The 115,343-nt window shown below is 51.8% G+C and carries 100 protein-coding genes, 4 tRNA genes, 1 other RNA gene and 2 pseudogenes (1 of these 107 running past the window's edge); 70 read left to right on the top strand and 37 right to left on the bottom strand.

The genetic code is table 11. The annotated features are described in order from the left end of the window. The 3 genes in view from ACN0R1_RS10425 to ACN0R1_RS10415 are tightly spaced (at most 17 nt apart) and all read right to left on the bottom strand, a layout consistent with a single transcriptional unit that may run on beyond the window. A protein-coding gene (locus ACN0R1_RS10425; protein WP_417582536.1) for a 3-hydroxyacyl-CoA dehydrogenase NAD-binding domain-containing protein crosses the window boundary here: on the bottom strand, positions 1-697 show its 5' portion. The gene continues 233 nt to the left of window position 1, outside the view; only the first 697 of its 930 coding nucleotides appear in the window; its start codon is at positions 695-697; its stop codon lies beyond the left edge, outside the window. Next, complete coding sequence (locus ACN0R1_RS10420; protein ID WP_417582534.1) at positions 694-2,571, bottom strand: TRAP transporter permease; 1,878 nt, start codon at positions 2,569-2,571, stop codon at positions 694-696. Before ACN0R1_RS10420 ends, ACN0R1_RS10425 begins: the two co-directional genes overlap by 4 nt. A 17-nt stretch (positions 2,572-2,588) precedes the next feature. After that, a complete protein-coding gene (locus tag ACN0R1_RS10415) occupies positions 2,589-3,563 on the bottom strand; it encodes a TAXI family TRAP transporter solute-binding subunit (RefSeq protein ID WP_417582531.1) in 975 nt (324 codons plus the stop codon). Positions 3,564-3,693: 130 nt separating this feature from the next. Here ACN0R1_RS10415 and ACN0R1_RS10410 point away from each other — a divergent pair, with 130 nt between their 5' ends. Further along, the gene (locus tag ACN0R1_RS10410) at positions 3,694-4,608 is read left to right on the top strand and encodes a LysR family transcriptional regulator (protein ID WP_417582529.1); all 915 of its coding nucleotides are present in this window, start codon (positions 3,694-3,696) and stop codon (positions 4,606-4,608) included. 112 nt (positions 4,609-4,720) lie between these two features. Beyond that, on the top strand, positions 4,721-5,296 hold the full coding sequence (locus ACN0R1_RS10405) for a GGDEF domain-containing protein (protein WP_417582527.1): 576 nt from the start codon (positions 4,721-4,723) through the stop codon (positions 5,294-5,296). Here the strand turns inward: ACN0R1_RS10405 and ACN0R1_RS10400 are convergent. The 5 genes from ACN0R1_RS10400 to ACN0R1_RS10380 form a co-directional block, all read right to left on the bottom strand. Continuing rightward, complete coding sequence (locus ACN0R1_RS10400) at positions 5,264-6,289, bottom strand: ABC transporter ATP-binding protein (RefSeq protein ID WP_417582558.1); 1,026 nt, start codon at positions 6,287-6,289, stop codon at positions 5,264-5,266. The two genes, ACN0R1_RS10405 and ACN0R1_RS10400, sit on opposite strands and share 33 nt — an antisense overlap. 26 nt (positions 6,290-6,315) lie before the next feature. Further along, positions 6,316-7,290: an ABC transporter ATP-binding protein gene (locus ACN0R1_RS10395; RefSeq protein ID WP_417582525.1), complete on the bottom strand. Its 975-nt coding sequence runs from the start codon at positions 7,288-7,290 to the stop codon at positions 6,316-6,318. Between the two features lies 1 nt (position 7,291). Further along, entirely contained in the window at positions 7,292-8,245 is a 954-nt protein-coding gene (locus tag ACN0R1_RS10390) for an ABC transporter permease (RefSeq protein WP_417582523.1), read from the bottom strand. Between the two features lie 29 nt (positions 8,246-8,274). After that, positions 8,275-9,261: an ABC transporter permease gene (locus tag ACN0R1_RS10385; protein ID WP_417582521.1), complete on the bottom strand. Its 987-nt coding sequence runs from the start codon at positions 9,259-9,261 to the stop codon at positions 8,275-8,277. A 73-nt stretch (positions 9,262-9,334) separates the two neighbouring features. Next, entirely contained in the window at positions 9,335-10,918 is a 1,584-nt protein-coding gene (locus ACN0R1_RS10380; protein WP_417582519.1) for an ABC transporter substrate-binding protein, read from the bottom strand. 192 nt (positions 10,919-11,110) lie between these two features. On the opposite strand from ACN0R1_RS10380, the gene gmk reads away from it, so the two are divergent. The 3 genes from gmk (at position 11,111) to ACN0R1_RS10365 (ending at position 14,196) form a co-directional block, all read left to right on the top strand. After that, complete coding sequence (gene gmk / locus ACN0R1_RS10375; protein WP_417582517.1) at positions 11,111-11,728, top strand: guanylate kinase; 618 nt, start codon at positions 11,111-11,113, stop codon at positions 11,726-11,728. 55 nt (positions 11,729-11,783) lie between these two features. After that, on the top strand, positions 11,784-11,996 hold the full coding sequence (gene rpoZ, locus ACN0R1_RS10370) for a DNA-directed RNA polymerase subunit omega (RefSeq protein WP_417582515.1): 213 nt from the start codon (positions 11,784-11,786) through the stop codon (positions 11,994-11,996). An 85-nt stretch (positions 11,997-12,081) separates the two neighbouring features. After that, a complete protein-coding gene (locus ACN0R1_RS10365) occupies positions 12,082-14,196 on the top strand; it encodes a RelA/SpoT family protein (protein ID WP_417582513.1) in 2,115 nt (704 codons plus the stop codon). Between the two features lie 6 nt (positions 14,197-14,202). Here the strand turns inward: ACN0R1_RS10365 and ACN0R1_RS10360 are convergent, their stop codons facing one another. After that, complete coding sequence (locus ACN0R1_RS10360; protein WP_417582511.1) at positions 14,203-14,685, bottom strand: asparaginase domain-containing protein; 483 nt, start codon at positions 14,683-14,685, stop codon at positions 14,203-14,205. A 103-nt stretch (positions 14,686-14,788) separates the two neighbouring features. Between ACN0R1_RS10360 and ACN0R1_RS10355 the strand changes: the two genes are divergently transcribed. Then, on the top strand, positions 14,789-16,105 hold the full coding sequence (locus ACN0R1_RS10355) for an HDOD domain-containing protein (protein ID WP_417582509.1): 1,317 nt from the start codon (positions 14,789-14,791) through the stop codon (positions 16,103-16,105). A gap of 4 nt (positions 16,106-16,109) precedes the next feature. Here ACN0R1_RS10355 and ACN0R1_RS10350 read toward each other — a convergent pair whose 3' ends face one another. Then, the gene (locus tag ACN0R1_RS10350; RefSeq protein ID WP_417582507.1) at positions 16,110-18,032 is read right to left on the bottom strand and encodes an ATP-binding cassette domain-containing protein; all 1,923 of its coding nucleotides are present in this window, start codon (positions 18,030-18,032) and stop codon (positions 16,110-16,112) included. Between the two features lie 19 nt (positions 18,033-18,051). Between ACN0R1_RS10350 and ACN0R1_RS10345 the strand changes: the two genes are divergently transcribed. Next, the gene (locus tag ACN0R1_RS10345) at positions 18,052-18,558 is read left to right on the top strand and encodes a TIGR02444 family protein (protein ID WP_417582504.1); all 507 of its coding nucleotides are present in this window, start codon (positions 18,052-18,054) and stop codon (positions 18,556-18,558) included. 117 nt (positions 18,559-18,675) lie between these two features. After that, the gene (locus ACN0R1_RS10340; protein ID WP_417582502.1) at positions 18,676-19,380 is read left to right on the top strand and encodes an FKBP-type peptidyl-prolyl cis-trans isomerase; all 705 of its coding nucleotides are present in this window, start codon (positions 18,676-18,678) and stop codon (positions 19,378-19,380) included. Positions 19,381-19,448: 68 nt separating this feature from the next. Here ACN0R1_RS10340 and ACN0R1_RS10335 read toward each other — a convergent pair whose 3' ends face one another. Beyond that, positions 19,449-20,426 carry a WD40 repeat domain-containing protein gene (locus ACN0R1_RS10335; RefSeq protein ID WP_417582500.1) on the bottom strand — a complete coding sequence of 326 codons (978 nt, stop codon included), beginning with the start codon at positions 20,424-20,426 and terminating at the stop codon, positions 19,449-19,451. Next, positions 20,423-20,899 (bottom strand): sigma D regulator, encoded by a 477-nt coding sequence (gene rsd, locus ACN0R1_RS10330; protein WP_417582498.1) that lies wholly within the window; start codon positions 20,897-20,899, stop codon positions 20,423-20,425. The genes ACN0R1_RS10335 and rsd overlap by 4 nt, the downstream gene beginning before the upstream one ends. 184 nt (positions 20,900-21,083) lie before the next feature. On the opposite strand from rsd, the gene ACN0R1_RS10325 reads away from it, so the two are divergent. Further along, entirely contained in the window at positions 21,084-21,476 is a 393-nt protein-coding gene (locus ACN0R1_RS10325; RefSeq protein ID WP_417582496.1) for a flagellar basal body-associated FliL family protein, read from the top strand. An 18-nt stretch (positions 21,477-21,494) separates the two neighbouring features. Here the strand turns inward: ACN0R1_RS10325 and gshA are convergent, their stop codons facing one another. From gshA to pyk, 3 genes are all read right to left on the bottom strand, one after another. Continuing rightward, positions 21,495-23,060, bottom strand: coding sequence for a glutamate--cysteine ligase (gene gshA, locus ACN0R1_RS10320; protein ID WP_417582494.1), 1,566 nt, complete (start codon positions 23,058-23,060; stop codon positions 21,495-21,497). Positions 23,061-23,152: 92 nt separating this feature from the next. Further along, positions 23,153-25,294, bottom strand: a complete 2,142-nt coding sequence (locus tag ACN0R1_RS10315; RefSeq protein ID WP_417582492.1) for a Tex family protein — start codon at positions 25,292-25,294, stop codon at positions 23,153-23,155. Between the two features lie 24 nt (positions 25,295-25,318). Beyond that, positions 25,319-26,755: a pyruvate kinase gene (pyk, locus tag ACN0R1_RS10310; protein ID WP_417582490.1), complete on the bottom strand. Its 1,437-nt coding sequence runs from the start codon at positions 26,753-26,755 to the stop codon at positions 25,319-25,321. 106 nt (positions 26,756-26,861) lie between these two features. On the opposite strand from pyk, the gene ACN0R1_RS10305 reads away from it, so the two are divergent. Further along, positions 26,862-29,129: an ATP-binding protein gene (locus ACN0R1_RS10305; RefSeq protein ID WP_417582488.1), complete on the top strand. Its 2,268-nt coding sequence runs from the start codon at positions 26,862-26,864 to the stop codon at positions 29,127-29,129. 19 nt (positions 29,130-29,148) lie between these two features. Then, on the top strand, positions 29,149-30,516 hold the full coding sequence (locus tag ACN0R1_RS10300; protein WP_417582486.1) for a sigma-54-dependent transcriptional regulator: 1,368 nt from the start codon (positions 29,149-29,151) through the stop codon (positions 30,514-30,516). A 48-nt stretch (positions 30,517-30,564) separates the two neighbouring features. On the opposite strand, the gene ACN0R1_RS10295 is transcribed toward ACN0R1_RS10300, so the two are convergent. After that, the gene (locus tag ACN0R1_RS10295) at positions 30,565-32,160 is read right to left on the bottom strand and encodes a methyl-accepting chemotaxis protein (RefSeq protein WP_417582484.1); all 1,596 of its coding nucleotides are present in this window, start codon (positions 32,158-32,160) and stop codon (positions 30,565-30,567) included. Positions 32,161-32,528: 368 nt separating this feature from the next. Here ACN0R1_RS10295 and ACN0R1_RS10290 point away from each other — a divergent pair, with 368 nt between their 5' ends. The 10 genes and pseudogenes from ACN0R1_RS10290 (at position 32,529) to ACN0R1_RS10245 (ending at position 49,395) form a co-directional block, all read left to right on the top strand. Then, positions 32,529-32,981 (top strand): universal stress protein, encoded by a 453-nt coding sequence (locus tag ACN0R1_RS10290; RefSeq protein ID WP_417582482.1) that lies wholly within the window; start codon positions 32,529-32,531, stop codon positions 32,979-32,981. A 124-nt stretch (positions 32,982-33,105) separates the two neighbouring features. Then, positions 33,106-34,089: a TAXI family TRAP transporter solute-binding subunit gene (locus ACN0R1_RS10285; RefSeq protein ID WP_417582479.1), complete on the top strand. Its 984-nt coding sequence runs from the start codon at positions 33,106-33,108 to the stop codon at positions 34,087-34,089. 82 nt (positions 34,090-34,171) lie between these two features. Next, on the top strand, positions 34,172-36,337 hold the full coding sequence (locus tag ACN0R1_RS10280) for a TRAP transporter permease (protein WP_417582477.1): 2,166 nt from the start codon (positions 34,172-34,174) through the stop codon (positions 36,335-36,337). Positions 36,338-36,582: 245 nt separating this feature from the next. After that, a complete protein-coding gene (locus ACN0R1_RS10275; RefSeq protein WP_417582475.1) occupies positions 36,583-38,331 on the top strand; it encodes a ShlB/FhaC/HecB family hemolysin secretion/activation protein in 1,749 nt (582 codons plus the stop codon). 11 nt (positions 38,332-38,342) lie between these two features. Beyond that, positions 38,343-46,025, top strand: coding sequence for a hemagglutinin repeat-containing protein (locus ACN0R1_RS10270; protein WP_417582473.1), 7,683 nt, complete (start codon positions 38,343-38,345; stop codon positions 46,023-46,025). Positions 46,026-46,027: 2 nt separating this feature from the next. After that, positions 46,028-46,450, top strand: coding sequence for a hypothetical protein (locus tag ACN0R1_RS10265; RefSeq protein WP_417582471.1), 423 nt, complete (start codon positions 46,028-46,030; stop codon positions 46,448-46,450). A gap of 30 nt (positions 46,451-46,480) precedes the next feature. Further along, positions 46,481-46,945 carry a hypothetical protein gene (locus ACN0R1_RS10260; RefSeq protein WP_417582469.1) on the top strand — a complete coding sequence of 155 codons (465 nt, stop codon included), beginning with the start codon at positions 46,481-46,483 and terminating at the stop codon, positions 46,943-46,945. 154 nt (positions 46,946-47,099) lie between these two features. Then, positions 47,100-47,249, top strand: a pseudogene (locus ACN0R1_RS10255) (hemagglutinin repeat-containing protein); the annotation flags it as partial. A gap of 258 nt (positions 47,250-47,507) precedes the next feature. Next, the gene (locus ACN0R1_RS10250) at positions 47,508-49,091 is read left to right on the top strand and encodes a hypothetical protein (RefSeq protein ID WP_417582467.1); all 1,584 of its coding nucleotides are present in this window, start codon (positions 47,508-47,510) and stop codon (positions 49,089-49,091) included. A 1-nt stretch (position 49,092) separates the two neighbouring features. Then, positions 49,093-49,395 (top strand): hypothetical protein, encoded by a 303-nt coding sequence (locus ACN0R1_RS10245; protein WP_417582465.1) that lies wholly within the window; start codon positions 49,093-49,095, stop codon positions 49,393-49,395. A gap of 211 nt (positions 49,396-49,606) precedes the next feature. Here ACN0R1_RS10245 and ACN0R1_RS10240 read toward each other — a convergent pair whose 3' ends face one another. The 3 genes from ACN0R1_RS10240 to ACN0R1_RS10230 form a co-directional block, all read right to left on the bottom strand. Further along, positions 49,607-50,131, bottom strand: a complete 525-nt coding sequence (locus ACN0R1_RS10240) for an integrase core domain-containing protein (RefSeq protein ID WP_417582556.1) — start codon at positions 50,129-50,131, stop codon at positions 49,607-49,609. A gap of 440 nt (positions 50,132-50,571) precedes the next feature. Further along, positions 50,572-50,709 (bottom strand): hypothetical protein, encoded by a 138-nt coding sequence (locus tag ACN0R1_RS10235; protein ID WP_417582463.1) that lies wholly within the window; start codon positions 50,707-50,709, stop codon positions 50,572-50,574. A 33-nt stretch (positions 50,710-50,742) separates the two neighbouring features. Next, positions 50,743-51,024 (bottom strand): hypothetical protein, encoded by a 282-nt coding sequence (locus ACN0R1_RS10230; RefSeq protein ID WP_417582461.1) that lies wholly within the window; start codon positions 51,022-51,024, stop codon positions 50,743-50,745. Between ACN0R1_RS10230 and ACN0R1_RS10225 the strand changes: the two genes are divergently transcribed. From ACN0R1_RS10225 to ACN0R1_RS10155, 15 genes and pseudogenes are all read left to right on the top strand, one after another. Further along, a complete protein-coding gene (locus ACN0R1_RS10225) occupies positions 51,007-52,230 on the top strand; it encodes an EndoU domain-containing protein (RefSeq protein ID WP_417582459.1) in 1,224 nt (407 codons plus the stop codon). The two genes, ACN0R1_RS10230 and ACN0R1_RS10225, sit on opposite strands and share 18 nt — an antisense overlap. After that, complete coding sequence (locus tag ACN0R1_RS10220) at positions 52,230-52,541, top strand: hypothetical protein (protein ID WP_417582457.1); 312 nt, start codon at positions 52,230-52,232, stop codon at positions 52,539-52,541. Before ACN0R1_RS10225 ends, ACN0R1_RS10220 begins: the two co-directional genes overlap by 1 nt. A 3-nt stretch (positions 52,542-52,544) precedes the next feature. Continuing rightward, positions 52,545-53,120, top strand: coding sequence for a hypothetical protein (locus ACN0R1_RS10215; protein WP_417582455.1), 576 nt, complete (start codon positions 52,545-52,547; stop codon positions 53,118-53,120). Beyond that, on the top strand, positions 53,117-53,518 hold the full coding sequence (locus ACN0R1_RS10210; RefSeq protein WP_417582453.1) for a hypothetical protein: 402 nt from the start codon (positions 53,117-53,119) through the stop codon (positions 53,516-53,518). Before ACN0R1_RS10215 ends, ACN0R1_RS10210 begins: the two co-directional genes overlap by 4 nt. Before the next feature lie 54 nt (positions 53,519-53,572). Beyond that, the gene (locus ACN0R1_RS10205; protein WP_417582451.1) at positions 53,573-54,643 is read left to right on the top strand and encodes a class I SAM-dependent methyltransferase; all 1,071 of its coding nucleotides are present in this window, start codon (positions 53,573-53,575) and stop codon (positions 54,641-54,643) included. 82 nt (positions 54,644-54,725) lie between these two features. Continuing rightward, a pseudogene (locus tag ACN0R1_RS10200) lies at positions 54,726-54,995 on the top strand (IS5/IS1182 family transposase); the annotation flags it as partial. 14 nt (positions 54,996-55,009) lie between these two features. Then, positions 55,010-57,040, top strand: a complete 2,031-nt coding sequence (locus ACN0R1_RS10195) for a WcbI family polysaccharide biosynthesis putative acetyltransferase (protein ID WP_417582449.1) — start codon at positions 55,010-55,012, stop codon at positions 57,038-57,040. Then, positions 57,037-57,975, top strand: a complete 939-nt coding sequence (locus ACN0R1_RS10190) for a glycosyltransferase family 2 protein (RefSeq protein WP_417582447.1) — start codon at positions 57,037-57,039, stop codon at positions 57,973-57,975. Before ACN0R1_RS10195 ends, ACN0R1_RS10190 begins: the two co-directional genes overlap by 4 nt. A gap of 76 nt (positions 57,976-58,051) precedes the next feature. After that, a complete protein-coding gene (locus ACN0R1_RS10185) occupies positions 58,052-58,849 on the top strand; it encodes an ABC transporter permease (RefSeq protein ID WP_417582445.1) in 798 nt (265 codons plus the stop codon). A 3-nt stretch (positions 58,850-58,852) separates the two neighbouring features. Continuing rightward, positions 58,853-59,572: an ABC transporter ATP-binding protein gene (locus ACN0R1_RS10180; protein WP_417582443.1), complete on the top strand. Its 720-nt coding sequence runs from the start codon at positions 58,853-58,855 to the stop codon at positions 59,570-59,572. Positions 59,573-59,587: 15 nt separating this feature from the next. Next, positions 59,588-60,361 carry a cephalosporin hydroxylase family protein gene (locus tag ACN0R1_RS10175; protein ID WP_417582441.1) on the top strand — a complete coding sequence of 258 codons (774 nt, stop codon included), beginning with the start codon at positions 59,588-59,590 and terminating at the stop codon, positions 60,359-60,361. A gap of 11 nt (positions 60,362-60,372) precedes the next feature. Continuing rightward, complete coding sequence (locus ACN0R1_RS10170; protein WP_417582439.1) at positions 60,373-60,981, top strand: methyltransferase domain-containing protein; 609 nt, start codon at positions 60,373-60,375, stop codon at positions 60,979-60,981. After that, entirely contained in the window at positions 60,978-62,960 is a 1,983-nt protein-coding gene (locus ACN0R1_RS10165; protein WP_417582437.1) for a glycosyltransferase family 2 protein, read from the top strand. The genes ACN0R1_RS10170 and ACN0R1_RS10165 overlap by 4 nt, the downstream gene beginning before the upstream one ends. Beyond that, positions 62,950-63,714 (top strand): class I SAM-dependent methyltransferase, encoded by a 765-nt coding sequence (locus ACN0R1_RS10160; RefSeq protein ID WP_417582435.1) that lies wholly within the window; start codon positions 62,950-62,952, stop codon positions 63,712-63,714. The genes ACN0R1_RS10165 and ACN0R1_RS10160 overlap by 11 nt, the downstream gene beginning before the upstream one ends. Before the next feature lie 44 nt (positions 63,715-63,758). After that, positions 63,759-68,075: a class I SAM-dependent methyltransferase gene (locus ACN0R1_RS10155; protein WP_417582433.1), complete on the top strand. Its 4,317-nt coding sequence runs from the start codon at positions 63,759-63,761 to the stop codon at positions 68,073-68,075. 215 nt (positions 68,076-68,290) lie between these two features. Here the strand turns inward: ACN0R1_RS10155 and ilvA are convergent, their stop codons facing one another. Then, positions 68,291-69,808, bottom strand: coding sequence for a threonine ammonia-lyase, biosynthetic (gene ilvA / locus ACN0R1_RS10150; protein WP_417582431.1), 1,518 nt, complete (start codon positions 69,806-69,808; stop codon positions 68,291-68,293). Positions 69,809-69,945: 137 nt separating this feature from the next. Between ilvA and rpiA the strand changes: the two genes are divergently transcribed. Beyond that, positions 69,946-70,620, top strand: coding sequence for a ribose-5-phosphate isomerase RpiA (gene rpiA / locus ACN0R1_RS10145; RefSeq protein WP_417582429.1), 675 nt, complete (start codon positions 69,946-69,948; stop codon positions 70,618-70,620). A gap of 10 nt (positions 70,621-70,630) precedes the next feature. Here the strand turns inward: rpiA and ACN0R1_RS10140 are convergent, their stop codons facing one another. Together ACN0R1_RS10140 and ACN0R1_RS10135 are read right to left on the bottom strand one after the other, a co-directional pair. Continuing rightward, positions 70,631-73,099 carry an ABC transporter permease gene (locus ACN0R1_RS10140; protein ID WP_417582427.1) on the bottom strand — a complete coding sequence of 823 codons (2,469 nt, stop codon included), beginning with the start codon at positions 73,097-73,099 and terminating at the stop codon, positions 70,631-70,633. Continuing rightward, positions 73,096-73,791, bottom strand: coding sequence for an ABC transporter ATP-binding protein (locus tag ACN0R1_RS10135; RefSeq protein ID WP_417582425.1), 696 nt, complete (start codon positions 73,789-73,791; stop codon positions 73,096-73,098). The genes ACN0R1_RS10140 and ACN0R1_RS10135 overlap by 4 nt, the downstream gene beginning before the upstream one ends. Between ACN0R1_RS10135 and ACN0R1_RS10130 the strand changes: the two genes are divergently transcribed. Both ACN0R1_RS10130 and ACN0R1_RS10125 read left to right on the top strand, forming a co-directional pair. After that, positions 73,790-74,404, top strand: coding sequence for an arylesterase (locus ACN0R1_RS10130; RefSeq protein ID WP_417582423.1), 615 nt, complete (start codon positions 73,790-73,792; stop codon positions 74,402-74,404). The genes ACN0R1_RS10135 and ACN0R1_RS10130 overlap by 2 nt on opposite strands. 27 nt (positions 74,405-74,431) lie before the next feature. Continuing rightward, the gene (locus tag ACN0R1_RS10125; RefSeq protein ID WP_417582421.1) at positions 74,432-74,953 is read left to right on the top strand and encodes a hypothetical protein; all 522 of its coding nucleotides are present in this window, start codon (positions 74,432-74,434) and stop codon (positions 74,951-74,953) included. On the opposite strand, the gene ACN0R1_RS10120 is transcribed toward ACN0R1_RS10125, so the two are convergent. The 3 genes from ACN0R1_RS10120 to cysQ form a co-directional block, all read right to left on the bottom strand. After that, on the bottom strand, positions 74,940-75,596 hold the full coding sequence (locus ACN0R1_RS10120; protein ID WP_417582419.1) for a methyltransferase domain-containing protein: 657 nt from the start codon (positions 75,594-75,596) through the stop codon (positions 74,940-74,942). The two genes, ACN0R1_RS10125 and ACN0R1_RS10120, sit on opposite strands and share 14 nt — an antisense overlap. 50 nt (positions 75,597-75,646) lie before the next feature. Next, positions 75,647-76,231, bottom strand: a complete 585-nt coding sequence (locus ACN0R1_RS10115) for a Fe-Mn family superoxide dismutase (protein WP_417582417.1) — start codon at positions 76,229-76,231, stop codon at positions 75,647-75,649. 216 nt (positions 76,232-76,447) lie between these two features. Beyond that, complete coding sequence (cysQ, locus tag ACN0R1_RS10110; protein ID WP_417582415.1) at positions 76,448-77,317, bottom strand: 3'(2'),5'-bisphosphate nucleotidase CysQ; 870 nt, start codon at positions 77,315-77,317, stop codon at positions 76,448-76,450. A 43-nt stretch (positions 77,318-77,360) separates the two neighbouring features. Between cysQ and yrfG the strand changes: the two genes are divergently transcribed. Together yrfG and hslR are read left to right on the top strand one after the other, a co-directional pair. Then, a complete protein-coding gene (gene yrfG, locus ACN0R1_RS10105) occupies positions 77,361-78,017 on the top strand; it encodes a GMP/IMP nucleotidase (protein WP_417582413.1) in 657 nt (218 codons plus the stop codon). Next, positions 78,014-78,412, top strand: a complete 399-nt coding sequence (hslR, locus tag ACN0R1_RS10100; RefSeq protein ID WP_417582411.1) for a ribosome-associated heat shock protein Hsp15 — start codon at positions 78,014-78,016, stop codon at positions 78,410-78,412. The genes yrfG and hslR overlap by 4 nt, the downstream gene beginning before the upstream one ends. Before the next feature lie 7 nt (positions 78,413-78,419). Here hslR and ACN0R1_RS10095 read toward each other — a convergent pair whose 3' ends face one another. Then, positions 78,420-79,205: a phosphatase PAP2 family protein gene (locus ACN0R1_RS10095; protein WP_417582409.1), complete on the bottom strand. Its 786-nt coding sequence runs from the start codon at positions 79,203-79,205 to the stop codon at positions 78,420-78,422. 99 nt (positions 79,206-79,304) lie between these two features. On the opposite strand from ACN0R1_RS10095, the gene hslO reads away from it, so the two are divergent. Together hslO and ACN0R1_RS10085 are read left to right on the top strand one after the other, a co-directional pair. Beyond that, on the top strand, positions 79,305-80,174 hold the full coding sequence (gene hslO, locus ACN0R1_RS10090; protein WP_417582407.1) for an Hsp33 family molecular chaperone HslO: 870 nt from the start codon (positions 79,305-79,307) through the stop codon (positions 80,172-80,174). A 228-nt stretch (positions 80,175-80,402) separates the two neighbouring features. Then, positions 80,403-81,950, top strand: a complete 1,548-nt coding sequence (locus ACN0R1_RS10085) for a phosphoenolpyruvate carboxykinase (RefSeq protein ID WP_417582405.1) — start codon at positions 80,403-80,405, stop codon at positions 81,948-81,950. Between the two features lie 80 nt (positions 81,951-82,030). On the opposite strand, the gene ppx is transcribed toward ACN0R1_RS10085, so the two are convergent. After that, entirely contained in the window at positions 82,031-83,557 is a 1,527-nt protein-coding gene (gene ppx, locus ACN0R1_RS10080) for an exopolyphosphatase (RefSeq protein WP_417582403.1), read from the bottom strand. Between the two features lie 192 nt (positions 83,558-83,749). Here ppx and trxA point away from each other — a divergent pair, with 192 nt between their 5' ends. From trxA to ACN0R1_RS10060, 4 genes are all read left to right on the top strand, one after another. Next, the gene (trxA, locus tag ACN0R1_RS10075; protein WP_417582401.1) at positions 83,750-84,076 is read left to right on the top strand and encodes a thioredoxin TrxA; all 327 of its coding nucleotides are present in this window, start codon (positions 83,750-83,752) and stop codon (positions 84,074-84,076) included. 266 nt (positions 84,077-84,342) lie between these two features. Further along, a complete protein-coding gene (rho, locus tag ACN0R1_RS10070; protein WP_036524738.1) occupies positions 84,343-85,602 on the top strand; it encodes a transcription termination factor Rho in 1,260 nt (419 codons plus the stop codon). Between the two features lie 130 nt (positions 85,603-85,732). Then, positions 85,733-87,226: a 4-hydroxy-3-polyprenylbenzoate decarboxylase gene (gene ubiD / locus ACN0R1_RS10065; RefSeq protein ID WP_417582399.1), complete on the top strand. Its 1,494-nt coding sequence runs from the start codon at positions 85,733-85,735 to the stop codon at positions 87,224-87,226. Beyond that, positions 87,219-87,959, top strand: a complete 741-nt coding sequence (locus ACN0R1_RS10060; RefSeq protein WP_417582397.1) for an NAD(P)H-flavin reductase — start codon at positions 87,219-87,221, stop codon at positions 87,957-87,959. The genes ubiD and ACN0R1_RS10060 overlap by 8 nt, the downstream gene beginning before the upstream one ends. 62 nt (positions 87,960-88,021) lie before the next feature. On the opposite strand, the gene ACN0R1_RS10055 is transcribed toward ACN0R1_RS10060, so the two are convergent. From ACN0R1_RS10055 to hemC, 4 genes are read right to left on the bottom strand one after another with little or no spacing between them, the layout of a single operon-like run. Further along, on the bottom strand, positions 88,022-89,281 hold the full coding sequence (locus ACN0R1_RS10055) for a heme biosynthesis HemY N-terminal domain-containing protein (protein ID WP_417582395.1): 1,260 nt from the start codon (positions 89,279-89,281) through the stop codon (positions 88,022-88,024). After that, the gene (locus tag ACN0R1_RS10050; RefSeq protein WP_417582393.1) at positions 89,281-90,585 is read right to left on the bottom strand and encodes a uroporphyrinogen-III C-methyltransferase; all 1,305 of its coding nucleotides are present in this window, start codon (positions 90,583-90,585) and stop codon (positions 89,281-89,283) included. Before ACN0R1_RS10050 ends, ACN0R1_RS10055 begins: the two co-directional genes overlap by 1 nt. Continuing rightward, the gene (locus ACN0R1_RS10045) at positions 90,582-91,400 is read right to left on the bottom strand and encodes a uroporphyrinogen-III synthase (protein WP_417582391.1); all 819 of its coding nucleotides are present in this window, start codon (positions 91,398-91,400) and stop codon (positions 90,582-90,584) included. Before ACN0R1_RS10045 ends, ACN0R1_RS10050 begins: the two co-directional genes overlap by 4 nt. After that, complete coding sequence (gene hemC, locus ACN0R1_RS10040) at positions 91,378-92,316, bottom strand: hydroxymethylbilane synthase (RefSeq protein ID WP_417582389.1); 939 nt, start codon at positions 92,314-92,316, stop codon at positions 91,378-91,380. Before hemC ends, ACN0R1_RS10045 begins: the two co-directional genes overlap by 23 nt. A gap of 162 nt (positions 92,317-92,478) precedes the next feature. Here hemC and argH point away from each other — a divergent pair, with 162 nt between their 5' ends. Further along, a complete protein-coding gene (gene argH / locus ACN0R1_RS10035; protein ID WP_417582387.1) occupies positions 92,479-93,882 on the top strand; it encodes an argininosuccinate lyase in 1,404 nt (467 codons plus the stop codon). Between the two features lie 78 nt (positions 93,883-93,960). Here the strand turns inward: argH and ACN0R1_RS10030 are convergent, their stop codons facing one another. Then, positions 93,961-95,871: a methyl-accepting chemotaxis protein gene (locus ACN0R1_RS10030; protein WP_417582385.1), complete on the bottom strand. Its 1,911-nt coding sequence runs from the start codon at positions 95,869-95,871 to the stop codon at positions 93,961-93,963. Between the two features lie 155 nt (positions 95,872-96,026). Here ACN0R1_RS10030 and ACN0R1_RS10025 point away from each other — a divergent pair, with 155 nt between their 5' ends. After that, positions 96,027-96,935 (top strand): AEC family transporter, encoded by a 909-nt coding sequence (locus tag ACN0R1_RS10025; RefSeq protein ID WP_417582382.1) that lies wholly within the window; start codon positions 96,027-96,029, stop codon positions 96,933-96,935. Positions 96,936-97,276: 341 nt separating this feature from the next. On the opposite strand, the gene ACN0R1_RS10020 is transcribed toward ACN0R1_RS10025, so the two are convergent. The 4 genes from ACN0R1_RS10020 to ACN0R1_RS10005 form a co-directional block, all read right to left on the bottom strand. Next, positions 97,277-97,873, bottom strand: a complete 597-nt coding sequence (locus tag ACN0R1_RS10020) for a 5-formyltetrahydrofolate cyclo-ligase (protein WP_417582380.1) — start codon at positions 97,871-97,873, stop codon at positions 97,277-97,279. 8 nt (positions 97,874-97,881) lie between these two features. Next, a non-coding RNA gene (ssrS, locus tag ACN0R1_RS10015) (6S RNA) lies at positions 97,882-98,062 on the bottom strand. A 29-nt stretch (positions 98,063-98,091) separates the two neighbouring features. After that, positions 98,092-98,391: a cell division protein ZapA gene (locus ACN0R1_RS10010; RefSeq protein WP_417582378.1), complete on the bottom strand. Its 300-nt coding sequence runs from the start codon at positions 98,389-98,391 to the stop codon at positions 98,092-98,094. After that, complete coding sequence (locus ACN0R1_RS10005) at positions 98,388-98,597, bottom strand: TIGR02449 family protein (protein ID WP_151053257.1); 210 nt, start codon at positions 98,595-98,597, stop codon at positions 98,388-98,390. The genes ACN0R1_RS10010 and ACN0R1_RS10005 overlap by 4 nt, the downstream gene beginning before the upstream one ends. A gap of 187 nt (positions 98,598-98,784) precedes the next feature. On the opposite strand from ACN0R1_RS10005, the gene ACN0R1_RS10000 reads away from it, so the two are divergent. The 7 genes from ACN0R1_RS10000 to ACN0R1_RS09970 all read left to right on the top strand — a co-directional run bounded on the left by ACN0R1_RS10000 (position 98,785) and on the right by ACN0R1_RS09970 (position 106,165). After that, positions 98,785-99,375, top strand: coding sequence for a UPF0149 family protein (locus ACN0R1_RS10000; RefSeq protein WP_417582376.1), 591 nt, complete (start codon positions 98,785-98,787; stop codon positions 99,373-99,375). 24 nt (positions 99,376-99,399) lie between these two features. Next, positions 99,400-100,728, top strand: coding sequence for a Xaa-Pro aminopeptidase (gene pepP, locus ACN0R1_RS09995; RefSeq protein ID WP_417582374.1), 1,329 nt, complete (start codon positions 99,400-99,402; stop codon positions 100,726-100,728). Continuing rightward, positions 100,725-101,975 (top strand): 2-octaprenyl-6-methoxyphenyl hydroxylase, encoded by a 1,251-nt coding sequence (ubiH, locus tag ACN0R1_RS09990; RefSeq protein WP_417582372.1) that lies wholly within the window; start codon positions 100,725-100,727, stop codon positions 101,973-101,975. Before pepP ends, ubiH begins: the two co-directional genes overlap by 4 nt. 11 nt (positions 101,976-101,986) lie before the next feature. After that, positions 101,987-103,261, top strand: coding sequence for a UbiH/UbiF/VisC/COQ6 family ubiquinone biosynthesis hydroxylase (locus ACN0R1_RS09985; protein WP_417582370.1), 1,275 nt, complete (start codon positions 101,987-101,989; stop codon positions 103,259-103,261). Positions 103,262-103,379: 118 nt separating this feature from the next. Next, positions 103,380-104,486, top strand: a complete 1,107-nt coding sequence (gcvT, locus tag ACN0R1_RS09980) for a glycine cleavage system aminomethyltransferase GcvT (RefSeq protein WP_417582368.1) — start codon at positions 103,380-103,382, stop codon at positions 104,484-104,486. 15 nt (positions 104,487-104,501) lie between these two features. Further along, the gene (gene gcvH, locus ACN0R1_RS09975) at positions 104,502-104,894 is read left to right on the top strand and encodes a glycine cleavage system protein GcvH (RefSeq protein WP_417582366.1); all 393 of its coding nucleotides are present in this window, start codon (positions 104,502-104,504) and stop codon (positions 104,892-104,894) included. A 74-nt stretch (positions 104,895-104,968) separates the two neighbouring features. After that, the gene (locus ACN0R1_RS09970; RefSeq protein ID WP_417582364.1) at positions 104,969-106,165 is read left to right on the top strand and encodes a class I SAM-dependent rRNA methyltransferase; all 1,197 of its coding nucleotides are present in this window, start codon (positions 104,969-104,971) and stop codon (positions 106,163-106,165) included. Here the strand turns inward: ACN0R1_RS09970 and ACN0R1_RS09965 are convergent, their stop codons facing one another. Beyond that, entirely contained in the window at positions 106,166-106,819 is a 654-nt protein-coding gene (locus ACN0R1_RS09965; RefSeq protein ID WP_417582362.1) for an HAD family hydrolase, read from the bottom strand. Between the two features lie 147 nt (positions 106,820-106,966). Here ACN0R1_RS09965 and ACN0R1_RS09960 point away from each other — a divergent pair, with 147 nt between their 5' ends. The 14 genes from ACN0R1_RS09960 to ACN0R1_RS09895 form a co-directional block, all read left to right on the top strand. Then, positions 106,967-107,449 carry an RNA pyrophosphohydrolase gene (locus ACN0R1_RS09960; protein ID WP_417582360.1) on the top strand — a complete coding sequence of 161 codons (483 nt, stop codon included), beginning with the start codon at positions 106,967-106,969 and terminating at the stop codon, positions 107,447-107,449. Positions 107,450-107,489: 40 nt separating this feature from the next. Beyond that, positions 107,490-109,793, top strand: coding sequence for a phosphoenolpyruvate--protein phosphotransferase (gene ptsP / locus ACN0R1_RS09955; RefSeq protein ID WP_417582554.1), 2,304 nt, complete (start codon positions 107,490-107,492; stop codon positions 109,791-109,793). Between the two features lie 9 nt (positions 109,794-109,802). Next, positions 109,803-110,600, top strand: a complete 798-nt coding sequence (locus ACN0R1_RS09950; protein WP_417582358.1) for a sulfite exporter TauE/SafE family protein — start codon at positions 109,803-109,805, stop codon at positions 110,598-110,600. 10 nt (positions 110,601-110,610) lie between these two features. Then, the gene (gene lgt / locus ACN0R1_RS09945; protein WP_417582356.1) at positions 110,611-111,396 is read left to right on the top strand and encodes a prolipoprotein diacylglyceryl transferase; all 786 of its coding nucleotides are present in this window, start codon (positions 110,611-110,613) and stop codon (positions 111,394-111,396) included. 46 nt (positions 111,397-111,442) lie between these two features. Further along, positions 111,443-112,285 carry a thymidylate synthase gene (locus ACN0R1_RS09940; protein ID WP_417582354.1) on the top strand — a complete coding sequence of 281 codons (843 nt, stop codon included), beginning with the start codon at positions 111,443-111,445 and terminating at the stop codon, positions 112,283-112,285. Positions 112,286-112,293: 8 nt separating this feature from the next. Next, the gene (locus ACN0R1_RS09935) at positions 112,294-112,818 is read left to right on the top strand and encodes a dihydrofolate reductase (protein WP_417582352.1); all 525 of its coding nucleotides are present in this window, start codon (positions 112,294-112,296) and stop codon (positions 112,816-112,818) included. Beyond that, the gene (gene birA / locus ACN0R1_RS09930; protein ID WP_417582350.1) at positions 112,815-113,783 is read left to right on the top strand and encodes a bifunctional biotin--[acetyl-CoA-carboxylase] ligase/biotin operon repressor BirA; all 969 of its coding nucleotides are present in this window, start codon (positions 112,815-112,817) and stop codon (positions 113,781-113,783) included. Before ACN0R1_RS09935 ends, birA begins: the two co-directional genes overlap by 4 nt. Then, positions 113,780-114,508: a type III pantothenate kinase gene (locus ACN0R1_RS09925; RefSeq protein ID WP_417582348.1), complete on the top strand. Its 729-nt coding sequence runs from the start codon at positions 113,780-113,782 to the stop codon at positions 114,506-114,508. The genes birA and ACN0R1_RS09925 overlap by 4 nt, the downstream gene beginning before the upstream one ends. After that, the gene (locus ACN0R1_RS09920; RefSeq protein ID WP_417582346.1) at positions 114,508-114,681 is read left to right on the top strand and encodes a hypothetical protein; all 174 of its coding nucleotides are present in this window, start codon (positions 114,508-114,510) and stop codon (positions 114,679-114,681) included. The genes ACN0R1_RS09925 and ACN0R1_RS09920 overlap by 1 nt, the downstream gene beginning before the upstream one ends. A gap of 87 nt (positions 114,682-114,768) precedes the next feature. Continuing rightward, a tRNA-Thr gene (locus ACN0R1_RS09915) sits at positions 114,769-114,844 on the top strand. A 20-nt stretch (positions 114,845-114,864) separates the two neighbouring features. Beyond that, positions 114,865-114,948, top strand: a tRNA-Tyr gene (locus ACN0R1_RS09910). Between the two features lie 20 nt (positions 114,949-114,968). Further along, positions 114,969-115,043, top strand: a tRNA-Gly gene (locus ACN0R1_RS09905). 6 nt (positions 115,044-115,049) lie between these two features. After that, positions 115,050-115,124 (top strand) — tRNA-Thr (locus tag ACN0R1_RS09900). Positions 115,125-115,212: 88 nt separating this feature from the next. Then, on the top strand, positions 115,213-115,343 hold a 131-nt coding region (locus tag ACN0R1_RS09895; RefSeq protein ID WP_417582552.1), incomplete at its 3' end, for a GTP-binding protein.

Below are 115,343 nucleotides of genomic sequence, written 5' to 3'. Positions count from 1 at the left end.
CGCCTCCCAGGTGATAGGTTAAGAAGGGGCCTTGAATCGCCCAGCGCAACCCGGGTCCAGCGGTTACAGCAAGATCGATGTCTTCTACACTCGCGACACCCTCTTGTAGCAAATAAAGTGCTTCCTGCCAGAGTGCTGAAGATAGCCGGTTGGCAATATGCCCAATCATCTCTTTACGCATAATGACCGGCTTTTTGCCAATACCGCGGTAAAAGTCGGCTAGTTTATTGACCAGTTGCATATCAGGCCCATAGAGTTCGACCAGTGGCACTAGGTGTGGCGGGTTGAAAGGGTGGGCGATGATGATGCGTTCTGGTGCAGGCGATGCGTTGACGATATCAGAGTGCATTAAAGAAGAGGTGCTGCTGACAATCAGTGCGTGAGGCATGGCCGCACGTTGAATATCAGCCAGTAATTGCTGTTTCAGTGCGACGGATTCAGGCGCGTTCTCGACAATCAGATCGGCTTGTCGTACGGCATCTTCAAGGTTGTCTTTAATGTCCGGTGAGCGGACATCCGCTCCCAGGGCGCGCATATCATCGGCTACGTAGTCTGAAAAGCGAGCACGCGCTGCGTCATCAGGGTCGAAGGCAGTTACCTGTAAGCCATGCGCAAGAAAATAAGCGGCCCAACTGATACCGATGGTGCCGCATCCAATCATGGTAATACGCTTCATGCTGGCCTCTTGTGTACTCATGGTTTGACTCCTTGTAATGCAATAGATTTAGCGGGCTTCCACGCCCAGATATAGAGCCCTATCAGGCTACTGATCCCGATTAAACTAAGTGGCATGTTGGGTACCAACGTCAGTAGTCCCACGGCGGCAAACAAGGCGCTGTCAACCCAGCGGTTACCCAGCAGGCGAGCGCCTCCGATTACCCCGGCAAATGCAAGCACAAAGGCCATGGCACGTGCGGCGGCCAGAGTAATATCCCAAGCATCGCCCAAACCGATGAGTGCTGGGTAAGCAAGAATTAGGAAAGGGATAATATAGGTCGTTGCACCCAGGCGAATGGCATGTCCGGCAACCTTGATCCAACTGGCTTGCGCTATGCCTGCCGCCACGAAAACGGCAATACAGACCGGCGGGGTGATTACCGATATGGTGGCGAAATAGAACACAAATAGATGGGCAACAAGAGGTTCGACGCCTATCCGCGTAAGTGCGGGAGCTAAAACGGCAGCGACCAGAACATAGGCGGCGGTGGTAGGGATACCCATCCCCATAATGAGGCAGATTACAGCAACGATGAGGGCGACCAACAGCACCTGCTCACCGGCTATGCTCACCACCAGCGTTGACAAGGTTACCCCGATTCCAGTCAGGTTCAACATGGCCACCAGTATCTGCGCGCCTGCTAGCAATACGCCTATAATGACCATCCCTTTACCTGCATCCTCCAGGCCGCTAATCAACGAACGCAGGACTTGGCGGGCGGGCATGCGATCTAAGAATGCAAACAAAAGGAAGCTAACCAGTAGTAACGCTATGCCAAGGAATGCGGCGAACTGGATTGAGTAACCGTTCAGAACGCCGCCGAACAGGCCGCCTAATGCCGCAACAATTGGCGTGATGCGTTTAAGCTGCAGCACCTCATGCCAGGCTGGAAGCTCATTTTCGGGTACCAGGGGTAATGCATTACGTACTGCGACCAAATGCAGAGTAACAAAGACGGCGACATAGAAGAGTAAAGCCGGTAGCGCAGCGGCCATTGCGATGGTAACGTAGCTGACTCCCAAAATTTCCGCCATGATAAAGGCCGCCGATCCGAGTATCGGTGGTGCAATCTGACCTCCTGTAGATGCCACGGCCTCTACACCACCAGCAAAGGCGGGCGGGTATTTAAGGCGCTTCATCATTGGGATGGTGAAATTGCCGGTAGTGGCCACGTTGGCAACAGCGCTGCCACTCACCATGGCGAACAAACTAGACGCTACGGTGGCGATCTTGGCGGCACCGCCCTGGCTACGTCCACCGATGCGCATGGAAATATCTATAAAGGTTTGCCCTCCTCCTGTGTGAAGCAGCAGGCTGCCAAAAAGCACGAAGGCCGCAATGGTCGTGGCGGCGACGCCAAGCAGCATGCCCCAGATGCCTAAATCGCCTAGAAACAGCGTTTCGGTAACGAAGCTGACATCAAAGCCGCGATGGCTGAGCGGGCCGGATAGATGATTGCCGAATAGGGCATAGATGATCCCTAGAGTGACAAGCAGTGGAAACACCCAGCCGATGGCGCGTCGGGCTACTTCCAATATGGCGATGACTAGAATAGCTGTCATTGCCATATCGGAGGGTGTTGCCCAGGGGAGTGTGGTTAAAATTTTATCCGCATTGAAGGTGACGAACAGGCAGGCAGTTACCGCGCCTAATGCTACTAGGCAGTCGATAACCACACCGACTGGACGCCATGACTTGTTAACGCCGAGCGGATAAGTAAGTAACCCCAGCACGATGACCAGCGCAAGAAATATGCTGCGATGGACCAAACTTTCGAATGGTCCGTTTGCTGAGGTATAGAAGATGAAGCCGCCCAGTATTAGGGCGACTGTTATGAGCAGTCTATTGCGCATGGCACCGAGCTCCTTACTTATTCAGTCGGCACTAAGTGTTCAGGAATGGTGTATCCCTGTTCTTCGAAATAGCGTGCTGCTCCTGGATGGAAAGGGACGGTGCCGCTCTTTAGGGTGAGCTCGGCGATGTTAACATCGGCGAGATTTGCGAGGGCGCTAACTTGCGGTTCTGGATGTTCCATCACAGCTTTAACGATCTGGTAAGCCGTTTCGTCATCCATATCAGGACTGGCGTGCACGGCTAAGCCGAAGCTCCAGGTAGAGTAGGCGGGTATCCCTTCTGCTGAGCCTTCAGGAATATCAACAACGGAAATATCCGGCATCTGTTCACGCAGTATGGCGGCTTGTGCATCGCTTAACGAGAGCACCTGTATGGGGGTGAAGGTAGCAATGTCCATGGATGAGCCATCCAGCTTGTCGCCTACGCCAGATTTAACATAGCCCGCCATGCGGTTGTCCTTTACGCCGGCTACCACATCCGTGGTTGAGCCGCGCACATATTCAGGGGATAGGCCCAGTGCCTGCATCACGGCCAGGGTGGTTGCCTCGGTGGCGGAACCAGTAATACCTGGATTTAGTCTTACGCCATCTAGCTCTTCCATGCTGGACACCCCTGCATCCTGGCGGATAACCAGGTTTTGTGGTGCCAGAGAGTAGACCCATAGCAAGCGATTATCGACAGGGCGGCCGTCAAATTCACCTAGGCCAGCGTAAGCATGGTAACCAACATTCGTTGTTACCAGTCCCATATCGACCTGATTTCTTAGAATACGGCGCAGGTTATCAACAGTAGCGCCGGTTTCAACCACAGACGCTCGCACGCCTTCGACGTGCTGGTTGATAATTTGTCCGACCGCAACGAAATAGCCGTACTGGCTGGAAGACGTAGAAGTGGAGCCAATGAGAAGTTGTTCGTCAGCCTGTGCAACTGTTCCTGCGATCAGGCTTGCAGTCATCATGGTTGCTAGAAGCGTTTTTTTGAGTAAGGGCATGGGGGTGTTTCTCCTAGGTATTATTAGTTTTTGGTTCCAGAAGAGGCGTGTCATTTGACGCTATTAATAATGAGAGAAACTGCTATTATTTGTCTAATTTAATTATATTAACGAGACTTTTGCTTTATTTATGCAGCCTTCCATACGACAGCTCAAAGCCTTCGTCGCCATCACCGAGTTCGGTAGCTTTATTGAGGCGTCTGAACGTTTGCACATGTCGCAGCCTGCACTGAGTATTGCTATTCGAAAGTTGGAAGATTCGGTAGGCGGTATGCTTTTTAATCGGTCTCCAAGAGGGGTTCAACTCACCCCGGAGGGTAAGTTTTTTTTACCGACGGCTAGACGGTTGATCGGAGATTGGGATGAGGCCTTGGGTGACCTTGGTGAGCTTTTCAATAAGCAGCGAGGCAAAGTAACACTCGCGGCGCTTCCTACACTGGCCGCTGGGTTTCTACCAGCCGTACTGTCGGATTATCGCCAACGCTACCCCAATATTTCAATTAGTGTTCATGATGTGCTGGCTTCACAAGTGGATGATTTAGTCAGCGACCATCGAGCGGATATCGGTCTTTCGGTACAGCCGCCTCGTGCTGAGGCAACTCATTTTGAACCTTTGGTTGAAGACCATTTCGTCGCTGTTTGTCCTCTTGGGCATCCGTTACTTGAGCAGCAAGAAGTTCGTTGGGATGAGCTGTTGCGCTATCCTATTATTGCGGTTAGTCGACTTTCAAGTACACGGAACGCCATCGAAGGTGTATTGCGAGCACTGCACATGGAGATGGATCTAATGTGTGAGGTTAGTCAAATTGGTACAGCAGGACGAATGGTTGCGGCAGGGTTAGGTGTTGCCGCGCTTCCATCCCTTAGCTTTCGTCAAATCTCTTCGGAAGGTGTGGGTTGGCGGTCACTAACAGCCCCCTATGTGCCACGGTCATTGGGTATTATCACCCCCGCCCGTGGCTTGCATTCAGCGGCAGCGACCGCGATGTTGGACCTGATACGGGAGCAATCCTATTCACTTGATGAGTTATCCAAGCTTGAGTAGTACGTCCAAGTAGTAATCAAGCATCAAATCCCTAGAATATGCCATAGTTTATAGAAGAATTAGCTACTGGAAGCCTGCTCATGAGCCTAAATGCGGACCAGCTGTAATCTGGGTGGCACGAAACATTACTCTCCGCAAACAACTGGAAAAAGAGTTGTTGGAGGCCAGTCAGACCGATCCCTTAACCCGCGTGGCAAACCGGCGTCCGCTATTTGATCTGTTGCAGAGTCGTTTCAGCGAGTTTCAGCGTTATAACCACCCCACATCACTGATTTTGTTTGATCTTGACCACTTCAAGCAGATCAATGATCGCTTCGGGCATTTAATGGGAGATCAGGTGCTGGCCACCTTGTGTGATATTTGCCATCAAACCCTGCGGGAGAATGATCTGTTGGCTCGCTTTGGCGGGGAAGAGTTTATCGTAGTGTTGCCAAATACGGCGATGGAGAAAGCACTGCATCTGGCGGAGCGCATGCGGGAGGTGGTGTTCAGAGAGCTCTGTACTTGCTTTCCGCAATATGATCGAGCCATTACCATCAGTTTAGGTGTCAGTGAATTCCTCATCTCGGACCCGCAGTTCGAGAACCTGTTGCAACGTGCCGATACCGCCTTGTATCAAGCTAAACATGCGGGTCGTAACCGTGTGGAAGCGTGCTTATCGTTTCGAACAAACCGGCCCGTTTTGTAGTATCCGTCCTTGCTCAACAGCCCAGCAGGAAACCAAGCTGGCTTCATGCGCAATAATACCGGGTCGTTTTTGCTTACACATGGCATCGGCAAACTCACAGCGTGGATGAAAGGTACAGCCTGACGGTGGATTGATTGGACTGGGGATTTCACCTGTGACCTGTTTGCGTTGGCGTCCACTCATCTCATGATCAGGGATGGCATCTAGCAACATCCGTGTATAGGGGTGCGCTGGTTGAGTGAAAAGCTGGTCGCTAGGTGAATTCTCAACCATTGAGCCCAGATAAAGTACGCCGATACGGTCAGCCATGTGCTTAACCACCGACAGGTCGTGACTGATAAACAGGTAAGTGAGTCCAAACTCATCTTGTAAGTCTCGCATCAAATTCAAAATCTGTGCTTGTACCGACACATCCAGTGCCGAAGTGGGTTCATCACAGACTAAAAAGTCAGGCTGGGCTGAAAGCGCTCGGGCAATGGCAATTCGCTGGCGTTGCCCGCCTGAAAACTCATGTGGATATTTGAATCGGTCGCGCCCTGCCAGCCCCACTTTCTCGAGCAGTTCTTCTACAGTGTGAGTGACTTGAGAGGGTTTCTTTGCAAGTCCGAAGGCATGGATGGGTTCTGCGATAATATCACCCACACGCCAGCGCGGATTTAAACTGGCGAAGGGGTCCTGAAATATCATCTGAATCCGGCGTCTGAGGGTTTTAAAGTCTTCACCGTGGGTTTCGTGCAGAGTTTTGCCATCGAAGCGTATTTCGCCAGAGGAGGGATGAATGAGATCCACGATCAACTTGGCAATGGTAGATTTGCCCGAGCCAGACTCTCCGACCAAGGCAAAGGTTTCACCCGAATTGATGCTAAAGGAGACCTGATCCACGGCGGTTAGAAAGCGTTGTGGTTCACCTTCCAAAACACGGTTTAGCCAGGGTTTTGATACGTCAAAGTGGCATGACAGATCGTTGACCTGTAACAAAGGTTGTTTCGTCAAAATTTGTTCCTGTAACGCAGAAGCACTCATAGCGTCGCTCCTTGATATAGCCAGCAGGCGACTTGTCCCTGGTCGGTTGCAATCAGGCTTGGGCGTTCTTCTGTGCACTGTGCAATACGCTGCGTACAGCGTGGATTGAAGGCGCAGCCGGGCGGTATGGCATCCAGTCGCGGCATGCTGCCGGGTATTTGTACTAGTCGGTCGACACGTTGTGCGATGGATGGAATAGAACCCATTAGCCCCTGTGTATAGGGATGTTGAGGGTGTTTGACGATCTGGCGCACATCTCCGATTTCTGCGATGCGACCCGCATACATGACCGCGACACGATCACAGGCTTCGGCTATGACACCCATATCATGGGTGACCAGCATGACCGCTGTATCATGCTCATGGCACAAGCGCTTGAGGACATCGATAATTTGCGCTTGAACAGATACATCCAATGCCGTGGTGGGTTCATCGGCAATAATAAGCTCTGGCTCACCTGCCAAAGCCAGTGCGATGACCACCCGCTGGCGCATGCCACCGGAAAATTGATGTGGATAGTCATCAATGCGCTGTGCTGCTGCAGGAATACCCACTTCATCCAGCAGTTTAATTGCGCGTGCCTTTGCTTCTTTATCATTCAAGGGAAGATGTGTTTGAATGGTTTCAATTAATTGGTCTGCAATGGTCAGAATTGGATTGAGCGACGTTAGCGGATCCTGAAAAATCATCGCAATCCGTTTACCGCGTAGGCGACGAAGTTGTTCATAGGGTAGTTGATCAATGCGTTGATCGTGCAACCAGATTTCGCCAGAGGCAATATGGCCGGGTGGTTCCAGCAGGCCAATAATGGCAGCGCCGGTGAGAGACTTTCCGGCACCGGATTCACCCACCATACCGAGTATCTCGCCGGGTTGTATTTCAAATGAAACATGATCCAGTGCGGTGAGGTGTGTTTTGCGTTTTGGGAACTCGACAACAAGATCCCGGACTGAGAGCAGCGCTTGCGTCATATCAGCGTAACCTTGGGTTCAGGGCATCACGTAACCAATCACCTAGCAGGTTGACTGATAACGCCAGGATCAACAAGGTGATGCCAGGGAAAAGGGTAATCCACCACTCGCCGGAGAATAAAAATTCATTACCAACACGAATTAAGGTACCAAGACTTGGCTGTGTTGCGGGTACACCCACACCGAGGAAAGAGAGTGTTGATTCCAGAATAATGGCTAATGCCAAGCCGATCGTGCCGATAACCATCACCGGCCCCATCACATTCGGTAAAATATGGCGTGCAAGGATGCGTATTGATGAGACGCCAAACAGACGTGCGGCTTGCACGTACTCTTTATTCTTTTCGGCTAGTGTAGAGCTTCGCACAGTACGGGCATATTGCACCCAATCACTCAAGCCAATTGACAGAATCAATACATAGATAGCAGCTTGCTCCTGCATCTCTCTCGGTATCAGACTTTTGGTAATACCAAAAATCAGCAGTGCGACGAGAATGGCTGGAAAACTCAACTGCACATCAGCAATGCGCATGATCAGGGTATCTACCCACCCACCTTTGTAGCCAGCAATCAGCCCTAAGGTAATTCCCAGGATGGCTGCAAAGGCCACGGCTGCAAAGCCAACCAGTAGAGAGATGCGTGCACCATAAAGAATGGCTGAAAAAATATCCCGCCCTTGGCTGTCTGTTCCCATCCAGTAAACGTTTCCAGTAAAGGCATTCGGCTCCATGGGTGGAGTAAAACCATCCATTAGATTTAGACTGGAGGGGTCAAAAGGGGTGTGTGGAGCGATCCAGGGCGCTAAGGCTGATGCAAGAATAATCACCAGTGTCACCAGGGCCGAAAGGATGATAATGGGACGGCGGCTGAAGTCATAAAACAGGTCACTATCCAGGATACGTCGAAACACGCCGTCATTGGCTGGCGGTGTCGCAGGTGTGGTTTGATCAGTCATAGCCACTTACTCACATAAAACATTATAAATCAGCGTCCGGCACTACGCTTAACTGTGCGAAGACGAGGATCAACAGCAAAATACAGCAGGTCCACGATCAGGTTGATTGCGACAAAAACCAAGGCAATCAATAGCAAATAGGCCGACATAAACGGAATATCGACAAAACGTATGGCGTTGATAAACAGCAATCCAACGCCAGGCCACTGAAACACGGTTTCAGTGATGATCGCAAAGGCGATGATCGAGCCGAGCTGCAAACCGGCAATGGTAATGACCGGCAACAGGGTGTTTTTCAGGGCATGGCGAAAGTGTATAGAACGTTGTTTGATACCTCGTGCGCGGGCAAACTTGATGTAGTCGGTACGCAATACTTCCAGCATTTCTGCGCGTACGAGTCGCATCAGTAGAGTGAGCTGAAATAAGCCCAGGGTAATTGATGGTAAAATCAGTGATTTCCAACCAGAGACTGTGAGCAAGCCAGTGCTCCAGTTATCGGTGATTTGTACCGTTTCACCCCGACCAAACGAAGGTAGCCACTGTAGCTCCACGGAAAACAGGTAGATAAGCAAAATACCAATCAAAAAAGTGGGCAGTGACACGCCAATCAATGATGACGACATAATGAAGTGGCTTAACCAGCCGTCACGCCTTAATGCCGTGTAGACGCCCAGACCAATACCAAGGCTAATCGCGAGTACGCCTGATATCAGAGCCAGCTCAAGTGTGGCAGGCAAGCGCTCAGCGATGACCTCTGATACGGGGCGCGCCATACGATATGAGATACCAAACTCGCCCTGAACAGCATTGCCAACAAAACGGAAAAACTGAATCGGGATGGGGTCATTCAGCCCCAGTCGTTCACGCAATTCGGCACGATCCTGCTGACTGGATTCTTGGCCCACCATATTATTAATTGGATCACCGACAAACTGGAATAAACTGAAGGAGATGAAGGCCACCACCAACATTACCAGAACCGCCTGAATTAGGCGGCGAATCAACATTGCAATCATAGTGCTATGCTCATCTGAACCAGAAGAAACCCGCCACCCTTGCTAGCGTTGCCCAGGGTGGCGGGTTTTAGAGTTACTTGAATTTCAGGTACTTGAGCATGGGTTGGTTCTGGGACTGCACAGCAAAGTCTATGTCTTGACGAACCGCCCAATTTAACACTTGATGATGGACTGGCAGGTAGACAATCTCTTCCTGAGCAATTTCCCAGGCACGTGCGATTTTTGCGTTACGCTCATCTAGGTCGGTTTCAGTTGGCAGTGCACGAGATAGGCTGTCAAATTCCTCATTAGACCAGCCGGTAAAGTTCCATGCGCCGGTATCTGCTGTTTTTGTTTCCAACAGGAAATCAAACACATAGTGAGAATCCAGCGGTGGAACAGCCCAGCCAAGGATGTAGAACTCCAATTCGCCCTGTTGCAGTTCGGCGAAGTGGATGCTGTTAGCGCGTGCGTCTAAGCGTACATTAATGCCTGCCTGACCCAGCATGCCTGTAACAGCCTGACAGATCGCTTCATCATTGACATAGCGGTCATTGGTACAGGTCAGGGTGACGTTAAATCCATCCGGGTAACCGGCTTCTGCCAAGAGTGTTTTGGCACGGTTGACGTCAGTTTCGGGCACAGTATCGAGTTCAGCTGTGTAGCCGTTCACAAACGAGGGCGCAATCATGCCTGCAGGGACTGATTGACCGCGCATGACTACCTGCTGAATCGCCTGACGGTTAATAGCAATATTCATCGCTTCACGTACACGGCGATCTGCAAAGGGGTTTTTTCCTTTAACATCAGAGGACTGTAGCTCTTCGCTACCCTGATCTAAGCCGAAAAAAATTGTCCGGTTTTCTGGGGCCGATAGCATGACAATATTGTCGGAGCTGTCCAGGCGGTTGATATCTTGTACTGGTACATCCTGAAGGAAGTCAATCTCACCTGACAGCATGGCAGCCGCGCGCGTTGCAGCAGACTGAATCGGAGTCAGCACTACACGGCTGATTTCCATTGGAAACTCTTCTATGCCCCAGTATTCATCATTGCGCACCATTTCAGTTCGTACATCTGGGTCGCGACTGACCAAACGGAAGGGGCCGGTTCCATTGGCATTTCGTACAGCGAAGTTTTCTTCGCCAGCTGAATAATCTTGCGGGGTGGTCACATTATTAGCTTCTGCCCATGCCTTGCTCATGATAAACAGGTTAGTCAGATTATTCGGTAGTAGTGGAGTTGGACCATTCGTTTCGATATGCACTGTTAGGGGATCAACAGCGCGTACATCAACGACTGAGCTGATCAGAGTGCGCATATCGGAGTTGGGGTGCTGGGCACGCTGAAACGAGAACACCACATCATCGGCGGTTAAAGGCGTGCCGTCATGGAAGGTGACTCCCTCTCTCAGCTTAAACTCCCAAACATTAGGGTTGTCGGTCACTTCCCAAGATACAGCCAAGCCTGGCTGCATTTCAGAATTCAGATCCAAGTAGATAAGCGGGTTATAAATCTGATGTGCGATAGCATGAGTCTGTCCATGGTTCTGTGAGTGCGGATCAAAGGTAAGTGAGTCACCTGCACTGGCCCAGCGAAGCGTTTGGGCATTAGCGCCACAGACCATCAGCAGCGAAATAGTTGTACCCAGTGTGAAAGCGCGAAATGTTTTCTTCATGTTGTCGGTTCCTCGTGAAATAATCCTATCCTACAAGCCCAGATGGGCGCCGAAGCCGCATTTGTGTTCAGTAACATTAAAGCCTAGTCTGTGATTTAATCATTATCTAGTAAGTAAGATGTTTTACTATTAATCAACAAAATACACTGAACAGTAATTTTATTTAATGACAATTTTATTCAGGATCACGGCATGAATACGCCAGGAACACTTTTTATCATTTCAGCCCCCTCAGGTGCGGGTAAAACCAGTCTGGTTAAAGCGCTTCTGCAAAAGGATACCGGTGTGCGTGTATCCGTTTCACACACAACTCGCTCTCCACGTGCAGGAGAGGTAGAGGGACGCGATTATAATTTTGTCAGTCACGCAACCTTTGATGAGATGATCGGGTTGGGGCAGTTTCTGGAATATGCTGATGTGTTTGGCAATAAATACGGTACTTCTCAGGCCTGGGTTAAGGATCAGTTGGCAAATGGAGTTGATGTGATTTTGGAAATTGACTGGCAGGGCGCCCAGCAAGTACGCCGTTTGATGCGTGGAGCCGTGTCAGTGTTTATCCTGCCACCAGGGCGTCAGGCATTGGAGCAGCGCCTCAAGGGGCGGGGGCAGGATGACGAGTCAGTGATTGCGCTGAGAATGTCTAAGGCTGTTGATGAGATGAGCCATTATCCTGAGTTTGATTATGTTATAATCAATGATGATTTTGACCAAGCCCTTGAAGAACTTCACAGTGTGTTCATCGCCAGGCGGTTAAGACAGGATGCTCAGCAGATAAAACACGCTGGCTTGTTGTCTGAGCTCTTGTCGTGAAACTGGTCATTTCGTAAACTATTGCATCTTTTATGCCCCGAATCCTGAGGTTGGTATGGCCCGAGTAACTGTTGAAGATTGTCTTGATAATTTAGAAAACCGTTTTGAGCTGGTAATGGTAGCGTCAAAGCGTGCGCGTCAGTTAGCTATAGGCGGCAAAGATCCCAAAGTAGACTGGGAAAATGATAAGCCCACCGTTGTGGCGTTACGGGAAATCAGCGCAGGCTTGATTGACCGCTCAGTGCTTGAAGAAGCTGACGAGTTCTGATTCTTCCAATTACTTCACTTATGCGGCATCATCTTGGCAGGGCAGTTATTTTTTCTGAATAGCTGGTCTGAATACGGGAGGGGTGATGCCGACAATTGACGATCTTTCTCAGCGTCTGACTGAATATCTTGATCCGAACCAGATTAATTTGGTGCGGCGTGCCTACTATTACGCTGAGCAAGCCCATGATGGACAACGTCGTAAAAGCGGCGAGCCCTATGTCACCCATCCTCTGGCAGTAGCCTCCATTCTTGCCAGTATGCACATGGATCATCCGAGCCTGATGTCAGCCATGCTGCATGATGTTATTGAAGATACCGATATTTGCTATCAGGGGATTTCCGAGCAGTTTGGCCAATCCGTCGCTGATATAGTGGATGGTGTCTCCAAGCTGACCCACCTTGAATTTGAAACCCGAGCTGAAGCCCAAGCGGAAAACTTTCAAAAAATGGTACTGGCGATGGCGGAGGATATCCGTGTCATTATCGTCAAACTGTCTGACCGTCTTCATAACATGCGTACTCTGGGTGCGATGCCACCTGAAAAGCAGCGCCGTATTGCTCGTGAAACGCTGGATATCTATTCTCCAGTGGCTGCGCGACTGGGTATGCGTGACCTGCAGGTTGAGTTGGAAGATCTGGCCTTTCAGGCTTACTATCCGATGCGGGCTAAGTATATTCGCCGTGCGGTAGTAAAGGCACGAGGCCAGCGCAAGGATGTCATCTCCAGTATTGAAAAGGCCATCGATAATCGTTTGAAAATGGAAGGGCTGTCCGGCTCGGTCGCAGGGCGAGAAAAGCACCTCTATAGCATCTATAAAAAGATGAAAACCCAGCGTAAAGCCTTCGTTGATATTATGGATGTGTTTGCCTTCCGTATCGTCACCGAAAGCGTCGATGATTGTTACCGCATACTGGGTGCTGTGCATAATCTGTATAAACCCGTACCCGGCCGCTTTAAAGACTATATCGCCATTCCGAAAGCTAACGGTTACCAGTCATTACATACCGATCTGTTCGGTGCTAAAGACATTACTATCGAAGTGCAGATACGTACCCGTGAAATGGATGCGGTCGCCAGCCAGGGTATAGCGGAACACAGTCACTATAAAGTATACGGTGATTCAGACAGTGCGGTGGGATCCTACAACCGTGCGCGCAAATGGGTCAAAGGTCTGCTGGAAATGCAGGAACGTGCCGGTGATTCGATGGAGTTTATCGAGCATGTGAAAAAAGACCTCTTCCCGGATGAAGTCTATGTGTTTACTCCGAAAGGGCGCATTCTGGAACTACCCAAGGGGGCAACGCCAGTGGATTTTGCCTATGCCGTGCACACAGATATAGGCAATTCCTGTGTGTCCTGCCGGATTGATCGGCGTCTGGCGCCTTTGTCGCAGCCACTTGAAAGCGGTCAGACGGTTGAGGTGGTTACAACCCCACGTGCTCAGCCGAATATGGCCTGGTTAAATTTTGTGGTAACCGGTAAAGCCCGATCCAGCATCCGACATTTTCTCAAGAACCAACAGCGCCATGAGTCCGTCGAGCTGGGGCGCCGCCTGTTGAATCAGTTCCTGAGTAATTACGGTACCAGTTTAGAGCATGTCGATTCCGAAAAGCTGACTGCGCTGTTGCAAGAGGCTGAGCTCCTCTCGCTCCAGGATTTGCTCGAAGACATAGGTATGGGTAACCGCATGGCTTATGTGGTGGCACGCCGGCTCAAGCCGGATGGCGGTGATGAGGAATCACCTCAGAGCGTTAACGGCAAACCGATTGCCATCAAGGGCGTTGAAGGAGTGGTGTTGCAATATGCGCGCTGCTGTCATCCACTCCCTGGGGATACCATTGTTGGTTATCTAAGTGCTGGCAAGGGGATGGTGGTGCATCGGACCGATTGCAGTAATCTGGGGGATTTACGTGATGACCCGGAGCGCTGCATTTATCTCGAATGGTCAGGTAGTGATGCGGATGAGTATCCAGCCGTATTGCTGCTGGAGGTGGAGTCTCAGCGCGGTATTATTGCTAATCTAGCCTCGGCAGTTTCCCAGGCAGGTGCAAACTTGCTGAAGATCGATAGTGGTGAGCATGAGGGGCAGATCTACAAGGTGCAGATGGATCTGGCGGTGAGTAACCGTGTTCACCTGGCGGCGGTGATCAGGAAATTGCGTCGTTTAAGGGCAGTATTAAAAATAACCCGCCCTTGATGTGTATCAGGCGTCCTGAAACTGTTTGGCTGCGCGGTTTTTAGTAACTTTATCTGGGTCATACACACGACCGTTCATAAATATATATACTCCATGTGGTAGGGTCTGAGCCAAAGCTATGGCACCTCCTAGATTAAACTCGGCATCGGTTTGTTTACACAATGCGGGGAGCATGGCGCCGGTGATAACGACAGTTTTACCCGAGATGTCTTTCAGCTGTTGTGCGGTTTGAGTCATGGTGTCTGTACCGTGGGTGATGACCAGGTGTTCAGCCGGAGAGTTGACAACTGTCTGATAAATCAGCTCGCGATCAGCATCGGTGAGTTCCAGGCTGTCTTTGCGCAGTAAGCTAGTGACCTCCCAGCTCAGGTTTGGATTGATGTTATGTAGAATGGCTTCAGCCGCCGGATCACCGATGCTGAACTCACTCAGTGCATCAAAATAAACTTTGTCGAAGGTGCCGCCTGTGGTGATGATCTGAAGATGCATGGGGATTCCGTATAACTTGTAGTGAATTGGTTTGGTTTTTTCCAGCTTCTGTTACACTAACTGAAATAATAAACAGATTATTACAATCATAAGGGGTAGTAAATTGTCTGTCGGCGCAAGACCCTTAGGTCATATTGAACAAAATGTGGTCAGAATCGCTCTGGTGCATGATAAACAGGGAAAAGCCTTGGTATTGGTTCCCGCCCATGCTTTATTGAATTTGGCTTCCCTCTGGCGATTGACCGGGCGCCAATTACAGCCGGTCAGTTGTGGTGATGCTCAGCGCTTTTTTACTCAGGATGGTCTCAAGACTCCCTGGGGGCAACAGCAGTTGATGGAAATGCCGTTGATCATTGACAGCGCCATCGATCAAAAGCAGAAAGTTGAACTCTGGGAGCCTTATACCGGGCTCAGGTTCAAAGTGCGTGACGGTTGGCTGAAAAACTCTGAACATGCGGGCCCCTTGGGTTTAAGCTCCGAGCTTATTCGTGAACATACACCTGAGCAAAGCGATGCTGAAGCGATCACCCGGGCATTGGAGCATTTTTCTGCATTGCGTGTACGTCAGCGCTTGGAAGACACTCTGAGCCTGCCTGGTTTCAGTCAAACCACGCAAAAGTTGATTATGTTGCGCGGTGAGCCTGACGCGAATCTCGATGATTTGCTCAAAGTGATCAAGCTCGATGCACCGGTTTGTGCGCAGGTTATGAGTTGGGCCGCTTCACCATATTATGCCGCACCCGGTAAGGTCGAGTCGTTAGAAGATGCCGTTATTCGTGTGCTGGGATTTGATCTGGTGATCAATCTGGCTCTGGGTGTGGCGATGGGTCGCATCATGAGTCTGCCGGAAAATATGCTCAGAGGTGGGACGCCCTTTTGGTTTCAGTCAGTATCGCTGGCGGTTTTTGCTGATCACCTGGCTCGGCTGGTACAGACTGATGATAAACCCAAACCTGGGTTGGTATATCTTTCCGGGTTACTGCATAATTTTGGTTATTTGCTGTTATCACACCTTTTTCCAGCTCAATTCTCAACCCTGTCACGTTACATCGAGGCGAACCCACACCTGTCTTATACGCTGGTGGAGCAGCAGGTGCTGCGCCTTACGCGAGAGCAAGTCGGAGCGTGGCTGTTGGAAAACTGGTCTTTACCCGAGCCTGTCTGCGTAGCTGTCAGACGTCAGGATGAACCTAATTATACTGGCAAGTTTGCTGAGTATCCTCAACTGATCAGTGTTGCCATTCGAATTTTGCGAGAACTGGGGTACTGTGACGGACCGGTCGAGCCTGTATCTACCAGTGATCTGATTCGTGTCGGGCTTACGCCAGAGTTGAAAGAAGTGGCTGTGGAGGCATTCTTGAGTAGTCAGGAGCAACTGCAAGAGCTCACCCGACTATTTGCGCATGCGGAGACTAAGTAAACTATTACTCAGTCTCCAGTTCGGCTTCTTTTTCTTCCAGTTTTTCCAGCAGCTCCAGCCATTGTAGCTCACTGATTTCCAGTGTTTGTTTGAGATCAGTCTGACGCTGCAACAGGCTTTTTAACTCATCCTTGCGTTCAGCTGTATAGATATCGGCATCCGCCAGCAGTGCTTCTGTACTGCTCAATTCCTTGCTAAGGCGTGCGACCTCTTGCTCCAGTGACTCTGTTTGTTTACGTAACGGACGAAGTGCCGCACGTTGTTCAGCCTGCAGGCGCTTGATTTCCTTGCGTTCGTTCGCACTGAGAGAGCGGGAATCTGTGGACCTGGCTGGGGTGTTGTCATTATTCTGTTGGCGACGATACTGCCCGAGCCACTCCTGATAGTCGTCCAAGTCGCCATCAAATACCTGAACCTTACCCTCCGCAACCAGCAGGAAGGAGTCCACCGTGTTGCGTAGCAGGTGGCGGTCATGAGACACCAGAATCAGGCTGCCCTCAAAGGTTTGCAGTGCCAGTGTTAATGCATGGCAGACTTCAAGGTCAAGGTGGTTAGTTGGCTCATCCAGTAGCAACAGGTTAGGTCGTTGCCAGCCGATCAGTGCCAAGGCTACGCGGGCTTTTTCTCCCCCGGAGAAACGTGAAACCGGTTCCAGTGCTTTGTCACCAACAAAGTCAAAGCTGCCGAGAAAATCTCGAATTGACTGATCGGTTGCCTTGGGAGATAAGCGCTGAATATGCAAAAAGGGTGATGCGTTAGGATCCAAAGCTTCCAGTTGGTGTTGGGCAAAATAGCCAATCTTGAGATGCTCACCGCCAACCAAGTGTCCGGAGATGGGCTGCAGATTGCCGGTCAGAGTTTTGATCAGGGTTGATTTGCCAGCCCCATTGGGCCCCAGCAAGCCGATACGCTCCCCGGGTGTTAGTGAAAGAGACAGTTTCTGTAGTACGGGTTGGCCAGCATACCCCATGACTACATCCTGAAGAGATAACAGCGGCGTTGAGGTTTTTTCGCTGTTTTTGAACACAAAGGTGAACGGGCTATCAATATGTGCTGGTGAAAGCTGCTCCATGCGTTCCAGTTCTTTCAAGCGGCTTTGCGCTTGTTTAGCTTTGGTTGCTTTGGCACGGAAGCGGCGCACAAAATTTTCAATCTGGCTGATGCGCTCCTGCTGCTTCTCGAAGGCGGCTTGTTGTTGTGATAACCGCTCTGACTTGGCACGCTCAAAGGCGGTGTAATTACCTTTGTATAGGGTTAGTTGTTGTGCTGACATGTGCACAGTATGAGCGATCACATTGTCGAGAAAGTCTCGGTCATGTGAAATCAGCAGCAGTGTGCCCTGATAGTTGGTTAGCCATTGCTCCAGCCAGAGTGTGGCATCCAGATCCAAGTGGTTAGTTGGCTCATCCAGCAGCAGGATATCTGAACGGCACATCAGTGCACGGGCCAGATTCAGACGGATCCGCCAACCCCCGGAAAAAGAAGAGACCGACTTGTCAGCGTCCTCAGGTTTGAATCCCAGGCCGTTAAGCAGTTGGTGAGCCCTCGCTTCGGCGCGATAGCCATCAATACTGTCAAGCTCAGCATGGAGTTCGCCGGCACGGCTCGGGTTGTGGCCCGCTTCAGCTTGTTGCAACTGTTGCTGAATGCGGCGTAGTTCCTGGTCACCGTCCAGCAGAAAGTCCAGAGCTCGACGATCACTCGCAGCGACCTCCTGAGCCATGTGTGACACAGTCGCGGAAGGCGGGATTTTCAGGTCGCCGGTATCGGCTTGCAACTGGCCAAGCAGCAGTTGGAACAGGCTGGATTTACCCACGCCGTTGCTGCCGATAATACCGACCTTCCAGCCATGATGCAGGGTCAGGTTGGCGTGATCGAGGAGCCGCGTTGTGCCGCGTTGTATGCTAAGGTTAGTCATCTGAATCATGGCGGGATTTTAGCATAAAATGCAGCTGGACAATCCACTCTGGCGCTATGCGCTTAAGGTTTATTCACACCCCTCAGTTGAGCGGTCCTGTCTGGCTGCGCAGGACCTGGGTTTACACGTCAATACGCTGCTGTTGTGTTGCTGGCTGGCAACGAGGGACGAGTATTATCAGTCTGAGCATTACGCCTCTGTTCTTACCCTATGGCGTGATCCTGTGCTAAGTCCATTGCGCCGGGTGCGCTATCAGGTTAGGGCGATGTGTCAGGAATACCCTGAGCTGGAGTCCTGTTATCAGCACTTGAAGCAAAGTGAGTTGGCGGCTGAGCAGGTGGATATTGCTTTGTTGTGGCAGTTATATCTGCTGCAACCCTCCCCAGTAGCCGTCGACTCTTCAGCAGAAAATGCGGCTAAAGCACTGGCACAGAAAAATATAGCCAACTACCTGAAAGCGGTTGAGATGGATTCAACCGCAACGGCAGTAGCTTGCAGTAATCAATTAGTGGATGCCGTAATAGAGCACAATTAGTAGTTGGTTGAGTGGTTTGGTCTGACACTGGTAAATTACTGAACTTTGACGTTAAATGTTCGACTAACAGTTACACTGTTAATGCCTAACAGCTTATACAAACGATAGGATGGGATTATGAAGAAAATTGCACTGGCAGTAATGATGGCCGGTAGCGTCAGTCTGGCGCAGGGGCTGCATGCGCAGACGCTGACAACAGATGAGCAGAAGTTAAGTTATAGTTTGGGTGTCATGATCGGTGAGAACATTCTGATTCAGGATTTTGAAACTCTGGATACTGAAGCTTTTCGTCAGGGTATTGATACAGTTTACGGTAATCAGGAATCCCTGATGACGCCTGAAGAAATCATGGCAACCATGCAGGCATTTCAGCAACAACAAATGCAAGCACAGCAGGCCGCTTTTGCTGAAATATCAGCAGAAAACCTAGAAAAAGGACAGGCTTTCCAGGCTGAAAATGCTAAGAAGTCTGGTGTTACCACGACTGAATCCGGGCTGCAGTATGAGCAGTTAGAAGCCGGTAGTGGTGCATCTCCGGCTGCAAGTGATGTGGTGAAAGTACACTATCGCGGTAACCTGATCGATGGTACTGAGTTTGATAGTTCCTATGCCCGTGGAGAGCCTGTGTCTTTCCCACTGAATGGTGTGATCGGTGGTTGGACCGAAGGCTTGCAGCTGATGAAAACCGGTGAAAAAGCACGACTGGTCATTCCTGCGGATCTGGCCTATGGTGCCAATGGTATGGGTAATGCTATAGGCCCGAATGAAACGCTGGTGTTTGAGGTTGAGCTAATTGAAGTTAACCCGGATATGAGTAACTAATTGGTTGTTCATCTTTGAGAAGACGCGCTCGGTCAGACTAACTCTCTGTCGGGCGCTTATTTGAATGGCTATCTCAGCTCATTCAGCAATCCATTTGATCCAACCGCAACTAGCCCTTCCCTATGGCTTGAAAAACCTACAGCATAGACACCTGTTTGTACCGGTCCCATGCTACCGCGTTGCACTACGCGCCAGCTGCGCAGATGATCACCGCTACTGACATCCCAAAGCATTACGCGTCCAGAGGCCGTGCCCGTTACGAGTTGACTGCCATCAGCTGAAAAGCGTGCAGAAAGGTGGCTTAGACGGCGGGTGAAGAAGGACTCATCACCACTGAGCGAGTGTACTTGCTCACCATTAGTGGTTCGCCACAGTCGTGCGCTGCTTAACGTCGCGGCACTGAAGGCAAGCTGGGCATCCGGGCTCAGCGCAACACGGTTAACAATATTGTCAAACGCGTGCTCAGTCAGCAGGGTTTCATTTTCCAGATCCCAGAAGCGCGCTATATAATCATCGGCACCGGTTAGGGCAAAGCGACCATCCTGGCTCAGAGCAACGCTGCGTACTCTGGCCGGGTGGCGAAGTGTACGACGGACACCGCCATTTTTAATATCAAAATAGACTGCCGTATGATTGGCCAGGCCTAACAGGGCAAAGTCACCATTAACTGACAGCGCTATGTCCAGAATCTCGCCAGGGCTGCTCCAGAACCACACAGGTTTACCATCACTGGTTTGCCATAACACCAGGTCTGTGGTGGTCGCGGTAGCAACAAAACCACCATCGGGTGAAAAAGCACTGGCGACCAGGTCAGAAAAGCCGCCTTCTACATGATTCCAGTCATACAGGCGCTCACGGTTAACCAGATCCCAAAGATGGCCACCGAGCTCAAAAGAACCGATCATGGCATAACGGCTATCTTCTGATAGTGAGGCGCTGTAAGCGCCACCTGCCGTAAGTGAAAAGCTGTTATCAGGTTGCTGAGCTGAGTCGCAGCCACTTAGTAGCAGGAGTAGCATCAGGGCAGCAACGCGAGGGGTTCTCATGCTGTTGCGTTTATCTGTTCTTTGTGGGCGTTGTGGAGAATTTCGATCAGTTGATCTTCGAGCTCAAAACGCTCTTCCAGCTTTTCACCCAGGCGCGACAGTTGTGTTGAAAAGTCCCGCAGATCACGCAGTGTCGGGCTATTGAAGCCGTGGATGGCATCATTGAAATCCAGAGCAACATCGGTGGAAGACTGAATCAAAGGCAGGAGTTTTTGAGCTTCAGCTACGCTGCCATCTTTAAAATCTTTGCCTTCATTTAGTAACTGCTCGTAAACTTCAAAGTGTCCGGATGAAATATAGTCGATCAGGTTAGAGCAAAACTCATCCAGCCGAGTGTTAAGCATCTCTCCTACCTCAGCATCGGGTAGATTGATGAAGCCACTGATGACTTGCTGACGTTGTTCCAGCCATTGGTCGATGATTTGACTGACACCACCCCAGCGCTCCTTGGCGTTGCGACATTTTTCCAACATGGCTAAAGTTCTCCTAATGACTCAATAAATGACTCGGCTTGTTAGTTGTCGGTCAACCGTAATAAACAACTCAGCGCTACGGCACCATAGTAATGCCAGAGATGGCACGCGGCAACCTGACAGTGACAAAACTATCAGATAAAATCAAAGCAACAGATGGCTGATTTTTCAACGGGAGACAAAGGTGGTAATTAAACGTGTGCTGTTAATGCTGGCGCTGGTGATTTTACCAGCAAGCCTGGTGCAGAGTGAGGAGTACCTCAACTACATTGAGCTGGAGTCCTTTGTGACCAATTTCGGGGAGGTGCCGTCTGGACCCTTGCGCTTTATGAAAGCGGATGTAACCTTGCATCTGGCTGATGGTGGAAGTCGCATTGATGTGGAAAAACACAAAGCGCAGATCCGCAATGATCTGATTTTCTTGTTTAAGCAGCAAAAAGAGCCAGACTTAGCTACCGTAGAAGCCCAGACGCTTCTGGCACAAAGGGCTTTGCGTACGGTACAGCAGGTGCTGGTTGATGAAACAGGTCACCCTCAAGTGGATGACCTGTTCTTTACCAGTCTGGTAATACAATAGTCAGCAAACAACTTCTGACTACTCGTTGTTGTAGCTTGCCAGGAACTCGTCAAAGCTGATGTTATCGGCCGCTTCGATACTGGCTTGCTCCAGCAATGATGTTTGAGCTTCGGATTTCAGGCGTGTCTTCAGCTCTGGTGCCAGCGGCTTTTGCATCAGGGTATCACGGTGCTGTTTGCTTAGATCCCGCACCCAATGATGATAGCTTCCGCCTGCCGCTTTCAGAGCATCTAAAACCTGGGCCGAAGGAGTCAGTTCGGGAGCATGGAGTTTTTCCCGTTGCAGCTCAACGGCAGCGGAATAGCGCTGGGTAGCATTGGCCTGATCTAATACCACTGCCGTACGGGCAACCTGATCAAGAATAGTCTCGCCCAGTTGTGTTCGGCTGATATCGCCTGTCGCCGTGAGCAGTGTGAGTCCAGGTTCGCGTCCTCGGTTGACGATACGTTGCTGGTTTTCGGAAATCATACTGCATTCGGCATCGCTCAGCTCGGTATCATTACACAGCAGGCAGGTCACCAGGAAGGCATCCATAAAGCTGGCTTGCTCGCCACTGATTCCGATGGGTAGCAACGGATTAATATCGGTATTTCGAACCTCGATATACTGCACACCCCGGCTCAGCAGGGCATGGATGGGTTTCTCGCCGGATTCAGTGACGCGTTTTGGACGGATGTCGCTGTAGTACTCATTCTCTATCTGCAAAATATTACTGTTTAGCTGGCGGTAAGTGCCATCCACTTTCACCCCGAGGCGCTCATAAGCCGGGTGTGAGGTGTGAATTGCCCGCTGCAGTGAGTCGGTGTAACTATCCAGACGGTTATAGCAGATGTTCAGGGATGACTGTATGCGGTTAGAGTAGCCCAAATCACTCATGCGTAACGAGGTTGCCCAGGGTTGATAAAGGGTATCCTCGGCCAGGCTTTCGAGATTGTGGGGTTGCTGCCCCATAAAGCTGCGGGTTAAGGCGGGTGATGCGCCAAAGAGGTAAAGCAATAACCAGCCGAAGCGGCGGAAGTTACGAATCATCCGAAAGTAGCTGGCTGAACGGAAATCGCTCATGTCGCCACTGTCGTTACAGATCGCCTGGTAGGCGGGCCAAAGTTGTTCGGGCAGGGAAAAGTTATAGTGAATGCCCGCGATAGTTTGCATCATTTTGCCATAGCGGTGCTGCAGACCCACGCGGTAGATATGTTTCAGGCGACCGATATTGGAGTCACCGTAAAAAGCGATGGGAATTTCATCTTCCCCCGAAATGTCGCAGGGCATACTTGCACACCAGATGAGTTCATCTTGCATGACTTCATAACTGAAGCGGTGCAGATCGCTCAAGTGGCTGAGCATTACATCGGTATCATGAAAGACCGGTGTAATGAATTCTACGAGCGCTTCCGAGTAGTCGGTGGTGATCTCACTGTGGGTCAGCGCCGATCCCAGACCTTTTGGATGAGCACTTTGTGCAATATGTCCCGTGGGAGTGACCCGCAAGCCCTCTTTTTCCAGACCGTGTTGAAGTTGTGTCAGTAGGCGGCTATTGCCATCACGTAACAGCTGGTTTAAATGATGATCGAGGGTAGCAGACAAAATTCGATTCCCTGTTTATTGTGATCTTTATGGCGGTAATTATAAACCAACCTATCCTGAATGGGGTTGCCAGAGACTCTGAACAAGGTGTGTCAGGAATTTTTTTTCATACTCAATGCAATACGTTTACGTTTGCTGTCGACTTCAAGCACACGGACCGACACGATTTGACCATTACTGACCAGACTGTGGGGGTCCTTAACATAGGTGTCTGACAGCTGTGAAATGTGCACCAGTCCGTCCTGATGTACACCCAGATCGACAAACGCGCCGAAGTTGGTGATGTTAGTGATAACGCCCTCCAATTGCATGCCAGGGAGCAGATCATCAATCGTCTGGACCCGGGTATCATATTCCACCGAGCGAAAGGCTGGGCGCGGATCACGTCCTGGTTTTTCCAGCTCACTCAACACATCTTTCAAGGTGTAGCTGCCATGTTGGCTAAGTGCTTCCGGTCGAGTTGCCTTGAGTTTGTCGGGCGCTTTCAGTAGCTGAGGTACAGAAAGGCCCCAGAGATCAGCTATGTCTCTGACTAGCGGGTAGGACTCAGGATGTACCGCCGAATTGTCCAGCGGCTCATTGCCATCGCGAATACGCAGAAACCCGGCGCATTGTTCAAAGGCCTTAGGACCGAGGCGAGGCACTTTCAGCAGTTGTTTGCGGTTGTTGAAACGTCCAAGCTGTTCGCGCTGATTGATCAGGTTGGCCGCCAATGTGCTGTTCAGTCCGGCGACTCTTTCCAGTAGCGGTTGTGATGCCGTATTCAGGTCGACACCAACATGGTTAACACAGTCCTCGACCACCGCATCCAGCTTGTTTGCCAGTGCTTTTTGATCAACATCATGCTGATACTGTCCTACCCCAATAGCCTGGGGGTCAATTTTAACCAGTTCAGCTAAGGGGTCCTGTAAGCGTCGTGCAATTGAGACTGCGCCTCGCAGCGTAACATCCAATTGTGGAAATTCCTGCGCGGCCAAGGCTGAGGCTGAGTAAACCGAGGCGCCAGCTTCACTGACCAGCATTGCCGATACGCTGGAGAATTCAGGTTGCTGTAGCAGCGGGAGTACCCAGGACAGGGTTTCGCGTGAGGCAGTGCCGTTGCCGATAGCAATCAGAGTAACCTGGTGTTTTTTTATCAGCTGGGCAAGTCGTTTGAGGGCAGCCTCATCCTGGCGTTGGGGTGGATGTGGATAGAGGGTGTCACATTCCAGCAACTGTCCAGTGGCATTGACTATGGCCGCTTTCACACCGGTGCGCAGCCCAGGGTCTAGTCCCAGGGTTACATGCGCACCCGCGGGTGCGGCCAGCAGCAGGTCGCGCAGATTGCGTGCAAAGACCTCGATTGCTGCAGTTTCTGCCTGGCTGCGCAGTTGCTTGATGAGTTCATTTTCCAGTAAGGGAGCAAGCTTTTGCTTCCAGCTTTGCTGCAGGGTTTGTAGCATCCAGGGCGAACAGTGCGGTGTTGAGAGGCGGTTGGCGCTGGCAATCTCCTGCACTGGACGCTCTTGTAATTCATCCGGTAGCTGCAGTTTGAAATTGAGTGCGCCTTCCTGCTTACCTCGCAGTATGGCCAGTGTTCTGTGTGAGGGCACTCTGGATAAGCGTTCAGCATAGTTGAAGTAGTCACGGTACTTGCTGTCCGGGTCTGTCTTGCCTTTGGCAACAGAGGCTTCCAGCAGACCCTGTTGCCAGAGTAACTGTCGTAAGCGTCCAATCAGATCGGGTTGTTCAGTCAGGGATTCCAGTAGTATATGGCGACAACCCTCAAGTGCTTCCTCAAGGGTCTTGATGCCTTTGGCTGGATTCACAAACTTAACGGCCAACGCTTCGGGCTGTTGTTCTGGACGTTGCAGCAACGAGAGGGCTAGTGGTTCCAGTCCAGCTTCAAGTGCTTCTTGTGCCTTATTACGCCGCTTGGGCTTAAAAGGCAGGTAAAGATCTTCCAGTCGAGCCTTACTGTCGGCCTGTTGTAGCGCGCGCTCCAGCTCCGGTGTTAAGCGCTGCTGACTACGAATTTGCTCCAAGATGATAGTGCGCCGTTGTTCCAGCGCGGTACAGTATTCCAGTTGCTCGGCCAGATTTCTGAGCTGGGTGTCATCCAGCCCTCCCGTCGCTTCCTTGCGGTAACGGGCGATGAAGGGGATGGTTGCCCCTTCATCGATGAGTTTCAGCGTCGCGCTGATCTGGGGTGCCGGGATATTCAGACGTGTGGCAAGTTGTTCAGTCAGGTTCATTGCGTAGGGCTGCTTCCGGAGTGGTTACTGTACTTGCAGAATCTGCAGTTGATTGGTCTGGCCATGAGAACCGATTTCACTACCGCGCGTCAGCAGTATGAGGTCACCGCGTTGAATGCGACCATCGGCCAGCAGTCCAGCGATAATGGCTTCGTTAATACGGCTCTCATCTATGGCGGTGGCATCAAAGAAAATGGGCATTACACCACGGTACAAGGCCATGCGTCTCAGCGTACGACTGTTGCGTGTTAACGCATAGATAGGAAGTCCTGAACGGATACGGGACATCCACAGAGGTGTTGACCCCGACTCTGTTAAACAAATAATCGCTGCAACACCCTTGAGCCCATTAGCTGTGTACATGGCTGAGCGGGCAATAGCTTGGTCGATACGTTCACAAGGTGAATTGCTTGCGGTAGGCGGCGGGCCTGATAAAAGGTGTTTTTCGGCACCTTGGCAAATGCGCGTCATGGCTTCAACCACTTCAACCGGGTATTGTCCCGCTGCAGTTTCTGCAGACAGCATTACTGCATCGGTACCATCCAGTATGGCATTGGCTACATCGAATACTTCGGCACGGGTTGGCATAGGGCTGGAAATCATGGTTTCCATCATCTGTGTGGCGGTAATCACCACGCGGTCCAGTTCGCGTGCTCGGCGGATCAAGTGTTTCTGTACACCAATAAGTTCAGCATCACCTATCTCTACGCCCAGATCTCCGCGGGCTACCATCACACCATCCGATGCTAGGATAATCTCATCCAGTGCTTCTGGGGTGGCAACGGCTTCTGCACGCTCAACCTTGGCAATGATTTCAGCATTACTACCACTGGCATCCAGTAGGCGGCGGGCTTCGTGTAGGTCATTGGCATTGCGTGGAAAGGACACAGCGACATAATCAAAGTCCAGTTCAGCGGCAATGCGAATATCAAAACGATCCTTGTCCGTCAGTGCGGCTGCAGACAGGCCGCCACCCAGGCGGTTTATACCTTTGTTGTTCGAGAGGGTGCCGCCGATGGTGACTTCGGTATGAATGCGGCTGGCATCAATGTGTAATACACGCAGCTGTAGTCGACCATCATCGAGCAGAAGAATATCTCCCTCACGGCAGTCATCCGGAAGGGCTTTGTAATCTATACCGACCGCTTGTTGATTGCCCGCAGTAGGATCCATCGCCGCATCGAGTATAAAAGCGTCGCCCAGTGTCAGCGTGATTTGTTTGTTTTCAAAGCGAGCAATACGAATTTTCGGTCCTTGGAGGTCACCAAGAAGGGCAACCGGAATGCCTGTTTTGCGAGAGGCTTCCCGCACCTGCTCCACGCGCTGACGGTGTTCAGCTGTGCTACCATGTGAAAAATTCAACCTGAACATGTTTACGCCAGCTTTGAGTAATTTCTCGGGCATGCCATCTGGATCGGTAGAGGGGCCGAGTGTTGCGACAATTTTTGTGCGTTTCAACATGGATCACTCCGGTTCGGTTTAGGTTTTCTAGTATACTTTATGCTTACAGTATATCGTCTGCACGCGGCTGAACCTATGCTGCAAGGACAGTAAATCCGGAAGATTCATGAATTCAATGTCACAACCAGCAAAAACCGGCAAGGCCGTGCGTCTGCTTATCCTTCTGAGTGTGCTGGCACTGTTTGTGGTGCTGATGCTGCAAACAGCGGCTATCAGCCGTAATCAGGCTGTTAATGAGCTGCAGCAGAAGACCGAGGCAGACCTTAATCGCTATATCATCACTGTGCAGCAAAAGTTGGACCGCTTTAATGATCTGCCCAAGTTGCTATCCACTAATCCGGATCTACTGAGTGTCTTGCCTCAGGCTGCCAGTGATGAAGATAATCAGCGCCTCAACCGCTTTCTGGAAGAGGTCAATAGCATTATCGGCGCATCAGATACCTATATGATGAACCGCCAGGGCATTACTGTTGCGGCCAGTAACTGGAACCTTGAGCGCTCCTTTATAGGTGGGAACTTCAGCTTCAGGCCTTATTTCAATCAAGCCATGGCCGGCGGCTCTGGCAGTTATTTTGCGCTAGGCACAACCTCGCATCAGCGCGGCTATTTCTTCAGTTATCCGGTGTATCGCGGTGATGAAGTGGCGGGTGTCATCGTTGTTAAGATCGATTTGAATGACGTTGAGGACCAGTGGAACGATCCGTTGCAGGATATTCTGGTTACAGATAGTGATGATGTGGTGTTTATTTCTACACGCCCTGAATGGAAGTTTCGTACCCTGACACCACTGGCACCACATGATCAGCGTCGGGTGAAGGAGAGTTTACGTTATGGCAATAATTCTCTGATTCCACTCGACATAAGTCGTCGACAGCCTTTAACCGATAATGCTGAAATGATTACCCTGCAGTCTCAGCAGTCGGATACCTCTGCAGATAGTGATTCCCGACAGGTGCAAGACTATCTGTTACTGACTCAGTCTCTGGCTGATGCAGGCTTGAATGTGTCGATGTTGGCCAGTATGAAAGTGGTGGATCAGAAGGTCATCACCGCCATGGTGCAGGTAGCTTTTGTCTATATTGCGCTGATATTGCTGTTTTTGGTGTTAAGAGTGCGTTATCGCCTGACATCACAGCAACAGGAGTTTCGTCAACGCGAGCATACGGCGCTTGAGGAAAGTGAGGCTAGAATACGCGCTATTATTGATCATACTCATGCAGGACTGATTACGCTGGATGAGGCAGGGGCTGTCCGTTATATAAACCCAACAGCTGAAAAGCTGTTTGGGTGGTCTGCTGATGAGATACGAGGTCAGTACCTGAATCCACTGTTTTCTGATACGGCGCGAATTATTTGCTGGCGCTACATCATGGATGAAACTACCGATACAGCGGAGTTAACTACAGAAGTTGGGGCATTGGGGCAGGATCAGCAGGTATTTCCGGTTGAGTTAACCATCGGGCGTATGTCCGTTGCTGGTGAAAAGTTGTTTATGTTGACGATTCACGACATTACCGAGCGTAAGCTTTATGAACAGAAACTCAGGGATGCGACCGAAGCGCTGGAATACAGAGTTGAAGAGCGTACTAAGGATTTGGTACAGACGAATGCACGGCTGGTTGAGGAAATGACCCAGCATCGTAACACTCAGAATGAGTTGATACAGACAGCCAAACTGGCGGTGCTGGGTCAGTTATCGGCAGGTATTAATCATGAGTTGAATCAGCCGCTCACCGCGATTCGTAACTATGCCGATAATGCCAAGGCCTTTTTGAAAGCCGGCCGTTTGGAACCTGTTGCCAACAACCTGCAGGAAATCGGTGGATTGACTGAGCGTATGGCGAAAATTATTCATCCGCTCAAAGAGTTTTCCCGCAAGAGTACCAACTGTGTTGAACCGGTTTCACTGCAACAGATACGCGATGGTGTTATGTCAGTCATGTATGGTCGTTTCGAGAAGGAAAATGTGACCGTTATGTGGCCTGATGCAGTCGGTGAAACTTGGATCATGGCTGACCGCTTGCGTCTCGAACAGGTATTCGTCAATCTGTTGACCAATGCGCTACAGGCTATTTCCGGACAATCGGTCAAAGAAATCCGGATTAGCGTTGAAAGAGTGAAGGATCGAACTGAAATTCGGGTGTTGGATAACGGGCCAGGTGTACGAGATCCTGAACGCGTATTCGAGCCCTTTTATACCACTAAAAGTTCTGGGCAAGGTATTGGGCTGGGTTTGCCCATTTCACAGCGTATTATTGAATCATTTTACGGTGAATTGCGTGTTCGAAACCATCAAACTGCCGGTGCTGAGTTTCTGATTCGCTTGCCGACGGCAATAGAGAAAGCCGCTGTTGACGGGCTGGCGTTGGATTAATATTTAATTGAGAGAGTCTATGACCGAAGATCAAAGCGCTAGCCCGGTATTGTTGATAGATGACGAAAAGCATATCCGTCTGGCCGCCGGGCAAACCCTGGAGCTTGCTGGTTATGCTGTGACATTGATGGAGAGCGCCGAGGGCGTGATGCCGGTTATGGATGAAAACTGGCCGGGTGTTGTGATTACTGACATCAATATGCCCGGTATGGATGGTCTTGAGCTGATGCAAGCCATTCATGCCAAGGACCCGGATCTACCCGTTATATTGATCACCGGACATGGCGATATCTCCATGGCTGTTAATGCTATACGCCAGGGAGCTTATGATTTTATTGAAAAGCCTTTTGCATCGGAGTTCCTTCTGGATGTAGTCCGGCGTGCCCTGGATAAACGCCGTTTGACTTTGGAAAACAGGCAGTTGCGTATTGAGCTTGAAGCACAAAGCGCACCCGGACCCAAAATCATTGGTAAGTCACAGCAGATCCAGCAGTTGCGGCGCTTATTGGCTGCGATTGCTGATACTGCAGCCGATATTCTGGTGATGGCAGAAACCGGGTGTGGTAAGGACTTGTTGGCGCGGTTTATTCATGAGCACAGTCAGCGCCGGGATAAAAACTTTGTTGCCATTAACTGTGGTGCGGTGCCGGAAGCGCTGATTGAAAGTGAGCTGTTCGGGCATGAAGCCGGTGCTTTTACTGATGCCAGAAATAAGCGTATCGGCAAGTTTGAATACGCTAACGGTGGCACCTTGTTTCTGGACGAAATCGAAAGTATGCCTGTCGCACTGCAGATTCGGTTGTTGCGTGTGTTGGAAGAGCGCAGTATTGAACGCCTGGGCTCTAATCAGACCATCGATTTGAATCTTCGTGTAATCGCTGCCACTAAGGTGGACCTGCTGGATTTGTGTGAACGCGGTGGCTTTCGTGAAGATCTGTATTACCGTCTGAATGTCTTGCGTGTGGATATCCCCCCATTACGCGAGCGACGTGAAGACATTCCGTTGCTGTTCCAGCATTTTGCCCTGGTAGCGTCTAATCAGTACGGACGTGAAGTTATGCCTCTGCCAGCTGAGCGTATGCATAGTCTGATGTTGCACGACTGGCCTGGAAATGTTCGTGAGCTGCGTAATCTGGCTGAGCGCTACATACTCTTGGGGGAGAGCTGTACCTTTGACTTTGATAACCGACCGATCACACTGGATTTGCCGGGGCTCGAAATGACACTGCCTGAGCAAGTAGAGCGATTTGAAAAAATGCTGATCCATACGGAGTTGGGGCGACATGGTGGTTCCATCAAGGATACTCTGGAGTCTCTAGGGCTGCCGCGCAAAACCCTGTATGACAAAATGCGTAAGTATGGATTAGATAAAAGCCACTATAAATAAAACAGGCCGGTTAAACCGGCCTGCTGTGTATTTCAGTTTCAGGAAGGCTCAGAGTTTGAAGCGGGAAAGCATGCTTTCCAGTTCTTGGGCCAGGCTGGTCAGTTCAGTTGATACCTGGCTCAGGTGGCGTGCATGTTCTGAACTGTCTTCCGAACTGTCGTTTATGGCCAGAATGTTACGTTCAATACTACTGGCCATCTCACTCTGCTCACGCACAGCGCCAGCGACTTCGTGGTTCATGTCGTTGATGCGGCGGATTTCTCCAGCGATGGTGTTGAGTGCGTTCGATGTGTTCTGTACCTGTTCAACACCCAGTCCAGCGCTGGTGAGCGATGTTTGCATCACCTGCACAGCATTTTTGGCATCCAACTGCAGACCATCAATGATTTTGTTGATCTCTTCGGTTGAGGCCTGCGTGCGACTTGCCAGCGTTCTGACTTCATCGGCAACCACGGCAAACCCTCGTCCTTGTTCTCCAGCTCGTGCCGCTTCTATGGCAGCGTTTAGTGCCAAAAGGTTGGTTTGTTCGGCAATATTCTTAATAACTTCCAGTACTGTGCCAACATTTTGAGCCTGGTCATCAAGTTTTTGAATAACATTGGTTGCTTCATCAATGTTATGTCGCAGTGTTTCGATGGCCTTGATCGCCTGGGCTGTGATACGGGTGCCCTCATCGCTTTCGCGCAATGCCAGGTCTGACGCTTCTACCGTTTGGGTGGAGCTGCTGGAGACGCTGCGAGTAGAGGCTTCCATCTGTTCAATGGCTGAAGCTACTGAACGAGTCTGGTCCTGTTGGTGTAGAACGGCTTGGGTAGTTTGGTTGGCAATATCAATAATGCGGCCACTAGAGCCAGACAGTTTCAGTACAGTGCTGCTAACCTGTTTCAAACTCTTGTGCATATTGTCCAGCAATGAATTCATTGCGCCAGACATTTTGCCGATTTCGTCATCAGAGTTGACACTGACACGCAGGCTGAAATTATGCTCTTTCTCTATTTCATGAAGCGTACCAGCAAACTGGTTGATCGGACGGATTACAACACGGTTCAGTATGTAGCCTATCACCAGAATACCGACAATGAACAAAGCCAGTTCCACTAGGGCCACATTGATCATATTGGCGCGAATGGTTTGGTTCATGTTATCCAGAGAGTAGGTTACACGGACGGCACCAATCACTGTTCCTTCCGGGTGCTGGTGACACAGCATGCAGTTGGTGCCTTTGTAATCGGGAACAGCTTTCATTGGCACGATAACGGTCAAGCGGTGGCCAGTACTGTCACGCACTTCTTCCATAACGCGTTCACCGCGCATCGCACGTCTGTCCAGATCATCAACTATCACTGAATCATCAGAGCCGGGGCCATAAACCGAATTCAGTTCGGGGCTGCGTACAATACGAGCTTCCGTGATGGATTCATTGCTTAGAATGCGTTGTTGCAGCTCTTTGCGAATGCCCATGGCTCCACTCAGCATCAGAATGTTGATGCTGTCGAAGTAAGAGTCAGCCGTATCAAGGGTAGTGGTTCTGGCGACATCGGCGACAAGTGATGTTTCGCTGCGGTAGATAACCGTCAGCGAACTGAAGAGTACCACCATGAAAACAATCAATAGTGAGACGTTAACTTTGGTTTTGATTGACATGTAAATACGGCCCGTATTAAACGTTTATCATTGTAATTCTAACGTATTTTAGTTACGTCTACCAAGAATACCCGAAAGATGCACTGCTGTAACCTTTGTTTAATTAAACAGAGGTTTAGCGCTTCAATCTGAAAGTGGCGGATTTTCACCCTTCGATTTTTTATCATGGGTGAATGTCCACACAAAGATTTCAGATATTAGACTGGTTTCATTAAAATAACTATGTTTATCAATGTTGTAATGAATGTGGCATGAATTATGCTTTTTAGTTATGCTGAAAGCCGACTGGCAACTGGCGTAAATGTGACTAGAGTTAAAGTTTGAATGTCAGTGTCGTGGGTTTAATTGAAATGGAACGGGTGGAATGAATGGCGAATTATAAAACGCTTCTGTTTGCGACAGATTTTTCTGAAGGTGCTGAAAAAGCGGTAGATCATGCACGTACGCTTGCCCTGCTTACGGGCGCTAGATTGCATCTACTGCATATCATTACCGAGCTTTCAGATAAGCGTCGTAAGCGTGTCCCCGCGGATGTGATCGATACTTTTATCCGAGAAGTTACCAGGCATGCCCATGAGGATATGCAATCTTTCTGTGACCAGCATTTTGCAGATGCGCAAGCTCAGGGTTTTGAGTTAACCCATAATGTGATCACTGGTACTGGCTATGAAGATATCATCGATGAAGCGATCAGCATCAAGGCTGATCTCATTATTATGGGTACGCATGGCAGAACGGGTATAGAAAAAGTGCTGGTAGGTTCTACAGCAGAGCGGGTAGTGCGCAATTCCACCATCCCGGTATTAACAGTCAGAACCTGATCCGCGAATCCTTTCGCAGGGTGCGTTCATCAGGTAGACCAGAAATATGGGCAACTGACAGGGTTGCTCAAGATAAGTGCAAACTAAAATGACAACAAGCAATACAATCAGGAGAAATACAATAATGACTATTTTATCCAAAAAATCCCTCATTGCCGGTTGCCTTGGCGCTGTTATGGCGACAGGTGTGGCTTTTGCAGAAGATCGTAGTGACTGGCCGAACAGCATAACTGTCGGTACCGCCAGTCAGGGCGGCACTTACTATATCTATGGTGCTGGTTGGGCCAACATGGTCGGTGAAGCTTTAGGCATTTCTGCCGGTGCAGAAGTTACCGGTGGTCCAGTTCAGAACGCGACATTGGTACAAATGGGTGAGCATGCTTTTGGTATGGTGACTACAGGGCCACTGGTTGAAGCGCTTGCTGGTAACAGTGCATTGGCGCCGGGTATGTCACACGAAGATGTTCGTGCCGTGTTCCCAATGTATCAGACCACCTTACAGATCATTTCACTGAAGAGCTCTGGTATTGAATCCGTTGCAGATCTGGATGGTAAAACAGTGGGTGTAGGCCCTGCCGGTGGTACGGCTGATTTGTATCATCCGCAGCTGTTTGAACGACTGGGTCTGAATGTTACAACCCGTAATGGCGGTGCCTCTGATCAGGCGGGTCAGTTGCAGGATGGCTTGATCGATGCTTTTGCTTTTGCGGCCGGTATGCCTATTTCAGCATTCAACCAGTTGGAAGCTCAGGTGGATGTGAACATCTTCTCCTACTCTCCAGAAAATATCGAACTGATTGCTGCTGATTACCCTGAACTGAGCGCAGGTGTTATTCCGGCGTCAGTCTATTCGTCAATGGATGAAGACAAGTCTGCTTTGTCACTGTGGAACTTTGCCATCACCCACAAAGATATGCCTGAATCTCTGGTTTATGGTGTAACCAAAACTGTGATGGAAAATAATGAGCGGATGATGCAGATTCACGGCGCCGCGAGTGAAACAATTCCTGAAAACTACAAGTACAACACCATCGTGCCATGGCATGCTGGTGCGGTTCGTTGGTTTGAAGAGAATGGCTACGACATTCCGGCAGATATGAAAGACTGATAGTCAGTTTCCGGAATGGTTTGCTCAGGGCCGGTTGTCAGCCGAGCCCTGTTTTCTATGCCTTAATGTAGGTCTTCATAACATGACAGATAAAACTCCGGCATCTGCAGATGCTGCAGCTGAAAAAATCGGCGCTGAAGGCGTAGCCGATGTCCCTCTGGGTCATAATGAGCGGGATTTAAGTGGTGTAGTGGGTAAGCTAATCTTTTTTACCTGTGTCTTTTATACACTGCTGCACCTTTACGCACTTAATATTTCTCCGATCGAGACCTGGGCATTCCGTATTATTCACGTAGCAGGTGGCTTGGTGGTAGGCTTTGCACTAATTGCAGCCTACACGCTTGATCGACATAAAAAACCGGTTCCTTTATCACTTTTGCAGCGTACCGTCATGGTGCCTGTTTCGCTGGCGGTACTGCTGTCTGCTGCTGGAATAGCCTATGCCTGGTTAAGCCGTGAATTTTTGGGTCAGGCGGCGCCGCCCAGTTGGCTATTGCCCCAAATCGCCTGGTTATTGGCCATAGGAACGACCGCGGCTGTGGTTTCTGGCTGGGTATGGAAATCTGCCGATAATGAGCGCATTCACTGGGCCGATTGGGCGTTGATGCTGGCCTCCATTGTGGTCGCGGCCTATTTACTGTTTGTGATAAACCGCTGGCGCATGGCAGCCGGTACGCCGATGGTGGGGCAAACCGAATTCTTGGTAGCTCTAGCCGGTGTCTTCCTGATTATGGAGCTGACGCGTCGTGTGGCGGGTCTGGCGCTCATCATCATTACGGCTGTGTTTTTGGCATATGCCTTTGCTGGGCCTTTCTTGCCAGGAATCCTTGAACATCGCGGCTATTCAGTACAGCGTTTCTTTACCTATATTTACACCGATAATGGTATTCTGGGACCAACGACAGCAGTTTCCTCTACCTATATCATTCTGTTTATCACCTTTGCCGCTTTCCTGCAGGCCTCGCGTGTAGGTGACTACTTCGTAAACTTTGCCTTTGCGGCCGCCGGTCGTGCCCGTGGTGGTCCTGCCAAAGTGGCAGTGTTTGCATCCGGTTTGATGGGGATGATCAACGGCACTTCAGCAGGTAACGTGGTAGCTACAGGTAGTTTAACTATCCCATTGATGAAAAAAGTGGGTTACCACCCACGTAGTGCTGCAGGTATTGAAGCGGCTGCTTCTACCGGTGGACAAATCGTACCGCCGATCATGGGGGCTGGTGCCTTCATCATGGCCGAAGTGACCGGTATCCCTTATACCGAAATCGCCATAGCCGCCTTGATTCCGGCCGCACTCTACTTCCTGTCTATCTATTTCATGGTTGATCTGGAAGCACGTCGTGAAGGCATGTCTGGGCTGACTAAAGAACAGTTGCCGGTATTCAAGGAAATGATCAAACAGGTCTACCTGTTTCTGCCGATCATTATTCTGGTATCGACCCTGTTTATGGGCTACTCCGTTATTCGTGCCGGTACTTTGGCAATGGCGAGTGCAGCGGTGGTGTCCTGGTTTACGCCCTATCGCATGGGGCCTAAAGCCTTACTAGAGGCCCTGTCATTGGGTGCTCGAATGGCTATCCCGTTGATCGCGGTGTGTGCCTGCGCCGGTATTATCGTTGGTGTAATCAGTTTAACCGGTGTGGGTGCTCGTTTTGCATCCATGTTGCTGAACATCGCTGATGCCAGCCATCTGTTAGCACTATTCTTTGCCATGTGTATCAGCATTCTGCTGGGTATGGGTATGCCAACAACGGCGGCCTATGCGGTGGCAGCTTCTGTAGTGGCACCCGGTCTGCAGCAGATCGGTATACCACCCTTGGTAGCGCACTTCTTCGTGTTCTACTACGCCGTTCTGTCAGCAATTACGCCGCCAGTGGCACTGGCAGGTTATGCTGCTGCAGCCATTTCCGGTACTGATCCGTTGAAAACGGCGATGACATCCTTCAAGTTTGGTTTGGCCGCCTTTATTGTGCCATTCATGTTCTTCTACAGCCCTGCGCTGTTGATGGATGGAACTTGGGGTGAAATACTCGGAGTCTTTATCACCGCCAGTATCGGCATCTACCTGTTAGCCGCATCTATTCAGGGTTGGTTCCTGAATGGGCGTGTTAATCTGGTACAGCGTTGCATATTGCTGGTGGCAGCACTGGCCATGATAGCGGGTGGTTTGATGACAGATGTGGTCGGACTGGGTCTGAGTGCATTGGTGTTGGTATGGCAGTTAGCCGTCCGCAACAAGGCTGCTGCCTGATAGTATCTGGTAGATTTTAAACAAGGGCGCCTATATTAGGCGCCTTTTTTTTGGCATGTGGTTATCAGTCGTGATCGTATGGCCCCGCAAGGAGGTCTAGGCTTCAGTCATATCTAGTTGAATCTGCATAATAAATATCTATTGATACAGGTCAATTATTTGGTTGGTTTTTAATGATTTAAGTGTTCTTCAGGGTTGCAACTCCGTAATATTTAAACTTCATTAGATATGAAGCATTAGGGACGATGGCTTACATTCATTTTTTTCGCCGTATTTTCGCTACCAACATTGTTTGTTTTGGGATTTGTTTTGCAGTTTCTGCGACAGCACAAACTTCTTTCGATCCTGAAAGCGAATCGCTACGCCAGTTTCGGCAAGAGCAAGATCGCCAAGACCTTCAGCGCAGGCAACTTCAGCCGCAACCGGATGTACGGCTGCCATTGCTGAGCGACACCCAGGTCTCTGTTGTACTTCCAGAAGCTGAGTCGCCCTGTTTTGAAATTCACAACATCAGCTTTACAGTCACTGACGCAGGCCAACAAAACTGGGATTGGCTCGCTCAGCATATTCAACTGTCTGAAGATACTCATCCCGTATTGGGTCGCTGTTTGGGCGCGCAGGGTATAGGCGCCATCATGGCCCGTTTGCAGCAAGCGGTGGTGCAGCAGGGTTGGACGACCACGCGTATCATTGCTCCGCCTCAAGATCTATCTCAAGGAGTTTTGCAGTTTGAAATTCTAGAAGGTGTCGTGCGTGAAATTCGCTTTGCTGACGGGCATGGTAAGCGTGCTACCCGCTTCAATACCTTGCCCTTGCGAGAAGGTGATCTCCTGAACCTGCGTGATCTGGAGCAAGGTTTAGAAAACTTTAAGCGTGTGCCAACAGTGGCTGCGGACATTTCCATTGAACCAGGTGCGCAGCCAGGCGAAAGTGATCTGCTGATTCGCCATACCCAAATGTTCCCTTTCAGAGTGCATGCCTCGGTAGATGACTCGGGAAGTTCTACAACCGGTAAGTACCAAGGTTCGCTCACACTCAGCTATGACAACTGGTGGACGCTGAGTGATTTGTTCTACATCACCTGGCAGTCTGAACTTGGTGGCAAAGATGCCGGAGAAAGAGGCAATACGGGGCATAGCCTGCATTATTCAGTGCCATGGGGATACAACTTGTTGTCGCTGAATAGCTCTAGCAGCAAATACAACCAAACGGTGGCTGGAGCCTTTCAGGAGTATGTGTATTCGGGACGAAATGAGCTGCATGATGTGCAGCTATCGCGCATAGTTCAGCGCGACCAAGCGGGTAAAACCACCGCCGCTGTTCGCGCGTTTCACCGCCGTTCACATAACTACATTGATGACACTGAAATTGAAGTTCAACGGCGAGCAGTCTCTGGGATTGATATAAGCCTGGGCCATCGCCGCAGCTTGGGACAAGGGCGATGGGAGGCGACGCTCACGCATCGACAAGGAATCAATGCCTGGGGATCCTTGTCAGCCCCGGAAGAGGCCTTTGGTGAAGGCACTGCACGCATGCGTCTGTGGTTACTTGATGCCAGTTTTAGCACTCCATTTCATCTGGGCAGTCAGCCCTGGAACTACCATGGCCGTTTGCGAGCGCAAAGGCACCAAACTCGGCTCACACCTCAAGACCGGTTTTCAATTGGTGGGCGCTACACCGTGCGAGGGTTTGATGGTGACAGCGTGCTCAGTGCCGAAAGCGGTATATTCCTGCGCAACGAGGTTTCCACCCAACTGGGATTCAGCCCCTATAGCGTTTATTTGGGCCTGGACCTGGGGCGTGTGAGCGGGCCTTCAGTAGAACATCTGGTAGGGCGTCAATTGACCGGAGCTGTGGTGGGATTACGCTCCTACTGGAAAACTGGCCGCGTGCAAAGCAACTTGGACCTATTTGTAGGCCAGCCGATCACCAAGCCCGATGGGTTCAGAACGGCCAGCTCGGTCTTTGGATTTAGTTTGAATACACAATTTTAAAGGATTAAGCCATGAACCAAATCCGTTACCGACTTGTGCTTAACGTTACACGCGGGTGCATCACTGCACTGGGTTTGGGTGCGTTGGCGGGTTCCTTGGCTCAAGCTCAAATCATTGCCGATCCTGCAGCTCCTGGCAACCAGCGCCCCAATATACTGGAAACTGCCAATGGTGTGCCGTTGGTCAATATTCAAACCCCTAGTGCCGCCGGGGTAAGCCGTAACACCTACAAGCAATTCGACATCAACGCTGAGGGCGTTGTGCTTAACAACAGCCGCACCAATGCACAAACCCAACTGGGTGGTTGGGTACAGGGCAACCCCTGGCTGGCCACAGGTGAAGCGCGTGTCATCCTCAACGAAGTCAACAGTAACAATCCTAGCCAACTGAAAGGGTTTATTGAAGTAGGTGGTCAGCGGGCTGAAATCATCATCGCCAACCCTGCCGGTATTCAGGTCGACGGAGCTGGGTTCATCAATGCCAACCGTGCCACCCTGACCACCGGTACTGCCATCATGAATAGCGGTAACTTGGATGGCTTCAGGGTACAGCGCGGCACTATTCGTATTGATGGGGCTGGGCTGAACGCCTCCCTGACCGATTACACCGGCATACTGGCACGAGCCATTGAAGTGAATGCCAGCATCCATGCGCAACAGTTGGATTTGGTTACCGGCGACAACACCCTTCACCGAGGCACCGGCAACATCCAGGTTGATCCCAGTGAAAAAAGTGACAGCAGCGCAGTCCCTGTCTTTGCATTGGACGTAAGTGAGCTGGGAGGCATGTATGCAGGGCATATTCGCTTGGTTGGCACTGAAGCAGGGGTAGGAGTGCGCCACCACGGCACACTGGCGGCGAGTGTGGGTGATATTCATGTTGACGCTAATGGTTGGCTTAGCTCGGCTGGCAGCATGACTGCCCAGCAGGGTAGTGTGAACATCCACACAGCAGAAGCCCAGCACCACAGTGGTAGCCTGGTGGCTGCAGGTAATCTCACACTTAGTGCGGGTGCGCCTGAACAGGCCGCAAGCCTGAGCAATAGCGGCACCTTGCGGGCCGGCTTAGAGGCCAATCTTCAAGCCAGTGATCTTAGCAACACGGGACAGATTGATGCCCAGCGTCTAGATGTTACCGTGACCAACCTGAACAATGAGGGTGATATCTGGCAAAGTGGAACCCAATCCTTAGAGGTACAAACTGCCGCACTCATTAACGAAGCTGGTGGTGCTATTGGTGCGGTGGAATTCACTAGTCCTGAACCCGCTCCAAGTCCAGATCCAAATCCAGCGCCAGAACCTGCTCCGGCACCTGAACCTGAACCTGAACCTTCGCCGGGTTCGACACCGGCTCCAACCCCGGCCCCTGTTCCTTTGGCCAGCGGTCTCATTAGCGTGAGCGGTACGCTTAGCAACAGTGCCGTGGCCACCTTAGCCGCAGCTGGCGACTTGAACCTGAATACCACGCAAACACTGAACAATGCAGGTTACATCCGTACCCAAACTCTGCAAGCTAGTGGGCAGGGTTTCGAGAACACCCACGGCACCTTGTACGCCCCGCAACTGCATGTGCAGGTTGACAGCTTGACCATCAGTGGCGGCACGGTGATGGCAAGCATCGCTAATCTTAGCAGTATTGAGCATACCTTAGCGCAGGGTGCACAGCTTTACACCCAGGCGCTCAGCCTCAATGCCCAGAACCTGAACAATGCTGGTGAAATCCAGTCAGCCGCTACCGCGCAGATAGACGTGTCTAACCTCTTCAAGAATACTGGCCGTGTAGCCGTTGTAGATGATATCGCCCTCCACGTTGGTACATTAAACAATACCGACGGTCAGGTGTTAGCTGGAAAGGATCTATCCATTACGGCTCAATGGGCAATTAACAACAGCCATGGCACCCTAAATGCGCAAGGTGCGCTCACCCTGCAAGACAGCGTTATCCTTCCCAGTCAACGTAACCTGGTCATTATCAATACCAGCGGCCACCTTGTAGCCAACAGCAGCACCCAGGCGGCCAACAGTGCTGTGAATATCACCGCCAAAACCTTGAGTCTGGATGGCACCCTGCAAAGCGGCGGCGATATGGCGCTGGATCTGGTCGGCGACTTAAACACTGTTGATGGTCAACATGCGCGCGCTGGGCGTGATTTGACGGTACAGCTTCATGAAGGGCTGTTCAACAACGCGGGGCAGTGGCAAGCTGGGCAAGATCTCAGCCTGCATGCTAGCCACATTAACAACCAAGCTGGTGGTGAGCTGCTGAGTCTGGGCAGGACAACACTCGATACCACCCAAAATAGCACCGGTACGGTGACTAACCGGGCGCTGGTAGATGGTGCCGATACTCGCATCAACAGCTACAGCGTTAATAACCTGGGCACAGGGCGTATCTATGGTGATCGCATCGCCATCGCTGCCCACACGCTGAGCAACAGCGAAGAAGTCCTTGCTGGCGAAACGACAGCTGCCACTATTGCCGCTCGTGAGCGTCTTGATATTGGCGCCCAACACATCATCAACCGTGAAGGTTCGCTGCTCTTTAGCGCTGGGGAGCTGGCCATAGGCGGTGCACTGGATGCTAACCACCGTGCCATCGTGGACGGCAGTGTCAACGCAATCACACTTAACAATAACAGTGCCACGATTGAAAGTCTGGGTAATATGGCGTTGGCCGCCGACACGCTGCGCAATACCAATGAGCACTTTGAGATCACGCTGGACGTCATTGATGGTCCGCGCAATATCACCCTGATTCAGCCCCGTGGCAGCAGTGCAAGAATTCCCACCAACAACCTGCGTATTTATCGTTGGAGTCGTGCCTGGGGCTACCGCTACCTGACCGACCCTGATCCAGAACCCATCGCTGCACCTGTATTAGGCCAGACTCCTATTCCTGGTGTGGGTGATGTGAGCTGTACCGACATCGATGACGATAACACCTGTACACGCGTGCCAGGAGCGGACTATCCCCATACCGATCCAGCCTGGGCCTATTTTGGCCTTACACCCCCAACACCTGAACCAGTAGCGCCCACCTTGCCCGCTCCGACGGCTCCACCAGCACCCGATGTTTCTGGTGCTGACAGTTGCGAGGCGGGAGCAGGTTTTGACCCAACCGCTTGCGATGCCCATCAACAAGCACTGGCCGCCTATGACCTAGCCTGGGAGGCGTACCAAACAGAGCAGGCCGCTTACACCGATGCCTGGGCAGAGTACGATGCCAATAATGAGGCTTGGGAAGATGCTAACGAAGCGCTGTACGACACGCTGGATGATAAAATTATCGCCTACAACCAGCAGTTTGCAGGGCGGGATATTACGCACTGGACACAATACAACATCACCCGCACTGAACACGAAAGTCAGGTCAGCTCGAGCCTGCCTGGGCAAATCAATGCAGGAGGACACCTCAGCCTACGTGGACAAGACCTGCTGAATGACAAAAGTACTATCCTAGTGGGTCAGACCCTGCAGGGCGATGTTGATAATCTGGAGAATCGCCAGGCTCTGGGCCAGAATGTGGTTAACGTGACGGGTACCACCCAGTCAAGCTGGACCTATCGTAAGCGCGGAGGAAAGTTAAAAACCGGTAGTAAACATACCTACCGTGAATTTTCGGGTCATAGCCCCTACAACCCAGCCGATGTGGTCACCACTATTACCCTTAACGTGAGTGAGGTGCAGCAAAACACCACCTCTGCAGGTAGTGGCACTACTCTTGCCGACAAGGCAGCAACAGGCGGCCTTAGCAGTACTGGTACCGGAAACTCACATGCCACGGCTTCGATCCTGGCTGCCCAGGTTGGTAGCGCCGCAGGTGCCCCAGCTCTGGTATTGCCCAACAGCAGCCTCTTCAAGGTAGTCCCAGGTAGCAACGCCAGGTATCTGGTTGAAACAGATCCCCACTTTGCCAACTACCGCCAGTGGCTTAGCAGTGATTACTTGCTACAAGCCCTGTCCCTGGATCCCGAACATACCCAGAAACACCTGGGGGATGGCTTTTATGAGCAAAAACTTATCCGTGAACAAGTAGCGGCGCTTACCGGTTACCGCTTTTTGGGCGATTACAGCAGTGATGAGCAGCAATACCAAGCGCTCATGACCGCCGGTGCCACTTTCGCCCAAAGCCACCAGCTACGCCTTGGCATTGCTCTATCAGCGGCGCAAATGGCTCAACTCACCAGCGACATCGTCTGGCTGGTGACGCAAACTGTACAGTTGCCCGATGGCTCCACTACTACCGCACTGGTGCCCAAAGTCTATCTATCCCCCCGTCAAGGCGACCTGGCGGCCAGTGGTCAGCTGTTTAGTAACAACGTTAACACGGGTAGCCTGATCAGTGCCCGCGAGATTGAGTTGGCTCTATCGGGTGACTTGAACAACAGCGGCATGATAGCCGGGCGCAAACTGGTCGACATCAGTGCGCAAAACATCGCCAACAGTGGCCTTATTCAAGGTGACATCACGCTCCTTAGCGCTGAGCAAGATATTACCCTTGAGGGCGGTAGCCTGGTTGCCCAGCGTGGCATGCTAATCGATGCCGGGCGCGACCTCCGGGTTGAAACCACTACCCACAGTGCCAGCAACCAGGCTGGGGGCAACACCTTCAGCCACAGTGGTATCGATCGCATTGCCGGTTTGTATGTCAGCGGCCCCGACGGTGTGTTGCAGGCCAGTGCCGGGGGTGATGTGACCCTATTGGCTGCCCAGATCCACAATGCCGGTACCGGCAGCACCCAGATCCAGGCTGACGGAGACATTAACCTGGGTACAGTACAAACAGGTGAAAGCCATAACATCACCTGGAACCAACACAACTACCACCACCAAAGCCATAGTCAGGAAGAGGGCAGTCGCATCAGCGGGGGCGGTGACGTCAGTATTCTGGCTGGGCAACATGTGTCCCTGCGCGCCGCACAGGTGGACGCCCAAGACCGCCTCCTGGTTAATGCCAGCCTGGGTGATATCAGCATTGAGGCTGGACAGCGCCGCGAAAGCCTGGCCGAAAGCCAGCGTAGCGTCAGCCGAAGCACCTTCAGCAAAAAGACGACCATTACGCGTAGCAGTAGCCAAAGCACTCAGTCGCAAGCCAGCGAACTGGGTGGGCAGATGGTGGACATCCGCAGTGGACAAGACCTGCGCATTAGCGGTTCTAATGTACTCAGCGATACCGACCTGAGTCTGAACGCCAACAACAACCTGACCATCGAAGCCGCGCACAACAGTGACAGCCACAGCCAGTTCACCCAGACCAAAAAGTCCGGCCTGTTCAGTAGCAGCGGCGGGATCGGCATCACCCTGGGCAGTCAGCTGCAAAGCCATGATGCCCAACAGACGATCACCACCGCGGCGGCCAGCACGGTGGGCAGCGTAGGCGGTAACGTCAGCCTTACCGCCGGTAACGCCTATACTCAGACAGGGTCGGATCTGCTGGCCCCTGCCGGGGATATCGACATCCGTGCCCAAACCATCACCCTCCAGGAAGCCCGTGAAACCGGCCAGCAACGCAGCGAACACAGGTTCAAGCAATCGGGCCTCACACTCGCCATTACCAGCCCAGTGATCGAGGCGGTAGAGACGATCCAGACCCAAGCCAAGGCCGCGAGCAATACTGATTCCAGTCGTATGCAGGCTCTGGCCGCCGCCAATATCGCTATGAACGCCAACCAGGCGGTTAACGCCGTGCAAGCCGGCCAGAACACAACCGATGGCAACCTGGCTAATCAGGCCGGCGGCATCGGTATTAGCCTGAGCCTGGGCAGCTCCAGCAGCAAAAACCTGGAGCAAAGTCACGCCAACAATGCCCGCGGCAGCAGCCTCAGTGCGGCTGGGAATGTTAACCTCCAGGCCAGCGGTGCTGGTGAGGGCAGTGATATCACCGTCCAAGGCAGTCGCATTCACGCTGGGCAAACCGCATCCTTGCAAGCCGATGGCCAGATCAACCTGCTGGCGGCGCAAAACATCACCGAGCAGCAAAGCCACAACAGCAGTAACAGCGCCAGTGTCGGCATAGGGTTTTCACTCGGAGGGCAAAACAACGGATTCACGTTAAATCTGGGCGCCAGTCAGGGACGTGGTAACGCTGATGGTCTGGATATCCAACACAGCAACACCCACCTGAGTGCTGATACCCTCTTCCTCAGCGCTGGCAGCGATATTACCCTGCGTGGTGCCGTGGCCGAGGCCGAGCGCATCCAGCTAAGCGCTGGCGGCGACCTCATCATCGAAAGCCTGCAGGACAGCAGCTATTTCGATAGCAAGCAAAAAGACAGTAGCATCGGTGTGAGCTTCTGCATCCCGCCCTTCTGCTATGGAACATCCAGTGGATCACTCAGCGCATCAAACAGTCAGGCCCATGGCAGCTTTGCTTCCGTCATTGAGCAAAGCGGCATTCGTGCCGGAGACAGAGGTTATCAGATCAATGTTGACGGAATCACGCACCTCATTGGCGGTGCCATCACCAGTAATCAGGATGCTGTGGATGCAAATTTGAACACCCTAGAGACCGCGGTTTTGGTTGCCGAGGATCTGACAAACTCGGCAGATGCCAGCGCTAGCTCCAGTGGGGTGAATATTGGTAGCAGTATGTTCACTCAGGGACGGTACGGGATGGTTAAAGGCATTGTTGGCAATAGCTTGAATTCGGCAAGTGCTGGTGGTACATCAAATGGGCAGACCCGCAGTGTTATTAGCGAAGGCGTCATTCAGATTACGGATGAAGCGCAACAGTTAGCCCTGACAGGGCAGTCATCACAGACGGTGCTTGAAGGTGTACATCGAGATGCATCCACGGCCCACCTTGCTGCTGTGATGCAGGATGTGAAATCGCTCCGAGATCAGGTAAATGCAGAGCGGTTCATCAAAGAGGAGAGTTTCAAGATCGCTTCTGCTCTAACAGATGAAGCGTATAGAACCATTTTTATAGCGGCAGCAGAAGTTTATCGCATAGTACTTGGTGAGGATGGCGAAGTGACTAGACAACGTCTTACTCCGGAAGAAAAGCGAAACCTGCAACCCGGTAGTAATGGCAATATAGCCGTCTTTTCAAATGGTATATTCAACGATGAGAATGCTGCCAGTGAGTATGCTGTTCAGATGAGTCAGATTGCACCGGGTGATGCGGTATATCTTGTCCACTTTCCACAGGCAAATAATGCTATCTCAGAACTGTTGGTGGCTGGTTATCAGAAGTTTATGGAGAGTGAGTTGTTTGGCCTGTCAAATGCTACCAAAGAGCTCCAGAGCCTTGCGGAAAATTATGGGAATACGGGCCTGGATCTGTTTGGACACAGCCGAGGCTCTATGACCGTGGGAAATGTACTTGAAGTCTTGAGTCAACGTGAGGGCAGTGAGGGGATGTTGTCCAATACGAATGTCAGTTTCTTCGGGCCGGCATACAATGCAGATAAGGCCGCGTCGTTGTTGTATTTTCTTTCAGCAGGCGAATCCAGCTCGGTGACACTGCAGAATCATGCTGATGATTTTGTGGGTGTGTTGTTGGGTGGTAATGCCGCCACCTATGATACACGCGAGACAGGTCGCACCCGGCTGGGTGAATGGTTGAATATGTTCAATGAATCACCAACGGTACATTCTTGTTATGGTGGGGAGATTGAGCGCTGTCAATATGGAGGATATGGGGTTGCAACCCCTCTCTTAATATTCCCGAACAGTAAGGATCAAGGGGAGTGAGCATGAAGCACATGATTTTAATTACTATGTTTATTATTCTGATTCTGTCTGGTTGTACAAAACCGCGTTTGTATCCAGCATTTATGGATTATTCAAAGCCTGGTGTAGATCTGCTTGGGGTAAAAAAAGCGATGCTGGAATGTGGGGCTGTATCTGTAAGGCCGACTCAGCATTCATATGAGGCAGTTGGTCTGTATGAGATTGATGAGAGATCAAATCATCATTTTTTGGTGGTATTATGTATGGAAAGAGAAGGTTTTGAATATCGTCACGGTACTGTAGAACAAGCATGCTTAAGAGGCAGTCGCATGCATTTTTCAGCCTGCCAACCCAATCCCCCAATTCCAGAGCGCAGTATTGAAACTCGGCTGAATAGTCATCATTGCAAGGTCTTATCAGTCACGCCTGCCCACTGCCTGCCCTGATTAAAACATTATGCCAACAAGGAAAGTACCGTGAAACTACCTATCTACTCATCTCTTCTGATTATATCCCTGCTGCTCTCTGGTTGTGTGGCTACAACACCTCAGCCAACAGCCGCATCACCTATGAATGCTGAAACCAGTCGTCAGGTGGTTACGATCGATCAATTCGCACGTGATCCAGAGAGGCTATATCTACATGTGCCAAGTGCCAGTAATGCTATTTCCAATCGAATGGTATTGGTGTCACTGCGTTCAGGCACACGTTCGCAGGCGGTGAATACACTGGTCAATTACCTGAATAGACAGCCTGCCAGCTCAATCGGCGTGGTAGGGGACCATGAGGAGATCAATCTGGCAACGATTGATGTGGCCTTACAGCAGTTGAACCCGGATACGGAGCGTGGGAAGTTATATGTGGTCAGCAAGGCTATCCATGGTGATCTGGTTGATCAGGCGAGTGCGGTGGGTGTTGAGTTGATATTGATACAGCCATAGTGGTAATGATGCAGAGCAAGAAGGATCAAGGGTGCAAATTATGCGCGTTGCACTAGTGGACGCCCACGGGGATCAAGGGGGGATCAAGGGGTCAGTTCTTTTTAACTAGATCCTAGGCTGCTCCAGTAGCAACAGCTAGGCGCAAAGCCCTGCGATCCCTTCTACAGGCAAAGGTGCCGGTAACCGCACCCACTTCACCAACACCGATATCAGCGCCAATCAAGTTCACCTCGACTCTGGCGGTGACACCACCCTCCAGGGCGCAGTGGTCAGCGCCGACCAGGTCACGGCTAAAGTGGGTGGTAACCTCTCTATTGAAAGCCTGCAAGACCAAAGCCGCCACAAAGAAAACAACCAAAGCGCCGGTGGCTCTATCACAGTGGGCCTCACCAACACCGGCTTTGTTGGCGGTAGCCTCAGCCTGGGTCAAAGCAAAATCAACGCCGACTACACCAGTGTTGGACAACAAAGCGCGATCCGTGCCGGAGACGGCGGCTTTGATATCACCGTAGAAGGCGGCACCCGCCTGATCGGTGGCCAAATCACCAGCAGTCAAGCCGCCGTGGACAACAACCTGAACCACTACCAGGCCACTGCCGGTACTGAAACACAAGACCTGCTCAACAGCGCCAGTTACGATGCCAGCAGTGCCAGTATTAGCATCGGCTCTTCCGGCGGTGGCGCGGGAGTTGGCAACGACAGTGGCTCAGCCAGTTCCACCAGCACAGCGGGTATCAGCGGTATCGCTGGCAATGAAACCGCTCGCACCGGTGATGTAGAAACCGGCCTGAATCCGATTTTTGATCAGGACAGGGTGCGTCAGGAGATCGACGCGCAGGTGGCGATTACCGCCGAGTTCGGCCAGCAGGCGAGTAAGCTGGTGGGTGATATCGCACATGCCAAACTTGAAGAGGCACTGGATAAACGGCTACAAGCCAGACAGGCCGACGCGGCTGGTGATACAGAACGCGCCGCCCAACTCAACGCCCAGGCCGATCAGCTACAAAATGACTGGGGTGATAACGGCCTCAAACGCCTGGCCGCCCATACTGTTATAGGCGCCTTAACCGGTGGTAGCAGTGGTGCTACGGGCGCCGCCCTCGGCACCCTCAGCGCTCCCTTAGTAGCCGATGCTCTCAAAGAAGCCGGTGTAGATGAAACCCTGGCCAAAGGCCTCACTGCACTGGCCAGCAGTGCTGCCGGAGCGGCGGCAGGTAGCACAGCAGGCGCGGCGGCAGGCTTTAATGAGGTGGTGAATAACTACCTGAGTCATCAGGAACTGCTGAGTGCCAAACGAGAGCTGGAAGGCTGTGCGGGTAACACGGAGTGCATGGGTGATGTGGTACAGCGCTACTTGGCGCTGAGCGATGAAAACTTGGCAACCGCACAAGCCGATTGTGTCACCTCACTAGAAGCCTGCCAGCCGCATAACCTGCTGCATCGAGATGCGATGAACGCCCTGCATGATGACAGAGGCGGTGAGCTGTTTGATATATCGAACGAAGCGCGTCCCTTCCTGCAGGTTCTGATGTATGAAAACATCGGTGCTGAAGGTGCGATGGCGCAAGCGACATTGACGCGTTTTTGGGAAGAACAGGGCGTGTCATCCGAATGGGCGGCAGCCATGGCTGCCTTGCCCATCGGACTGAACAAGCAAGTGCTGAAAAATCGGGGGAGTGGTGGGGTTGTTCCAAGCAAGGTTCAAACTGAGCTTGTACGAATTGCCTCTGATGGTCATGCGCTCGCTCGACATGGCGGGGTCGTCACCGATCAACAGCTTTTGGTTCGAGCAGTGACTGGCGTGGCTCCTGACGGATCGTCGGTAGTCCGAAACGGCCAAATCGTAGTGCCACCCTCATCGACAGCGTTTAATTCGGACGCTATCCTAGCTCAGTCCGATATGCTGGTTCGGCAAAATTATCTGGATCGTGCGATAGCATTGAGCAAGCCGGGTACAACACGCGTAACGGTGGAAGGTATCGATACTGAGACAGTGATTGGCCGAGGTTATGACCGCGTTTCTCATGTCCCAGGCGTTCAGGGTCCTCTCCAATTTCACGGCGACCTTTCCAAAGTGACTGCTGTTTACCAGTACGATGCTACTGCTAATGTTTGGCGAACAATAACTATCTACCCGGTGAAGTAAGATGCCCGACTATTCTTTAATTGAGTCTGTCTTATCTGGAATCTATAGCGTATCTGTTGGCTATGACGAGGAAGATGCTATCGGTGAGCTTAGAAGAGATTTGGATGAAAATGTGTGGTTCAGAGATGGATTTAGAAAAGAGCTGAATGAAGCGTTTTCTGATAAAAGTATTTCATGGAGAAATCTTCTAGCTCAGCATGAGGTCTTGTTCGTCGATGATGAGGGGGTTGCTCGGGATTACGCGAAGAAAATTTTGTGGGACGTCGCTAATCCGTTGTCCCGTCCGCTGTCCGCAAGACGGTAGAGCATGTGAAAACCGACTCGGTTGATCAATTATTATTCAGTTTTCCGTTAGTAAAGAGCGATGAGCTAACAAACAGCTACTTTAAAACTGTCATGTTGAGCAACCAGAAGTCACTTTCTGTGGCATAGAGCTGCTTTTGAGTAGGGTAAGCCCCTGCCCTTCGCGGACAGTGCATTTTGGGAGCTGCTTTTTAAAGAGCGGAGACTGCTGCCTATGTCGGCGGCACGTAAAACCCACGCAAGGCCCCATGCCACAGTGACACATAGCGCCAGTTTTTTGTTTTGGGTGGCACTACACCCAGCCAGACTTCGGCGGGTGTTCGTCCTCCCAAATTCTGGTGCGGACGAATATGGTTATACCACCAGCCAAAGGTGACCAGTTGTTCATCCAGTTGCACGCCATCATCAATCAGGATCAGCCGGATATGCGTCTTGAAGGTACCAAAGAAGCGCTCGATCCGACCATTCTGCCAGGGGCAATGTTTCTCGGTGGTCTGGTGACGGATGCCCAGCAGCCACAGGCCGAGCCGGAACAGTCGACTGGTGAAGACCGTTTCATTATCGGTGCGGATAATCTGTGGCTTGCCAAATTGCTCGATCACCTCCCGCAGGCAGCGGAGCAACGTGATGGACGCCTTGTTGGGCAGACGCTTCAGGGTAACTGCCAGGCGGGAATGATGTTCGCAAATACCGAGGATAGTGTGTTGATGCTGGTGACTATCAGCCACCTGCGTCATGTCGATGCCCCAGTATTTTCCTTTCGGTGCCTCATAGGCGGAGCGGCTTTTGATCTTGCGTTGCAGTACGCGGATCTCGTACTGGTGTTTCTGGATAGTCTGCGCCACAAAACTCTTGCCAACGTATTCGCCCTGGTCGGCAAAGAGGCGATTGAAGGTCAGCGCCAGAGTCCGGCAACCGGCTTTGGGTAGATGAGCTTTCAGGTAGATCACAGTTCATCAGTGACCCGGGCAGGTTTGCGATGTGTCCGGATGGGGCGTTGCTTTCGGCCAGAGGCTGCTTTAATGGAGTGTTTTGTTTTAGCCTCTTCGGGCTGTTTGCACCACAGCAAGGCCTGCCATAGCAGGGTAAAAAAAGATAACGATAACGGCATCATGCCAATACAGTGATATCAATGTCACAGGCTCTTTAACAATTTTATGATAGATGGCGGGCTACCTTAGCCCGCTGTGTCGGCCAACAAAGCGCGATCCGTGCCGGAGACGGAGGCTTTGATATCACCGTAGAGGGTGGTACCCGCCTGATCGGTGGCCAGATCACCAGCAGTCAAGCGGCGCTGGACAACAACCTGAACCACTACTAGGCCAACGCAGGCACCGAGACCCAGGATCTACACAACAGCGCCCGCTACGATGCCAGCAGTGCCAGTATTAGCATCGGCTCTTCCGGCGGTGGTGCGGGAGTTGGCAACGACAGTGGCTCCGCCAGTTCCACCAGCACGGCCGGTATCAGTGGTATCGCGGGTAATGAAACCGTCCGCACCGGAGATGCGGAAACCGGCCTGAATCCGATTTTTGATCAGGACAGGGTGCGTCAGGAAATCGACGCGCAGGTAGCGATTACCGCCGAGTTCGGCCAGCAGGCGAGTAAGCTGGTGGGTGATATCGCACATGCCAAACTTGAAGAGGCGCTGGATAAACGGCTACAAGCCAGACAGGCCGAAGCGGCTGGTGATACAGAACGCGCCGCACAACTCAACGCTCAAGCGGATCAGCTACAAAATGACTGGGGTGATAACGGCCTCAAACGCCTGGCCGCCCACACTGTTATAGGCGCCTTAACTGGTGGTACCAGTGGTGCTACGGGCGCCGCCCTCGGCACTCTCTCCGCTCCCTTAGTAGCCGATGCTCTCAAAGAAGCCGGTGTAGATGAAACCCTGGCCAAAGGCCTCACTGCACTGGCCAGCAGTGCGGCTGGAGCCGCCGTAGGCGGAGTACAAGGCGGTGCCACAGCGTATAACGAGGTGCTGAACAACTACCTGACCACACAAGCCATTAATGCTGCACTAGAACGCTTAGCCGAAGAGGATTCAGAGCAGAACCACCAACTGCAAGCGCTTCTGTTAGACGTTCAGCAGATCAATGCCCCGGTTGATCACTGCCGCGTAGTACGCAGTGATTGTGGTCACATATTAGATCAGATCACAGCGGGTCTTGAGTTACTGCAAGACCCACATACCCGTGAGAAATTTGGCGGGTATTTAACGGATCAGTCTATAGCGCGTCAGTTAAACGACTTGCATGCCACTGTACAAATGATCGATTGGTCAGAAGACCCTGCCAATATCGCTCGAGCAGAAACCTTTGTGAATACGATAATCAGTTTCCTACCTTACCTGGGAACGGCGAACGATTTTCATCAAGCGGAGACTGCGCTAGACTACGTGATGGCGAGCCTTGGCCCGGTGGGTGATGCGGCTGGCCCGATGATCAAAGCAGCAAAAGGAAGGATTGCGAGCCAGCGGGCTATTGTGAGTGGTGGTGTGCCAAATGGGCCACTGACACCTATTGGTAACTCCGTTGATCTAACAAATGGTCGTAGCGGACATATATTGGCCAATCATAAACCAGGTGCTGGAAAACTTGGAAAAACGGAGTTTCCGTCTAATTGGAGCGATGATAGGATTATTCATCAAGTATCTGATATCGCAAGTGACCCTTCACTCACTAGATTGGTTGATTCTAGAGGGACACCATATGTTTCAGGAACTCGCGATGGAGTAGATATCAGAGTTACATTCTTTCCGGACAATCATCCTCGTGCAGGTCAAATTTCCTCTGCGTATCCAACTAACGTTCCAGCAAATCCGAGGCCATAATGACTTGGGGTAATAAAGATCACGATTGGAAAAAGCTGATATCAGATATTCAGTCTGAAATTGATGCGAACAAAGATGTGATACCAAAAGAACGATTGAGTAATATTCAATATTACTTAGATCATGACGAGTATAGCATGGCGTTTGAATATTTGTATTTGGAGATAATGGAGAGAGAAGGGGCATGTTTTACTCTTGGTAAACAGAGTGTCAAAGAGATAGCACTCTTTTTTGATTTGAATGATGAAAATGAATGTATGGTCGATGCCCGTTTTTGGCCAAAATTGCAGGCTTTTCTTGAGAGAAACTAATAAATGTTGTTGTCCCGTTCGCTGTTGACGGTGGCCATGACCAGCTGTGCTGATACCCGTATCCTCGGTTCCAACCTGCTGGCCGATCAAAACCTTAGCCTCAACACAGGGAACAACCTGACCATCGAAGCCGCACACAACAGTGACAGCCACAGCCACTTCACCCAGACCAAAAAATCCGGCCAGCAAAGTAGCGAACACAAGTTCAAGCAATCGGGCCTCACACTCGCCATTACCAGCCCGGTGATCGAGGCGGTAGAGACGATCCAGACCCAAGTCAAGGCGGCAAGCAACACTGACTCCAGTCGTATGCAGGCTCTGGCCGCCGCCAATATCGCTATGAACGCCAATCAGGCGGTTAACGCCGTGCAAGCCGGCCAGAACAGAACCGATGGTAACCTGGCGGATCAGGCTGACACCCTCTTCCTCAGCGCTGGCAGCGATATGACTCTGCGAGGTGCCGTGGCCGTGGCCGAGGCTGAGCGCGTACAGCTAAACACGGTGGCGACCTCCTCATCGAAAGTCTGCAGGACAGCAGCTCCTTTGATAGCAAGCAAAAAGGCAGCAGCGTCGGTGTGAGCCTCTGCATCCCGTCCTTCTGCCATGATACTGATACGGCCCACAGCGCGGCGCAGAAACAAGACGCTGACCGTCTGCTGCGGCAGGTGGAGGCCGAGCGGGCAATTAAAGAGCAGACCTTTAAGATGGTAGCCACTTTCACCAACGAGGCTTATCGGTCGAGATTTCAACAGGAACCTCAGCCTCTCAAAGGTTTGTGCCCGGCGGGCGCCAACTGTATTGCCGATCCTAGCAGGATTATCTACAGTCATGCAGCCGAGGATGACATCAAGAATGTAGAACCCGGCAGTATTCAGGCTGTCAACGGCATTCTGCACGACCAACGCCATCGAGTCTCTGAACAGAATTATTTACATCCTCAACAGGACTGCTTCAGACCTTTCTTAAGGGCAACTTGAAACTCAATTTATAACTCTCTAATATATCTGACTATTTCCGACACGAGTATTTTTGTGGATATTTACCAAGCCGAAATGCAACTCAGTGCTGCCAAGCATCTACGCTGGATGCCCGACACCATTGATATCAGCGCTAAAGGGATCTATATCGACGGCTGGGTTCTCTCTGTCTGGGAAGACTCGGAACAAACCCGCTTCCTGCTGAATGGTAAAGACTTTGCAGAGGTCATTTGGCCGGTTGAGTCACCCGATATAAAAGCTCACTTCAATGTGCTTCCTAATACAAATGCTTCCCGGTTCCGCTGCTGGCAGCCTCTGGAACCAGGTGAAATGCCCTACGAAAACGGTTTTCTCCGTTTCAACGTCACGGGTCAATTTGGTGAGCATCGCAAGTCCTATCGCACAGCCTGGTTCATCAGCGATCCTGATCTGGAAGTTGCTGCCCCATCTGCGGCAAGGATAGAGCGTGTTATCGGTACTAACCACTTGGGCTCTTTCAAGCTCGGTGGGGCCACAACACTCAATCGTCTCGAACAACTGCTGTTTGACCGTTTTGACCGGCCATTAAGCACCTTCAAATCGGTACTTGACTGGGGTTGCGGTGCAGGCCGCCTGACCCGCTACTTGACGCGGCGAGCTGCAACGGTGACAGGGGTCGATATCGATGCTGACAATATCCGTGGCTGCGCCGAAACAATCACCTCAGCCCATTTTCAGCTGATTGATCTCTATCCGCCCATGCCATTCGCCAGCTCCAGCTTCGACTTGGTAATAGGCATCTCAGTGATGACCCACCTCAAAGAGTCAGTGCAGCATGCCTGGCTGGCAGAGCTCAATAGAATTGTTGAGTCCGGAGGTCTGGTATTGTTGTCAATTCAGGGCATGGCCCAGTCAGCGCTCTACCGGACCTCAAGTGAGCAACTGCAGGCCGTACAACGTCAAGGCATTTTATATACCGGCAATAACTCACAGCTTGACCAAGTCGTCGATGCAACCAACTATTATGTTGACGTGATGCATTCCCATGAGTATGTAATGGCCAGTTGGAGCGAACACTTCGAAGTGCTTGAGATTATTGAGGCTATTGCCAGCAATCAGGATCTTGTACTCATGCGCAAACGCTGAGCTGGATAAGCCCTAAGGACGCGCTGGAAAAGACTTCCTGATTTTGGCAAAATACCCGGACACTACTCCGCCGAGTTTTCCGATGAAGCAGATGACCTTCGCCAACGCCGAGTACGCCGGCAAGCGCAAGCAAACCCGCAAAGAGCTGTTCCTGATCGAGAGGGATCGGATGGTGCCGTGGAAGGTTTTGATTGCCTTGATTGCACCTTGCTATCCCAAGGGTGATGATGGCCGTCCGTCCTGCTCGCTGATGGCAATGCTACGTGTCTATCTGATGCAAAACTGGTTTGGCTACAGCGACATTATTGGCTACCTAGGCGACCGTGGCCTATCACTGCGTCAGGGTACTATCGGTAGCAGAGGCTTGTGATTACTTTCGGCAGCACGCAGCTTGATAGCAAATTAATCATTATCTACGGCAACTGCCAGACGGTACCGCTGGCGATGCAACTAGCCGCTGCCGATACAGTAGCGCCTGAAAATCGAGCCTACGTTTGCGTACTCAACCATGCGCTCCCTGGCAAGCTGATAGCGCTGCCTTCTGCAGAGCAACTATCCCGCTGCATTCTCTACCTTGAGCAATATGACAGTGCAGTGTCTGCTCTTCCCGTTAGGGATATGCTGAGACAAAAAATCCCTCGGAACTGCCCTCGCCTCGTCTTTCCGACCTTCATGATGTTTTGCTTCTGGCCCTTTGAATGCACAGATCCTCGCAACGCGCCTGAACCTAACTTCCCATGGGGGCGCTATCCGCACGGTGATTCACTTGCGCTTGAGCTGGTGTCCCGCGGACTTAAAGGTGAAGAAGCGATTAATACCTACATGGATATATCACTGCAGCGCATGCCGGACCTGCAACTTAGCCTGCAGCGAGACATTGCGAGAATAGCCCGGCACGACCAAGCGTCGGACGTCCACATTGGCGATTATGTGATAGCCAATTTCCGGCGCAAGCATCTCTTCCTGACAACGGGACACGTATGTAATGACGCATTGCATGAGCTGGGCAGGCGGCTTTATCAAAAAGTCTCACCGATTCTAGGCAGCATACTGGAGGAAGGACTGGACAGGATCGAGAAAGCGATAGCGACCTACACCGGCATGAGCAGTTTCCAGATGCCTATCCACCCTTATATTGCGCGAGAGCTGGGGCTTGAGTTTTATGACGAACAGCTGCAATTCAACTGGTTCGGTAATGCGTGGAGCTTTCAACAATTCATTGGCCGCTATATCGCTTATGACCGTGACTGGTATATCCAAATCCCCCAATCCAAACCAGTACCTGCACAGCCCGTGGATATTTATCAGGCGTCTGCACAGCTGAGCGCAGCCAGAAGCCTGCGCTGGATGCCCGGGCGTATCACTATCGATAATCGAGAAATCACGATCGATGGCTGGGCGCTAACTACTTGGGACCAGTCATCGGATACAGGTTTTCTGCTCAATGGAGAGCAGTTCGATCATGTTGAGTGGCCTATAGCTTCACCAGATATGCTGGCCCCCTTCGGCGCCATCCCACATGCGGATCAGGCACGCTTTCGTTGCAGGAAAGTGTTAGAGGTCGGCACTAGCCCATACCTGGAGGGGTTCGCTCGCTTTAATATTGTAGGGCAATACGGCGAACATCAAAGTACCTATCGCACTGCTTGGTTCGTCTGCGACCCTAGGCTCGAGCAAGTACCCGCAGGCACTGTGACTGAAATCCCCCCTGCCCACCTTGGTGGTGCCACCATCACCAAACGCATCCAGTATTTGTTGGAAGACCGCTTCGAGCGCTCATTGAACTCATTCGAATCTGTACTCGATCTACATTGCGGTTACCTTACTCACTATCTAGCAATGCTCTGCCCAAAGGTGACTGGGGTGAGCAGCATGGCGGAGCATATCCTCCAGTGCGAGCGGGCGACCCCAACTGCACATTTCCATCTGATAGACCGCATGCCGCCAACGCCCTTCGCGACGGCTAGCTTCGATCTCGTGATAGGTATCGCGCTACTGTCGCAGTTCGATATAGAACAGCAACACAGCTGGCTGACAGAGCTTCAGCGCATCGTGAGCCCTCAAGGCCTGGTACTATTATCGCTCCCTGGCATGGCACAGGCGGTACTGCATGGAGCGCCCCACGAAACCTTGTGGAAAATGCACCAGCAAGGCATTTATTGTACCGAGACACAGGCGCCCGAATTCCTGCGTTCCCACGATTATGTATGGGCCACATGGGGTAAGTATTTCGAGGTGCTGGAAATCATCGAGTCGATGGCGGGGCATCAGGACCTTGTAGTGATGCGTAACAATCTTTCGCTCACGCATGGCCAGTCGATGGATGTCCTCCAACAGGCGCAACCTGACAACCAAACCGTACAAGCCGACGACTCCCAACTGCTGAAGACAACATGACGCTCCCAAATACCGACCTTCAAGTAGCCATTCTGCTGTGCACATTCAACGGCCAGAGCTATTTACAAGAACAGTTGAACTCTTTCACCAGGCAAAGTTATGGTCATTGGCAGCTCTGGGTATCCGACGATGGATCCAAAGACAAAACCCCGAACATTCTGCGTCGCTACCAACGAAGCGCAGGGTGCGCCAAGGTGAAAATTCAAGCCGGCCCGCAGCAGGGTTACGTAGCCAATTTCATGTCAATGACCTGCCAGGATGATATCGAGGCGGACATCTATGCCTATGCTGATCAAGACGATGTATGGGAGCCCGATAAACTACAGCGTGCCATTAATTGGCTGGATCAGGTAGAGCGCGACATCCCGGCCCTCTATTGCAGCCGCACCCGAGTGGTCGATTCTTCAGGAGCTCATCTTGGCTTTTCCCCTCTGTTCCGCAAGCCGCCGAGCTTCGCCAATGCGCTCGTGCAGAATATCGGCGGAGGCAACACGATGGTTTTCAATCGTGCTGCCCGCGACCTGTTGCGCCAGGTAAGCCGCGACAGCAATATCGTCTCGCAAGACTGGTGGGCTTATATGGTCGTCAGCGGTTGTGGCGGCCAGGTCTTTTACGACCCGTACCCATCTGTACGCTATCGCCAGCATGGCGCAAACCTGGTTGGCGCAAACTCCAGCTGGGTCGCACGCGCAGTGCGTATGCGCATGCTCTGGCAAGGTCGCTACAAGGGCTGGACCGACCTAAACCTCGCAGCTCTGGAGCGCTGTAGAAATAGCTTATCCGAAGATAGCCGGGATACGCTGGATCGATTTATCGGGGCCCGCAAGGCAACAGGCTGGCAGCGTCTGAGAAAATTTTTTGATTCGGGTGTTTATCGACAGACAGCACTGGGAAGCATCAGCCTGCTACTCGCGGCGATGTGCGGGAAAGTTTGAACATTAACTTGCCTAACTGTTTTCTTGAATGGCTATTCCTGCCATACTCGGCCATCTTACGTTTTAGATATCAGCCATGTTGACTACAACCTTTTGGGCTTTTTTGCGCCACGAAATGCGCGAGTCCCGACGCTACTCAAACGCCATTGTTTACATGACCTTTAGCGATTTGCGTGCCCGCTATCGGCGCAGTGTGCTAGGCCCATTTTGGCTGACTATAGGCACAACCATAGGCGCCCTGGCTCTTAGCTTCATTTGGAGCGAGCTGATGCATAAAAAACTGGCCGAATTCATCCCGACCCTGACGGCGGGACTGATCCTGTGGCAGTTCATTTCTGGAGTGCTCGGCGAAGCGCCCAGCTTATTCATTCGTCAAGCTCCGCTCATCCGTAATCTCAACCTGCCTCTGACAATTTACCCACTCCAATTGCTGTTACGTCATTTGTTAAATCTGCTCCACTATGCGCCGGTGTACATCTTGATAGCCTTGTGGGTCTCACAGCCAGTCAATCTCAATACCCTGCTGATAATCCCGGGACTGCTGCTGGTAACGCTGAATCTGTTATGGCTGGCATTACTGATCGGTCTGCTTGGCGCACGGTTTCGTGACCTTGAATACCTTTTTGCAACAGCTATGCCGCTACTGATGTTGCTTAGCCCCGTGTTCTACAAGCCAGATTTCCTGCCCTTCAGCGAAATGTATATCTGGCTAAATCCCATCTCACACCTGATCGAAGTCATACGCAGTCCGTTGCTGGGTCACCCAATTCCAATCTTTGTGGTTATTACAAATTTGGGTTTACTTTTGTTCGGTAGCGTCACAACACTCTTGGTGTTCCGGCGTATGCGCCACCGTATAGCTTTCTGGGTATAGCTCATGGCCGCTATCCATTTTGACAAAGTCACTGTGCGTTATCCCGTCTATGACAGCCGCGGGATGTCGCTACGCAACCACCTGTTACGTATCAGCACGGGCGGCATCATTGAGCGCCAGACAGGCCAGGTACAGATGGTGACTGCGTTGCGTGATGTTAGCTTTCAGCTCAAGCGCGGCGATGCCGTCGGTCTGATTGGTCACAATGGTGCGGGCAAGAGCACACTGCTGCGGACCATGGCAGGTATTTACTCGCCAACTTCGGGCAACGTGATTCGACAAGGGCGCGTCGCGACCATGCTCGAATTGGGCGCGGGCATGGACATGGAGTTAAGCGGCTACGACAACATCACGCGCATGTGTCTGCTTATGGGTGAGTCGCATACTGCGATCCGCCAGCATCTCTCGGAGATAGAAAATTTTACTCAACTCGGTAATTTTCTACAGATGCCAGTACGTACCTACTCATCGGGGATGCTCGCGCGCCTTGTATTTGCGATTGCCACATCGACCCGCCCTGACATCCTGCTGGTCGATGAAGTATTCGGTCTCGGCGATGCAGAGTTCCAGATCCATGCTCAGCAACGTATGGATGCACTGGTCAGTACAGTCGGTATCTTCGTATTCGCCTCGCATTTCGGTGATATCTTAAAGCGCTATTGCAATCGTTTCTTTCGCCTCGAACATGGCCAGCTCACTGAATGCGGGCGGAATGACTTCTGAAGGATCGACACACGAATGAAGATTAGCATCGACACTAAACGCCGAACATTGGACTACCAGACATCCGACAGTACAGAAGTAAATCTTCCGCTCTACTCGCAAGATGCCTTTCGCTTACTCTCTGAGGTATGGCTCAAGCAGGAGTGGAATCAGTTGCACTGGCAGAGTTTTTCCTGGCTGGGCTTCCATATATGGCAACTGCCGGAAGATGTGTTGCGCCTACAGGAAGTGATCGCGCGCCTGAAACCTGACCTGATCATCGAGACCGGTATCAACAATGGCGGCAGTTGCATCTTCTTTGCCTCGCTCTGCCAAATGCTGGGGCGTGGTCGAGTAATATCCATCGACATTCAAATTTCCCCCGAGGTACGCACGGCCATCCAGGATAGTCCGTTCGCCGCCCTGATCACGCTGATTGAAGGTGACTCAACCTCGACTGAGGTGATTGCAGAGGTACGCGCACATGTTAAGCCTGACGAGTGCGTCTTCGTATTTCTGGACAGCGATCATCACAAAGCCCACGTTCGGCGAGAGTTGGATGCATATGGACCATTGGTGACTTCAGGCTCCTATATCGTGGCAACCGATGGTATAATGGAGCGGCTGACAGATACGCCCAATGGTGACCTGCGCTGGAGCTACGACAACCCTGCTGAGGCTGCACGCGAATTCAGCAAAGATCACCCGGAGTTTGTCATCCAGCGCCCCAGCGCGTTGTTTAACGACGACAAGACCCTCGACAACCTAACCTACTGGCCCGATGCCTGGTTGTATCGCCATCCCGACTGAGTCCTCACGCCATGCATGCAAGCTCCTACGACAAAATGCAGGTCTTCGTTGAACAGTATCTGGTCGAGAACCAGCAGCAACCTTTGCGTATTTTCGACCTGGGCAGCCAAGACGTAAATGGCAGCTACCGTTCATTGTTTGACCGCCCCGACTGGCATTACACCGGCCTTGATATGGCCCCGGGTGCCAACGTCGATAAAGTGCTGACAACCCCTTACGTGTGGAGGGAAGTGGCCTCCGCCAGTGCCGATGTCGTTATTTCAGGCCAAGCGTTCGAGCATATCCGCTACGTATGGATCAGCATGCTTGAGGTAGCACGCATCCTCAAGCCTGGCGGCTTGTGCTGCATAATAGCGCCATCCAGTGGACCGGAACACCGCTACCCGTACGACTGCTGGCGCTTCTACCCCGATGGCATGCAGGCCTTGGCACAGTTCGCCCAATTGGACATCCTGCAGGCCAGCACTCAGTGGCAAGCACAAGGTTACTCTGACTGCAGCGACTCTTGGCACGACAGCCTGTTGATCTGCCGCAAGCCTGACCATGGTTTTGTGTGGAACACCAAAAGCAACCTGAAACGCTGGCTGCAGCATCGAGCCATGACACTGGGACTGCGATGAGCAATCGCCTCATCCGCCTCCGCCAATTGCTGATGGGCATACTTGCCCACGGCGGAGGCTGGCGCATGACCTTGAACAAGGTAATGACCGTGTTGCGCCATGAGGGGCTCACCGGACTGCGCTACCGCCTTACGAATCTCGGTGCGGTCGCAAGTGGCGTCGCGATCATAGACGCCAATGGCACACAGGTACTGCGCAACGACTATCAGGAATGGTTGAAGCGTTATGACAACCTCGACGACGCGCGGCGACAACACATTCGTCAACGTATCGAAACCTTGCGGAAGCCGATACTGATCAGCGTGCTGATGCCAGTTTTCAATCCACGTATTGACTGGCTGATCGCAGCGATTGAGTCGGTACGCAACCAGCTCTACCCACATTGGCAATTGTGCATCGCCGACGATGCTTCGACAAACATCCAGGTCAGAAAACTACTGGCTGACTACGCGGCCGCCGATGCACGCATACGCTTCGTACAGCGCAACACGAATGGCCATATATGCGCCGCCAGCAACAGCGCGCTGACTCTCGCCGAAGGGGATTGGATTGCCCTGCTCGACCAGGATGATCTGCTCACCGAACATGCATTATATTTCGCTGCCGACAGCATGCTGGAGCATCCTCAGGCACAGGTAATCTACTCCGACGAAGACAAGGTCGACGAAAACGGCAATCGACACTCGCCCTACTTCAAGAGCGCATGGAACCCGGACTTATTCCATTCGCATAATCTGATCACCCACCTTGGCCTCTATAAGCGTGCATTGGTAGAGCGCATCGGAGGCTTTCGCACAGGGCTTGAAGGTGCCCAGGACTACGACCTGGCACTGCGCTGCATCGAACAACTGCAGCCAGACATGGTGGTACATATCCCCCATATCCTCTACCACTGGCGCAACCACCCTGCTAGCACCGCTGCCAGCAGTAACGCCAAGCCCTATGCCATGCAAGCTGGTGAGCAAGCACTGAACGAACATTTCGCACGCCTGAACATTGCCTGCCAAGTCAGCCGTCATGGTCACGGCTTTCGCGTGCGATACCCGCTGCCCTTGCCGGCGCCGCGGGTCAGCATCGTGATCACCAGTCGCAACAGCCTGCTCTTACTGCAACGCTGCATTGAGAGTGTGCTTCGGGTGACCCGTTATCCAGACTACGAGATTGTGCTGGTGGACAACGACTCTGATGATCCCGCCACTCTTACCTACTTACAAACGCTGGCTAACGAGCCGCGCGTACGCCTGCTGCCTGGTCCAGGCCCGTTCAACTATTCGGCTCTGAACAATCACGGAGTCCGCCACGCGAGTGGCGCCATTATTTGCCTGCTGAACAATGATACTGAGGTGCTGGATGCGCACTGGCTGGATGAACTGGTGAGTCACGCTTGTCGCCCTGAGATCGGTGCAGTAGGTGCCAAACTGCTCTACCCCAATGGCCGCTTGCAGCATGCCGGGGTGATACTCGGCATCGGTGGCTGGGCTGGCCATGCACACAAGGGCCAACCGGGACGAGCGCAGGGGCGCTGGGGGCGAGCAGCACTTATCAGTGGTTTCTCCGCCATAACCGGTGCCTGCCTGGTCATACGTAAGGCACTGTACGACGAACTGGGAGGACTCAACGAAGAAGAACTGGCGGTGGCCTGTAATGATGTCGACTTATGCTTGCGTGCCAAAGTAGGGGGCTACCGCACCCTTTGGACACCTTATGTACGCCTGTACCATCACGAGTCGGCCTCTCGTGGCTACGATACAACACAGGAAAAGAGCGCCCGCCTAGCGCGAGAGATCGCCTATATGCATAGGCACTGGGGAGAGTGGCTGAGCAACGATCCCTGTTACAACCCCAACCTGACGCTTGAACGCGAAGACTTCAGCTTGGCATGGCCGCCTCGTGTCGACGTCTCAGCAAATATCAGAGCATCTTCACGCACCTGGCTTCCTATTAGCCGTAACAGAGACACCACTTTATATGCGCCCTAGTTATTCAGCCGAGTTTATCGAGGTGGAGTGCCGCGCACCCGATCTCGATCAGTGTTTATTCTATCACTGTGTAGACCTCCCCTCCGAGAGAGAGCAGCTCGGTATCTGGGACCTGCGTTCAGGTGTGGATGACTACCTCGGACATGTTGATTTTACCGATCAGTCTGTTCTCGAAATAGGCCCTGCCAGTGGCTTTCTCTCCTTCCATATGGAGCAACGCGGCGCAAGGGTCACAGCAGTGGAGCCATCCATGCAGCACCTATGGGATACGGTAACGCTGGCGGGGTTTGATATAGAAGGCTGGCGCAACGAGTTCAGCAAAAAAATCACCGGTGTGCGTAATTCATTCTGGTATTTGCATCATCTGCACCGTTCGTCGGTGCGGCTGATTGAAACCGACCCTCAAGCTATTCCCGCAGGCCTAGGAGACTACGATATCGGTTTGCTGGCGGCCGTGCTGCTACATTGCCGAGCCCCATTCAATCTCCTGGAAAGTCTGTCGCAGCGTGTGCGCAAGACGATGATCATCACAGAACTCTATGATGAAAGTCTGGGGGATGAGCCAGTTTGTAGACTGATCCCCAAGCCATCGATCCGCCAAGTCGATACTTGGTGGTCATTTAGCCCCTCATTTATCGTCAATGCGCTAGCCGTGCTGGGGTTTGAGCACGCGCAAGTCAGCATCCACCATCAGGTACACCTTGAGCTCGAAGAGCCTGTGCCCATGTTCACCGTGGTCGCGCACCGAACCTGAAAATCCAGTGCCATCTGAATCACCTTTTGCCCGGATACCGAGATATGAATTTGCCAGCCTCCGCTACTCTTGATGACCTGCTATCTACTCAGTCGAACTGGTTGTTCCAGAAGCCGCTGCGACTTGGAAAGCCAAGTGGCTGGTGGGGGCACATACCTTTCGCTTTTTGGGTGGTCGCCGCCGCCCGACCTCGCACACTGGTCGAATTAGGCACTCACCACGGTGTTTCTTATGCCGCTTTTTGCGAGGCAGTAAGCTTGGCAAAGCTGGATTGCCGGTGCTTCGCGGTGGACAACTGGCAAGGTGATGCCCATGCAGGTTACATCGACGAGGCTGTCTACCAGGATCTGCTGACGTTCAACCGTGCACGCTATGCCACCTTTTCCGAGCTGATTCGTTCTGACTTTGATGAAGCTGTCGGGCATTTTACAGAGGCCTCCATTGACCTGCTACATATCGATGGCTTCCATACATACGAAGCCGTTTCGCATGACTTTCAGCACTGGCAAAGCAGGCTGTCCGAACGCGCCATCGTGTTGTTTCATGACACCAACGTGCGTCGTAACGATTTCGGTGTGCACAAGTTGTTCGCCGAACTCGCTCAGGACTACCCTCACTTTGAATTCCTGCATGGAAATGGTTTGGGCCTGATTGCTTATGGCAAACAAACTCCAGAAGCCATCCGTCATCTTTGTGCGGCCGGCGACAAAAGCGTCTCCATGCTGCGTGATCGTTTCGCCCATATCGGCGCACGCTGGGAAGGCCATGCCAGGGAGCAGGAAATGGCAAACTCCTTTGAGCAGCAGGTCGCGACACTCGAAGCCATACGGGTCAAAGCAGACGATCAACGTGCGCAGGCTGAAGCCCACGTCAGCGAACTTGAGCAGGAGCATACGCTGTTACGTGAAGAACATAAGCGACAGACAGCCGTGCTGGATGATGCTCATACACAGCTAGATGATGCTCATACACAGTTAGGTGATGCTCATACACAGCTAGAGCAGGCTCGTCGTACACTGACCACCAGCCTAGCAAGTGCCCAAGTCCAGGCACACCGCCTGGCACAGAGTCTCCTGGCGAATCAACCCGTGCAGCCTCGAGCGAGCCTACTGCGCCGTCTACAGCTATTGCTGCGCCGCGGCCAAGCCAGACGCAATCCAGTTGCAGACGTAATACGTCGCTCGCCATTGTTCGATGCCCAGTGGTATCTGCATACCTATGTCGATGTGGCGCAGGCGGGCATAGATCCAGCTTTTCACTATGCCGCCCACGGTGGCGCAGAAGGTCGCGACCCCGGCCCCTGGTTCTCTAGCCGTAATTATCTTCAGCAAAATCCCGATGTCGCCCGCGCCAGTATCAACGCCTTGTTTCACTTTGAACTTCACGGTCGGCGAGAAAAACGCGGCTTACCGCTGCCGTCGCTGTTCAATACGCCGGCTTCGGAACAGCGCGAGAATCTGGATCTCAAGGCCATTTTTAGACAGCAAAGCCAAAAGCGGTTAGAAGAATTTCTCGCCGACGGCAGCCTTCTGCAGTTGCCGACTTGCAATAAGCCGATTTTGTCCATCGTACTGGTACTGCATAACCAGGCAGCGCTGACATTCCGCTGCCTCGAATCACTAGTGTCTGCAATTGACCAGCCCACAGAGATACTGATCGTCGACAACGCATCCAGCGACCAGACCCGCAACTTGTTGGCGCGTGTGCATGGCTGCAGCGTCTTCCAACAAACCGAAAATTTGCACTTCCTGCTTGCCGCAAATCTGGGAGCCGCCCAAGCATCTGGCCGTTACCTCCTGTTCCTCAACAATGACACCTTGGTTAAGCCAGGCGCACTCCATGCAGCCACCAAGGTATTTCAGGAACGTAATAACATCGGCGCAGTGGGCGGAAAAATTGTTCTCCTAGATGGCACGCTGCAGGAAGCTGGCAGTATTGTCTGGAAAGATGGCAGCTGCCTGGGATATGGACGTGGCCGCGACCCGTACGAAACCGAATTTCAGTTTCGCCGCGAGGTTGACTACTGCTCAGGGGCATTTCTCATGCTACCGCGCGCATTGTTTGCCAAGCTGGGCGGATTTGATACAACTTTTGCCCCGGCTTACTATGAAGAAACCGACCTGTGCATGCGCTTGCGCCAGGCCGGCTATAGCGTTATCTACGAGCCAGAAGCAGAAATCACCCATATCGAGTTTGGGAGTGCCACACGCAGTGAGGCCGCCACACAGCTCATGCAAGCTAATCAGAGGGTTTTTCACGAACGTCATGCCCACATCCTCGACCAACAACATCAGACCGCTGGCAGTTGCGTACTGACAGCCCGCATGCGCCCACCTGCCCGTGGCCGCATTTTGCTGATCGACGATCAGGTTCCTCTTCCTTCCTGGGGGTCAGGATTTCCTCGTGCCCACGAACTGCTAACAACGCTTCATCGCCAGGGCACTTTCGTAACGCACTACCCAATGGCCGCTGTACACGCCGACCTAACCGAGGCCTATAGTGTTCTGCCGCGAGAGCTAGAAATAGCTGAACCTCTGGGCTGTGCGGGCTTGGTCAGCTTTCTGCACAGCCGTCGTGACTATTACGACGCCATCATTATAAGTCGCCCACACAACATGCAGTTGCTGTACGCGGCGCTCAAGCACGAACCCGACCTACTCGGTCAAACCCGCCTAGTTTACGATGCCGAAGCAATTTTCGCCCAGCGCGACAAACTCAAGGCCGAGGTGCTGGGCCATACAGGGCATTTCGCTGACTTAACAAGTGAACTGCACCTCGCCAAGCCCGCGCAGACCGTCCTGGCGGTCAACAAGGTCGAAGCAGAGCACTTCTCTCGTGCCGGTTGCGCTGATGTTCGTGTACTCGGCCACTGTATCGAACTGCAACCTACGCCCGCCGGGCATGCTGAGCGTCAGGATCTGTTGTTCGTTGGCCGCCTAGTGGAGGATGACTCACCCAATGCTGACTCGATCCGATGGTTCGTCGCTGAAGTCATGCCTAAGCTAGACCGACTGCTTGGTAGCAGTTATCGGCTGAATATTGTCGGCGCCTGTTCAGTAAAACTGCGTCGTAGCCTGGAGAACCAACGGGTACGCTTCCATGGCCGAGTAGAAGACATCCACCAGTTCTATGCCCAGGCGCGCGTATTTATCGCCCCGACTCGCTTCGCTGCCGGAATTCCGTTAAAAATTTATGAAGCCGCCGCCCATGGTCTTCCTGTTGTGGCCAGTGAACTATTGGTCGAACAGTTAGCGTGGGTATCCGAGATCGAAGCGCTTGCAGCTAATTCGGCTGACAACTTCGCACAGGCCTGTGCGCGACTGTATAGCGAAAAGTCTCTGTGGGAAAAGCTGCGCAAGCACGCTTTGCAGCGAGTCCAGCTCGACTGTTCGGTGCGGGGGTTTACAGATCAAGTTCGCCAACTGCTTGAGGACAGCCTGGTCCACAGCAGCAAAATTGACAGACAGGCCTATGCAGCCAAAATCGATCAGGCTTGGGGCCAACGCGCAACTGGCCAGGGAATGAACTGGATGGAGCATCCACATGTGCGAGCACGTTTGAATAGCAAAATTTCAGGGAATCCGGAGCAAGAAAGCTACCTTTATTTACGTAGTTTTCTGCAACAGCAAGGCTGGCAATTCCCGGTTAAGCGCGCAGCCAGTCTAGGCTGTGGTTTCGGCCCACTGGAACGAGCACTGGTGAAGGAAAATTTTGCCGAACGCATCGATGGCTTCGACTTGGCCGCAAGTGCCATCACTGAAGCCAGGCGGCTAGCAGCAGAAGCCAATATGCCTGAGCTGCACTACCATGTTGCTGATATGGAGCATCTACAACTTCCGAACGCACAGTTCGACTTAGTATTCGCCTATAGCAGCGTTCATCATGTGGATGACCTCGATAACCTGTTTCATCAGGTCTGGCAAGCCCTACGCCCTGGTGGTGTATTTTTCCTCCATGAGTATGTAGGCCCTGACCGTTTTCAGTGGACGGAAGTACAACTTGAATATATCAACACGTTCATTGAGAACCTGCCGCCAGGCTACAACTGCCTGCCTGATGGCCGAGATCGTGGGGCGGTGAGACGCCCCAGTATTGAGGACGTGATCGCTCACGATCCTTCCGAAGCGATACGCTCATCAGAGATTGCAAAGACCTTAGAGCAGTACTTTGACACAGTGTGGCGTCATGAGCTCGGGGGCGCACTCCTGCATACCGGGCTCAGTGATATTGCCCAAAATTTCTCGATGGACAATCCCTCAGATATAGCGCTTATGGACAATTTTTTTAACTTGGAGGATCAACTGATGGCCGAGGGCAAGATTTCTTCAGACTTCACGGTATTTATGGCGATAAAAACCTGACAGCCTTGCGGTGTTATTCACAAACGATGACGTGGTCTGGCTGCTGGCCAGGCCTGCGCAGGCCTAGGGAAACTCTGAAAAAGACTTCCTGATTTGGCAAAATACCCGAACTTCACCTGAACCTCCCCTAGTTTACGGACACATTTAATCAGCCGTCTAATTAACCTGTCCGTTTTATTAGGGGAAGCTCAGTTCTTTTGTCCTCGGTTTATCTTTTAACCCAAAAATAACCGATAAGCCTCGTTGTCAGTTTCTTCCCAATAGCTGTAGCCAATGTCATCAAGGAAAACAGGCACCTGATCGCGTTCATTTTCGGGTACTTGCATACCTAAAAGAACGCGGCCGTAGGCGGCGCCATGGTTACGGTAATGGAACATGGAAATGTTCCAGCGACCGCCCAGTTTGCTTAGGAACAGCATTAGCGCGCCGGGGCGTTCTGGAAATTCAAAGCGATAAATCACTTCATTATTCACGTTAGCGGGGGCATGGCCACCGACCATGTAGCGAATATGAATTTTGGCCATTTCATTATCGGTCAGATCCACTACATCCACTTCGTGTTTGGTCAGTGTTTCCAGCAGATCTTTACGGCCATCGTTGCCAGGCTTGATTTGAATACCGGCAAACACGATCGCTTCCTTGTCATCACCATAACGGTAGTTGAATTCGGTAATGTTGCGCTTGCCTAGTGCGGTGCAGAACTTTTTGAAGCTGCCTGGGTGTTCGGGGATCCGTGCGGCAATGATGGCTTCACGTTTTTCACCCAGCTCAGAACGCTCGGCAATATGACGCAAGCGATCGAAGTTAACATTGGCACCAGAATCTATGGCGACCAGGGTCTGCTTCTTGGCGTTGGTCTGTTCTACATATTTCTTCAGGCCCGCGACTCCGAGAGCCCCTGCTGGCTCACAGACGGAGCGGGTATCATCAAAAATATCTTTTACGGCGGCACAGATTTCATCGGTTGTAACGGTAATGACTTCGTCGACGAACTGCTTGGCCAGTTCAAAGGTGTGTTCACCGATACGCGCCACAGCAACGCCATCAGCAAATAAACCTACTTGGGGCAAGGTAACGCGTTCACCGGCTTCTAATGCGGCTTTAAGGCAGGCCGCATCTTCAGGCTCAACGCCAATGATGCGAATCTCTGGGCGCAGATATTTTACATACACGGCAATACCGGCAATCAGACCACCACCGCCCACGGGCACAAAAATAGCATCAATCGGCGCACTGTGTTGTCGTAGTATCTCCATGGCAATGGTGCCTTGCCCGGCAATGATATCTGGGTCATCAAACGGGGGGATGTAGGTCATCCCTTTTTCTACCATTAGCTTGCGTGCGTGTGCCTGTGCTTCATCAAAGGTATCACCGTGCAGGACAACCTGACCGCCGCGTGCTTTAACACTGCTGACCTTAATGTCTGGTGTGGTTTTTGGCATCACAATAATGGCTTTGACGCCCATCGCCTTGGCCGACATGGCCAGACCCTGGGCGTGATTGCCCGCTGAGGCGGTAATCACGCCCGCGGCTTTTTCAGCTTCGCTGAGCTGTGCCATGCAGTTATAGGCACCTCTGAGCTTGAAGGAAAAAACCGGCTGCAGGTCTTCGCGTTTAAGTAAAACGCGATTGCTGAGACGGGCCGACAGTGAGGGTGCTTCATCCAGCGGGGTTTCGATGGCAACATCGTAAACGCGCGCTTCAAGAATTTTTTTGATATACCTGTGTGCCATAGCGGGTGAGTAAGCCAAGATAGTCTGAATAATTAATGGATACTGATGGTATCGGCTATGTGTGCTAACGTCTATAAGCTAAAGGCTGTCAGGCGTATAATTGCCACAATCTATCCAAGTGAATGCAGGTGAATATAATGAACCAGGACGAAATGAAGCGTGCAGTAGCCATCGCCGCTGTTGATATGATCCGGCCTCGGCTGGAAAAAACCTCAGTCATCGGTGTCGGTACTGGCTCCACGGCTAACTGTTTCATTGATGCACTTGCAAAGTGTCGTGATGACTTTGCCGGTGCCGTAGCCAGCTCAGAAGCTACGGCAGAGCGGTTGCGCCAACATGATATTGAAGTGTTTGACCTGAATAGTGTGTCGCAGCTGGAGTTTTACATTGATGGTGCTGATGAGTTTGATCCACACTTCAATCTGATTAAAGGCGGTGGTGGTGCACTGACGCGTGAAAAAATCGTTGCGGCAGTGGCGAAAACCTTTATCTGTATTGTCGATGAAAGCAAGAAAGTGGATGTACTGGGCAGTTTTCCCCTGCCGGTAGAAGTGATTCCCATGGCGCGTTCTTATGTGGGTCGGCAACTTGCCGGTCTGGAAGGGCAGCCAGCCTATCGTGAAGGCTTTGTGACCGATAACGGCAATATTATTTTGGATCTGCATGATGTTGAGATCCTCGATCCAAAAGCCTTTGAGCGTCACCTGAACAATATAGTCGGTGTGGTCACCAATGGCTTATTTGCCAACCGTAGCGCCGATGTCATCCTGATGGGTACACCGCAGGGTGTAGTTACCCTGCGGCAGGATTGATTCGCTGGGATTAACCGGTACGTAGCAGTCGATAACACTGGGGTAGTGTCAACTGGCGTCGCATCAATGCGCCACTTAGGGTGAAAAACAGCGTTGAGGCGGCGGGGAGTAACAACCACATGCGTGGATGCAGACCCGGTTCCAGGTTCAACAGGTACAAATACAGCAGTGCCAGTGTGCCTTCGGCGGTTAATACGGCGAGCACGCCACACACCAGCCCCAATAACATTAGCTCCAGCAGGTCCAGTTGTTGGGTTTGGCGTGCGCTGGCGCCTAGCGTCTGTAGTAGCGCACTTTCATAGCGACGCTGATCTAGCGCTTGCCTGAGTGTCAGTAGCATCAGTAGCGCCCCGCAGAAGAGCGTCAGGGACAGAATCAAAGCTGAGCTGTCGCCGAGTCGTTGTATCCAGGTTTCGATTTGCTGCAGTAACTGGCCTATATCTATCAATGTCAGTGATGGAAACTCACGCACCAGTTGTGTTGCCAGCGCATCTTGCTCTGGTGTGAGCCTGAAGCTGGTAATAAAGGTGGCAGGCATTTCTTGCAGGGCTGCCTGGTTGAAAATAACGTAAAAATTAGGCTGGAAAGAGGCCCACTCTACCTCTCGCAAGCTGGTGATGCGTGCCTCTACGGTTAAACCGCCAAGATCAAAGCCTAAGCGATCCCCCGGAATGAGTCCCAGCTCTTCAGCCATTTCGCGTTCCACTGAAATTTCAGCTTCAGACGTATCAGTGGTCCACCAACTACCGGCTACCAGACGGTTATGGGATGGTGGCTGATTGCTCCAGCTAAGATTGAGCTCACGATTGAGGGTGTTGTGCTCCAGCTGTTCGGGATTCATGCGTTCATGAATCGGCTCACCATTCAGTGTTGACAGACGGCCTCTGATCATCGGATAGAGTTGACTGTTGATCCCTTCCTGTTGCAAAAAGGTTTCTAAGGGCTCGGTTTGCCAGGGTTGAATGTTCACTACAAAGTAGTTGGGCGTATCGTCTGGAATTTGTGCCTGCCAGTCAGTCAATAGATCCGTACGGCTGATCCATACCAGGCTGAGCAGGGTCATTAGCAGAATTACAACGCCTGCCTGTAAGCGATGCCAGCGCTTTTGCTGTTCCAGGCGCATCAATAGTAAGCGTCCTAGTAGCAGTTTGTGTGCCAGTGGCCGGGCCAATAGGCGCAGACTGCGCTGTGCTAGCCAACCGAACACGGCACCGCCGACCAGAATTAACAGCAGCAGGGTTAAGGCGGCTAGGGGTGCTTCCAGGAAAGTGAGCAGGGCGGCGGCTAACAGTGCGAAGCAGACGAGTTGGATAGATACGGCGCGTTTGTCTGAGCCACTAATTTCATCCCGAAACAATGACGATACCGCCACCCGTGACAGTTGTAGTACGGGCGGTAAACCCAGCAGAATTAGTAACGAGAAGCCCATGGCGCTGCCGCTGAGATAACGCCAGGCTGTGGGTTGTGGGAGTTGCTCGGGTAGCAGTTCATTCAGCCAGCTGAGAATCAGTTGCTCCAGCAGTATGCCGGTTAGTGTGCCCAGTAGTGAAAGGGCTAGCCAGGCAATCAACAGTTGACAGAGATAAAGCTTGATCAGGTCATTAGCTCTCATGCCCAGGCTGAGAAGCAAGGCGCAGCGTTTGTGTTGGCCGAGACTGAAACGACGCAGGCTGAGGAAAATAGTCAGTGCGGCCAGCAGCAAGGCAATGAGTGCCGTGAGCTTTAGGTAGCTGAGTGCGCTGCCGAGTGCGGCACCCGTCATTGGCTGATCTGATCGGAGACTGAAAAGCCGCTCATCGGATGATAATGAATCCTGCAGCTGGATTTCGAATGCTTCCAGCAACTCAGCAGGCCCTGCTATGAGTAAGCGAAACTGTGCACGACTGCCAGGTGCGAGAATGCCGGTGGCTTCTAGATCATCACTGTGCATGACCAGTTGCGGGCTGAAGCTGCGAAAGCCTGTGCCTCTATCGGGTGAGCTGAGTATTTCAGCGCCAATGCGCAGCTCACTGTAACCCAGGGTGATGATGTCGCCTGTTGTCAGACCCAGTTGGGATAAAATTCGGGCTTCAACCCAGACCTCGCCGGGTGGTGGCATTTGTGTTGGTTGTTCTGGCTGGGTACGTATCTGTCCTCTTAAGGGATAGGGAGGTGTTGCCGCACGTACCGAGACCAGCATCATCTGGTCATCTACATGGATCATGCTGGGGAACTGAGCGACTTCAGTGGTTTCCAGGCCAGCCGTGCGTGCCTGTTCTAGGCGTTCCAGATTAATCGGGCGCTGGCTGCTGAGTACCAGATCAGCGCCGAGCATGGCGGCACTTTCACGTAATAGCCCGCGCTCAAGGCGATCGCCCAGCAGTGCCAGCAGTGTGGCCAGGGCGATGGCGATCCAGGTTGCGAACAGCAGCGCACGCCATTCAGTGGTGCGAAGCTGAGTGCCTATCTGGCGCAGTAACAGGAGTCGGAACCCTTTCATGCGGTTGTCTCGTGCAGTTGTCCGGCATGTAAGGTAACGCAACGTTGGCAGCGAGCCGCCAATTCCTGGTCGTGGGTGATCAGGATCAGCGTGGTGTTTTCCTTGGCATTCAGGGCGAAAAGCTGCTCAATAATCTGATGCCCAGTCTCTTCATCAAGGTTGCCGGTCGGTTCGTCGGCAAACAGCAGCGCCGGGCGAGTGGCAAAGGCGCGAGCAATGGCGACACGTTGTTGTTCGCCACCAGAGAGTTGCGCCGGGTAGTGCTGCATGCGGTCTGCCAAGCCAACTTCAGTGAGCCAATGGCGCGCTTTTTGGTCAGCCTCTTTATCTGATCGAATTTCCAATGCTAAGCGTACATTGTCCAGGGCTGTTAATTCAGGAAGTAAATGAAATGATTGGAAAATAAAGCTGATATAACGGGCGCGTTGGTCAGCACGGGTTTTGTCATCCATATCGCTGAGAGAGCGTCCGGCGAGTTTGATCTGGCCCTCACTGGGTTGATCGAGTCCGGCGAGCAGGCTCAACAGGGTGGATTTGCCTGCCCCTGAACGGCCAACAATGGCTAACGTCTGGCCTGCGTGAATGGTGAGGTTCAAATCGCTGAATAGCTTTAGGCGTTGAGCTTGTGCCGGGAACCATTTTGCGACATTCTTGGCCTCAAGAATAATTTCATCAGAATTCAGGAGCGTCATGCGTTATCTCATTTCCTTGGCTTTGTTTATGTCAGCTTCTCTTAGCGCAAATACCCTGCTAGTCCTAGGTGACAGTTTGTCAGCCGCTTACGGCATTTCACCCGAGCAAGGCTGGGTGGCATTGCTGGATGAGCGCTTGCAGGCAACTGATACAGATTATCAGGTAATCAATGCCAGTGTCAGTGGTGAGACAACCAGCGGAGGCTTGACGCGTCTGCCTGCGCTACTGTCGCAACATCAGCCAGATATCGTGCTGATTGAACTGGGCGCTAACGATGCCTTGCGAGGGCTGTCGGCAGCGGTAATCGGCGAAAACCTTAAGTCACTGGTAGCGCAAAGTCTGGACGCAGGTAGTCAGGTATTACTCATCGGTATACGCATACCGCCTAATTATGGACCTCAGTATACCGAGGCATTTTTTGCACTCTACGCTGAAGTAGCAGACCAGTATGAGGTGCCTAGAGTTCCCTTTTTGCTTGAAAATGTTGCACTGGATTGGAATCTGATGCAGTCTGACGGGCATCATCCCAATGCAGCAGCACAGCCACTGATTCTGGACAATGTCTGGCCTTATCTGGAACCGCTGCTGACAGCTCAAGCGGATGGCTCCTAATTTTATTAGCACTATGGATTTCTTAGTATGAAAACATCGGCCCCATTTATTCGGACAGGCAGCCTGCTGACTGTAATATTGCTGGTTTCAGCCTGCAGCAGTGTACAGATCCCAGGTTTTGGCAACCGTGACACGTCTGAATCTGCTCCAGTAGAAACAGCGAAGGTAACCGAGCCGCCATTAATTACGTCGTTGGACTGGACCCCTAACTACACTCAGCCGATTCGTTATCTGGAAGCACAGTTGCGTGAACAGACTGACAATCGGGCCATGGGGCAAACCATCACCAACATTGCCTACCTATATGATGCGCAACTCTATGTGCTGTTTCATGAGTTTTTGGATTACTTGCCTGATACAGCCAGGATAAGAGAAATTGATGAGCAGAATGGTTGGCTGGATACACGTCAGGAAGCCGTCAGCGAAGCCTTTAACCGTAATGGTGGCGGTGATGCAGGCTCCTATCATGCCGCCGATATGTTTATTGCCCAGACGCGTCAGCGCATGAGTCTGATTGAACAGCGCCTGGCGGGCGTTAAGATTCAGTAATCAGTTTCCATAGCAGTTGCTGACTGGCCCGGTATTTACGCTCAAATGCGGATATGGCTGGGCTGTCAGTAGCAATTGGCGTGATCAGGCTGCTGATGCCATAGGTCATCAGTCCAGCCTGAAGTTCCTCAAGGTATATTTTCCAATTACTGCGTGCTTCAAACTGCTGGCTGAGCTTAACCATAGACGGAAACACTGGGTGTGCATGGAAGCGTCGGCTTAATTGAGAGGCTTTCGGATAAGGGTTAGGGTAGAACAGACAATGCCGTGCCGGCTGCCAGTTTTCGGCAGCAGCGAGGCGCCAGAAATCCACTAGGTCAGTTCGTATCAGTAGGGCATTGTCGGGTAAGTCGGGGCGTTCACGTTGCAATCGCTGTTCGGATCGATCGAGACCTAGCACGAAGTGATCTGGGTACTGCTCAGCGAGAAAACGGGTGGAGTCACCGACACCGCAGCCCGAGTCCAAAATCAGTGGGCCACCATGCGCGGTCAGTCGTGCTTCTGCCTGCTGGAATGCCTGCAAGTTAAAGTCGGCTATCGGCTTTTGAAATACATGCTTACGGTGGCGAGCTAGCTGATCCATCAGATCTGGATGGCAACCTTGCTGAGCCGATGTTACTTGTCTGGAATTACCTGTCTTCATATACAATAAGACCGCGCTGGGCGCGGTCTTTAGTCAACCTTCTGTGGTGATTATCCGGCAAAATTCTGGTTAGCAAACTCCCAGTTAACCAGAGCCCAGAAACCTTTCAGGTAGTCAGGACGCAGGTTGCGGTAATCGATATAGTAGGCATGTTCCCACAGGTCAACGGTAAGTACCGCTGTCTGACCATTGGTCATCGGCGTGCCCGCGTTGCTGGTGTTGACGATTTCCAGTGAGCCGTCGGCATTTTTGACCAACCAGGTCCAGCTGGAACCAAAATTGTTCACTGCGCGGTCATTGAATTCTTCCTGGAACTTCTCGAAAGAACCCCATTTGGCATTGATAGCATCTGCCAACGCGCCTGTTGCTGCGCCGCCGCCATTAGGAGACAGGCAGTGCCAGTAGAAGGTGTGGTTCCAAACCTGCGCGGCATTGTTGAACACCGGGCCAGCAGGGGCAGCTTTAATCACTTCTTCCAGTGATTTGCCTTCGAACTCTGTACCAGGAACCAGTCCATTCAGCTTAACCACATAGGTGTTGTGGTGTTTGCCATAATGGAATTCCAGGGTTTCAGCAGAGATATGGGGTTCCAGTGCATCTTTGGCATAGGGAAGTGCGGGTAGTTCGAAACTCATAATATACGTACCTTATTATCTGACAGGTTTAAATCAATGTGGCTTAATGTCGCTTAATAATAGCACCGAAATATGTATCTATCATGATACAAAAAGTGTGTATTTTGGGTCGCAAAGGCGTGAGCCACACTAGCTAAATAGGCCTTTAATTGCCTACCTTCACTTGTTTATCTTGGGGTGAGTCTGTGAAAATCAAGGGCTGACTCTAAAGTGCCCTCAGTCGGGTAGGGATATAGATCGCCAGTTAGATCGCTTTTGGCCACTGGCAATAAAGCCGGGATTCTCCAGGGAGTCTTTGCTGTTGTATGGCAACGGAGTGAGTTCAGGCAGTTGCAATAACTCCCCTCCTGCGGCTTCCAGTATGGCCTGACCTGCGGCCGTGTCCCATTCGCTGGTGGGTGACAGGCGCAAATACAGATCGGCTTTCCCCTCGGCAAGACGACACAGCTTCAGTGAGCTGCCGAGGCATTGGGTGGTTAGGTTGTGGGTGGCGTCGGCCGGCAAAAGTTGCGCAATGGCGGCTGACTCATGCTGGCTGTGGCGACGGCTGGTTAACAGCGTCAGATTCGCTGCAGCGCTGCGCGTATGAATCGCTGTGCCGGGGGCTAAACGCTGACTTTTCCATGCTCCAGTTGCCGCGCTACCCCAGTAAAGTGTTTCGTTATCAGGAGCATAGACGAGCCCGAGTTGGACTTGGCCCGCTTCAATAAGGGCGATGTTGACGGTAAATTCGCCATTGCGTGACAAAAACTCCCGGGTGCCATCAAGCGGGTCGAGCAACCAATAGCGAGACCAGTGTTGCCGTTGTTGCCAGTCAGGAATGTCGGCTTCCTCGCTCAGTATCGGGATGTCTGGTGTGAGCTGTTGCAGGCCTTGCACTAGTAGTTTGTGTGCGGCCAGGTCGGCGGCTGTGACGGGGGTGTCATTACTTTTCTGTTGCGTATTCCAATGGGCTGGATCTTGGTAGATGTGCATAATGGCATCACCGGCTTCGCAGGCTAGCTGTTTTAGTGAGGGTAAGAGTTGGAGGTACATGCGGCTCTCGTTGGTGATGGTTGAGTCATAGACTTTAAAAGCGCTGGTCAAGCGTTCATACTCCTATAAGTATAAAAGAGAAACAGGCGGGATGATGCTGGATTGGAAAGAAATCGATACCTTGCTGCTGGATATGGACGGCACGCTACTGGATCTGCACTTTGATAGTTATTTTTGGTTAGAGTTTTTACCGCTGCGCTATGCTGAGATGCATCAGCTTGAACCGGGCGAAGCGCGCGCCTGGTTGCATGAGCGCATCTGCCAAGAGCAGGGGACGCTGAATTGGTATTGCCTGGATTACTGGACAGAGCAATTGGGCATGCCGATTGCGGCCCTAAAACGTGAGATAGCTGAACGTATTAGTTTCAGGCCGCATGTTGAAGATTTTTTGCTGGCTGTGCGCCATGCCGGTATTCGTTCGGTGATCGTAACTAATGCCCATCGCGGCAGTTTATCCTTGAAAATCGAAAAAACCGCTATCGATGCACTGGTTGATAATGTCATCAGTTCGCATGACTTCCGTTACCCGAAAGAGGCACAGGCGTTCTGGCATCAGTTGCAGCAGGTGGAGCCCTTCGATCCTCAGCGAACCCTGCTGGTAGATGATAGTCTGGCTGTGTTGCGTTCAGCACAGACCTATGGCATCCGTTATTTGTTGTCCATTGTGCAGCCAGACAGTCAATCTGAGCCTCGCACTATTACAGAGTTTCCCTTTATCGATCATTTTACCGAGGTTATGCCAAACAAATGACCCAGCATTATTATCACTCAGATCAAAAAATACGTCTGGATAAATGGTTGTGGGCGGCGCGTTTTTATAAAACTCGAGCACTGGCTAAACAGATGATTGATGGCGGCAAGGTGCAGTACGATGGTGTTCGTGCCAAGAGCAGCAAGATGGTAGAAGTGGGAGCGGAAATTACGCTGCGCCAGGGGAATGAAGAAAAAACAGTCGCCGTGCTGGCGTTATCGGATCAACGTCGAGGTGCCACCGAAGCCCAGGCCCTTTACCGTGAAACAGAACAAAGTGTGGCACAACGAGAGGCGCATGCGGCGCAACGAAAAATGCTTGGCAGTGCACCAGAGCACCGACCCGACAAACGGAGTCGGCGCGAATTACTACGTGTTAAGGGCAGCTGGGATTAGCATTGGCTCAGGGGTTGAAAAATGGCAGCTGCTTAAACAATGGCAGTCGGCCGATAAGTCGAAATAGTGGTAAGAAGGCTTTTTCTATCCAGCGAGTGAACTCCAGTAACACCGGTGAGTAAAATGCCCAGGCGAGTATTGGCAAAGCTACAGTGAAGCCGCCTACCGCAACATCACTGAACCAGTGAGCCCCGCCGACCATTCGCGGCAGTATCATCAGGGTAGCCAGCAGCACAGCGAGATAGCTGCCAAAGCAGCGGGCATTCATGATTAGATAAGCGGCCCAAATAATCAGCACGGTGGCATGGTCGCCCGGAAAGCTGCGGCTGGAGCCGTCCTTAGCCGGTATGTCTGAAAAGAGTTCAGTTAGCAGGTAAACTGGAGATAGTGTCATAGAGGGGCTGGGCCCGCTGAGATCCAGTTGTTTGGCAAATTCGTAGAAAAAATAACGTAAAGGTACCAGTACAATCATGAGCACTAGAAAGCCTATCAGTGCCTGTTGCAGTTGGGGTCGCTTAAAGCCAAACCCAGGAAAGGTAATGAACATCAGCATGATCAGAGCCAGTAACATATCTTTATAGCGAGTGTTGGCCCATGCCCAGACCCATGCCCAGGTGTCTCCTTCTGACAGGGTGCCGTTAAGTGCAAAAAATACACTGCTGTCAACTTGTCGCCATAGTTGAAAGCCGCTGGGGGATATGAAACTCAGCATTAGCAGCAAGGCCGCCAGGTGCATCATGATCAAGGGTGCGGGGCGCCATTGTGTACCGAATACAGGAGAGATTGAAGTCATGCGTTTATCTTTATGGGTTGTGATAAAATCGTTTCCTATAGTAACAGTCATGGATACCAGCTCAAAGTCTGGCATCACAGCCATATTGGAAAACAGTTTATGAGTTCAGCGGATAAAATCCAGCGTATCCTTTTTGAAGAGGCCGATGTTCGTGGGGTTGTGGCTGGTTTGCATACCAGTTACGGTGCCGTAATGGAGCGTAATACTTACCCTTTAATGATTCAGAAATTATTGGGAGAGATGCTTGCGGCCGTTACGCTGTTGAGTTCGACATTGAAATTTGAGGGTCGTCTGATACTCCAGGCTCAGGGTGAGGGTGCTTTGCGTCTTTTAATGGCAGAATGCAGTCATCACTTACAGGTGCGCGGCATCGCCCGAATTGAAGGTGAGTTGCCGGATGCAGATAGCTTTTCGCAACTCTTCGCTCAGGGGCGTTTGGCTTTGACTATAGAGCCTGCCAATGGGCAGCGCTATCAAGGTGTTGTGCCGATGGAACAGGGGTCGCTGGCCGAGTGCCTTGAAGACTATTTCAGCCGCTCGGAACAGTTGCCGACCCGTATCCAGCTAGCCTGTGATGGTGAGCGCGCGGCAGGTATGTTGTTACAAGTCCTGCCAGCTGCAGGGGGTGGCAGTGAAGATTGGAACCGGATTGGCGTGCTGGCCGATACGCTAACACAGGAAGAGCTGCTGACGCTGGATAATGAGTCAATGCTGTATCGATTGTTCCATGAAGAGGAGTGTCGTCTTTATGAGGCGCAGACCCTGGCGTTTCACTGTGATTGTTCTCGCGAGCGTTGTGGCCGTGCGTTGCAGCTGGTTGGTCGGGATGAATTACTGGCAGCAGCTGGTGAGCAGGGCGGTCATATCAGCGTCGATTGCCAGTTTTGTAACACCGTCTATCAATTTGATCGTGAAGATATTTTGGAGTTAACAGAGGACCAGCGTCCGTCTGGGGAAACACTGCATTGAATTAAGCCGCTATGCAACTTTAGTGAAACTGTTAATGAGAACAGTTTCCGGTTGTCCACAAGGCGGTTTTTTTATGCAATAATAGCCGCTCTTAAAAGCAATAATAATTTAAGCTATGCAAGCCGGTATACTTACACTGCGAAGTACCTCAGATACCTGTGGCGTATCCGGTCAGGGCTCGCATTTGTTATTCAGTAATTTGTTGGCATCAAGCCAAGGGAAAGCGTAATGACTACAGACACTGTCAAAATTGCACATCAGAATCTGAGCCCTGCTGAACTGGTGGAGCGTGCTTTGCAGCGCCAGGAAGGCGTGCTTGCTGATACCGGTGCACTGGTTGTAACTACCGGCAAGCGCACCGGTCGTTCACCAATGGATCGTTTTATCGTTAAAGAGCCGTCTACCTCGGCTTCTATCGATTGGGGGCAGGTTAATCGCCCGTTCGATGCTGATAAATTTGATGCCCTCTGGCAGCGTGTAGAAAGCTGGCTGGAAGGCGAAGAACGTTTTGTCTCACAAGTTCATGTTGGATCTGACCACAACTATTACCTGCCAGTCAAAATGACCACTCAGACCGCCTGGCAGAATTTGTTTGGCCTGAATCTGTTTATCCGTCCGCATCAGTACAACCCCAAGAACAATCCTGAGTGGCAGATCATTAACGCGGCTGGCTTTGTGTGTGATCCAGAGCGTGATGGTACTAATAGCGATGGTTGCGTCATACTCAATTTTGCTGAGCGTAAGGTGCTGATCGCTGGTATGCGTTACGCCGGTGAAATGAAAAAAGCGATGTTTTCAGTGCAGAATTTCCTTCTGCCTGCGCACGATGTGCTGCCGATGCACTGCTCCGCTAACATTGGAGAAGATGGTTCTACCACCTTATTCTTTGGTTTGTCCGGTACCGGTAAAACTACCCTGTCTGCTGATCCAGAACGTTACTTGATTGGTGATGATGAACACGGCTGGGGCAAGGGTGTTGTATTCAATATTGAAGGTGGCTGTTATGCCAAGACCATCAATCTGAGCAAAAAGAACGAACCCATCATCTGGGATGCGATTCGCTTTGGTTCCATAGTTGAAAACGTTACTCTGAATGCTTGTCGCAAAGCGGATTATAACGATACATCGTTGACTGAAAATGGACGTTGTGCCTATCCGCTGGAGCACGTGGATAAACGTTCTGCGACCAATATGGGTGAAGAGCCGGATTCAATTGTGTTTCTGACTTGTGATCTGACTGGCGTTCTGCCGCCTGTCTCTGTTTTGACCAAAGAAGCCGCCGCTTACCACTTCCTGTCAGGCTACACCGCACTGGTCGGTTCCACGGAAATGGGTTCAGGCAGTGGGATTAAATCCACCTTCTCTACCTGCTTTGGTGCACCTTTCTTCCCGCGTCCAGCCCATGTTTATGCTGATCTGCTGATGAAGCGAATCAGTGATTATGGTTCGCGTGTTTACCTGGTAAACACCGGTTGGAGCGGTGGTTCTTATGGTACCGGTGAGCGGTTTAGTATTCCGACAACACGTGCCATTATCAGCGCAATTCAAAGTGGTGCGCTGAAGGATTGCGAAACTCAGCAATTGCCGGGTATTAACCTGGCTGTGCCTTTGGCAGTGCCAGGTGTCAACAGTGGGCTGCTGAATCCACGTGAAACCTGGGCTGATCCAGCTGCTTATGATGCGGCAGCAAAAGACCTGATTGGCCAGTTTGTCAGTAACTTCACCAAGTTTAATGGCATTTCCGAACAGATCGTTAAGGCGGGTCCTGAGCTGTAACGCTATTCTCATTTTAACAAAAAGGGGTGATCAATCGATCACCCCTTTTTTGTTGGAGCTAAGCGGCCCCTGCTAAGGGTTTAGCTGAACTTCAGCTTGTAGTCGATGCTTTTCAGGTAGTCCGCTTCGCTTTCCAGGTCGGTTTGGGTGAGGGGGTGGTGTTGCAGCCACTCATCCGGAAAAGACAGGGTGATTTTTTGATTGTCTGCCTGCAATTTAAGAGCGGGCAAGCGGGCTTTGCTGCGGCTGCGGTGCAGGATAACCGCAAGGCGAAGCAGCAGACTTAAACGCAAGTAGGGTAGTTGCTTGTCTTCAGGTAGAAGTTTTAGCTCATCTTTGGGGAGTTTGCGGCGGTGGGCTCTGGCCAGAAAAGCGAGTAATTGCTGTTCTGTGTTACTGAATCCAGGTAGGTCGCAGTTTTGCAGTAAATAAGCACTGTGACGATGAAAGCGGTTGTGCGAAATAGTCAGTCCGATTTCGTGTGTGCGTGCCGACCAGCAGAGCATGTCGTGAAATTCGTGCTCCTGAAGCTGCCAGCTGTCGCTGACCTGTGCCAGCATAATGAGTGCCGTTGCTTCTACGTTAGCCGCATGACGGGTATCAATGTGATGGCGTTTCATCAGGGCATTAATAGTGCGCTCACGCACATCTTCATGGCGGAGCCGACCGGCCATATCATACAGAACACCTTCGCGAAGCGCGCCGTCCGAATATTCCATGCTATGAATATCCAGTGATTCAAAGATTGCACACATAATGGCTGTGCCAGCCGGGAGCACAGCTTTTCTTTCCGGTTTGATGCTGTTCAGTAAGATGTCGTCCGCCTGGTTGAACTTCAACAGGTAGGCTTTAAGTTGGTTCAGCGCTTCAGCTGTGATGGGGCCAGAAGAGAAGCCCAGTTCTATACAGGCCTGGTTGATAGCCTTGGCGGTGCCGGAAGAGCCGACACAGCTTTGCCAACCCATACGGCGATAGTTGTGTCGGATCGACAGTAGTTCCTGCATGGCGGCCATTTTTGCCTGTTGGAAGCCCTTGTCTGTTAACTGTCCACTGGGGAAGAATTCTTCACTAAAACTGACGCAACCTAGCTGCAGACTTTCCAGTAGGCGTGATTCGAAGCGCTCGCCAATGATGCATTCGGTGCTGCCACCACCTATATCTATAACCAGACGACGGCCGGTGTCATCGGCTAGTGTGTGTGCTACGCCCAGATAAATCAGGCGTGCTTCTTCATAGCCAGAAATGACCTGCAAGGGTAATCCGATGACGGCAGTGGCTTGACTGGCAAACTCGCGACGGTTAGAGGCTTCGCGCAGGGCGTTGGTCGCTACGGCGCGTATGGCCGTCCTGGGTAGTTCTTTAATGCGTTCGGCAAAGCGTCGCAGGCAATCAATCCCGCGTTGCTGGGCATCTTCCGAGAGGATTCCTGCTTCATCCAGACCCGCCGCCAGTTGCACTTTTTCTGACATGATGTCTACTGGTTTGAGCTCGCCGTCCACCAGGCGAGCAACAACCATATGAAAGCTGTTGGAACCAATATCGATTGCCGCCAGCAGAGCTCCCTCTTCGGGTTGATCTAGCCGGCTTGGCTGTTCGTATACTTCCATTGAGCTCTCCAGGTCACGTTTTATAGCGAATGGCCGCTATTTTGCCAGACGCTGTGGCTCATAAGAAGCCGTAAAAACATTTTCTTGATGTATCTATGCCATGCGGATAAGTTCACAAGCATACACGGCTGGTGTTATGATCCTTATATAACAGCTATTACAAAGCACCCGGTGCAATGGAGAAACAGAGACATGAGTGAAAACATTATTAATGTCACCGACGCTACTTTTGAAGAAGAAGTAGTAAAAGCAGATAGCCCCGTGTTGGTGGATTACTGGGCAGAATGGTGTGGTCCTTGCAAAATGATTGCGCCCGTTCTGGAAGAAATTGCCAAAGAGTATGAGGGGCAGTTGAAAGTATGTAAGCTCAATATCGACGAGAACAATGAAACGCCACCAAAGTTCGGGATTCGTGGTATTCCAACCTTGATGCTGTTCAAAGGTGGTAGTGTAGAAGCCACTAAAGTGGGTGCATTGTCTAAATCTCAGCTTTCTGCTTTTATCGACGCCAATCTCTGAGTGATCATTAGGATGAAAGGGTTGGAGATGTCCGCCCTTTCCAGTTGGATTGCTCTGGATCAAACACTTGACGATAATGTCCACAGATACTGGACAGGCGTCGTTAAACACTTTATATTCATGCTGTGCTTGGCTGATGATTCTGTCAGATCCCGGCTGGGTGTTACAGTCCGATCTGCGGATCCACTGAAGCAATCTCATTCCAACTCAATCCTCCGGCTTACCATTCAATTTTCAGCCTTCACCTGGCTGCATCCTAAAAAACTATGAATCTATCTGAATTAAAACTCAAAAGTGTTCCAGACCTACTGGAAATCGCAAACAGCATGGGCATCCAGAACATGGCCCGTTCCCGCAAACAGGATGTGATTTTTGCCATCCTGAAAAAGCATGCTGTCAGCGGTGAAGATATATACGGCGATGGCGTCCTCGAAATACTTCAGGACGGCTTTGGTTTTTTACGTTCGGCAGATTCGTCGTACTTAGCCGGACCCGATGACATTTACGTATCACCCAGTCAGATTCGTCGCTTCAATCTGCGCACGGGTGACACTATCGCCGGAAAAATCAGGCCGCCGAAAGATGGTGAACGTTATTTCGCCCTGCTGAAAGTCAGCGAAATCAACTTTGACCGTCCTGAAAATGCCAAAAACAAAATACTGTTCGAGAACCTGACGCCACTATTCGCCCAGTCGCGCATACGTATGGAAGTCGGTAACGGCAGTACTGAAGATATTACTGCTCGTGTGATCGACCTGGTGTCACCCATGGGTAAAGGTCAGCGCGCGCTGATTGTGTCGCCGCCTAAAGCCGGTAAGACACTGATGTTGCAGAATATTGCCAACAGCATTACCCGCAACAGTCCGGATTGTTACCTGATCGTACTGCTGATAGATGAGCGTCCGGAAGAAGTAACCGATATGCAGCGTACCGTGCGCGGCGAAGTGGTAGCGTCTACGTTTGATGAGCCGCCTTCACGTCACGTGCAGGTGGCTGAAATGGTGCTGGAAAAAGCCAAGCGTCTGACTGAGCATAAAAAAGATGTGGTCATATTGCTGGATTCCATCACCCGTTTGGCGCGTGCTTATAACACCGTGATTCCGTCTTCCGGTAAAGTGCTGACAGGTGGTGTTGATGCCCACGCACTGGAACGGCCGAAGCGTTTCTTTGGGGCGGCACGTAATATCGAAGAGGGCGGCAGCCTGACAATCATCGCCACAGCGCTGGTAGATACTGGTTCGAAAATGGACGAAGTTATCTACGAAGAGTTTAAGGGTACCGGTAATGCCGAAGTGCATCTGGACCGACGCATTGCTGAAAAGCGTGTGTTCCCGGCGATTAACATCCGCCGCTCAGGTACTCGTCGTGAAGACCTGTTGACCACAGAAGATGAACTGCAGCGTATCTGGATTTTGCGCAAACTGTTGGATCCGATGGATGATTCCGCGGCTACCGAGTTTGTCATCGACAAGCTGAAAGACTTTAAGACCAATGATGAGTTTTTCCAGTCGATGAAGCGCAAGTAAGCGATCTGTAAGAAATGATCTGCAAAAACGATCTACAATAAAGAGTTCTGACGTAAACAAGCAGAACTCTTTCACCCAGACACTCAGGTAGCATCACTATCTGAGTGTCAGTGTCCGGTAAGACTTAGCTATGTCCACGCCAAAATACCAAGACCTTCGCGATTTTATCCAGATGCTTGAAGCCAGAGGTGAACTCAAGCGTATTAGCCAACCTGTCAGCCCCGTGTTGGAGATGACAGAAATCGCTGATCGAACGCTGCGTGCGGGCGGACCTGCGCTGTTGTTTGAGAATCCGATCGGTTTTGATATCCCGGTGTTGGCTAATTTGTTTGGTACCCCTGAACGAGTAGCATTGGGCATGGGCCAGGAGTCGGTGTCGGCCCTGCGGGATGTCGGACACTTGCTGGCGCAGCTTAAAGAGCCTGAGCCACCCAAGGGCTTCAAAGATGCCTGGGATAAATTGCCGGTATTCAAACAGGTTCTCAATATGGGGCCGAAACTGGTTAAGTCTGCGCCCTGCCAGGCGGTTGTCATTGAAGGTGATGCCGTTGATTTGTATCGTTTACCAATACAAACCTGTTGGCCTGGTGATGCCGGTCCCTTGGTGACCTGGCCGTTGGTGATTACCCGTGGCCCGAATAAAAGTCGCCAGAACCTGGGTATCTACAGACAGCAGCTGATTGGTCGTAATAAGTTGATCATGCGCTGGTTGGCACACCGAGGCGGCGCATTGGATTTTCGTGAATGGAAACAGCAGCATCCAGGGAAACCTTTCCCTGTCGCCGTCGCCCTGGGGGCTGATCCAGCTACCATTCTTGGCGCTGTAACGCCGGTTCCAGACACGCTATCCGAATATGCCTTTGCCGGTTTGTTGCGCGGTGGTAAGACTGAGCTGGTAAAATGTATCGGTAATGATCTACAGGTACCGGCAAGTGCGGAGTTTATTCTGGAAGGCTATATCGATCCGGAGGAAACCGCTGAGGAAGGCCCATTTGGTGATCATACCGGTTACTATAATGAAGTGGATTATTTCCCGGTTTTCACCGTGGAGCGTATTACCCATCGCAAGGACCCCATCTACCACAGTACTTACACTGGTAGACCGCCAGATGAACCGGCGGTGTTGGGCGTTGCGCTCAATGAGGTGTTTGTACCGATTCTGCAGAAACAATTCCCTGAGATCGTCGATTTCTATCTGCCACCGGAAGGTTGCTCCTATCGGCTTGCCGTGGTGACGATGAAGAAACAGTATCCTGGTCACGCCAAGCGGGTGATGCTCGGGGTCTGGTCATTCTTGCGTCAATTCATGTATACCAAGTTTGTGATAGTTTGTGATGATGATGTCAATGCGCGTGACTGGCAGGATGTCATCTGGGCCATGACTACGCGTATGGACCCGGCCAGAGACACCGTCATGATAGAAAACACGCCAATTGATTACCTGGACTTTGCGTCACCGGTTTCCGGTCTGGGATCAAAAATGGGTATGGATGCTACCAATAAATGGCCAGGTGAAACCCAGCGTGAATGGGGTGAGCCGATTCAGATGTCGGCCGAGGTTAAGGCGCATGTGGATGAAATATGGGACAGTTTAGGCATTATTCCTGGAGAGAGTTTTGAATAGATATACGGCAAAAATCATCAGTAATGAGCGTTTGAATCGTGATGTGTATCGGGTTCGGATTGCGCTGAAAGCATCGGGGTCTGAGTCAGCAACTTTCAGTGCTGGCCAGTATCTTGAGCTGTTTTTGCCGGATGGTCGCAGTGCGTTTTTTTCTATCGCGTCAGCACCGGAACAGGTGGGTGAGCTGGAGTTACATATCCGCCATATGCCGGACAGTGAGATGAATTGTGCGCTGGTTGCACATCTGGAGCAGGCCTCTGAAGTAGAGCTGTGTATGGCTATGGGGCAATGCCATCTTGCGGCGTCAGCTTTGGCGCCTGAGCGAAGATTAGTTTTTGTTGCCGGTAGTACGGGATTTGCGCAAATAAAAAGCATGGTTGAGCATCTGTTAGCCAATCAGGTAACTCAACCTATTCATGTCTACTGGGGTGGACGGGTCGCTGAGGATCTTTATCTGGATAATCTGGCCCGTCAGTGGGCAAATGACTACCCCAATCTACACTATACGGCCGTAGTGTCTGAGCCCAGTGATGATTGGCAGGGTGCGCGTGGACTGCTGCCTGGTATTGTGGCATCTGATATTTTGGCACCGGCTACAACGGATATTTATGCCTGTGGTTCACCGGGCATGGTGTATGCGTTGGTTGATGCGTTAGAAGCTCAGGGTGTCAGTGAGCGCCAGATACATGCGGATGTATTTGCCTATGCGCCTCGGCCAAAAGCAACCAGTTGACGTCTTGAATAAGGGTTGTGTCTACTAGCCATATAGCCCGTCAGACACAACCCAAGCACAGCCTAGTCGGCTTTAAGTGCCGGTTGCGGCAGGGGTAGATCGGGTAACTTGTCTGTCACATGGCTGATGCCCTGATTCATCACCTGCATGGCTCTTTCCGGTTGCTCGAGCTGCTGCAGTAATCGCGCAAACTCGGCGCAGCTATCCAGGTTAGGATCAATACTCAGGCTTTGCTCGTAATAGCCTACAGCCTCACTCCACAATTGGCATTTTGCCGCTAATCTAGCCAAGGCTATATACAATCCTGGACTTTGCTCATGAACCTCTAACCATTTTTGTGCTTGTTGATAAAGCTTGCGTGGTTTGGGGCTGTCAATCAGGCCATAGAGAGGGATTAGTATTTCACTCCAGCGGGCTTCTAGACGTAGGCGCAGCAAAGCTTCGGCTGCCTTATGACCCCCAGCAGCGATCAACTGATCGGCATACTCAGTCACCACCTCATCATAGTTCGATGCTGTTTCAGGCATACTCACCCAAATGCTTTGTAACTGCCGGACCCGCTGCTCCGGTTCGGGCATGAAGCCACCGGCTGTCGGTGTTCTCTGTTTTTGCAACAGGTGTAACAGTGTTTCACGTTCCAGACGATTAAGATTTTCCAGCGGCAGAGCTTTGCTGCGACGCAGGTCGGGCAGGATATCCGCAACACCTTGCCAGTCATTCAAGCGTGCCGAGACGTCGGCCAGCAAGGCCAAAATTTGCTTGTTGTGTGGCTGCTTGCGGCGCAATTTGAGTAGGTTGGCTAGTGCCGCTTCCAGTTGTCCTCGAGCTACCTGAATCTGGGACTGGGTAATGCTGACTGCCAGGCTGGCTTCCGGAGTCGACTTTAAGGCTTTTTTCAGTAGCTCATCGGCCCCAGTCTGGTCACCATTTTCATGTGCCGCACGAGCGGCCGCAATATAGTTGATTACAGGTAAATCAAAATCTTCTGCGCTACGGGTCAGGGTGACCTGAGCTTTGTGCCATTCACCTTCGGACAGGGCCAGCAAGCCCTTCAATGTTTTCTTCCGTGCAGATTGATGTTTTTTGATGGCGCGCCATTGGCGGAACTGTCCTGTTGGCAACCGGGCATTAAAGATCAAGTTGAAAATTAAATGTAATAGTATAAATGCGATAAATACCCCCACTAAAAACACCCAGAGCGTGGTTTCAACGGTGGTGTTGTTATAGGCCAGCAACACATAACCCGAGTCAGTGACCATCATCTGGCCAGCCCAGGCACCCACTACAAGTGCCAATAGCAGTAATACGAAAAGGCGCTTCATCAGTTGCCTCCTTCACGCTTTAGGCGGCGCAGTTCACTGATGTGCGTCTGTAATGCATCCAGTGAGGCATTGATTGACGGTACTTCTGGGGCCACCTCGACAGCTTTTAGCTCATCAATACCGCGTAGCAATGACTGTGTTGTGGCATCGCTGGGCTCAAAATAGTCGGCTATCCAACTGCTGGCTTTTTCCAGACTGTGGGAGTAGGCACCTTGGCGGCGTTGCAGCAGAGCGTGTTGAGCTTGTTCCAGCATCAAGTGCAGGTTTTGCTGCAGATAGTAGGTTTGTTCTGGTGAGAGCAAGGGTTCAACCGGGTTATCACGGTGTTGGATTACAACCAGTTGATCCAGCTTAGACATGGCGCTGGACAGTGCGTTTTTGGCGCCAGCCCCCCAAGTGTCACGGACTGCTTCAGGTGTTATCTCTTCCAGCATATCCGGTAGCTGACGACGATCTGTAACTGGTGTCATGCGTAGATCAGACACGCGTGCATTCAAAGCACTGAGGCGTAGGAAAACGCCTTCGGTATCCAGGCGAGGAACGGCATCGAGTGCAGCGATGTCTTCTGCTAACGCTTCACGGACGGGGTAGAGCGCTGCATCATCCGCTTGTCGCAGTATCTCATCAGCAGACCTGAGTAAGGCCAGGGCCCCGGTCGCACTTTGTTCCATCAATACGCGCTGGTTGGCAAGACGCAGCAGGTATTCGGCTTCAGCCAGTAACCAGTCTTTTTCGGAGATGACCTGCTGCGCTTGAACCTGACGAATGCTTTGGGTCAGACGTTGTTGCAGACTGTCGACGTTACGCTGGCTAGCCGCGGTCTGCTCTTTCAATTGGCCTAGTTGCTGATTGATGCCGGCCGCCTGTTCGCTAACAGACGAAACCGTGCGAGCTACTTCAGTGGCGTTGCTGGCTAGCCGGGTTTCGACTTCCGCTGCCAAGTTGACAGTTTTATTCTGTAGCTGTTGATTCTGGTAAAACAAATAGCCAGATAAGCCCAGTGCAGCGAGTGCGACGACTAAGGCGGCCCTTGCGGGCCAGGGAGATGGGTATTTAGTTGCCGCTTCTGTGCCTGAGCTGTGTGCGGTTAAGCCGGGTTTGGTTTGGCTGACCTCAGGCTCAGTTATAGTGCTCTCAACTGTACTGCTCTCCGTTGCCGGGCTCTCTGTAGTAGGATTCTCTGTAGCACTGGAGGTGCTATCATCTCCTGACGCCTCTGTTGTGGGTGTGTCAGGCAGTTCTGACTCAGTTACAGGCGCTTCAGGATTACTATTCTGGTTTGGTTTATCAGATTTATTTGTCATGCCAGCTGTTCCAAGTCATTACCGGGGAGAGTGGCCCGGACCATTGAGTCATCATCCGGTCCCTGAGCAACTCTGACCCGCCTGTATCCCAGCTCCCGTGCAATGACGGCAATGCGTTCACTGGGCACTATTAAACGCGTGTTGAGCAGCGGTTGATACCGGTCTGCTGAATGGGTCGTCATCAGGGTCTGCAGGTTTAACAGACCTTCGCCACTGGTAATGAGCAGCGCTGACAAGGGTTCATCCAGCAGTTTCTGCTTTAATGTCTGTTCAGAATAACTGGGGAGGCGTCGATAGTAAACTGTACCATAGTCAACCCTGGCTCCCCGTGCTGTTAGTGTGCTTCTCATCAGGTCGCGTCCACCGTTTCCCCGCAGTATCAAAATGCGTTGTCCATCGACCTGCTGAAACCTGTCGCTGCTGAGCAGCGCTTCAGAGTCATAGCCCTGCTCGCTGGACCAGGCACAGATACCCTGTTGTTCAAGCTGCTTGACAGTCTGACGGCCTATACCGACCCAGTCGATGCCCAAAGGTAGCTGTGGCCAAAAGTCTTCAATCAGCTCGACACCCAGTTTGGCGGCATTGGGGCTGACAAAAATAACTTTCTGATAGAGATCCAGGTCCAGTAGGCAATACTTGAGATCGGCGTAGGCTGAATCTGAATCACTGACCGGTTCGATCTCGATCAGAGGCAGGCACACGGCCTCACCGCCCAGCGCCTGGATCAGCGCCTGCTGTGCCTGGCTCTGATGTTCAGCTCGCGTGACCAGGATGCGCAGCCCTTGCAGGCTATTAACCGCGTTCTGTGTAGACATGCTTTAAAATTTCGTCAGCACCGGCGGCAAGCAGTTGCTCTGCCAGTTGGACACCTAAGGCTTCGGCGGCTTCAACCGGGCCGGTGATTTCATCGCGCAATACGCGACTGCCATCCGGCAGGCCGACCAATCCCCGTAGCCAAAGCTGGGTGTCATTGTTCTGCAGCACCGCATAACAGCCGATAGGCACCTGACAGCCTCCTTCAAGGCGACGATTCATGGCACGTTCCGCCAATACGCGGCTGGCTGTTTGAGTATCATGTAGTGGCTGCAGCAGATTGATCAGCTCCTGATCATCGCTACGGCACTCAATGCCGACGGCACCCTGACCACCGGCTGGCAGACACTCTTCGGCTGACATCTCTTTACGAATACGGTTTTCCAGCTTGAGCCTTACCAGGCCAGCGGTTGCCAGGATAATGGCATCAAACTCACCGGCATCCAGCTTGCCCAGGCGGGTTTGCACATTGCCGCGCAAGCTGCTGACTTTCAGATCAGGTCGGCGTTCGCGTACCTGCACTTCACGTCGCAGTGATGACGTACCGACATGAGCGCCCTGGGGCAGATCATCAAGTGAGTCAAAGTGGTTGCTGATAAACGCATCAGTCGGTTTTTCGCGTGGGCAAATCACCGCCAGCCCTAGCCCTTCTGGAAATTCCATCGGTACATCTTTCATTGAGTGCACGGCAATATCAGCCCGGTTCTCCAGCATGGCATTTTCCAGCTCTTTAACGAACAGGCCTTTACCACCGATTTTTGCTAAAGGCGTATCCAGGATTTTGTCTCCCTGCGTCACCATGGTGACCAGTTCAATCTGGATGCCTGGGTGGTGTGCCTCAAGCTCAGCTTTGACATACTCGGCTTGCCAGAGAGCCAGCAGGCTTCGGCGTGTTGCGATACGGATGGTTCTGCTCATAATGGAGTCCTGTTGCCGTGAGTGCAAAAAAATCAGACACAGATTGTAGCAGATTAACTACAACGGGCGATAAACCTCACGGCAATCCGCTGCCAAGCTTGTTATAATGGCGGGATTTTCAGCCATCCGCCAGTTCACGGCCTGTTCATGGAGAGTGTCAGTATGAGCAACAAAACCAATCAGCAGTGGGGCGGTCGTTTTTCCGAGCCGACCGATGCTTTTGTAGCGCGTTTTACCGCATCAGTTGATTTCGATAAACGCCTCTACAAGCAAGATATACAGGGCTCCGTTGCCCATGCGCGGATGCTGACCCGGGTTGGTGTGCTCAGTCAGGATGAGTGTGATGCCATTTTACGCGGGCTGGGCGAAATTCGGGTTGAAATAGAGCGCGGTGAATTCGAGTGGTCTGTAGCGTTAGAAGATGTGCACATGAACATCGAAGCGGCGCTGACACATAAAATCGGAGTGGTCGGTAAAAAGCTGCATACCGGTCGGTCACGTAACGATCAGGTGGCTACGGATATACGCCTCTATCTTCGTGATGAAACTGATTTGATTCTGGATGAGCTATCTCGATTACAGCAGGGGTTGCTGGAATTGGCTGAGCGAGAAGCGGATACCATCATGCCGGGCTTTACCCATCTGCAAACAGCGCAGCCAGTCACCTTCGGCCACCATCTGATGGCCTGGTTCGAAATGCTCAGCCGCGATTATGAGCGCTTTGTGGATTGCCGCAAACGCATCAATATTTTGCCCTTAGGCGCCGCTGCGCTGGCGGGTACCACCTATCCGATTGATCGCCACTATACCGCCGAGCTGTTGAAATTCACCGCCCCAGCGGGTAATTCATTGGATGCAGTATCGGATCGCGACTTCGCCATAGAGTTCTGTGCCGCATCGAGTCTGTTGTTGATGCATATGACCCGCATGTCGGAAGAGTTGGTGCTCTGGGCGTCGGCGCAGTTTAATTTTGTAGATCTGCCAGATCGTTTCTGTACCGGTTCATCGATTATGCCGCAAAAGAAAAACCCGGATGTGCCGGAGCTGGTGCGAGGTAAAAGTGGTCGGGTCTTTGGTCATCTGTTCTCTTTGCTGACACTGATGAAGTCTCAGCCTTTGGCATACAACAAAGACAATCAGGAAGATAAGGAGCCGCTGTTTGACACGGTCGATACGGTAAAGGGCTGCTTGCGTGCCTTTGCTGATATGGTACCCGCATTACAGGCGCGTAAAGAGGTGATGCGTGAGGCGGCCTTGCGTGGCTTCTCAACCGCTACCGATCTGGCTGATTATCTGGTGCGTAAGGGCGTCGCTTTCCGTGATGCGCATGAGATTGTCGGCTTGTCGGTGGCTTATGGTATACGCACTGGCAAGGACCTGGGGCAGATGGAGCTGTCTGAGCTGCAACAGTTTTCTGACATAATTGAAGCTGACGTATTCAGTGTGTTGACGCTGGAGGGCTCAGTTTCCGCTCGTGACCATATTGGTGGTACTGCACCGAATCAAGTGCGCAAAGCCATAGTCGTGGGTCAGCAGTTATTGTCAGGCCGCGAACAGCACGACTGATAGGTTGTGCCCTTGCACATAATTAAACCGCATGAGTTAAACCGGAGCCGCCAGCTAACTGGCGGCTCCGGTGTCTTTTCAAACCTTGAAGCGCCCAATCCTACTCTGCAGGTCACTGGCCAGTCTGGCCAATTCATCAGCCGCTGTATTCACTTGTTCAGTGCTGCTTGAAGTCATTTCAGCGGCATCAGTAATAAAACTGATGTTGTGATTGATTTCATCGGCTACCTGGGATTGTTGGCGAGCGGCCTCGGCAATCTGTATGTTCATCGTATTGATTGTTTCGATTGCTCCGGCAATGCTGGTCAGGGCTTCATCTGTATCGTTGCAACTGGCAACGCTGGCTGTAGCTTTATTGCGACTTTGCTGCATCGAGTTGACCGCTTTTTCAGCACCGGACTGCAGGCGTTCAATCATGTGTTGAATATCTACTGTTGAATTCTGAGTGCGGCTGGCAAGACTGCGCACTTCGTCGGCAACTACAGCAAAACCACGCCCTTGTTCGCCGGCACGTGCTGCTTCAATAGCGGCATTTAATGCTAGCAGATTAGTTTGGTCAGATATGTCGCGAATGACATCAAGGATTTTATTGATCTCTCGGCTATCAGTAGACAAATTATTGATGATTTGAGCGGCGGACTCGATATCGTTAGCCAATCCTTGAATTGACTGCTGGGTATTGGCCAGTTTCTGTTTTCCTGACAGTGCTAATTCATTGGCTGCACCAGCGGCATGCGAGGTTTGAGCCGCATTATCAGCAACTTCAGTTACTGTGGCGGTCATCTCGTTCATCGCCGTGGCAACCTGCAGGGTTTCAGACTGCTCTTTTTTGGCTTGTTGCGAGGTGTCGGTGCTGGAGGCTGACAGCTCTTCGGCGGCAGCAGACAGCTGAACAGTCGCGGCGCCAACCTGTTTGATCAGGCTGTGGATGTGCGTTACAAAATGGTTGAACGAACTGGCCAGGTCAGCCAATTCGTCGCGGCCGCTATCATCCAGACGAGCGGTCAGATCGCCATCGCCAGCGGCAATATTGCGCAAGCTGTCAGCTGTGGTTTTCAGTGGTTTGATAATGCTGCGAGCGAGTAGGGCTGCCATTAATAAACCCAGTAGTACTGAAACTATGCCAATCACGATGATGCGGATCAGCGCCTGCTGGTAGCCTTGTACATACTCGGTACGATCAATCATCAGCTCAACCACTCCCAGAGGTTTGCCAGAAAAGTCCATGATCGGACGTGCCATGACGGCCCAGCTTTGTTCTCCTCTGTCGACTTCGCTAGTGTAGACTTGGCCTTGCATAACCTGATTTAGCTGAGCCTGAGTCAGCGAGGTGTCATTCTCAATTGTGGTGGCAAACGCCTTGAAACCACTGTTGGCGGGAATATGCAGTGCGGCCTGAGCACCGAAGCGTTCAGTGAAGGTATCAAAAAAATCCTGACCAAACGACAGGCCCACCTCAGCGGAACCTATATGACGTTGCTGGTGATAGACAGGAATGACGCCGCGCAGTCCGATGCCAGCAACACCGCTTTCCAGGCCGCTTTGAGCGCGTTGCTGATTATTGGCCTGGAGCACTGTAAGGCGAAAATCGCTCAAGTCATCATCATGTTTATCCAACTGGTGCAGACGCAGATAAGAAGTCGCAGGTGGCAGATGAAACTGAAATTGACGAATATTATAGTTTTGCTGCAGGGCTTCAAAAACAGGTAGTGTCAATTGTTGTAATAGTGCTCGATCACGATTGGCAAAGGCCTCGGAAATACCGACACCGCTGATAGACGCCGTGGTGATACGTAATGCCTGTTCGGCTGTTTCATCAATAGAGGCTTGCAGAGCGTTATGCAGATCTTCGAGTTGACGGCTTTCTGCGCGCTGTGTGATATTACTCAACAGGCTCAATACGGTGGGGATAATGATGGCAATAACCAGCGCCAACATGATTGCCGTACCCAAAGATAGACGGATGGATATACGAATATTTCTCAGCATTGACGGGGATTCCTTCGGCTAGGATTTGGGCGTCTAGCCTGTTCTATTTACGCCATTTATAATGCAATTAAACCGCACTTTTCAAGATTATAGCACTTGGTTTTGTGCACCTATCGATCAAAAGTGTCTGGGTTTGACTTATATCAGGAAAGTTTATGTTATCAGTGATATCAGTACTCTGGCCGGTGTTCGCTCTTTTGATTACCGGCGCTGGGATGCGTCGCTTCAACTTTCCTGGTGATGGGTTTTGGGTTCCCGCTGAGCGGTTGACCTATTACTTTCTGTTTCCGGCCCTGCTGATTCACAGTCTGAGCCAGGCTTCACTATCGGGACAGGAATCTTTGGTGTTGATGTTGGCCGTGCTGGTGCTGCTGGGTCTGGGTACGCTGATTTGTTATGGCTTGCGGCATTTTCTGCAGTTAGAGAATGCGGCGTTTACCTCCTTCTATCAGGGCAGCATGCGCTTCAATACATTTGTGGCATTGGCCGTTACCTCAGCACAGTTTGGTTCTGCTGGGATAGCCCTGGCTGCAGTAGTCGCTGCAGTAATGATTCCAGCGCTTAATCTGCTCTGTGTGCTGGTGTTTGCTCATAATTCTGAGCGTCAGCCTACGCTGGGTGGCGTATTGAAGACCTTACTGACTAACCCGCTGATACTGGCATCTCTGCTGGGTGTAAGTATTAATCTGGCGGGGGGCTTGCCTGAGCTAATGCAGCCCTTTTTTGTGCTTTTGTCGCAAATGGCTTTGCCACTTGGGTTGCTATCTGTCGGAGCCGCCCTGAACCTGTCCGCTTTGCGACGTTCAGGGCGGGGCATGCTGTTTTCTATAGTGATCAAGTTACTGCTGTTTCCTCTGCTGGCGGCATTGATTGCCCTGCTCTTAGGGTTGTCGACCTTGGCTGCAGGGACTTTGATCATCTTTGCTACTATACCCACAGCTACTTCCGCCTATATCCTTGCACGCCAGTTAGGTGGCGATGCCTCGCTGATGGCCGCAATCATTACCGCTCAAACTTTATTGTCCATGCTGACCATCCCTTTATGGCTGACGTTATTGCTATAAAACATATTTAATTCATCATGTTAAGCCAGGTGTTCAATCTCAATATTTAAGTCAGCCATGTAACATGCAGTAAAAAAACAAAAAAATTCTGTAATAGACTTGAAATATTTTTATTTTGTGAAACACTATGCATGGGTAGTAAACGTCTGTTTGGGTTAGTGAGGGTCATCTTAAGTGGTGGGTCACTAACAATACTGCAACGCAACAAATAAAAGAGATAGGCGAGATGAGACGGAGTCCTGATCTAGTGCTGGTGCTTGTGCTGGTTTTTGTAATCGGCACGATAATGACGGGTGTATCTCAGAGTGGTATTGAGTTTGCGGCTGTAGTCCAACAGGTTTTCAACAGCTGAACCGATAAATACCTGCTTCTGTAGCAATACCTGCCAGCGGAACATCCCAGCTTTCCGTTGCCAGGCAGTCCACTTTCTGTAATTCATGCGCTAGTCCTATTAATTTCGGCCCTCTGATTCCCTTGCTTTGTAGCTTGAAGCTAAACGTGCGGTCGTAATAGCCTCCACCCATACCCAGGCGCCTGCCTCGGGTGTCAAAAGCCACTAAAGGAAGAAAAATCAGGTCCAGTGCCCAGGCAGGGGTTTTGGGTGTGCGTAGCAGTTTTGGCTCTGAAATGCCGTAACTGTTCAAGCGCATTGGGCTGCCAGGTTTGTAGGGTAAAAACCACAAGCGGTTGTGATGAATTGGATGGAGTACGGGCAGATAAACGGCTTTGCCCAATTGCCAGCATAAGCGGATCAATGGCTCAGGGCTGATTTCGCCATCATTAGGTAAATAGAGTGCAATGTTACGGGCGCAACGAAACCAAAGTTGGTGTTTCAGGCGGCGACAGAGCTGATTGGCATGCCGCTTTTGCTCAGTGGCTGACAACGCACGTCGCTGGCGTCTGATTTGCTGGCGCAAGACTTTGCGGGAATCGGCCATGATTATGAGGGTCTCCCAGGGTGCCGTTTACTGATTCTGGCCCTGAACCGTGAGGTTCAAGGAGGGAGCAGTGTCTGACGTATCAGGCTTTCCGACAAGCGGACATGCACACAACATCAAAGTGACACTCCCATTTAGAAGGATATAGGCTCGAGGGACTTAACCAGCTCTCGAACACCCCAGGAGACGATTCCATTATACCAGATTAGGTAGATTTGTCAGCCACCTGGATTGGAAGTGTTTAAAGCGTTATCAACTTTACTGCCAATGCGGCGTAAATGTGCTTCAACATTCTGGCGTTGAATTTCCTTATTTTTTAGCAAATCGTGGGACATATTCAATGCGGCCATAACAGCAATACGCTCAAGTCCGACGATTTTTCCAGTATTTTTGATTTCACGCATTTTATCATTCAGATAATCAGCTGAAGCCAGCAGCTCGGCTTCCGCACCATCTGGGCAACTGATAGTGTACTCTTTATCAAGCAGTCTGACGGTCACACTTCGGGCTGTTGTCATGATCCGTGCTCCAAAGATTTCAATCGCGAAATCATGGCCTCAATCTTACTTTGGGTTTGTGTATTTAGCTGCATTAATTGGGTGCGCTCTTCTTTTAAGCGCTGCTCCGACTCACGCAAGCGCTTGTTTTCCTTTTCCAGTTCGTTGAGCCTGGCTATCAGCTGGTCAACCTTGTGTTCCAGTGCATTAAAAAGATGTTCACTCATGTCCGGGCGCTTCCTGACAACCATCATGTTTTATATTAACAGCCTGTAGTAAACCTTGACATCTTCTGCGAGTAAACTAAAGAGCTTGGCACGCATTCTGGTCAATCAGGCAGGCTATTCATACCCTTTACAGTAAATGCTAGCATAGCCTGCTCCTGATTTATTTATTTCTCTGATGGATATTGAAATGACTTCTGAAAAAACGCTGCCTGACCTCCCTGAATTTGACACAATTGCCGACCTGATGATCAGTGAAGGGGTGCTGACGTTATCGCCTGCCGAGTTACATGGACTCATGGCCGGACAGTTGTCTGCGGGTGCGCGTTTTGATACCGATACGTTATTAAAAGTGTTGTGTGAGTTGATGAATGTCAACCAGCTGACCGACGAAAAGGCTACACTGGTGTTCGGTTCACTCTATCAAATAACACTGGCGCAGTTGTTGGACGAGGATCTTGGCTTTCGGTTACTACTGCCGGATGATGATCAAGAAATCAGTCAACGGGTGGATGCCTTGAGCAGTTGGTGTAGCGGTTTTCTGGCAGGTTTTGGCATGTATCTGGGCGAGCAGTCGATGTCAGATGCCCTTAGGGAAGGGTTGCAGGATTTTGCTGAAATTGCCCAGGTATCGACAGATCCAGATGAGCTGGATGATGAAGATGAATCTGGTCTGTTGGAATTACAGGAATATGTGCGTATGGCGGCTTTGTATATATTTGCAGAATGTAATCCGGATGTTGACCCTGACCCAGCGGATAAACGTAAGCAGTTACATTGAGCCTCAAACGAGCGTAAGTAGGTAATGATGAAGATTTCGATGGATCAGTTCAGTCAACGACGTAAGCAGTTATTACAGCAGTTGCCGGAGAATAGTATTGCGTTGGTTCCTGCGGCCAGCTTGAAAATTCGTAATCGAGATGCTGAGTATGCTTTTCGGCAGGATAGTGACTTTTATTACCTGACTGGATTTAATGAGCCGGATGCCTTGTTGGTATTGATACCCGGTGCCGCTGATGGTGAGTCGATTTTGTTTTGCCCTCCGCGCGATGCGACTATGGAGGTTTGGACCGGCTATCGTGCGGGCCCTGAAGGCTGCGTAAATGATTTCGGCATGGATCGGGCCTTTAATCTCGATCAACTGGATGCGCAGATGCCAACACTGATTAATGGTAAGGCCATGCTGTGTTATGCCCAGGGAAGTCACGCCGGACTGGATGCGAAAGTCACCAGTTGGTTGAATACCTTGCGGGCGAAAGTCAGGCTGGGGTTCAGCTTGCCGGAGCAAACCCTGCTGTTGGATAAATACCTGCATGAGTTACGCTTGTTTAAGTCGGAAGCGGAGCTGCAGGTTATGCAGTTGGCAGCAGAATTGTCGGCTCAGGCGCATTGCCGGGCCATGCAGCTGTGTCAGCCTGGGATGATGGAATATCAGCTGGAAGCGATCATTCAGCAGCATTGTGCTATGGCGGGTGCACGTTTTCAGGCCTATTCCCCAATCGTGGGTGGTGGTGTCAATGCCTGTATTCTGCATTATATTGATAATAATGCGCGGCTAAAAGATGGCGATTTGGTATTAATCGATGCCGGTTGTGAGCTGGATAATTATGCCAGTGATATCACCAGGACCTTTCCGATCAATGGCCGCTTCACTGAAGCACAGAAAGCCCTCTATCAGTTGGTGTTGGATACGCAAGAAGCCTGTATCGAAGCTATCCGGCCAGGTCTGCCCTGGGGTGATATTCACGATCTATCAGTGAGGATGCTGACTCAAGGTCTGTTGCAACTGGGCTTGCTGCAAGGGGATCTTGACACCTTGATTAAAGCAGAAGCTTATAAGCCCTTTTATATGCATCGTATTGGCCATTGGCTGGGCATGGATGTACACGATGTCGGGCGTTATAAAGACGCTGGTGCCTGGCGGCCATTACAGCCAGGTATGGTCATGACAGTTGAGCCGGGGTTGTATATTGCCCCTGATAATGAGCAGGTAGATCCCTGCTGGCGCGGCATAGGTATACGTATTGAAGATGACGTGGTGGTGACTGAAACCGGGCATCAGGTGTTGACGGCTGGAGTGCCTAAGACAGTAGCTGATATCGAGGCGCTGATGCGCCGCGGAGACAGTGAATGAAAAAACATTATGATCTGGTGATTGCGGGCGGCGGCATGGTGGGAGCGAGTTTGGCTTGCGCCTTGCTGCCGGTTGCACAAGCGTTACAACTGAAAATTGCCCTGGTAGAGCTGCAACCCTTGCCTGCGCCGGAAGAAAACAGCTTTCAGCCCAGTTATGATGCACGTTCCACCGCTTTGGCTTATGGTGCGCGTTCGTTTTATCAAGCCACCGGGGTGTGGTCACGTTTGCTAGAACACCTGACTCCCATTGAACATATTCATGTATCTGATCGTGGCCGCTTCGGTGCTACCCGACTGCATGCCGCTGATGAACAGGTGCCGGCCTTGGGTTATGTAGTTGAAAATCACTGGCTGGGTCAGGTGTTACTGGATAATATTCGCCAGGATCGTTCTGGCTGCCTGGATTTTATTTGTCCGGCTGAGATTGAATCCTTCACACCGGGTGAGGGTTGTAGCCTTTTGAGTGTGAAGACTCCGGACGCCCAGTTACAGTTGCAGGCTGAGCTTGCAGTAATTGCTGATGGCGGTCGTTCAGGCTTGCGCGAGGCGTTGGGAATCTCCTGTGAGGAACGCCGCTATGGTCAGCATGCCCTGGTTGCCAATGTCAGCCTCGACCGCCCCCACCAGCAGGTGGCTTATGAGCGTTTTACCGACTCGGGTCCTATGGCGTTGTTGCCGGGTGAAACTCTGGATGGCGAATTTCGCTGTGGCCTGGTATGGACGCTGCCAGATGAGGCGGTAGCCGAGGTGTTAGCACTGGATGATGCGGCTTTTTTACAGCAGTTGCAGCAGGTGTTTGGCTACCGTGCCGGTCGTTTTATGCGAGTTGGTGAGCGCTACAGCTACCCGCTTAAGCTGACCCTGGCACAGGAGCAGGTGCGTGCGGGTCTGGTGGTATTGGGTAATGCCGCGCATGCCATGCATCCCATTGCGGGTCAGGGGTATAACCTGGCTTTGCGAGGCGTTACGGATCTGGCAGAAAATCTGATTGCCTCTCGGCAGATGGGCAGGTCTCTGGGTGATCTGGCACGTTTGCAAGCCTATGAGCAGCAACGCAAGGCGGATCAATTGCGCACCATAGGTTTCAGCGATAAAACTATGCGATTGTTCTCTAACGCGAATCCAGTTTTAAGTCTGGGGCGCTCATTAGGATTGCAAATGCTTGATGTTTGTCCGTTGGGTAAAACCCTGTTTGCCCGCGCCGCGATGGGGCTGAACTCGCCGGCTTTGCAGTTACCCCGATAGAGGAATTTTGAATGCAACAGCCTGAAAGTAATTGTTTCGATCTGGTGGTCAATGGGGCAGGTATGGTCGGGGCCGCCTTGGCCTGCCTGCTGGCAAAGTCGGGTATGCGGGTGCTGGTGCTCGAACCGCGTAAAGAAACCCCGCAGCAGTTGCTTGAAGCACTGCCTGAGCTACAGGCGCAGGGCTATGACGCCCGCGTCAGTGCGCTGACACTGGCTTCCCAGGCGTTATTGACCCACATCGGCGCCTGGCCGACCCTGACAGCGACCAGGGCAGCGGCTTACCAGGGGATGGAAGTCTGGGATGGTCTGGGAAGCGGGCATATTCATTTCAGTGCTGCTGAGCTGCATGAGCCCTACCTGGGACATATTGTAGAGAATCGGGTCACGCTGGCGGCGCTTTATCAGTGCTTATTACGGCAGCCTGGTATCGAAGTACGTAATGCTGTGCAGATGACTGCACTATCGGCGCCAGATGCACAGGGTGGACGCTGGCTGGCCCTGACCGAAGGCGAGCCGATTTATGCTCCTGTGTTGATCGGCGCTGACGGTGCTGAATCACCTACACGGCAGTTGGCCGGCATTCCGGCAACGGCTTGGGATTATGGTCATCATGCTCTGGTGACTACGGTGACTACCGAGCATACACACCAGTGGCAGTGTTGGCAGCGTTTTACTGAGGATGGTCCGCTGGCTTTTCTACCCTTGGCGTCAGCAACGGCTGACCGTGCTTCTATTGTCTGGTCGACATCACCTGCACATGCCCGTGCATTGCTGGCAATGGACGATCAGGCCTTTTGTGAAGCGCTTAGTCGGGCGTCTGATACGCGCCTGGGACGCGTGCTGACGGCCGATCCTCGGCAGGCGATTAATCTGCGTCAGCGGCATGCACATAGCTATGTTGTACCGGGTGTAGTGTTGGCTGGTGATGCCGCACATACCATTCACCCCTTGGCTGGACAGGGCGTCAATCTGGGTTTTCTGGATGTGGCGGCGCTGGTTGAAGTGTTAACGGATGCCCATGTACAAGGAGAACTACTGGGGAGTCTGAGCGTATTACGTCGCTATCAACGCTTGCGGCGCAGCGATAATCTGCGCATGTCAGCCACCATGGAGATGTTTCGCCGTTTATTTGGTGAGCGGCCTGCACCGGTGCGCTTGTTGCGCAGCAGTGGTATGAATCTGGTTAATCACTTGTCTCCATTGAAGAATCATCTGGCGATGATGGCGATGGGCTTGCACTCGGACCTGCCTCGTTTGGCTCAGCGTGATAATTCCGCGGCCTAAAGGGTCAGACAGGCATTGAACTGATCAGAGTTTGTCGCTACATTAGGTTCCCTTTTTTTGCATTCAGGCGTTTGTGTCACCGTTTCGCCTGCTAAATGTTGTATAGATGAGCTTTCCAATGGGCAATAAAACCGTTCTTTATAATCAACACCTCGCCATGGGCGCCAAAATCGTCGACTTTGGTGGTTGGGATATGCCCCTGCACTACGGCTCCCAGGTTGAAGAACACCATCGGGTGCGCCGTGAATCCGGTATGTTTGATGTTTCGCACATGACCGTGGTGGATATCACCGGTTCTGATGCACGGGACTATCTGCGTCGCCTGCTGACAAATGATGTCGCGCGGCTGAAGCACAAGGGTAAAGCCCTTTACTCCGCCATGCTGAATGAGCAGGGTGGTGTGGTCGATGATCTGATCGTGTATTTGATGACTGATCCAGGCGTGTCCGGTGAGTGGTTTCGGGTTGTGGTCAACTGCGGAACACGGGAAAAAGATCTGCGCTGGATGTCTGATCAGGTGATGAAGATGGATGTGGCACTGACCGAGCAGCCGGACCTGGCGATGATTGCTATTCAGGGGCCACAGGCGTTATCTCGGGTTAAGGCGGTTGTCAGTGAATTCCGCGGCAAACTGATAGATGCCCTGAAGGTGTTCCAGGGGCAGGAGTCGGAAGGCTGGTTTATCGCCCGTACCGGCTATACCGGAGAGGATGGTCTAGAGATTATGCTGCCAGAGGAAGAAGCTGAGGCCTTCTGGCAAATCTTGGCTGAGGCAGGTGTGTTTCCTTGTGGACTGGGCGCACGTGATACCCTGCGCCTTGAAGCGGGTATGAACCTGTATGGCCAGGATATGGATGAAAGCGTCAGTCCGCTGGTGTCTAATATGGGTTGGGTTGTTGCCTGGGAGCCTCAGGATCGTTGGTTCGTTGGTCGGGATCCCTTGGCTGTCGAGCTGGCAGCCGGCCCGTCCAGTCAACTTGTTGGCCTGGCCCTGGAAGAGGGTAAGGGTGTATTACGTAATGGTCAGTCGGTGATAACGGCTGGTGACGCTGAAGGCCGTATAACCAGCGGTGGTTTTTCACCCACGCTGGGCTATGCTGTAGCTTTAGCAAGGATACCCGTGGCTGCATCCGGCGAAGCTGAGGTGGAGATGCGAGGAAAGCGGGTCAAAGTGCGCGTCGTTAAGCCGCCCTTTGTCCGTCAGGGTCAAAAAGTCTATTCCTGAAACAGGTAGGAAAACATGAGCAATATCCCAAACGAACTTAGCTACGTTGCCAGTCATGAATGGATCCGCGATGAAGGTGATGGCACTGTCACCATCGGCATTACGGATCACGCCCAGGATTTACTCGGTGATGTGGTTTTTGTTGAACTGCCCGAAGTGGGTGATCAGGTTTCAGCCGGTGATGATATCGGCGTCGTCGAGTCGGTCAAGGCCGCATCGGATGTCTACGCACCACTCACAGGCGAAGTAATTGCCGTGAACGAGGATCTTGAAGATGCTCCGGAACTGGTTAATGGCGACCCTTATGGTGATGGCTGGTTTATACGCCTGCGACTGACTGATGCTGAAGAGCTTACAGACTTGTTGGATGCCGATGGCTATGCTGAGCACTGTGAAGCGGAAAGCTGAGTTGTCGTAACGCTTTTCGCCCACCTGGATCCCCGGCAACAGCCGGGGTCTTTATTATTGGATAAGTGATTTTAATGAACTTTCAGTCAGTGACCCTGAATGCCGGATCTGAGCGTCGTCTCAAGGCCGGACATCTGTGGATATACAGCAATGAAATTGACACAGCTCAGTCGCCGCTGAAAAACTATGTGGCAGGCGAACAGGTGGTGGTTCAGGATGCCAAGGGTAAAGCGTTGGGCATCGCTTACCTGAATCCAGCCAACCTGATCTGTGGCCGTTTGGTCAGTCGGGATGTGCGTTATCCACTGGATCGTTCACTGTTAGTACATCGCTTTAAGGTAGCTCTTGGGCTACGTGAAATGCACTTCTCTCAGCCGTGTTACCGCCTGGTGTATGGCGAATCGGATGGCTTGCCCGGCTTGGTTATCGACCGGTTTTTTGACATTTTCGTGGTGCAGATATCGACCGCCGGTATGGAAGCTGTACGTGATGAAATAGTCGATGCGATGAACAAGGTGTTTCAGCCTCAGGCTATCCTGTTCCGCAATGATGGCAAAATGCGGGCGATGGAGGGGCTGGATAGCTATGTTGAAGTACTGCAAGGCGAGGTGCCGGAGTTCGCTCACCTGGTTGAGAATGGCGTCAGTCTGGTAGCACCTGTGTTGGATGGGCAGAAAACCGGGTGGTTTTATGATCACCGTGATAACCGTGCGCGGATGATGCAGCTGGCCAAAGGCAAGCGCGTGCTCGATCTGTTCAGCTATGTCGGTGGTTGGGGTGCCCAAGCGCTGGCCGCGGGTGCCGCTGAAGTCGTTTGTGTCGATGCGTCTCAGACAGCATTGGATGTGGCGGCAGAAAATGCACGTCTCAATCAGGGCGAAATGCGCTTCAAGGGCTTGCGTGGTGATGCGTTTGATATCTGCAAGGCGCTGATTGCCGAGGGCGAGCGATTCGATATTGTCATTACTGACCCGCCAGCCTTCATTCAGCGACGCAAGGATATTCGCAACGGTGAAAGAGCCTATTCCCGGATCAATAACTTTGCCATGCGTCTGCTGGGTCGAGATGGGGTGTTAATCGCTGGTTCCTGTTCCATGCATCTGACGCGTGAAAGTCTGGTGGATATCCTGCGGGGTAACACCCGTGAGCTGGATCGTTCCGCTCAGCTGTTTATCCAGGGCCATCAGGGGGCGGATCATCCGATCCACCCAGCCATTCCGGAAACTGAGTATTTGAAGGCCTGTTTTTTGCGCGTATTGCCCGCGAGCTGATCAGCGTAGATCCAGCACTGGCCAGTTGCGCTCTTGGGCAACGGCCAGTAGCGTTTCATCCGGGTTAACAGCAACGGGATGATCTACTGCTTCAAGTAAGGGCAGATCATTGCAGGAGTCGCTGTAAAAATAACTGTCTTGCAGTGCATGACCGGTTTGCTCTAGCCAGGCTTGCAGGCGCAACACCTTGCCTTCTCGGAAGCAGGGTGTACCGGCCACGTGGCCGGTATAGTCGCCATTGACTTCTTCAGGGTCGGTTGCCAGCAGATCATCAACCTGCAGTCGTTTGGCAATCGGGGCGGTGATAAAGCTATTGGTTGCGGTGATGATCAGCAAAAAATCACCGGCCTGGCGGTGTTTTTCCAGTAGTGCCTGCGCAGCAGGTAGCATCATCGGTTCAATGCACTCTTGCATGAAACGCGCATGCAGTTGCTTTAGCCGTTCGCGAGGAAAACGTGTTAGCGGCTGTAATGCAAAGCCAAGAAACTCTTCAATATCCAGCGTGCCTTGCTGGTAATGCTGATAAAAGCGGTCATTGGCTTCACGGTATAGGTCGCGGTCAACCAGCCCCTCATTGCAAAGGAACTCGCCCCAGGCATGATCACTGTCGCCATTTAACAGGGTGTTATCCAAATCAAAAATCGCCAGTCTCACGCCAATACTCCTGTGTAACCTGAATGAAAGCGTGATAGCTTAATCTGAAGCCCGTTGTGGATGCAATCAGTCGAAACTGGCTATTTGCCCGAGCGTCTAACTGTGGAACAATAAAAGCCAACAGAATGATGAGTCGGGTAGTAGATTGTGATTGATGCAGAGGGGTTTCGGCCAAATGTCGGTATCATTCTGGTGAACTCGTTGGGGCAGGTACTCTGGGCAAGGCGCGTTGGGCAGGATGCCTGGCAATTTCCCCAAGGTGGTATCCAGCAGGATGAATCACCCGAACAGGCAATGTACCGGGAATTAGAAGAAGAAATAGGCTTGCAAGCAGCCGATGTGGAGCTTTTGGCAGTCACACGTGGATGGTTGAAGTATCGCTTGCCACGACGCATGATAAGGCGTCATTCGCTACCCATGTGTGTAGGGCAGAAGCAAAAATGGTATTTGTTGCGTATGCTGAGTCATGATAGTGCGGTGAAGATTGACCAGACAGAAAAGCCAGAGTTCGATGGTTGGCAGTGGGTGAGCTACTGGTATCCTTTGGGGCAGGTTGTTTCGTTCAAGCGCGAAGTGTATCGCAAAGCAATGAAAGAATTATCACCTAAACTGTCAAAAGTATTGCAGTAGCGGTTAAAGCAGACCCAATCAGGTAGATTAACGTATGAGCATTCTTAAGGTGTTGCGACAGATAGTACAGGATGTCAGTACGGCACCTGATTTGAATGCTGTGCTGGCAATTACCGTCGGGCGAGTACAGAAAGCGATGAAAACCGAGGTGTGCTCGGTATTTTTGTTCAACCAGGAGAGTCGTCGCTATGTGTTGCGTGCAACCAAGGGTCTAAATGCCGCCGCCGTTGATGAGGTGAGTCTGGCAATGGATGAAGGCATTGTTGGTTTGGTTGCCAAGCGTGCTGAGCCTATTAATCTGGAAGATGCCTCAAGCCATCCAGCGTTTCACTATCTGGATGTAACCGGTGAAGAGCATTTTCATGCTTTTCTGGGTGTGCCGATCATGCATCAGCGCAAGGTGCTGGGTGTATTGGTGGTGCAGCAGCAGGAGTGCCGACGCTTCGATGAGAGTGAAGAAGCCTTTCTGGTAACCCTATCAGCACAGTTGGCAGGCATTATTGCGCACGCTTATGCTACTGGCGCCATTCAGGCAGCGGGAGAAAAGGGTGAGGTCAGTCGGTTGCGCTCTGATTTGCGCTACGATGGGGTGGCGGCGGCTGGTGGTGTGGTGATCGGCGAAATAGTGGTCGCTTCACTGCCATCCGATCTGGACAGTGTGCCGGATAAGCAGTCCGAGGACGTGGCACTGGAGCTGGCGCAGCTGGAGCAAGCACTGATTGCTGTGCGCCACGAGATAGGTTTAGTAGCGGAAAATCTAGCCGGACGGCTCAGCAAGGATGAGCGCGCACTCTTCGATGTCTATCTGCGGATGCTGGATGATAATGGTCTGCCACTGGAGATGCGGGCCAAAATCGAACAGGGAAGCTGGGCACAGGGCGCCTTGCGTGAAGTGATTTTGGAGCACGTACGTGCGTTTTCGGCGATGGATGATCCCTATCTGAGCGAACGTGCCACCGATATTAAAGACCTGGGTAAGCGGATCTTACAGCACCTGCAAGAAGACAATAATGGCCGTCATCTGGATTATCCAGAGAACGCTGTTCTTCTGGCTGATGAGCTGACTCCGGCGATGCTTGGGCTGGTGCCGGAAGGTAAGCTGTCCGGGCTGATTTCAATTACGGGTTCTGGTAACTCGCATGCGGCCATTCTGGCGCGTTCGATGGGTATCCCCACAGTCATGGGGGTGGTGGATCTGCCTTACCGTCGCTTGAATGGTGCCGCCGTGATTGTAGATGGCTACAGTGGTCGGGTGTATATCAACCCATCGATTGAGCTGGTTCAAGCCTTCAGTCGGATAGTGATTGATGAAAAGGTAGTCACAGATGAGCTGCGGGTATTGCGGGATTTGCCAGCAATCACCAAAGATGGCTATCGATTACCACTCTGGGTTAATACCGGTCTTGCTGCGGATGTACCGCGCTCACTGGAGCAGGGAGCTGAGGGCATCGGTCTTTATCGTACTGAAATTCCGTTTATGATCCGTGATTCCTTTCCCAGTGAGCAGGATCAGTTGGAAAGTTACCGCACTCAACTGCAGGCCTTTGCCCCCCTTCCGGTGACTATGCGTACTCTGGATATCGGCGGCGATAAAGCCCTGCCGTATTTTCCGATTAAAGAGGAAAACCCATCCTTGGGTTGGCGAGGTATTCGGGTCACGCTGGATCACCCAGAAATTTTTATGGTGCAGGTCCGGGCGATGCTGAGAGCTTCTGAGGGGCTGGATAATCTGCGAATCATGCTGCCTATGGTGACCAGTGTGAGTGAGGTGGAAGAGGCGCTGCGCCAGATTGATCGGGCCTGTGAAGAGTTACGTGAAGAAGGCTACCATATCAAGAAGCCGCCGGTCGGGGTGATGATTGAAGTGCCAGCCGCCGTGTATCAGACCCGTCGGTTTGCCCGATTAGTAGATTTCATTTCGGTCGGTTCTAATGATCTGACTCAGTACTTGTTGGCTGTGGATCGCAATAATCCTCGGGTCGCCGGGCTGTATGCCTCCTACCACCCAGCCGTGTTGAAGGCGCTTGATTTTATCGTCAATGAAGCCCATAAGGAGCGTAAACATGTGTCTATTTGTGGTGAAATAGCCGCGGATCCGGGTGGCGCGCTGCTGTTGATGGCAATGGGATACGATGTGTTGTCCGTCAACGCCAATAACCTACCCAAAATCAAGTTTGCTATTCGCAGTGTCAGTTTTGCCCGTGCGCGTCAATTGCTGCTGTCTGTACGCTCGTTGCATGATGCTGAAGAGATACACCAAGAATTGCGTCAATCGTTGAAAGCATTTGGTTTGGCGCGCCTGACGCGGCCAACGATGCCAGACCAGAAAATTCCTCCCTGCTAAGGATATTACATGTTGATGACCTTGATCCTGTACTTGGTGCTGGGGGCCTTTGCTGGCCTGGCGGCAGGCTTGTTTGGTATCGGCGGTGGCTTGTTGATAGTGCCGGTGTTGGTGTTCAGCTTTGAGCTCCAGGGTGAGTCGGCTGCGGTGTTGACGCATATGGCGGTTGCCACGTCACTGGCTACGATTTGTATTACATCGCTAAGTTCCATACGCGCGCATCAGAAGCGAGGCGCTGTCGCCTGGCATCTGTTCAAACCGCTGGCTGTCGGGATTCTTGTCGGCGCGGTGATCGGTGTGAATACCGCGGTGATGCTGCCGGGACATCTGTTACAGATAGCGCTGGGTGTTTTTGTGATCCTGGTTGCCGCACAGATGGCCTTTAACCTCCAGCCACCCCAGGGATCAGATGCACCGGGCAAAAAAGAGTTGGTTTTGTCAGGGGGAGTGATTGGCTGGGCATCCTCTATCTTCGGGATAGGAGGGGGTACGTTAACCGTCCCTTACCTGAGTTGGCGGCGCCAGGAGATGCGGGTGGCAGTGGCCACTTCGGCTGCTTGTGGGCTTCCGATTGCACTAATGGGGTCTGTTACTAATATCTGGGTTGGTTGGGATCACCCTGAGCTGCCAGCCTGGAGCCTGGGCTATGTGTACTTGCCAGCATTTGCCGGGATCATCATTAGCAGTACCCCCTTTGCCAGGTTAGGGGCTCGCCTGGCGCACAGTCTGCCTCAGGCTGTATTGAAAAAATGTTTTGCGGTGTTCCTGCTATTGGTAGGCCTGCGGTTTCTTTTAAGTAATTTATAACGGTTATTTTATGTGGATGCATTCGATAAACCCCATTGCGCTGGACGTGGGCCCAGTACAGATTCATTGGTATGGTGTGATGTATATCCTAGGTTTTGCGGCGGCCTGGTGGTTAGGTCATCGTCGCGCTGCAAAGCCAGGCTCAGGTTGGACTGAACAGCAGGTAGCTGATCTAACTTATTGGGGTGCTGTGAGTGTGGTATTGGGAGGGCGGGCCGGTTACGTGCTCTTCTACAATTTCGACTATTTTTTGACCGATCCCCTGTGGCTCTTTGCCATCTGGGAAGGTGGAATGTCATTTCATGGTGGGCTGATCGGTGTAATTATAACCTTGGTGGTTTTTTCACGCCGTTATCAGAAGAGCTTGTTTGAGATGGGTGACTTCGTGGCTCCGTTGATACCAATAGGGCTGGGTTTCGGTCGTTTAGGTAATTTTATTGGCGGCGAGCTCTGGGGACGCGCCACGGATCAGAGCTGGGGAGTGATCTTTCCTGCAGCGGGTGATGGCCTGGCCCGTCATCCGTCGCAGCTTTATCAGATGCTTCTGGAAGGGGTGGTGCTGTTTGCTGTCCTTTGGTGGTTTTCTTCCAAGCCACGGCCACGTATGGCCGTTTCTGGTTTGTTTCTAATGCTGTATGCCAGCTTTCGTATACTGGTGGAGTTTGTGCGTGAGCCTGATGCACAACTGGGTTTTGTTGCGTTCAACTGGTTGACCATGGGGCAGATTCTGTCCTTGCCTATGTTGCTGGCGGGTGCGGTGCTGTTCATGTGTGCCTATAAAGGCGTTAAGCGTTAGAATAACCCCTAGTTGATAATTTCAGAGTGAAAAAGGTGATCGGCTGATGCAGCAATACCTCGATCTTATGCAGGATATCGTCGATAACGGTGTGGATAAAGGGGATAGAACCGGAACCGGGACACGCTCGGTCTTCGGGCGACAGATGCGTTTCGATCTGCAGCAAGGATTTCCCCTGCTGACGACAAAAAAAGTGCATTTGAAGTCAATTATTTATGAGTTGCTATGGTTTCTTTCCGGTAATACCAACAATAACTGGTTGTCAGAACGCGGTGTGAGCATTTGGAATGAGTGGGCGCTAGAGGATGGCGATCTCGGCCCAGTCTATGGCAAGCAGTGGCGTTCCTGGGCTTGTCCGAATGGCAGTAGTGTGGATCAGATCAGCAATTTGGTGGAGATGATTCGGACTAAACCTAACTCGCGGCGCTTGATTGTCAGTGGCTGGAACCCGGCAGATTTGCCGGACGAGTCCCTGAGTCCGCAAGAAAATGTGCGCCAGGGAAAGGCGGCCTTGCCACCTTGTCATACGCTATTTCAGTTCTATGTGGCCAAAGGACGGCTGAGTTGTCAGCTGTATCAGCGTAGTGCGGATTATTTTTTAGGGGTGCCGTTTAATATCGCCTCGTATTCGCTGCTGACGATGATGTTGGCACAGCAGTGTGATCTGGAAGCCGGAGAGTTTGTACTGACCTTTGGCGATGTGCATCTTTACAGTAATCATCTTAATGATCCAGCGATCGTCGCCGAGCAGTTATCGCGCACACCGGGACCCTTGCCAGAGATGCGAATTCTGCGTCGCCCTGATTCCCTGTTTGATTACCGCTATGACGATTTCCAGTTGGAAGGGTACCAGCCTCAGCCAGGTATACGGGCGCCGATAGCGATTTAAGGAGAATTATGCTGTTATCAATTATCGTGGCTCAATCACAAAATCGGGTGATTGGTGTTAATAACAAGCTACCCTGGTACCTGCCGGAAGATCTCAAGTACTTCAAGCGGATTACTCAGGGCAAACCGATTATCATGGGCCGCAAAACCTATGAATCTATCGGCCGACCATTACCTGGCCGTACCAATATTGTCATTACCCGCGACAGTGCTTACCAAGTACCAGGTATTAAGGTTGTGCATACGCTGGAGCAGGCTTTGGAGCTGGCTGAACAGCAGTCTCTGGTTGATGGCTCTGAAGAGGCCTTGGTAATCGGCGGATCGGAAATTTACGCGCTAACGCTGCCACAAGCCGATCGCTTGTATCTGACTCAGGTGCATGCACAGATAGACGGTGATGCCTTTTTTCCGGAGTTAGATAAACATCAGTGGCAGGAAATGCTGCGCCAGGATTTCAGTGCCGATGGCCCGAATCCCTATGATTATAGTTTTATCGTTTACCAGCGTGCTGACAGAGCTGAGGATGCGCAGTGACCAGACATAGCCTACTGACTTTACTGGCTGACGGTGCCTTTCATTCGGGTCGTGAACTGGGAGAGGCCTTGCAAATCAGTCGCACGGCTGTGTGGAAGCAGGTTAAATTGCTTGAGGCGATGGGGCTTGAGGTTTTCAGTATCCGTGGGCGGGGTTACCGCATTCCGGGTGGGGTTGATCTAATTGAGTTGGACAGACTGAACAGTCTGCTGGGATCTACTTCATCGATTCAGCTAGATGAAATAGACCTGCGTCTTAGTACTGGTTCAACCAATGAGTTGGCGCTGGAAGGTTTGCGTCGGGGTGTCCATCGTGCATTGTATGTGGCCGAGCAACAGACTGCTGGTCGTGGACGCCGAGGGCGTCAGTGGATCAGCCCCTTGGCTTCTGGGCTGTATTTCTCCTTGGCGTGGCGTTTTCGCTGTGGTGTGACGGCGCTTGAAGGCCTAAGTCTTGCTGTAGGTCTGGCGTTGAAGCGGGCGTTGGATCAGGCGGGTTATCGTGATGTGGGCGTAAAATGGCCTAATGACCTGTTGGTTGGTGGTAAAAAACTGGCCGGGGTGTTGATTGAAGTGACTGGTGATACTGCAATTGAGTCACAGCTGGTCATTGGCATAGGACTGAATACCGGGTTAAGAGAGGCTGAAGCAGATGCTATTGATCAGCAGTGGTCTGATCTGCATCAGCAAGGTCTGACAATGGATCGTACTGAATTACTGGTTTCCTTGTTGGTTGAGTTGATCCCAGTGCTGCAGGAATTTGAGCGCGATGGGTTCAAGGTCTTTCGTGAGGAATGGCTCGCGGCTGATATTTTTCGCAATAAGCCGGTACGGGTACAGACCGGTGCTGAAGCGTATATAACCGGCATTGCGGCGGGTGTGAATGAAACGGGTGCCTTGCTGTTGCAGACTGAACGGGAGTTGCGAATCCTCCACGGTGGTGAGGTTAGCCTGAGGCCTGTATGAAGCAGCTTGAAATAGACGCCGGAAATACTTTTGTAAAGTGGCGTTTGCGTAGTGATCATCAGGTTGTGCAGCAAGGGCGGCTACAGACTTCACAGGTACGCGATGGTAGTGCGGTGATTCCCTCTGGCTGGAAATTTGCGGAGCACGCGTGGGCGGCATCTGTGGCCGGTGATGCGGTGAATGGCTGGCTAAATGCCGTGTTGGCTGACTTGGGCGTCCGTGTCAGTTTTGCACAGGTATCAGCGCACCGATACGGGTTGAAAAACGCCTATGAAAATCCGCAGCAAATGGGTGTGGACCGCTGGGTGGCCATGTTGGCTGCATGGCAGCAGACTCGTCAGGGTGTTTGTGTTGTGGATGCAGGTAGTGCTGTGACCGTAGATTTTGTTGATGCACAGGGCCAGCATCTGGGAGGGTATATCCTGCCCGGGCTGCGGCTGCTTCAGGAAAGTCTGCTGGGTTCTACGGCCGGAGTGCGCTGGTCAAAGTTACCGGATGACTATTCGTTACAGCCTGGCCACTCAACGGCGGCTTGTGTGTACAATGGTGGGCATTATCTGCTGGCTGCATTGCTGCAGCGAGTAAAGGTTGATTGCGAGGGTTATGGTATTGATCATGTCATCCTGACAGGGGGCGACGCGGTTGAGTTGTATCGCCACAGCCCTATCGGTCAGTTGCAGGAATCCCTGGTATTGGATGGCCTGCAATGGTTGGGAGAAAGCTGATGTGGCGATGGGTGATGGTGATGCTGTTTTTGGTTAATGCGCTGGTATTTTTCTGGTATGCACAGCAGTATCCTGGATTGGTGCGCCCCTCTTTGCCGCCCTTACCTAGTCAGAATGCGCTGCAACAGGTTGACGACGTATCTGAAGCTGAGCGGGCATTGCCGACTCAGTAATAATCGTTAAAAAAACTAAAAAATTAAAAAACAGGGCTTGCATCGGCCATTAGCTATCAGTAAGATACGCACCACTTCGACGGTTACGCCGGTATAGCTCAGTTGGTAGAGCAACTGACTTGTAATCAGTAGGTCCGGGGTTCGACTCCTCGTGCCGGCACCAGTTGAGATCGCGAAGTGTGTGGTGGGGTTCCCGAGTGGCCAAAGGGATCAGACTGTAAATCTGACGCGAGAGCTTCGGTGGTTCGAATCCACCTCCCACCACCATCCTCAATCAGCTGACTTCGGCGGGTATGGTATAGTGGCTATTACCTCAGCCTTCCAAGCTGAAGAGGCGGGTTCGATTCCCGCTACCCGCTCCAGTTTTTGCTCATGTAGCTCAGGGGTAGAGCACACCCTTGGTAAGGGTGAGGTCGGCGGTTCAATTCCGCCCATGAGCTCCATGTATTTATGAAGGGTAGATATAGCGATATGTCTGCCCTTTGTTGTATTTAACGACCTGTGGTCAACCTGAAAGATTGGGAACTCAATATGGCTAAGAAAGCTTTTGAACGTAACAAGCCGCACGTCAACGTAGGAACCATTGGCCACGTTGACCACGGTAAAACAACCCTGACAGCGGCGCTGACACGCGTCTGTGCAGAGGTATATGGTGGTACTGC

The organism is Nitrincola sp. (assembly GCF_048264025.1).
Classification (GTDB): domain Bacteria; phylum Pseudomonadota; class Gammaproteobacteria; order Pseudomonadales; family Balneatricaceae; genus Nitrincola.
This window is presented reverse-complemented; position numbering and strand designations above follow the sequence as displayed.

What these genes read in the sequence shown, in the direction of transcription:
- ACN0R1_RS10420 (WP_417582534.1), bottom strand. Translation starts at nt 2,571, where the DNA reads ATGCGCAATAGACTGCTCATAACAGTCGCCCTAATACTGGGCGGCTTC.
- ACN0R1_RS10415 (WP_417582531.1), bottom strand. Translation starts at nt 3,563, where the DNA reads ATGCCCTTACTCAAAAAAACGCTTCTAGCAACCATGATGACTGCAAGC.
- ACN0R1_RS10410 (WP_417582529.1), top strand. Translation starts at nt 3,694, where the DNA reads ATGCAGCCTTCCATACGACAGCTCAAAGCCTTCGTCGCCATCACCGAG.
- ACN0R1_RS10395 (WP_417582525.1), bottom strand. Translation starts at nt 7,290, where the DNA reads ATGACGCAAGCGCTGCTCTCAGTCCGGGATCTTGTTGTCGAGTTCCCA.
- ACN0R1_RS10390 (WP_417582523.1), bottom strand. Translation starts at nt 8,245, where the DNA reads ATGACTGATCAAACCACACCTGCGACACCGCCAGCCAATGACGGCGTG.
- ACN0R1_RS10385 (WP_417582521.1), bottom strand. Translation starts at nt 9,261, where the DNA reads ATGATTGCAATGTTGATTCGCCGCCTAATTCAGGCGGTTCTGGTAATG.
- ACN0R1_RS10380 (WP_417582519.1), bottom strand. Translation starts at nt 10,918, where the DNA reads ATGAAGAAAACATTTCGCGCTTTCACACTGGGTACAACTATTTCGCTG.
- gmk (WP_417582517.1), top strand. Translation starts at nt 11,111, where the DNA reads ATGAATACGCCAGGAACACTTTTTATCATTTCAGCCCCCTCAGGTGCG.
- rpoZ (WP_417582515.1), top strand. Translation starts at nt 11,784, where the DNA reads ATGGCCCGAGTAACTGTTGAAGATTGTCTTGATAATTTAGAAAACCGT.
- ACN0R1_RS10365 (WP_417582513.1), top strand. Translation starts at nt 12,082, where the DNA reads ATGCCGACAATTGACGATCTTTCTCAGCGTCTGACTGAATATCTTGAT.
- ACN0R1_RS10360 (WP_417582511.1), bottom strand. Translation starts at nt 14,685, where the DNA reads ATGCATCTTCAGATCATCACCACAGGCGGCACCTTCGACAAAGTTTAT.
- ACN0R1_RS10350 (WP_417582507.1), bottom strand. Translation starts at nt 18,032, where the DNA reads ATGATTCAGATGACTAACCTTAGCATACAACGCGGCACAACGCGGCTC.
- ACN0R1_RS10345 (WP_417582504.1), top strand. Translation starts at nt 18,052, where the DNA reads ATGCAGCTGGACAATCCACTCTGGCGCTATGCGCTTAAGGTTTATTCA.
- ACN0R1_RS10340 (WP_417582502.1), top strand. Translation starts at nt 18,676, where the DNA reads ATGAAGAAAATTGCACTGGCAGTAATGATGGCCGGTAGCGTCAGTCTG.
- ACN0R1_RS10335 (WP_417582500.1), bottom strand. Translation starts at nt 20,426, where the DNA reads ATGAGAACCCCTCGCGTTGCTGCCCTGATGCTACTCCTGCTACTAAGT.
- rsd (WP_417582498.1), bottom strand. Translation starts at nt 20,899, where the DNA reads ATGTTGGAAAAATGTCGCAACGCCAAGGAGCGCTGGGGTGGTGTCAGT.
- ACN0R1_RS10315 (WP_417582492.1), bottom strand. Translation starts at nt 25,294, where the DNA reads ATGAACCTGACTGAACAACTTGCCACACGTCTGAATATCCCGGCACCC.
- pyk (WP_417582490.1), bottom strand. Translation starts at nt 26,755, where the DNA reads ATGTTGAAACGCACAAAAATTGTCGCAACACTCGGCCCCTCTACCGAT.
- ACN0R1_RS10305 (WP_417582488.1), top strand. Translation starts at nt 26,862, where the DNA reads ATGAATTCAATGTCACAACCAGCAAAAACCGGCAAGGCCGTGCGTCTG.
- ACN0R1_RS10300 (WP_417582486.1), top strand. Translation starts at nt 29,149, where the DNA reads ATGACCGAAGATCAAAGCGCTAGCCCGGTATTGTTGATAGATGACGAA.
- ACN0R1_RS10295 (WP_417582484.1), bottom strand. Translation starts at nt 32,160, where the DNA reads ATGTCAATCAAAACCAAAGTTAACGTCTCACTATTGATTGTTTTCATG.
- ACN0R1_RS10290 (WP_417582482.1), top strand. Translation starts at nt 32,529, where the DNA reads ATGGCGAATTATAAAACGCTTCTGTTTGCGACAGATTTTTCTGAAGGT.
- ACN0R1_RS10285 (WP_417582479.1), top strand. Translation starts at nt 33,106, where the DNA reads ATGACTATTTTATCCAAAAAATCCCTCATTGCCGGTTGCCTTGGCGCT.
- ACN0R1_RS10280 (WP_417582477.1), top strand. Translation starts at nt 34,172, where the DNA reads ATGACAGATAAAACTCCGGCATCTGCAGATGCTGCAGCTGAAAAAATC.
- ACN0R1_RS10275 (WP_417582475.1), top strand. Translation starts at nt 36,583, where the DNA reads ATGGCTTACATTCATTTTTTTCGCCGTATTTTCGCTACCAACATTGTT.
- ACN0R1_RS10270 (WP_417582473.1), top strand. Translation starts at nt 38,343, where the DNA reads ATGAACCAAATCCGTTACCGACTTGTGCTTAACGTTACACGCGGGTGC.
- ACN0R1_RS10265 (WP_417582471.1), top strand. Translation starts at nt 46,028, where the DNA reads ATGAAGCACATGATTTTAATTACTATGTTTATTATTCTGATTCTGTCT.
- ACN0R1_RS10245 (WP_417582465.1), top strand. Translation starts at nt 49,093, where the DNA reads ATGCCCGACTATTCTTTAATTGAGTCTGTCTTATCTGGAATCTATAGC.
- ACN0R1_RS10240 (WP_417582556.1), bottom strand. Translation starts at nt 50,131, where the DNA reads ATGACGCAGGTGGCTGATAGTCACCAGCATCAACACACTATCCTCGGT.
- ACN0R1_RS10230 (WP_417582461.1), bottom strand. Translation starts at nt 51,024, where the DNA reads ATGTGCGATATCACCCACCAGCTTACTCGCCTGCTGGCCGAACTCGGC.
- ACN0R1_RS10220 (WP_417582457.1), top strand. Translation starts at nt 52,230, where the DNA reads ATGACTTGGGGTAATAAAGATCACGATTGGAAAAAGCTGATATCAGAT.
- ACN0R1_RS10215 (WP_417582455.1), top strand. Translation starts at nt 52,545, where the DNA reads ATGTTGTTGTCCCGTTCGCTGTTGACGGTGGCCATGACCAGCTGTGCT.
- ACN0R1_RS10190 (WP_417582447.1), top strand. Translation starts at nt 57,037, where the DNA reads ATGACGCTCCCAAATACCGACCTTCAAGTAGCCATTCTGCTGTGCACA.
- ACN0R1_RS10185 (WP_417582445.1), top strand. Translation starts at nt 58,052, where the DNA reads ATGTTGACTACAACCTTTTGGGCTTTTTTGCGCCACGAAATGCGCGAG.
- ACN0R1_RS10180 (WP_417582443.1), top strand. Translation starts at nt 58,853, where the DNA reads ATGGCCGCTATCCATTTTGACAAAGTCACTGTGCGTTATCCCGTCTAT.
- ACN0R1_RS10175 (WP_417582441.1), top strand. Translation starts at nt 59,588, where the DNA reads ATGAAGATTAGCATCGACACTAAACGCCGAACATTGGACTACCAGACA.
- ACN0R1_RS10170 (WP_417582439.1), top strand. Translation starts at nt 60,373, where the DNA reads ATGCATGCAAGCTCCTACGACAAAATGCAGGTCTTCGTTGAACAGTAT.
- ACN0R1_RS10165 (WP_417582437.1), top strand. Translation starts at nt 60,978, where the DNA reads ATGAGCAATCGCCTCATCCGCCTCCGCCAATTGCTGATGGGCATACTT.
- ACN0R1_RS10160 (WP_417582435.1), top strand. Translation starts at nt 62,950, where the DNA reads ATGCGCCCTAGTTATTCAGCCGAGTTTATCGAGGTGGAGTGCCGCGCA.
- ACN0R1_RS10155 (WP_417582433.1), top strand. Translation starts at nt 63,759, where the DNA reads ATGAATTTGCCAGCCTCCGCTACTCTTGATGACCTGCTATCTACTCAG.
- ilvA (WP_417582431.1), bottom strand. Translation starts at nt 69,808, where the DNA reads ATGGCACACAGGTATATCAAAAAAATTCTTGAAGCGCGCGTTTACGAT.
- rpiA (WP_417582429.1), top strand. Translation starts at nt 69,946, where the DNA reads ATGAACCAGGACGAAATGAAGCGTGCAGTAGCCATCGCCGCTGTTGAT.
- ACN0R1_RS10140 (WP_417582427.1), bottom strand. Translation starts at nt 73,099, where the DNA reads ATGAAAGGGTTCCGACTCCTGTTACTGCGCCAGATAGGCACTCAGCTT.
- ACN0R1_RS10130 (WP_417582423.1), top strand. Translation starts at nt 73,790, where the DNA reads ATGCGTTATCTCATTTCCTTGGCTTTGTTTATGTCAGCTTCTCTTAGC.
- ACN0R1_RS10135 (WP_417582425.1), bottom strand. Translation starts at nt 73,791, where the DNA reads ATGACGCTCCTGAATTCTGATGAAATTATTCTTGAGGCCAAGAATGTC.
- ACN0R1_RS10125 (WP_417582421.1), top strand. Translation starts at nt 74,432, where the DNA reads ATGAAAACATCGGCCCCATTTATTCGGACAGGCAGCCTGCTGACTGTA.
- ACN0R1_RS10120 (WP_417582419.1), bottom strand. Translation starts at nt 75,596, where the DNA reads ATGAAGACAGGTAATTCCAGACAAGTAACATCGGCTCAGCAAGGTTGC.
- ACN0R1_RS10115 (WP_417582417.1), bottom strand. Translation starts at nt 76,231, where the DNA reads ATGAGTTTCGAACTACCCGCACTTCCCTATGCCAAAGATGCACTGGAA.
- yrfG (WP_417582413.1), top strand. Translation starts at nt 77,361, where the DNA reads ATGCTGGATTGGAAAGAAATCGATACCTTGCTGCTGGATATGGACGGC.
- hslR (WP_417582411.1), top strand. Translation starts at nt 78,014, where the DNA reads ATGACCCAGCATTATTATCACTCAGATCAAAAAATACGTCTGGATAAA.
- ACN0R1_RS10095 (WP_417582409.1), bottom strand. Translation starts at nt 79,205, where the DNA reads ATGACTTCAATCTCTCCTGTATTCGGTACACAATGGCGCCCCGCACCC.
- hslO (WP_417582407.1), top strand. Translation starts at nt 79,305, where the DNA reads ATGAGTTCAGCGGATAAAATCCAGCGTATCCTTTTTGAAGAGGCCGAT.
- ACN0R1_RS10085 (WP_417582405.1), top strand. Translation starts at nt 80,403, where the DNA reads ATGACTACAGACACTGTCAAAATTGCACATCAGAATCTGAGCCCTGCT.
- ppx (WP_417582403.1), bottom strand. Translation starts at nt 83,557, where the DNA reads ATGGAAGTATACGAACAGCCAAGCCGGCTAGATCAACCCGAAGAGGGA.
- trxA (WP_417582401.1), top strand. Translation starts at nt 83,750, where the DNA reads ATGAGTGAAAACATTATTAATGTCACCGACGCTACTTTTGAAGAAGAA.
- rho (WP_036524738.1), top strand. Translation starts at nt 84,343, where the DNA reads ATGAATCTATCTGAATTAAAACTCAAAAGTGTTCCAGACCTACTGGAA.
- ubiD (WP_417582399.1), top strand. Translation starts at nt 85,733, where the DNA reads ATGTCCACGCCAAAATACCAAGACCTTCGCGATTTTATCCAGATGCTT.
- ACN0R1_RS10055 (WP_417582395.1), bottom strand. Translation starts at nt 89,281, where the DNA reads ATGAAGCGCCTTTTCGTATTACTGCTATTGGCACTTGTAGTGGGTGCC.
- ACN0R1_RS10050 (WP_417582393.1), bottom strand. Translation starts at nt 90,585, where the DNA reads ATGACAAATAAATCTGATAAACCAAACCAGAATAGTAATCCTGAAGCG.
- ACN0R1_RS10045 (WP_417582391.1), bottom strand. Translation starts at nt 91,400, where the DNA reads ATGTCTACACAGAACGCGGTTAATAGCCTGCAAGGGCTGCGCATCCTG.
- hemC (WP_417582389.1), bottom strand. Translation starts at nt 92,316, where the DNA reads ATGAGCAGAACCATCCGTATCGCAACACGCCGAAGCCTGCTGGCTCTC.
- argH (WP_417582387.1), top strand. Translation starts at nt 92,479, where the DNA reads ATGAGCAACAAAACCAATCAGCAGTGGGGCGGTCGTTTTTCCGAGCCG.
- ACN0R1_RS10030 (WP_417582385.1), bottom strand. Translation starts at nt 95,871, where the DNA reads ATGCTGAGAAATATTCGTATATCCATCCGTCTATCTTTGGGTACGGCA.
- ACN0R1_RS10025 (WP_417582382.1), top strand. Translation starts at nt 96,027, where the DNA reads ATGTTATCAGTGATATCAGTACTCTGGCCGGTGTTCGCTCTTTTGATT.
- ACN0R1_RS10020 (WP_417582380.1), bottom strand. Translation starts at nt 97,873, where the DNA reads ATGGCCGATTCCCGCAAAGTCTTGCGCCAGCAAATCAGACGCCAGCGA.
- ACN0R1_RS10010 (WP_417582378.1), bottom strand. Translation starts at nt 98,391, where the DNA reads ATGACAACAGCCCGAAGTGTGACCGTCAGACTGCTTGATAAAGAGTAC.
- ACN0R1_RS10005 (WP_151053257.1), bottom strand. Translation starts at nt 98,597, where the DNA reads ATGAGTGAACATCTTTTTAATGCACTGGAACACAAGGTTGACCAGCTG.
- ACN0R1_RS10000 (WP_417582376.1), top strand. Translation starts at nt 98,785, where the DNA reads ATGACTTCTGAAAAAACGCTGCCTGACCTCCCTGAATTTGACACAATT.
- pepP (WP_417582374.1), top strand. Translation starts at nt 99,400, where the DNA reads ATGATGAAGATTTCGATGGATCAGTTCAGTCAACGACGTAAGCAGTTA.
- ubiH (WP_417582372.1), top strand. Translation starts at nt 100,725, where the DNA reads ATGAAAAAACATTATGATCTGGTGATTGCGGGCGGCGGCATGGTGGGA.
- ACN0R1_RS09985 (WP_417582370.1), top strand. Translation starts at nt 101,987, where the DNA reads ATGCAACAGCCTGAAAGTAATTGTTTCGATCTGGTGGTCAATGGGGCA.
- gcvT (WP_417582368.1), top strand. Translation starts at nt 103,380, where the DNA reads ATGGGCAATAAAACCGTTCTTTATAATCAACACCTCGCCATGGGCGCC.
- gcvH (WP_417582366.1), top strand. Translation starts at nt 104,502, where the DNA reads ATGAGCAATATCCCAAACGAACTTAGCTACGTTGCCAGTCATGAATGG.
- ACN0R1_RS09970 (WP_417582364.1), top strand. Translation starts at nt 104,969, where the DNA reads ATGAACTTTCAGTCAGTGACCCTGAATGCCGGATCTGAGCGTCGTCTC.
- ACN0R1_RS09950 (WP_417582358.1), top strand. Translation starts at nt 109,803, where the DNA reads ATGTTGATGACCTTGATCCTGTACTTGGTGCTGGGGGCCTTTGCTGGC.
- lgt (WP_417582356.1), top strand. Translation starts at nt 110,611, where the DNA reads ATGTGGATGCATTCGATAAACCCCATTGCGCTGGACGTGGGCCCAGTA.
- ACN0R1_RS09940 (WP_417582354.1), top strand. Translation starts at nt 111,443, where the DNA reads ATGCAGCAATACCTCGATCTTATGCAGGATATCGTCGATAACGGTGTG.
- ACN0R1_RS09935 (WP_417582352.1), top strand. Translation starts at nt 112,294, where the DNA reads ATGCTGTTATCAATTATCGTGGCTCAATCACAAAATCGGGTGATTGGT.
- ACN0R1_RS09925 (WP_417582348.1), top strand. Translation starts at nt 113,780, where the DNA reads ATGAAGCAGCTTGAAATAGACGCCGGAAATACTTTTGTAAAGTGGCGT.
- ACN0R1_RS09920 (WP_417582346.1), top strand. Translation starts at nt 114,508, where the DNA reads ATGTGGCGATGGGTGATGGTGATGCTGTTTTTGGTTAATGCGCTGGTA.